Genomic DNA, 115,343 nt, shown 5'->3' on the forward strand with positions numbered 1-115,343 from the left:
CTTTGCATACCTCCTACACTGTTGGACAGAACAGTGCCGAAATAAAAATACTTTTCAGATAACTCTGAAATTTCCTCTAGCATATCAATTTTTTTGTTTATTATCGTTTTTTTAATATCCTTATAGTGATTTAGGGATGACACTTTGTATGTGGCCACACCACTGATTAACGCACCTAATCCAATTTTCACAGCGGTATCTACAACATCCATCCATTCAGTCGACATTTATTTTCTCCTTGTAAACTTAACATATAACTTTGAAATCGCACTGCGAGCTACTCGCTCAACGCAAAACCTATATAAAACGACAAGAACTAAGAAGCCGATAACTACCCTATATGAAAACCGTGGAGGGGTCTTGAGCAATGGCGTATAGCCAGTACGACCACGTCCTCACGCAAAAGCAGGTACTGATGTTCTAAATCAGCTATCTTACTTAGGAATAAACACAATGCGGAGCCGTTATACTAAACGGCCTAAGTTTCAAACAACCACCAATTTCAACATAGCACTCAAAAATAGAGCTCCCAATGCAACAAAATCAAATGTCGGTTTTCTTGACGGTCTAGTTTTTTCAGGCATAAAAAAAGCCCAAGCTATATCAATAACTTGGGCTTTGTATATGGCGGAGAGGGAGGGATTCGAACCCTCGATACGTTGCCGTATACACACTTTCCAGGCGTGCTCCTTCGACCACTCGGACACCTCTCCAGATGAAACGGATGGGCTCCGTTTCAAGAGGGCGCAACTTTACACAAAAGCGTTTAGGGATGCAATCTTATAGGGGCCATTTTTTAAAAAAATCAGAGGCTTGCAGTTCAGGAGCCGAGCGATTGGGGAGTTGTGGGGTCCCCATATAGACGAAGCCTACGATTTCTTCATTGTCACTCAAACCCAGGCCCTTTTTCACCAGCTCATCAAAGGCCAACTCGCCACTGCGCCAATAGGCACCGACGCCCAGCGCAAAAGCCGCCGTGATCATATTTTGCACGGAAGCGGCAGCGGCCATTAATTGCTCTTCCCTAGGCACCTTCGGGTGTGCCTGAACATTGGCAATCGCCACGTACATGCAAGGTGCTCGCAAGGGCATTCTCAGGAATCGGTCCTTCTGCCCCTCATCCAGATCTGGATTTTTCGCTTGGGCTGCCTCCAGATATAAACGTCCCAAGGCCTCCCGCCCTTCCCCTTCTATATAGAGATATCGCCAGGGTCTGAGGCAGCCGTGATCCGCCGCACGTAAGGCGGCCGCCTCTATTTCTGAGCGCTGCTCAGTGGTGGGACCAGGGGCTTGAAGTTTGCCGTGAGAGATTCGATTTTTGAGGGCGTCAAGAGCTAACATATTGTATGTATTTCAATCAGATAGAGAAGATTCTTAAAAAACACCACAATAACAGGATTTATCGCTTAATTGGGCTGTTATTGTTTAAAGAGGTGTACTACGATTCGATCAGATATACGCCATAAAGACTAAACAAGCGTAATAATGTGAAATATACTCCTATTTTACTGAGTAGATGGACCTATATCTAAGCTTTATTCGCTAAAGCCTTCCATTCCACTGACAAAAAGACGATGATAGTTGGGTTTTGTGATCTACTACACATTATCCGAGACCCAACTACAATTAACACAAGATGCCAAAGTAGTTTTCGCGCTTGATGAATAAAACAACGGACTTCACCACCGGCTCAATGGCGCCGGCCCAGGAGCTGCCTGAGTATCCCCTCTATTTCCGGATACTATTGTGCTTTTCCATGATCGGAACCCTGGCTACTGGCATTCAGTGGCCAGAGCTCGACTATGTTCGTTCAGGCGCGATTATCATTCTGCTCGCCTACCTCTATATAAGCTACATATTACAAAAACGATCTCGTGACGAAGGCAATCCTCCCCTTTCTGTCATTCTAGGTACGCTGGACAGCTTTATGATGGGTGTCTGCATTGGCATCATCAAACTCAGCCTCTTGCCGGCCATTTTGTTTTGGATACTCATTCAATTTAACGCCATCACGAGCGGCGGCCAGCAAAAGTGGTTGCGCGACAATATTGGCTATTTTCTGGGGATTGGTGCCGCCTTGCTGGTCAAAGACCCGGGTTGGTCTGTCAGCGGTCGTTTGGAAATGGGCATTGCTGGTCTGATCGGCATAGCCGCTTATTTTTGCGCGTACGGGGTTTATACCAAGAAACGGCTCGAATCTTTGGATTCCGAACACCAGAAATTGCTGAAAGAACAGACGACTCACAAACTGCGCTCCTACCAGCTTTCCCGCTATTTGCCACCGCCGGTATGGAAAGCCATTAATCGTGAAAACAGTAAGCCGCCACCGACACAACGTAAAAAGCTGACTTGCTTTTTCTCAGACATTAAAGATTTCTCTGTTTTAGCGGAAGAGCTGGAAGCGGAAACCCTAACCGATTTACTTAACAACTATCTGACTGAAATGTCCAAGATTGTTGAAGAACACGGCGGCACCATCGATAAGTTTATGGGCGATGCCATTATGGTGTTGTTCGGCGACAACGACAGCAAAGGCGCAAAGGCCGACTGCCGTCGCTGCCTCGCTATGGCCATTGCCATGCGCAAGCGCATGAAAGTCTTACAGCAACAATGGCGCAACCAAGGCATTACTCGCCCACTCAGCATCCGCATGGGCATTAATACCGGCTATTGTACCGTGGGCACCTTTGGTACGCGTCACCATCTGGATTACACCGCACTCGGTGCCCATGTGAATTTGGCCAGCCGCTTGGAATCGGCCGCTTCCCCCGGAGAAATTCTAATCACCCACGAATCCTGGGCGCTGATTAAAGACGTGGTTTTATGTCAGGACAAAGGTGAAATCACCGTAAAAGGTTTCAGCCACCCGATTAAGGTATACCAAGTTATCGATTTGCGGAAAAACCTGGGCAAGCAGCAAAACTATATCGAAGAAAACACGGAAGGTTTTGCTATGCATATGGATATGGACAAGCTGCGCAACTACGATCGCGAACGCATTATTCGAACCCTGGAAAGCGCAGTTACGACGCTCAAGGGGCAGGACATTATCAGCATCAAGAAAGACCTCTAAACAAGCCTCTCACCTCCCCTGTCCGCCCTGTTTTCAATACAGAGGCAAACCCAACAAACTACTGTCTGACCAGCCGAGCCGCAATATCAAGCGCGTCCACGTTATCATCCAGACTATGACGCAGTGGGTTAATGTCCAAACCACCACGTCGGGTATATCGCGCATACACCATTAATGATTCGGGCTTGCAGCGTGCCATGATGTCGCAGTAAATACGTTCGACGCAGTTCTCATGGAAATCCTGGTGCTCCCGATAGGAAACGATGTATCGCAATAAGCCTTCCTGGCTAATGGCTGCGCCACGGTAGCGAATAATCAACGTCGCCCAATCCGGCTGAGCTGTCACTGGACAATTCGATTTTAATAAATCGCTGTACAGTGTTTCGCTCACCAACTCACCATCAGCCTGAAGCAGGCTATCGTCTGGTGAATAGCAATCAATGGCGACATCAAGATGGTCGATGCATATTCCTCGCGGGCGCTGCACACCCACAGCGGCAAACTGATCCAGCCCTTCCAAGTCCACCAATACTCGCGCGCCAGCGGCAGCACTGAGATCAGTCTCTAAGGCCGCAATAACCTCAGAGCGATGCCCAAAGCGAGTTTGGTTAAAGGAATTCAAATACAGCTTAAAAGACTTCGATTCAATAATATTTGGAGAATCCGCAGGAATCGAAAAAACCGCAATGGCCTGCTGAGGCAGGCCTTTGGAATTGAGCCAGGAAATTTCATAGCCCGTCCAAACATCAACACCCGCGAACGGCAAACGGTCATTGTTCAATGCAAGTTCGGCACGTGCTGCTGCCCGAGGAATTGGGTCGAGCAGAGACGGCGTGTATACGGAAACGTATTCGGTATGCTTACCCAGTTGCAAATGATCCACGATAACTTCCTATTCAGTTAATGGCTGCTTATAAACAATATTTGGCGTTCAGGTCACTTAGGCACGCAGTCGCTTGCCGGCTTCCAACAGGTGCATGGAAATAGCACCCAGCACAACAATAAACGCCATGACGCCCATAAATGCGTAGTGAATTTCAATATCAGAAATGCCCAGAATACCGTAGCGAAACACGTTTACCATATACAGAATGGGGTTCAGCAATGACACCCCCTGCCAAAAGTCCGGCAGCAAGCTGATCGAATAAAACACACCACCCAGGTAGGTCAATGGCGTCAACACAAAAGTCGGCACGATAGAGATATCATCAAATGAGTTGGCGAAGACCGCGTTGATAAAGCCCATCAATGAAAACAAAACCGAAGTCAGGAAAACAATCGCAATGGTGATCGCCAGGTTTTGAACCTGCAACTTGGTAAACAATAAAGACATCAAGGTGACCAAAAAGCCAACCGCCAAACCACGCGCGACGCCGCCCATGACATAGCCAAGCAAAATGATGTAGTTCGGCGTTGGTGATACCAATATTTCTTCAATGCTGTGTTGAAATTTTGCACTGTAAAAAGAAGACACCACATTGGAATAGGAATTGGTAATCACGGACATCATAATCAAACCCGGCACCACAAACTCCATATAAGAAAAGCCGCCCATTTCACCAATACGGCTGCCAATCAAGGTGCCAAAAATGACAAAGTACAGCGACATCGTAATGACCGGCGGCAAAAGAGTCTGCACCCAGATGCGACTGAAGCGATGAATCTCTTTAAAGAGAATGGTTTGCAGGGCTACCCACTGTTGTTGCAACGTCATTATTGAGCTCCTCCTTGTTGACTCACCATGGAAACAAACAGCTCTTCCAGACGGTTTGCTTTATTTCGCATACTGAGCACTTCAATGCCCTGCTCTTGCAAAGCCATAAACACCGGGTTCAGAGACTGCCCTTTTTCCACTTCAATCTCAATGCTGTGATCTTCAAGCAGCTGACAGTTGTAGCCGTTGAGTTTGGGCACCTCGTTGAGCGCTTCTTTGGTATCCAACACAAAGTGTTCCTTGTTCAAGGTTTTTAGCAGCGCCTTAACACTGGTATTTTCGACAATTTCACCATGATTAATAATGGCGATATTGCGGCACAGGCTTTCGGCTTCTTCCAAATAATGAGTGGTCAAAATAATGGTCGTACCGGCTTCGTTGATCTCTCGCAGGAAATCCCACATGGAACGCCTCAGCTCGATATCCACACCCGCCGTTGGTTCATCCAGAATCAGCAGACGAGGCTTGTGAATCAATGCGCGTACAATCATCAAGCGTCGCTTCATTCCGCCCGACAACATTCGAGCCTGATCATTGCGTTTTTCCCAAAGACCTAACTTGCGCAGAAACTCTTCCGCGCGCTCTGCCGCCAGTTTACGCGGCATCCCATAATAACCCGCCTGATTAATGACAATACTCCATGGCGTTTCAAACTGGCTGAAGTTAAATTCTTGAGGAACCACTCCGAGCTCTTGTTTGGCCAGCGAAAATTCCCGATCGATGTCATGACCAAAAACCGATACCGATCCTTCTGATTTCAATACCAGAGAACAAATCACACCGATGGTGGTTGATTTGCCCGCGCCATTGGGGCCCAGCAGAGCGAAAAAGTCCCCTTCTTCAACCGTGAGGTCAATGCCTTTCAGTGCTTGAAAGTCATTGCCGTAGATTTTTTTCAAACCTTTAATATCTAGGGCCTTGCCCATATAAAGCTCCTTTAACTAAACCCAAGCTAAACGTTGCCAGCCCGGTTAAAAATCAAACCTAAACATTGGCCGCGAGAGGCGAACGGGTATAATGTGACACCCGGTAGGAGTCAGCCATGAATCAAAAACAATATTGTACACAACAACTGCAAAGCCTCGCCCAAGAAGTCAGTAAGCAAGCGCCTTTTGCAGACGCAAGCGAAACGCTGCCACTCAGCGAAAGCGATCAACGTTTTATCGACACCTTGCAGTTTCTCGCCGATGAGCAGACCACTCACGATGAGGAATTCTTTCAAAAAGGTCAGTGGCTGATTGGCCAATGCGTTGCGAACCAGGCCCATGTTACGGCGCTAATCCCCAGAGACCTGTTTTGGTATTTTGGCGGTGATTGTTTGCATTTCATGCCGGACGAAGAAATCAGCCAGTTCCAGCAACTTGATGAAGCCTGCCACGCCTCTGATAACAGCGATTATCAGGAAGAGCGCGCCAGAATTCTTGGCCTTCACTGAATCCAGCCAAATTCGATAAGTTATCTATATGGGGACACCGATCCCCTATTTCCACCCTGAGCTTATATTTTCTTATCCTGCGTCCATGACTTGCGGGCATAAGCTGGGTCTTTGGGCACGCACCTCAAACCTGATCAGCACAGCACTCATCTTGCAGAAAGTCGATAACCGCTTGCAGATGATCGTAGTCCGGCTGACAGTATAAGGTTCTCCCCTCACGCCTTTGTGACAGTAAGTCCGCCGATACCAAGCTGGCGACGTGATGCGACAGGGTCGAATTGGGAATATCCAACTCATCCTGCAAGGCGCCTACAGCCAACCCTTCCGGCCCAGCCTTAACCAGCCGCTTAAAGATGGCCAGCCGGGTTGGATGCCCTAACTCTTTCAACGCTTTCGCGGCAATCTCCAACTTCATGGTTCTATTTCCAGCTTCACAATATTTCGATATTACCAGAAATATCTTGACATGAGGAGGTGTGATTTTTATATTTCGACATTATTAGAAATATAGTTTTGGAGACACTCAATGACAATCACCCCCGAAATGATCAACGAAGCCGCTGGCATGTTTGTATTCCTTACCGTGGAGCTGACGATCTTGTATCTGCTGATCAGCTATGCGGTCGGCTATGTGCAAACCCGTTTACCACCAGAAAGAATTCAGAATATCTTGAGCGACCAACATGGACGCGGATATATCGCCGCGGGCTTTCTTGGCGCCATTACCCCTTTCTGCTCTTGCTCCACAATCCCGTTCCTGAAAGGTTTGCTCAGAGCACAGGCTGGCTTTGGAACCATGATGGTGTTTCTGTTCGCCAGTCCTCTGCTAAACCCGATCATTATTGGTTTATTCGCCGTGACTTTTGGGCTGCAAGTGACAGTTTTTTATTTCTTGATGGCGATGGGGGTTTCGGTGATCGGCGGCATCACATTGGAAAAGCTGGGCTTTGAGCAATACGTGAAACCTCAATCTTATGAAGAACCTGCTCCCCAGAGTTGTGGTACGGGCTGTGGCGTGAAAACAAAACCCGTTAGCGTTTGGAAAACCATCTGGCTGTCGACCTGGTCCGATTTTAAAACCGTTATCCCCTATTTAATGGGCGGCATTGCCATTGGCTCGATTATTTATGGCTTTATGCCAACAGAATTACTTGCCGATATCGCCAGCGAAGACAATCCTCTGGCCATTCCCGTCGCGGCCGTGATCGGCATTCCTCTGTACATACGCGCTGAAGCGGTAATCCCGCTGAGCGCAGCACTGGCCGCAAAAGGCATGGGACTTGGCGCGGTGATGGCTTTGATTATCGGCAGCGCCGGCGCAAGTTTGACGGAAGTGATTTTGTTAAAGTCGATTTTTAAGAACCAAATGATCATGGCATTCTTAGCGGTGATTCTAAGCATGGCCATCGGCGCCGGATTCTTATACAGCCTTATTTTTTAGTTCTTTCCTGTTTAAACGGCTTATCGATCAACATCGATTTGGCAAAGGGGCGGGCCTGCATTGCGACGCAAGTAAGGGCTCCCCCTGCTTCCTTCTCACCTAAAAACAATAAAAAGCACTCGCCTTTTATTGCCGTAATGCTTGCTCAACATGGTTTTGCAAAACACCACGCTCTTGTCAAATTGGAAGCACTCGGAGCAATTAAGCCTGCACAGCCATGTCGCTGACGGCCAGATACGCAAGACAATAGGAAAAAGCAAACCGCTTTCCAAGCAATGCTAAAATCAACATATTTTATTTGCTAAATAATCTGCAGAAGTGCAGATAAGAAGAAAAACTGGAGCGGGAAACGAGATTCGAACTCGCGACCCCAACCTTGGCAAGGTTGTGCTCTACCAACTGAGCTATTCCCGCAAATGGCGTCCCCTAGGGGAGTCGAACCCCTGTTACCGCCGTGAAAGGGCGGTGTCCTAGGCCTCTAGACGAAGGGGACGTAGGACTTTCCAAACACTGTCTGTGCCGGAAGAGCTGCGCATTCTAGAGATCTACCCTACCCCTGTCAATACTAAGTTACGGTTTTTTTAATATTTTTGAAAAACAAAGACTTAGAGGCCGATTTTTGGACTGCCCCTGTTGTGAAAGCGCCCCTGAAAAGGCACTCAACTCAGCGGCTTCAGCGGCGCCCCAGTCATTAAAGCGCTGAACAAAAGCGATGCTACTCCCGAGGCCGGCAAACGAATAACAGCAAGCCACAAGACATGATCTCGTTTCGACGCAAGCAACGTTCAACGATATTAGGTTTTGAGTAATCTGCAGAAGTGCAAATAAGAAGAAAAACTGGAGCGGGAAACGAGATTCGAACTCGCGACCCCAACCTTGGCAAGGTTGTGCTCTACCAACTGAGCTATTCCCGCAAATGGCGTCCCCTAGGGGAGTCGAACCCCTGTTACCGCCGTGAAAGGGCGGTGTCCTAGGCCTCTAGACGAAGGGGACTTAGGACCTTCAAAACGCTGTCTGCGTCAGAAGTGGGGCGCATTCTATGGAGAGAGCCCCCTGCTGTCAACCATTGATTTTAATTTTTATTGTTTTTGAAACAACGACTTAGCTCACTGGGCAATTTGCAGACAGAACGCCTATTTCAGCAACAGGCCTCACTTGAACGGCCTTAAAAACCAACCGATTTGATTACAAATGCATCACTCATGCGCTGATCTTCTACAAATACCCTATATTCGTGTGCCAAATTGGTCGGACACTCTAATTTTTTTAAAAGCTGCCGATACACTGTCTATACTTTAACAATCGGCGTGGCACCTTGTTCAACATGATTAGGGACGAACAAATGACAACAGTGCCAACGCGAAAGGAAAACCTCGGGGCCACCCCGATTAACATGTAAGACCCACCGAGAAGCGCGTATTTATGGGAGCCAATGTACCAATTATGGTCACTGCAGGAATTGTCATTGTCTTGGCAGTTCTGGCTTGCTATGCCCTATTCACCCATAGTGTTAATTCCAAACGCGAAAAGCGTCGTCTGTTTATCAATTCATTGAAAAGCCGAGCGCGAAAAATTGACGAGACCATGGCCTGCTTCCCACCCAATTATCTTGGTTCAGCCCTAACCTTGATCATTCAACAGGCCCTGGTGGTTACCTATGAAGAGTTGTGCCAGTTGCAACCCGAGGAAGAACGCCATAAGTCGATGCTTCAACAAGCCAATGAACGTTATCTCGCCCTGAGCAAGCAAAAAGGCGGAAACCAACTCAAGTCATTGAGCAATGCGCGCCAGATTACGGGCACCCGCAAAAACCTGAAGCTGCTATTGAAGTTCTTTCAACAGCTCGGGCAGAAAGGCGCGCTGAATCATGCCAAAGCCAGTGAAGCCCGAACCATTATCAAAAACAAAATGGCATTGCTGGCCGCCGATGAACACGACATTTTAGCTCGCGGCGCCCTAACCAACGGCAAACATCAATTGGCCGCACACTACTTCACCCAGGCCAATACCGTGTTGAGCAAATACAATAGCGACCAGGTATTCAACGAAAACATTCGTAACCATCAGGAATGGATTAAAAGCGCCAGTGATATGGCGAAAGCCGAACAGGCACGAATCAAAGCTGAAAAAGAAGCGATGGAAGCCGAATCCAAGAAGTGGGATGACGGCGATTGGAAGAAAAAGAATTTTTACGATTAGCCGGCGCGAACGCCGGCCTTCTATTTACCGGGTTTTGGCAACCCGGCGGCAAATCACTCTAACGCTGCATTGCGTCCATAAACGCCTGAATACGCTTGGCGTTTGCGCCCAAATCACTCACACCTACACGAGACGCTGAACGCATATCCAATACACTGCCGCTGGCACTGGGTTCAATGCGAATAATCACATCGTCTTTAAAACCAAAGACCGCGCTCTCAACCAATGCTTCAATGTGACCGGTTTTTGCGTCTTCCCACTGCACCGCCCAACCCATATTCTCAACGACCTGCTTGGCTTTGTTAAAAGTGTCCGCAGGGCTTGAACTTAAACGTAGAGGTTTAATGTGCGGATAGCTTTTTGCCTGAATATCAGGAAGCTCTTCGGAGTTGTAATCAATGGAGTTATCACTTTCACTGCGCTCCACCAAAGCAGAAACAAACAGTGGCGGTCGAGACGTATCGGTACTGATGTCATGAATCGGCGGCACCGAAAAGGCCGCCAGGCCGACGGTCCCCATAATCGCTAACAGAGGCAGTGCACCAATAACAACGGCAATCAAACTGCTGTTTCGCAGGCTGCTGTTTTTGGCAAACAAGGTGTACAGGACAACCAGCAAGGCCAAGACACCCAAAGCAGAAACGATCAACATCAACAGGGCCGAACCTAGAAAACCTTTACCGAGATCCAAGGCGCCACTGCGGTAGGCAAGTATCAACAGAGGCACGATGCCCAGCAAGACTACCTGCAATCTGATCAGCCATATCGTCCAGGGTTTTTTAGGGCTTGAAGTGTTCATAAATTACCTTTTCACTGTGTACTATGTATTGTTTTAAATTTTGAATGCTTGGCAATTCTAATGCGTAGGTTCGTTAACACATCAGTCTCGCGAGTATCTTCTTAGTCGAATCACTAATTCACGTTAGCGGTGAAAGAAATGATTCGGCTGATATGTGCCATGGGCAAACCACTTTCTTCCTGCCACTGATTAAAGGCTTGCTGGGCCTGGCGAATGTCTCTTTGGGCTGTGGGCTTTTTATCCAGCACTTCCTGGGATATAAGACTCGCTACAACATCGTCCGTCAAGACAAATGTATCTCGCCCGACCATACGTAAGAAACGCGGCGCGGATAAACCGCCTAACTGTGCGCCTTTTTTCTTTAACATAAACCAAAGCTCACACAGAGCCTCCGATGGCCACTCCGCGAGAAATGTGCCAAAGCCGCCAAACTCCTGGCTGATTTCACGAACCATTTGCGCGTTGCTGCGAATGGAGCGTATCTTGCCAAAATGGCGAATGATGTCTTTATTGTGCATTTGTGCTTCCAGATCCTCATCGCTCATCATTAAGACATCGTAAGGATCAAAGTCGTGGAAAGCTTTTTCAAAGGCAGGCCATTTTCGATCGACCAGTTCATGTTTTAAACCGGCGCGAAAAACCCGCAAGCTCATCATCGATAAATAGTAGGCATCGTCCTTCGCCTTGAGTTGTTTGGCAGAAGCCACTTTCGGTAGTAACTTTTTAACCTCAGCCGAACCCCCTTTGTGCAGTTCGGCTGTCGCCAGAATATCGGCAAATGCAAGCATCAATCTTCCTCTTTAAATCGAATCGATAGGGAATTTATACAATAGCGGAGCCCATTGGGCGCCGGGCCATCAGTGAACACATGACCGAGGTGGCTGGCGCATTTTCGACAATGCACTTCGGTACGAACCATACCGTGGCTGCGATCCATCTGTTCTTCTACCGCCTTGCGGTCACTGGGCGCCGTAAAGCTGGGCCAACCACAGCCGGAATCGTATTTGGCCTCAGATTCAAACAGCGCTTCACCACAGCAGCGACACAAATATTGGCCTTCTTCTTTATGATTCCAGTATTCGCCAGTAAATGCTCGCTCGGTACCCTGCTCTCGGCAGACATGAAATTCGTCATCACTCAGCTTATTACGCCAATATTCGTGGTTTTTTAAATCATCCGTCATAATCAGCCTCTTATTTAGCCCGAGCGCCCATAGAATCGTTTTAATTCCAGGCAACAAGCCCTAGAATACCAGACCTTAACAAAACAAGGGCCTGCTTGCAGGTCTAATAAAAGTACAACACCAGCAAAAGCACTACATCATGTACACCATAGAAAAGTCCGACAAGTTACACGGGGTCTGCTACGACATCAGAGGCCCAGTGCTCGAACATGCTCAACGCATGGAAGAAGATGGCAGCCGAATCCTGAAGTTAAACATTGGCAATCCAGCGCCCTTCGATTTTGCCGCGCCAGACGAAATTATTAAAGACGTCATCCTGAACCTAAGTGAAGCCGAGGGTTATACCCACTCCAAAGGCCTGTTTGCAGCACGTAAGGCCATTATGCAGGAATGTCAGAAGCTCGAAATCCCAGGTGTGGAGATTGAGGACATTTACATCGGTAATGGTGTCAGTGAACTGATCGCGATGGCGACCCAGGCCCTATTGAATGATGGTGACGAAATCCTGGTGCCCGCTCCCGATTACCCATTGTGGACGGCTGCGGTCGGACTCGGTGGCGGTAAGCCCGTTCACTATCTCTGTGATGAACAATCCGACTGGCAACCTGCTCTCGATGATATCCGCAACAAGATCACCGATCGCACGCGAGCCCTGGTCATCATCAATCCAAATAACCCTACCGGCGCGGTTTACAGTGAGGCCATGCTGGAAGCGCTTGTACAGATAGCCCGAGACCACAATCTCGTGCTCTTTGCTGATGAGATATACAGCAAGATCCTGTACGAGGAGGCGAGTTTCACTCCTCTGGGCCGTTTAGCTCAGGATGTTGTCTGCATCAGCTTTAATGGCTTGTCCAAATCTTATCGTCTCGCCGGCTTCCGCTGTGGCTGGATGATTATTTCCGGGGCTAAACACCTGGCAAAAGGCTATCGTGAAGGCTTGGATATGCTGGCATCCATGCGCCTGTGCGCCAATGTGCCTGCCATGTTCGCGGTTCAGACTGCTCTTGGCGGCTACCAGAGCATCAATGAATTAATTCTGCCCGGCGGGCGCTTACTCGAACAGCGCAATGTCGGCTATGACGCCATTACGCAGATTCCGGGGATTTCCTGTGTGAAACCCAAAGGGGCACTTTACCTGTTCCCCAAAATTGATCTGGATATCCACAAGATCCGCGATGACGAGCAGATGGTGCTGGATTTTCTGCGCCAGCAAAAAGTGCTTTTGGTTCAAGGTACCGCCTTTAACTGGCCAACGCCGGACCATTTCCGCATTGTGTTTCTGCCACGTACGGAAGAACTTCACGACGCCATTGATCGCTTTGCGCAGTTTATTGAACACTACCGCCAATAACGAGTGAACCAAAAGAAGGAAGAAGCAGCGTATGGGTGATCTACATATCGATGATTTCTATCGAGACAGTGCGCGCATCCTGCTTCAACTTTATCGTCACTTTCCCAGACGCGAGCTCATTTACACTGAGGACATTGCCGGACCAGATACGCCAGATGATTTCGGCTTACCCAGTGATCGCCACCAAGCCTGCTTCGCCACGATGCTCTGGCTCGCCGAAAACGATTACCTGAGTTATGACAGCACCATCGCACAGGAAGCGCTGGATCAAGCGGTATTGAACCAGCGTGGTTTCAATCTGTTGGCCTCATTGGAGAATCAGAGCGAATACCTGGCCGAAGAAGCAAGCCAGGAAGAAACAAATCAGGAAGCAAACAGTCCGACCGAGCCTATCACCCGAAGCCAGCTGCTACGATACAAACTGAAGCGTGAAAGCTCCACCCGCTTGAACCACTACATGCGGCACCTGTTAACGCTTTAAAGCCGTGACCTGCAGACCAGCCCCTAAGAGCGCGAGTCTTGCCATTCACCGGTATAACGATAATGAAACAGCTTTAACTGCTGATCTTTATTGCGATCTGGAAAATCTTCACAGGGCTCAAGGCGCCCAAGCAAAATACAGTCCGGACATTCCTGCACAATCAGTTCAGAGATAAATTCCTCGCCGAGCTCAGGGGCATTGAGGCATAACAAAATATCGGCTCCCTTCTCCGCCAATTGTGGAATTCGGCGGATTAATTTGGCGTAATCCTGCTTTGCCACAAAGCTGCCGCGCTGAAAAGACGGTGGATCAAACACCAACACCCCATAAGGACCAGGGCGACGAATACGCCCCCAGGATTTCAAAATATTTTCGGCCAGAAATCGGCTTTTGCAATTTGCCACTTCCGCGACGCCCATATTCAACTGGTGATTTTTTTGCCCCTGCTTCAAGGCGCCTCTGGCCATATCCACATTCACCACTTCATGTGCCCCCGCCGCGGCCGCAACAACACTGAATGCGCAGGTGTAAGAAAACAGGTTCAATACCTTCCGCCCTTTTGCACACTGTTCAATCCAGTTGCGTCCGGGCTCCATGTCCAGAAAAAAGCCACTGTTTTGACGCCCGCCCAATTGAACCTGAAATCTTAACTCTCCTCGCTGGGCAAACAGTGGGGCATCCACATCAAATTCGGGATGCGTATACAGCCATTCACTCGGCGCACCCTGTTGAAAACGATACGAGACTCCAATCGCTTGAATACCCTCCGCGTCTGCCACAGGGCGCAATCGTTCGCACAGCTTCGCCAGGAAGCCATCTTCCGGCTCGGCAAAACACGTTAGCCAGAGCACCGGGGCATAATAATCAATCACCAGCCATTCCAGGCCCGGATAACATTGGCCACGACCATGAAAGAGACGTCGCGAGTCACTTGAGTGCAACACGCCCGCTTCTCGTTTGCTCTGAAGATGTTGTTCCAACTGTTCAATCAATTGTTCTGCTTGTGCACTCGAACCCACGGTCTGCCTCAATGTTGGTGAAAAATAGTCGGGATGTTGACTGGATAGAGATTGTATGTCGGACTACAAACCACAGCTTATTGGATAATAAATGGTGTCTCGATAACCGGTGGTTACGGGCACATGTCCGCTCAGCGCGCGATCCAGTTCGGCATCGTTACTGTCAACCAACAGGGGGCGCTGCTCCAGTTCCTTAATCTTTGTTTTCGTTGCCACAACCCATAAGTTGTCCTGACCGAGCATTCGGAGCACATTGGGGCTCAGCTGTTGATTGCCCCGCCCCAGTAAGTGCCCTTGCCCACCTATTGCGGTAATAATGGCGGTGCACTGGTCGGTATGTTGCTCCAGAAACGCTTCCAGGTAAGACGCGTTTACGTCGGTTGCGAGTAACTCACCCTGGTGCAGCACATCAAAGCCCAGTAAAGTGCCCTCCAGCTGAAGTTCATCCAATATGGCCTTGGGCGTACTCCCCGGCCCGATCAGGTAATAACGCTCGTCGTCCAATCGTTCGACAATATCTGCGGCAATATCCGCCAGTACCAATTCCTCAACTTCACGCCCGGAATTTTTGGTTTGCTGAACAAAATGGCCAACTTCAGGCACCCACAATTCACCATAGTATTTGGAACGCACCTGACCTTGGCGGAACAGTGATTCATCAATATCACGAACCTCTTGTTCGCGAAGATCCACCAAACCATTTTTTAACAGCAGCTGAAGAACTTCGGCCGCCGACTCAGGATTAATCGCAAATACCGCCGAGTGCATTTTCACCCCCGCCGGAATGCCCAAACACACTTGTTCACGATGCTCACTCGACAGACCATTGACCATATTGCGCGCAGTACCATCACCACCAACGAACAGCAGTAAATCGATACCTGATTCCGCCAACTCATGCGCCAGGCGTTCACTGTCTTCGGCAGAGGTATACGACTCACCAGATAAGGTTCCGACCACTGTAACATCGGCAAACCCCATATCCTGCAACAGATCAGCGCCCATCACACCCGGCGCAGCTAAAAGACTCAGGCGGTCCTGCTGAGTCAGCAGAGGGGCCAACGCGCGCTTGGCCCGCGCCATTGAGCGACTGTTACGGGCCCGCAAATCGTCACTGATATCGTCACTGCCTTTCAGACCCTCTGGTCCACCAAGACCAGCATAGGGATTTAACAAAAAGGCCAAACGAAACCGAGGAGTTGATGAAGAGCTTGAATGAGTCATTAACAATACAACCGAGATAAAACGTATTTACAGATTGGAATCCAGATAGGAGTCATCATCGTAAGTCCGCACCAGATGCGGGTAAAAAACAATCAGCACCGAGGTCATTGCGCCGTTGATAAAACCTTCAGGAAACAACATCAGTGCGTATAGATGTGCGTACTGAGCCAGCATTGCCCACTGGGCATCGGCCTGCAGTATATAAAACAACAAGGCCGAGCAACACAGCACGGCCAGCAGCGACAGCATTGCGCCAACAAAACCCCCACCCAGCATGAAGATAAACACATTGCGTACCCGCATGCGCTCGAGCCCCCAGATAAAACCGGCACTCACCGTCGCAGGCACAATAACATTCAGCAACAACTCAACAGGGAACTGCACACCCAGTCGCCCCAGCAGCACAGCATTAATAAGCAAGGCGAAGGCACCTGCCACCACAGCCAGATGCCATCCAAACACCAGAGTTAAGGTCGTTACCGCCAGAGGATGAAACGCCAGAACATCCAGGACATTCACCTGCAGCAACCAAAAAAACGCCAGACCAAGAGTGGCTCCATACCAGGCGTGCTGGCGCTGATTCAACGCAGCCAACTGTCCCCACGGGGCTTTAAGAGCGGCAACAAACACAATAAGAGCGGCAACAAGACAGAGGCTCCAGTAGATTGAGTTTTGTTCAGGGGGGATCAGCAAAAACATGGCGCTATTGTCACTCTTTTGCCGCTATGGGCGCAATCCGAAAGCGTATTTTTAAACGGGCCTGCCCCACTTTTAACGGCTAGGGAAATTTAGGCGGCAAAAACTCGCCACCCCTGTAAAAACATTGCCTGAAACACCGCCAATAAATCGCCACACGCCGGGCGACAGGCGGTTACCCTCATCTAGATCATTGTTTTTAATGATATTTTTCTTTTTGAAATTACTGGCACGGTTTTCGCAATATCACTGGCAAGCCACCCTGATGGCAAGGTCAGCCGCTCTCTTTGGGGCAAGCATTGGCCACCCCTGCAATCAGGACAGATATAGAGATAACACTAGGATTGCTATATGGTCACATCAGTACAAATCAGTTCTCGCGCCAGCAAGGCTAAAGAAGTGATTGCGCCTAGCCGTATTGCCGTACCCAAGCAAGATTTGAGCGATGAACTCTTTCGCCTGACCCAACGCTTGCAGACCAGCCTGGAACTGGAACAGATTCTTGAAATCTTCTTTCAGCAAATCCAGCAACACGTCAGCATCGGCGGCATGGTATACACCACCCCCTGCAATCAACACATTAAACTTGGCCGCCCCAATATTCACCACGTGGATTACCAGCTCAGCCGGCAGTCCAATGACGGGGATGATGGCCTGGGTGGCGTGGTATTCAGCCGCGCCAAACGTTTTGCCGAGCAGGAGTTGATCTTAATTGAATCCTTTTTGGGGCCATTGATCTACCCTTTGCGTAATGCCCTGCTGTACCGCGATGCGCTCGCAGCTGCGATGTGCGATCCACTGACCAAAACCGGCAACCGAGCAGCCATGAGCAACGCACTGCAACGCGAGATTCAATTGGCTAATCGCTATCATCAAGCTCTTTCTATGATGGTCATCGACATCGATCACTTCAAAGCCGTCAACGACAACTACGGCCATGCCGCTGGTGATGATGTGATTTGCAGTGTCGCAAAAGCAATCACGACGGTGTGTCGCGAGACCGATTTGACCTTCCGCTTCGGCGGTGAGGAGTTTGTGGTCCTGCTGAACAAAACTGACGCAGCCGGAGCCCGAGTGATTGCTGAACGTGTTCGCCGTTACATTGCCGGCCTGAACACGAAAACCGAACAGCATGATATCGCCGTAACCGCCAGCATTGGTACCGCCGAGCTCAATCAGGATGATGACAGCATCAGTTTATTCGAGCGCGCCGACAGCGCCCTGTACAAAGCCAAGCAACAGGGACGCAATCAAGTCGTCAGCTACGATCTTGTAGACGAAGTTCAACGTTCATTGCTCGGAATGTAAAACGGAAGCCCTTGGCTTCCGTTTCTAATCAACTCAAACAACTACTTAATACGTCAATTGATTATTTTCGTTTGCTTGGATTACTAAAGTGGTGCGGACGCTGTCCTTTACCGGCGCGCAAACGCTTCTGATGTCGACGTTGGTACTCACGCTCAGATTTACTCTGCAATAAACGATCAGTGGCATCCAGACCGGCTGTTTGAGCCAATTCAGAAACCTCTTTATCGTTCAGTTCAATCCACTGTCCAACTCGCACATGGGAAGGAATAAAAATATTACCGTAGCGCACACGCTTCAAACGTGAAACGTTAACGCCTTGGGATTCCCATAAACGGCGCACTTCTCGATTACGCCCTTCCATGACCACACAGTAAAACCAGCGGTTCTTGCCTTCACCCGGCCCTTCGACAATATCAGTAAAGCGAGCCATGCCATCATCCAGCATAACGCCTTCACGCAAACGCTGACACATACCCTCATCCACTTCACCTTGAATACGCACCAGATATTCACGGTCGATGTTCGATGAGGGGTGCATGAGCTTATTGGCCAGATCACCGTCGTTGGTGAACAACAGCAAACCGCTGGTGTTAAAGTCGAGTCGACCAATCGAAATCCAACGGCCGGACTTCAACTTCGGCAAGCGTTCATAAACGGTGCGACGACCTTCCGGATCTTTGCGGGAACAGATTTCACCTTCGGGCTTGTTGTACAACAATACGCGCGGGCGCTCGCGAACCGCTTGGTCAGCGCTGACACGGCGGCCATCGAAACTGATACGATCGTCTTCGCTGACGCGATCACCCAGCTTAGCGAGTTCACCATTCACTCGGACACGACCGTCCGAGATCGCTCGCTCCATTTCACGTCGAGAACCCAGCCCCGCTCGCGCTAATACTTTCTGTAACTTCTCATCAGGCTGAGCCTGATCATTTTCATTGCGCATGCTGACCTACTGGTTCTCTTTTTCGGCCTCATCGGCCATCATTTCACGTTCTAATTCGGCTGCCGCCGCCAACTCCGCTTCTTCCTGAGCAATGGCCGCGGCGAGTTCGGCTTCGGCTTCGGCTTCGGCTTCGGCTTCGGCTTCGGCTTCGGCTTCGGCTTCGGCTTCGGCTTCGGCTTCGGCTTCGGCTTCGGCTTCGGCTTCGGCTTCGGCTTCGGCTATCAGTGTTTCACTATCGTCAGCATCGTCAAGCGCTTGCGTATCGGCGAGCTCATCGACATCGTCGCTGTCGTGCTCGCCACGTGCTTCCGCTTCAGCGGCAAGCCGTTCTGCTTCGGCTTTTTCCGCTTCAGCTTCCGGATCGATAGGCAAATCTTTCGTCGGAGGAATTTCCATCTCTTCGTCCAACTGCAGTTCTGGATTCATTTTTTCCAAATCTGCAATTTCGCTCAGGCTGGGCAACTGCTCCAAACTGGTCAAATTGAAGTAATCCAAAAATTGCTTGGTGGTGGCATAAAGTGATGGGCGGCCCGGCACATCTCGATGGCCAACCACTTTAACCCACTCACGCTCGCTCAAGGTTTTAATAATATGCGAGCTTACTGCCACGCCTCGAATTTCTTCAATATCACCACGGGTGATCGGTTGGCGATAAGCAATCAATGCTAATGTTTCCAACAAGGCACGGGAATATTTTTGTGGTTTTTCTTCCCACAGGCGATTTACCCATTTCGCCGTTTCGGCAACCACTTGAAAGCGCCAACCGGTACCCACTTCAACCAATTCGTAACCACGCCCTTTGCAGTCAGCCTGAATATCTTCCAGGACTGCTTGAATTTCTTCTTTGGCAGGTGGCTCTTGCTCTTCTTCATCGTCTTTAACGATAAACAACTCATGCAAGCGTTTAACGGTTAAGGGTTGCGCTGCCGCCAGTAAGGCACCTTCGATAATTTTGCGCAATAGAATGTTGTCGTTCATTAATGGCTTTATCCTTAAACATTTGCGCGCTTATTGCGCACGAGCCTTAACGTGAATTGCCCCAAAGGCGTCGCTTTGAATAATTTCTACCAGTGATTCCTTGATCAGTTCCATCACCGCCAGGAAAGTAACCACAACCCCCAAACGCCCTTCTTCCACTTTAAACAAGCTCACGAAGGGAACAAATTGCTTGTGACTCAAATCGTCCAGCACCTGCCCCATACGCTCACGAGTAGAAAGACGTTCTTTTTCAACATGGTGACTTTCGAACATATCGGCACGGCGTAGCACTTCAGACAGCGCCAGGAGCACTTCTTTGAGATCCACTTCCGGTTCTGGGCGGGTTAGATTGCGATCGGGTGGCTGAGCGGAACCTTGATGAATATCGCGTCCCATACGCGGCAGCTCGTCGATGTCTTCCGCCGCTTTTTTGAAACGCTCATATTCCTGCAATCGACGAATCAGATTGGCACGAGGGTCTTCTTCCTCATCCTCAACTTCATTACTGCGAGGCAGCAGCATTCGCGATTTGATTTCCGCCAGCATAGCCGCCATGAGCAAATATTCAGCTGCCAGCTCAAACTGCATGGCGTTCATCATTTCGACGTATTGCATGTACTGCTTGGTGATTTCTGCAACGTTAATATCGAGAATATCGATGTTCTGGCGTCGAATCAGATACAGGAGAAGATCCAAAGGCCCTTCAAAGGCTTCCAGAATCACTTCCAGTGCATCGGGTGGGATGTAGAGATCTTTCGGTAAGGTGGTCATCTCCTTGCCATCAACAATGGCAAAGGGCATTTCCCCCTGGCTGGGAGGCTGCTTGCTCTCCTCTTCCTGACTCAAATCGGTGGAATCCGTGCTGTCCGAGCCTTCAGTGCTCTCAAGGCCTGCCTCGGCGACGTCTTCCTCGCCAACGGCCACTTCTGCATCCCCTTCTTCAGGAAGGATATCGCTGTCTACCTCAGGCCCAGACACTGATTCAGCAGTGTCAGTCGCCATCTCGGCGCCTGCTAATTCTTCAAGTTCGTCCGTCACCCGGATACCTGTCATTTTGTATGTGAAAACGGCGTATTATAACGCCTATTCTGCCTTGGCAACAGCGCCCAGAAAGCCTCGAACTGAGTCTTCCGTGTAAGTAATGACCGCCCCAAGGCACAAAGGCAGCTAGGCCATGAAGTCCTCAAAACTGCCACAGCCCTGGCGTATGAGTTCCGGCGTTTCGCCCGTCAAATCAATCACCGTAGTGGCTTCCATACCGCAATAACCACCATCAACCACCAGATCCAATTGATGCTCCAAAGTCTCGCGAATGTCGTAGGGATCGGTTAATGGATACTCATCACCTGGCATGATCAAGGTGGAGGTCATCAATGGCTCTCCCAAGGCCGCAATCAGCTCCAGAGCAATGTTGTTCTCGGGCACACGCAAACCGATGGTTTTGCGCTTGGGGTGCATTACCCGGCGGGGTACTTCATTGGTGGCTTCCAAAACAAAGGTGTATGGCCCCGGCGTATGAGCTTTCAGCATACGAAACACGCTGTTGCTCACCTTGGCATACGTTGCCAGTTCCGACAGATCCCGGCACATCAGGGTAAAGTTATGGTGTTTGTCGAGTTGGCGAATCTGGCGAATGCGATCAATCGCGTTTTTATCCCCCAAATGACAGCCAATGGCGTAGGCCGAATCGGTGGGAAACGCCGCCAATCCGCCTCGCTGCAAAATATCCGCCGCTTGATTGACCAAGCGCCCCTGGGGGTTCTCGGGGTGAATCTGGAAAAACTGGGCCACAAGGCACTCCTACATTATGTTTTATCGTGGGCTAAGCGCCTCTTTTGGGGGCCGCCCTTTGCCATTGGCTTTCGATAGCCTAAGCAAGCGCACATTAAGCCAGACTTAATGGCGCCAGTGTTGCCACACCGGCTCTATGCCTTCAGGCAGGTAGCCACAACAGGCTAACTCCTGCCAGGGTTGATTCGGTTGGTGAAAATCGCTGCCCAGAGAGCCTGAAAATTCAAACTCTTCTGCCAGCAACATGATATTGCGGGTGACATTGACATCCTGCTTCCCACTGAGCACCTCAATGGCCTCACCTCCGGCTTCCTTGAAATCAGCACAGAGCTCTCGAAGTTTGGTTCGTGTCAGCTTGTACTTATCAGGGTGCGCAAGCACCGCAGTGCCACCCGCCGCCTTGATCCAGTCAACCGTTTCAGCGATCTCTGGCCATACATTTTTGACGTCGCCAGGTTTGCCAGCGCCAAGGTATTTCTTGAAGGCCTGGTTGATACTTTTGACATGCCCTCGCTCCAGAAGAAACTGAGCAAAATGCGGTCGTCCAATCGTACCTTTGCCAGCGTTGGCCTGTACCCAGGCCAAACTGCCTTCCACACCGACCTTGTGCAGTTTTTGAGCAATGGTTTCGCTGCGCTCCGTTCGGCGCTGATGCTGATTCTCTACAGCCGTTAATAATTCATCATTTTCGTCGTCTACGTTCAAACCAACGATGTGCACACCGCGACCATTCCACTGACAAGAGAACTCTATGCCAGGAATCAGGTCTAAGCCGCAATCTTGAGCAGCCACCCGAGCTTCCTGGATACCAGAGAGGGTATCGTGGTCGGTAAGTGCGAGCACATTAACAGATTGAGCATGTGCCCTCGACACCAGCTCAGAAGGGCTTAAAATACCGTCCGAGTAGTCACTGTGGCAGTGCAGATCATAAATTTTGGTCATGGAAGCCCCAGACAACTGAAAACACGCGGTGGACAACGTATCCTGCAACCGCAAAAAACGTAAATATTGTAACGTGTTAGCCTTGATAACACACGAGCACGCAGAAAGCGCTCAGTTTTTGCACACAAAAACAAGCTTATCGGCTAGGACCAGGACATAAGACTTCACTGTGAACAACGACGAACAGACAAATAAGCACCAAACGGACGAAAGCATCAACGCCGATCCTATCCAAGCGGCAAACGATGGTCGCGACAAGCCCAAAAAAGAAAGCCTGCTGGCTAACTTACTGTTAAATATTGTGATCCCCACTCTGGTGCTGACCAAACTCAGCGGTGAGGATTACTTAGGCACCAAACTTGCGATTATTGTCGCCCTGGCCTTCCCCATTTTGTACGGTGCCAATGACTTGATTCGCAACGGCAAAATTAACTTCTTTTCCGCACTGGGCATTGTCAGCGTTGCGTTAACCGGTGGAATGAGTTTGATGGAATTACCACCGGAGTACATCGCGATTAAAGAAGCGGCCATTCCGGGATTGATTGGCCTAGCCGTGTTGGTTTCAATCAAAACCAAATACCCATTAGTGCGCACGTTCTTATACAACGATAAGTTTTTACAGACCGACAAAGTTTCTCAAGCTCTGGAAGCGCGCGGAAAAGTTGACGACTTCAATAAAGCGATGCGAAACGCCTCGATCATGCTATCCGGTTCTTTCTTTCTGTCTTCAGCATTGAATTATATTCTGGCGAAAATGCTGCTGGTCAGTGAACCGGGCACCGAAGCATTTAACGCTGAACTCGGAAAAATGACCGCATTAAGCTTCCCGGTTATTGCCGTGCCAGCCACCATCATTATGATGGGCACCCTGTTTTATGTTTTTCGTTCTATTACTCGATTGTCGGGCCTCAGCCTTGATGACATCATGATAGAGCAATAGCCACTGGAAATCCTATGTATTACGCGATAATGAGTGAAGATATTCCCAACAGCTTGGAAAAAAGGCTCGCGGCACGTCCCGACCACCTGGCTCGCCTTGAACAATTAAATGAAGCGGGTCGCTTATTAATAGCTGGCCCCCACCCCGCCGTCGACAGTGAGCATCCCGGCGACGCCGGCTTCACTGGCAGTTTGGTTGTGGCTGAATTTGAAAACCTTTCCTCCGCCCAAGCATGGGCCGACGAAGACCCTTATGTCAGCGCAGGCGTATACGCCAAGGTTGTTGTAAAACCCTATAAGAAAGTACTGCCCTAATTTTCAGGCAGTCCATACTACAGTGACAGAGTTATGAGCAAGACCCTAAAAATCAATGTTTTTAAAACCGGTATTATTAGCGGCGCCTTGATGGCCAGCTTACTGAGCGCGCCGAGCTTCGCACAGCAAACCCGCTGGATTTCTGACGTTTTGTATGTCCCGATGCGTAAAGGCCCCAGCAACCAACACACCATTTTGCACCGCGGCCTCAAATCCGGCACGCGTTTGAGCGTGATCGAAACCCAGGAAAACTGGAGCCAAGTCAGACTGCCCGATGGCAGTACCGGCTGGCTGCCCAATCAATATTTACTGGAAGAACCCATTGCCGCACTTAAGCTCGAAGATGCGGCTAAAAAGGCCCAGCGAAGCAGTGAACGCTATCAGGAAGCGGCCGACAAACTCAAACAACTGAGCGCCGAAAATGAAAGCCTGAAAAAACAACTCAGCAATTCTGAGCAAGGTTCCAACGCACTGAGCAGCGAGCTCAACCAAATCAAACAAATTTCAGCCAATGCCATTGATTTGAACAACAACTACCAGCAACTGGCCAAAGATCACCAACTGTTACAAACTGAGCTGGATGTCGCTCGTGCAGAAAATGAACGCCTGAAGAATGAAGACAGCCAAACCTGGTTTGTCTACGGTGCTGGTGCCGTTTTTCTCGGCGTGGTGATCACTTTGCTTGTCCCTGCCATCCGCCCACGTCGCCGCCGTTCAGAATGGGGTTAATTCAATGAGTAAAAACAAAAACCATTCCCTGAAAATTGTGTTGATCACGATGTTTATCACCCTACTGTTCAGCACAAACAGCTGGAGTGAAAAGCGCCCTCAAGTCAAAATTCAGACATCCATGGGAGATATTTACCTGGAACTTTATCCAGAGAAGTCTCCTATCGCGGTAGAAAATTTTCTAAAGTATGTGGATCGTCATTTTTACGATGGTTTGATTTTTCATCGTGTATTGCCGCGCTTTATGATTCAAACTGGCGGCTTTGGTTTTGATTTTTCCAAAAAGGAAACTGACGAGCCCATTAAAAATGAATCGGCAAATGGTTTAAGCAATCGCTGCGGAACCGTTGCTATGGCTCGACTGGGAGATGACCCGGATTCGGCTTCCTCTCAGTTTTACATCAACGTCAATAACAACAAGCATTTGGACATCGGGAACAATGAAGGCTACACAGTATTTGGCCGGGTGATCAAAGGCATTCGTATTGCCGAAGCAATCTCTGAACTGCGTCGAGGCCAACACTCCGGCCAATTTGTGGACGCGCCCAATCAAATGGTGCAAATCATTAAAGTTAAACGCGTGAAAGATCAGAAAATCTACAACACCAAGTGCGCAGCCACGCGCTAATCAATGCCCGATCAGGCGAGTCATTGCGACTCGCCTTTTATCGCCACCCAACCATTCTCACACCAGGCATATCTCAATACCCCAGATTATGCGGGAATAAACTGCGCTAACTGACGAGACACTGCGACCAGATTATCATCTTCGTCCCATAGCTCCCCATCTTCCTGCAACAGCGTTTTACCAAGATATTTGCTGTGGAAGCGCGCTTTTAACCATTCGCTCTTAGGCATATGTTTAATATGCACACTCATTTCAATCGTCGGCACCCAACCCAAGGCCCCGTGACTGACAAAAATTGATGGCGGGCAAGTATCACAGGCCATCATCAAGGATGTTGGACTCCATTCGCTCAGCGACGGAATGCGCATCCAGCCATAAATCTCTGACACGTCGGCGGTATTGCCTTTGGTCCAGCCCGCCGTGGCGGGATCAATTCGCATCTCAACTTGATCAAAAACAGTTAAACCCGGCATTCCCGCGCGGGTTTTACACACCTCTTTGGGCGCCAGGTTCAGCAGCCTCTCTTGGCAATTCACCTCTTGCTCGTAGTCAGCCATGAAAGTCCCAAAAGCCTGCAAAACAATTCGATCCCCCTGGCGCGCAGTAGCCTGCAAGCGATCAAACTGGCGGCTCTGTGCAAAACGCTGCACCTCAATATCCAGTGGCGCATTTTCCTGGGTTTTCGCACTGTAGTTCACCGTCACCTGAACGGGCACGGCAAGGTTCGCGTAACGACTCATAGCCTCACCCAGTAACGCCATTAAATATCCGCCGTTTGGGGCCGACATGATCGACCAATTGCTGGACACTTGGGCTCGGTACAGACCTTCAGAACGTTCTTCCAGCTGAGTATCTTGGGAAAATAGGCTCATAATGACTCCACTCATATCTATTTGCAAAATAGCATGTCCCAGGAGGTAACCCACTGACAAATTCGCTAAAAGCACTGAGCATTTTAGCGCTCACGGACTGAAAAAGGATAAATGTCCGGTGAAAAGAGACAAATCGAAGGAAAGAATAACAGACACAAAAAAGCCGGCATTAGCCGGCTTTTTCACTAAACGCTGACGCGACTTAGTTAAGCTTCTCTTTAATACGAGCCGCTTTACCCGTCAGGTTGCGCAAGTAGTACAACTTGGCTTGACGCACATCACCACGACGCTTAACAGCAATGCTGTCTACCAGTGGGGAATGCAACTGGAAGGTACGCTCAACACCAACACCGTGAGAAATCTTGCGAACAGTAAACGCAGAGTTCACACCACGGTTACGCTTACCGATTACAACGCCTTCAAAGGCCTGCAAACGCTCACGGTTACCTTCTTTTACCTTTACCTGAACAACGATAGTGTCACCTGGAGAAAACTCAGGTACATCTTTTTTCAACTGCTCGTTATCCAATTCCTGAATAATTTTGTTGCTCATGATTGACTCCTCAAAAGTCAGTCTGTATTTGTCGCTTCACAGCGAGATTAACTTGTTTCGAGATCCGCCTTAAATTCGGCTAGCAGCGCCTGCTGCTCCTCGTTCAACGATAATTTTTCCAACAAATCTGGCCGTCGCTGCCAGGTTCTGCCTAATGATTGCTTGAGCCGCCATTGGCGTATTTTTTCATGGTTACCCGATAATAAAACCGCAGGAACCACTTCACCTTGAAACACTTCCGGTCGTGTATAGTGTGGACAATCCAGCAAACCATCACTGAAAGAATCCTGCTCCGCTGATTGCTGATGCCCCAAAGCACCTGGCAATAAACGCGTTATCGCGTCCAGCATCACCATGGCAGCCAGCTCGCCGCCGCTTAAGACGTAATCGCCAATCGACCATTCAGCATCCACCTGGGCCTGAATCAATCGCTCGTCGACACCCTCGTAGCGTCCAGCTAACAACACCAAATTACCCGTCTCAGGTGCAGCAAAACTCTGAGCGGCCGATTGATCGAACACCTTGCCTTGAGGTGATAAATACACCACCTTGGCTGGCATGCCATCAGCCTCAGCCCACTGTCGAGCCTCGTTAATAGCATCGCTGAGAGGTTGAATCATCATCAACATCCCAGGCCCGCCACCATAAGGCCTATCATCGACAGTTTGATGCCGGTCACTGGTGTGGTTTCTTGGATTAAAACAACGTAAATCCAAGACACCCTGCTCACAAGCTCGACCCGATACACCATAACGGCTTACTGCGTCGAACATTTCCGGAAACAAAGTGACTACGGCAATGCGCATACCTGCCTCCTGAGCTTACACACGGCGACTGCTGTTAAAACTCCGGATCCCAATCAACCCGAATCTCTCCAGCCGGCAAATCCACCGAGGTGACAAACTGACCTGGAACATAAGGCACCAGACGTTCTTTATTGTCCAGGCTGCCAAGTTCAGCTTTATCACCTTTGACCACCAACACATCATTTGCGCCAGTCGCCATCAGTTTTTGCACCTTTCCGAGCAATTGTGGCGTACCACCATGCTCACTAATAACCTTGAGTCCTACCAGCTGATGCCAGTAATACTCTCCGTCTTCCAAATCCGGTAACTGGTCACGCTCAACAGCGATGTCCACTTTGGTATAGCCTTCCGCCAGGGTACGGTCATCAACGCCCTTAATATGGACGATGAGACCATTGCCGTGGGGCTTGGCTTCATCAATTTCTACCGGTTTTACCCCATGGCGCGTCTTCAGCCACCAAGGGGAGTACTCAAAAATATTTTCACGAGGTTCGGTATCAGAGTGGACTTTCACCCAACCCTTGATGCCAAAAACACCCGTAATGCGCCCAACGGTAACCAAATTTGACGACGAGTTACTCATGGGACTTAAACAGGCCTTAGGCCGCCGCTGATTCTTTCAGCAACTTGCGAACGCGATCGGAAACCTGGGCGCCTTGGCCTACCCAGTACTCGATACGCTCAGCGTCTACACGCAGACGCTCTTCCTGACCGCGAGCAACAGGGTTGAAAAAACCAACGCGCTCAAGGAAACGACCGTCACGTGGGTTACGTGAATCGGTTACGGTCAAGTGATAAAAAGGACGTTTTTTAGAGCCACCACGGGCTAATCGAATGCTTACCATGTAAGTCTTCCTACTATATTTACAATGTGCTGCCTCACGGCATGAACAAATAGTCTCACTTCCCCAAGCCTTTATAGCCCGAAGAAGGCGCGGCATTATACTGGAAGAGAGACTTTAAGGAAAGCCTGTATTCAGGCACTCTGGAAAGAGACTGTCGCATGAGGCCTTGCCCAGGCAAGCGGACTTAAGCGCCGAAGCGAAACACCCAGGGCCACAGGCAAATAAAAAGGGGCGCCTGTGGCACCCCTTCTCAGAAACAGCTTAGCGGCCAAAGCCAGGTGGCAATCCACCACCTGGGGGCATCCCCCCCGGAGGCATTCCACCAGGCGGCATACCGCCACCGCCGCCCATCATTCCGCCGAGGCCACGCATCATCTTGGCCATGCCTCCGCCCTTCATCTTTTTCATCATCTTGGCCATCTGCTTGTGCTGTTTCAGCAGACGATTGAGATCCTGCATCTGGGTACCAGAACCCGCAATGATCCGGCGCTTGCGAGATCCGTTCAACAGCTCAGGGTTACGACGCTCTGCAGGTGTCATGGAGTTGATGATGGCTTCCATTTGGCCAAACTGCTTGCCCATGGCGTTTTCATCCACCATTTGAGAGACATTGCCCATGCCTGGAAGCTTGTCCAACATGGACCCCATGCCTCCCATATTCTTCATTTGCTGGAACTGTTCTTTCAGATCTTCAAGGTCGAACTTCTGCCCCTTCTGAACCTTCTTAACCAGCTTTTCGGCTTTGGCCTTATCAATCTTCTGCTCAGCCTGCTCGATCAGCGACATCACGTCACCCATACCGAGAATACGGCTGGCGATACGGTCAGGGTGGAACGGCTCTAGCGCATCGACTTTTTCGCCCACACCAATAAACTTGATCGGTTTGCCGGTTACCTGGCGCACAGACAAGGCCGCACCACCACGGGCATCACCGTCAGCCTTGGTCAGAATCACACCAGTTAAGGGCAATGCATCATTAAAGGCCTTTGCAGTATTCACCGCATCCTGACCAATCATGGCATCAATGACGAACAGGGTTTCAATCGGATTAATCGCGGCATGCAGACCCTGAATTTCGCCCATCAACGTATCATCGATATGCAGGCGGCCTGCGGTATCAACAATGACAACATCGATAAACTGCTTCTTGGCATGCTCAATCGCCGCATTAGCAATGTCCACTGGCTTCTGTTCAGTCGTCGACGGGAAGAACTCAACATCAACCTCCGCGGCCAAAGTCTCCAGCTGCTGAATCGCGGCCGGGCGATAGATATCCGCACTGACCACCAAAACTTTTTTCTTCTCACGCTCACGCAGGAAGCGCGCCAGTTTGGCGACCGACGTCGTTTTACCCGCCCCCTGCAGACCTGCCATCAACACAACCGCAGGTGGCTGAGCCGCCAAATTGAGGGACTCGTTTGCCGCCCCCATCACGTCAATCAGCTCGGTTTCAACAATCTTCAGGAACTGCTGCCCTGGATTAAGGGATTTAGCAACCTGGGAGCCAATCGCCTTGGAGCGCACGCGATCCACAAACGACTTTACTACGGGTAAGGCTACATCGGCCTCAAGCAAGGCCTTACGCACCTCTCGCAAGGTACTTTTGATATTGTCATCGGTGAGACGTGCCTTGCCCGTAATACTCTTGAGCGAATGGGAAAGACGATCACTTAAATTGTCGAACATGGTGCTGTTGCAACTCCAACATAAAGGCGTGCATACCGCCTATGGGTTAAACATTGACCGGGCGCCGCGAACGGCGAACACAAAAGGCCAGCAGTATAGCAGAGCCCAAAGCCTTGAGTAAGCTCTGAAAATCAGTGATAAAACTTCTCATTAAGCCCACCTTATGACACACTTAGCGGCTTAACTTACGCGTCCCCATATGCCAAACCCAAGGAATCTGTGTTGATGCTCACCACCGCCAGTTTGATCCTCGCGATAGCCTGCTATCTAGCCATCTTTGGCTTTATCCTCGGGGAAATCAGGCATCAACACGCTGCAAAACCCAGCCATCTTCGCGCCCTGCTTATTCCGGCACTGCTCTTTCATGGTGCCGGACTGGTTTTTCAATTTATCAACGGCGGCGACGTTTCACTCAGCTTCTTTAAAGTACCTTCGCTGCTGGTGTGGCTCATTAATGTCATTATTTTGTTGAGCAGCCTGCGTAAGCCAACCCTCAATGTGTTGCTGCTGGTCAGCCCAATGAGCGTAATCGCCATCGCCTGCACATTAATTTTTAACAGCAGCGAACAAAGCCTGCAATTGAACACCGGCACCAGCATTCACATTTTGCTGTCTTTACTGGCTTACAGCCTGTTGACGATTGCCACCATGCAAGCTCTGTTGCTGGCCTATCAAAATCACCAACTGCGCAACAAGCATATCGGTGGCATGGTCCGCCTGCTGCCGCCCCTGCAAACGATGGAAGCGCTTCTTTTTGAACTGTTGTGGGTCGGCTTTGCCCTTCTCAGCATTTCGATTTTGACCGGCACATTGTTTGTGGCCATTGACCCCGAGCAACCTATGGCCCACAAAATATTCTTCTCGACCGCCTCTTGGCTGATCTACGCCACTTTGTTGTTTGGACGACACCTCAAAGGTTGGCGTGGAAACACCGCAATTCGCTTTACCCTGGGGGGCTTTATCGCGCTGATGCTGGCGTATTTTGGCAGCAAATTGGTCCTTGAGCTGATTCTGTAAAGCACTCACCCTAAACCGCAACAGAATCCGGCATTTCTCGCTTGATTCCGAGCAAGGTCTGCTTCACTATTGCAAGCAATAATAGTGACTCAGGTTAATCCCTTCTTGAACGAGATCCCCATAGACCTGCTTTTGATAGCTTTGGCTGTTTTGGTTCTGCTTTCCGCTTTTTTTTCCAGCTCAGAAACCGGCATGATGGCGCTTAATCGCTACCGCCTTCGCCATCTCAGCAACAATGGTCACAAAGGCGCCAAACGCGTCTCCAAACTCCTGCGGCGCCCCGACCGACTCATAGGTGTGATCCTGATTGGCAACAATCTGGTGAACATCGCGGCCGCCTCTATTACCAGTATCATTGGCACCGCCCTGTACGGAGCCACCGGTGCCTTTGTCGGCGGCCTGTTGCTAACACTGGTGATTCTGATTTTCTCAGAGGTAACCCCGAAAACCATTGCAGCACTCTACCCTGAGAAAATCGCCTTCCCTGCCAGTATTATTTTGAGGCCACTTTTATTTCTGCTGATACCGGCGGTGTGGTTGGTCAACGGTGTTTCCAACGGACTGGCTCGCCTGATTGGGATCAACCCCAAGGACAGCGAAAACAATGAACTGCTGCGTCCCGAAGAACTGCGCACAGCGGTAGATGAAGCCGGAGACCTGATTCCCGACCAACACCAGGGTATGCTCCTGAACATTCTCGACCTGGAAAAGGCAACGGTCGAGGATATCATGGTACCTCGCAACGAAGTGATCGGCCTGGACATCGAAGAAGATGTTCCCACATTGATGGAGCAGATTCGCAGCAGTGCCTATACCCGATTGCCCGTTTACCAAGGGGACATCAATAACATCATCGGCGTCATGCATTTGCGTAATGCCGCTAAGTTCATTTACGGCGGCGATGAAACCATCACCCACGAAGCAATTAAACGCTTTGCACGGGAACCCTATTTTGTACCCGAATCAACCCCCCTTCACACTCAGCTGTTAAATTTTCAAAAAGAAAAACGTCGCATCGCCATTGCCGTCGATGAATACGGTGATGTTCAAGGCATTGTGACGCTGGAAGACCTGCTCGAAGAAATTGTGGGCGATTTCACCACCAATCTCGCCGAAGAAGATCAGCAGGAAATCAGCCCTTTGAACGACGGCTGGTTCGCCATTGAAGGGGGCACATCCATTCGAGACATCAACAAGCAACTGGGCTGGGAACTTCCCATGGATGGCCCAAAAACCCTGAACGGTTTAATTCTGGAACACATCGAATCCATTCCTGCCGGTCACATGGGGTTCAGCCTGGACAGATTTCAATTCGAAACTTCAAAAATCAGTAACAATATGATTGAAGTCGCCAAGGTGCGCCGAAAATAAAGGAATTTACGTCTAAATCCGCCAACGACTACTGCATCTGCTGCTACAATTGCTAGCAAAGCCACCCGCCTCGATGGGCCCATGATGAGGTCCACAGCGGATTTAGCAAAACGAAAGCTCACAGGGATGAGAAGCTTGCAGTCACAACGCGGTTAACGGTCTCGGTCAGGGTTTTGTCTTTACAGTATCTCGCTAATATTCTTGTGCCCCGAATCAGCAGAGTGATGATCTGCCTGCTGCTGTGTACATACAGCATCAGTAGCCAGAGTCGCACAGCCGATATATTTGATTTGGGCGCCCCCTACTTCGAAACCGTATTGCAGGGGAATTACGATCTCCCAACAATTACCGATCTGGCCCAGGGCCAAGATGGATTGATATGGATCGCCACCTACGAAGGCCTTTATCAATTTGATGGCTATCAGGTTATTCCGGCGCCCTACTTCAACGACAAGGCCGAGCAATTTCCCAATCATTGGGTCAGAAAAATTTCCGTAGGCCCACTGGGCAAAATCTGGGTGGGTACAGCGGCTTCGGGCCTGTACGTACTGGAACCTAGAAATCGTAGTTTCACACAATACGACATCAAAGCCGAACAACAGAACAGCTCTCCCTCTATCAACCGCATTATTCCACTGAACGGACAAGAAGCCTGGCTCGCCACCAGCCAAGGACTGTTTCGCTATCATTTAATCGTCGGCAAGCAACAGGCTTTCACCTCAGAAGACGATGGCCTGAGCGCAACCGTCATCAGCGCTCTATTACTGGATAACAATGGTCGACTGTGGTTTGGCAGCACCGCGGGTGTCGACCGCCTTAAAGCCGATGGGACAGGCATCGAAGCCATGTTCCGAGATAACAACGACACGGACCTCAGCCAACAAACCCTCACAAAAATTTTTCAAAGCCGGGACGGCGCTTTCTGGTTTGGCACCTTTGGTAAAGGTGCCTACCGTCGAACGTTGTCCGGCCAGATCGAAAAGCTTGCGACCGACGACTGGGTAAAAGACATCATCCAACTGCCCAGTGGAGAAATATGGATCAGTACTGCTCGCAGCGGCATTCAAATTTTTGATGCGGCCAGTGGCCAACTAATCGGTTCGCATCGTCACAGTGAAAGCAGCGAAGCCAGTTTCGACAGCGACAATGCCGGTGCGTTTTTACTGGATCGCTCCGGCCTATTGTGGATTTCCACATTGGGCAAAGGCTTAAGCCGAATCAATATCGCCAACTATTTTTCCCGCAGTCTGGCACACTCGCCTGGCGACCCCAAAAGCCTCAGCCACAACGACATCTATGCCATCTTTGAAGACCGAAGTGGCCTACTGTGGTTTTCAACTTACGGGAAAGGTATCGACATTTTCGACCCCAATGAGGGCAAAGTGGATCGCATCCTGCCGGCCATTGGTGAAGCAGCCGCTTTGCAGGAAGGGACGGTAAAAGCGATTACCCAAAGCGTTGACGGCAGCATTTGGCTTGGCGGGCTCAATAGCGGATTGTACCGCATCAAAGACAGCAGTTTGGCCGACAAAACATTGGAACGCTTCACGACCAAAGATGGCCTGTTCTCCAATAAAATCTTCCGGCTCTTTCCTGAAGCCAGCGGTGATGTGCTCGTCGTCACCCGCCGAGGCATCAATCGTTTTGTTGAAAAAGACAATCGCTTGGTCACCATTCGAGACAGTGAGTTTTCAAAAACTGCGGCGCTTTATTACAAAGCCTATATGAGTAATGGCGATCTTTGGCTCGGAGGTCCTGGCGCCCTGTTCTATTTACCCCAAGGCGGAGACCGTTTACACAGAGTGACACTCGACAATGCTCTGGCTGAACATTTGCAAAGCAATCGCATCCTCGCTTTGCATCGCGTAAATGACGATGAGGTTATCCTAGTCAGCCAGTCATCCTGGTTCCGCCTAAGCCTGAACCCTGAACTTATCTCGATTCAGAGCCAGAAGATCCCCGGCGATACCTTCAATAATGTCGAGGCCTATCCTGGACCGGATGGCCGTTATTGGGGAGCAAATTTTGTCTTCGATTTCAAATCCGGAAAAACCCAATTTCTAAGCCACGCCGATGGGGTTTATCACCGCATTCGTCGCCCTATGGCTTCGACCAAAACTCGTAAAGGCAGCTATATTTTTGGTGGTGCCAATGGCATTAGCATTATTAAACCGGCCCAGTTCAAGACCTGGGATTACCAACCTCCATTGATCATTGATCGAATCGATATTGACGGTAAAGCATTAATGCATCCCGGAAATGCGCTATCGCTTGCCCCGAACAATCATGGTTTTTCAGTGAGCTTTTCCGCATTGGATTATTCTGACCCACATCGCATCATGTATGCCTATCGCCTATTAGGCTATGACGAAAACTGGACGCATACGGATTCCGCCCGACGAATTGCCACCTACACCAACCTGAACCCGGGAGACTACGAACTTCAGGTACGCGCCAGCAACCGCTTAGGTGAATGGAGTCCAGAACAACTCAGCATCCCCGTCAGTATCGCGCCGGCCTGGTACGAAACGCTGATCTTTCGAATCACCGCCGCTGCTCTGAGTCTTGGCTTTCTGTATGTGCTGTTTTACCTCAGATTACGCCACCTTGAACATCGCCGCCGAGTGTTGGAACAAGTAGTGGATCAGCGTACCCAGGAATTGAGCGAGTCTCTTGATACCTTACAGCGTACCCAGGCTCAACTGGTGGCCAGCGAAAAACACGCCTCTCTGGGTCGACTGGTTCGCGGCATGGCCCACGAACTGAATACCCCGCTTGGTGTAGTGAGCATGGCTTCATCAGTTATCAGTGATTGCAGTCAGCAAAGCCTGAATGCAATGAGCGACAGCGAGATAAGCAGCCGCGAGCAACTGGCGCGCAAACTCAGCGGCGCTGAAAAACTGATGCAGAAAAACCTGCAGCGACTCAATCAGCTAATCAGCAATTTCAAACTGTTGGCCGGCGACGAGCACGAAGAAGAGCCACGTCAGATAGTGTTGCATGAGGTTCTGGAAAAGGTTTTGTCACAGTTACAAGGCCAGTTTATCGAACGAAAAATCAAACTGTTTATTGATGGCCCGGAAGACTTTCAATTGCACTGCCGTGAAATCAGTCTCTTTCACGTGTTAAAGGAGCTGATTCAAAACGCCCTGGAACACGCCTTTGACACTGAGCAGGAAAATGCCGCCATTCACATCACTTATGAGGCAAGCGACGAACAACTACGAATTCGTATCAGTGACAACGGTCGAGGCATCGAGCCTGAATTAATCGAAAAGGTATTTGACCCTTTTGTCGCAGCAAACGCCAATCATGTTGGACTGGGCCTGCACGCTGCATTCAACAACAGCAGCCAGCAGCTGAAAGGAGAAATCAGCTGCCAGAATCAAGAACAAGGTTGCCGCTTCGAGCTGTTAATACCTTTACAGGCATAGCGCCACGCGTTTAAGAGATTGGGTCAACCCACCGCGCAACGAATGCAATAGGCGGTATAGGGAACGATATTCAAACGTTCGATGGCAATGTCTTCACCACAGCGCTCACAGTGGCCATAGCTCCCAGCTTCGATTCGGCGCAACGATTGTTTGATTTGCGCCAGCTCATTGCTGACTTCACAACCAATCGCCTCTAATACCTCATCGTTTTCTCGCTCTACGGCTTGCTCTGCGAAGTCCGCAGACAGAGGGTCATTCCGGTGGCTGACATGCTCTTCCACTCTGGCTAAACGGCCTTCCAATTCTGCCTGCCGGGCCAGTAGCTGATCTCGAATTTGCTCTAGAGACATAATCTCAATCCTCGGCTGCCTTGTTTCAATATTCATGAAAACAAGACTAAAGCATAGCAAAGATCGAGATTTTGATATAAATCAGAAAGACAGGCGCCAATGGCAGGCGCCCGGAAAACTTACTTGGTGAGGAATTTGATGCCTTCGTCCAGGCCTTCCAAAGTCAGTGGGTACATATGGCCATCAACCAGATCCTTGATCATATCGATGGTCTGAGTGTACCGCCAATATTTCTTCGCCGTGGGATTCAACCAAATCACCTTGTCGAAAGTTTCCGTAAGACGGTTCATCCACACATAGCCCGCCTCTTCGTTCATGTACTCAACACTGCCGTACTGGCTGGTCACTTCATAAGGCGCCATAGATGCATCACCAATAAAAATGACCTTATAGTCGCTGCTGTAGGTGTGCAGAACATCAAACAAAGACGTTGTTTCCGAATTGCGGCGCATATTATCTTTCCATACCGCATCGTAGATGAAGTTGTGGAAGTAGAAATACTCCATGTGCTTGAATTCAGTCTTACAGGCCGAGAACAGTTCTTCGCACAAACGAACATAGGGATCCATTGAACCGCCCACATCGAAGAACAGCAAAACCTTCACAGCGTTGTGGCGTTCCGGCACCATTTTGATGTCGAGAAGGCCCGCATTGCGAGCAGTTGAGCGAATGGTATCGTCTAGATCAAGCTCATCTTCGGCGCCCTGACGAGCAAACTTACGCAGTTTGCGCAGAGCCATCTTGATGTTACGCGTGCCGAGTTCTACTTCATCGTCCAGGTTTTTAAACTCGCGTTTTTCCCAAACCTTGGTTGCGCGCTTATTGCGGCTTTCGCCTCCCACCCGAATACCTTCGGGGTTATACCCACTGTGGCCAAAAGGTGAGGTACCGCCGGTTCCAATCCATTTATTTCCGCCTTCATGGCGTTTTTTCTGTTCTTCAAGGCGCTTTTTAAATTCTTCAATAAGCTTTTCAAGACCACCGAGAGATTCGATTTGGGCTTTCTCTTCCTCGGAAAGGTTTTTAATGAATTCCGAACGTAACCAATCTTCCGGGATCAGAGCTTCAATAATATCGTCAAGGCCATCCAGGTCTTTAAAGTACGCCCCGAAAGCTCGATCAAACTTATCAAAGTGTTTTTCGTCTTTAATCAGACAAGTGCGCGACAGGAGATAGAAATCGTCGATGCTACCAAAGGCCAGATGTTTTTCCATCGCCTCCAGCAGAACCAATAATTCCTTAATCGAGACTGGCACATTGGCATTGCGCAAGCCATAAAAAAAGTTAACCAGCATGCATGCAACCTTTTGGCATTAATGTTTGGCGTTGTTCGTGAAAAAGCCGCTATTAGCGGCTCTCACGGCGCACCATAAAGGCCAGGCGTTCCAACATGTGGACATCCTGCTCGTTCTTAAGCAAGGCACCATACAATGGCGGAATGGCTTTGCTGGCATCGCGGTTTTTCAACACTTCATCAGGGATATCATCGGCCAACAACAGTTTCAACCAATCAATCAGCTCTGACGTCGAAGGTTTTTTCTTCAAACCTGGCACTTTGCGCACATCGAAGAAAATATCCAGCGCTTCGTTCACAAGATCGCTTTTGATACTTGGATAGTGAACATCAATGATTTGCATCATCGTATCGCGATCCGGGAAATTGATGTAGTGGAAGAAACAGCGACGCAGGAATGCATCGGGAAGCTCTTTTTCATTGTTACTGGTAATAATTACGATCGGGCGCTTTTTCGCCTTAATGGTTTCACCAGTTTCATAGACGAAGAATTCCATTTTATCGATCTCAACCAGCAAATCGTTCGGGAATTCAATATCCGCCTTATCGATTTCATCGATCAGCAATACAACTTGCTCATCTGCTTCGAAGGCTTCCCAGAGTTTCCCCTTTTTGATGTAGTTCTTAATGTCGTGGACTTTGTCATCACCCAACTGTGAATCACGCAAACGGGAAACCGCATCGTATTCATACAAGCCCTGCTGGGCTTTCGTGGTCGACTTGATATGCCACTGAATCAGGCGCATGCCCAAAGACCCGGCAACCTCTTCCGCCAACATGGTTTTGCCGGTACCCGGCTCACCCTTGATCAGGAGCGGGCGCTCCAGGGTCACTGCCGCATTGACTGCCATGCGTAAATCATCGGTGGCAACGTATTTATCGGTACCTGTAAAACTCATACTTTCACTCCCAAGGGGCATAACTGTGTCGATTCATTGCTGGCAGATACTAACACAGGCTATAAAAGCCCCGCAGTGGCAAAAAACATCATGGCTTTGGTGAAAAGCGCCAAGGCAGAATCGCCCATAAATCAGGGAGTAGAAGGAAAAATGCCATAAAACACGCCGATATCGCAGAAAGGTGCGAAACTCGGAAGACGCCTAAATCAACAAAAATAGAGATTAACGTGAAGAGTAAGCTGTAAATCGATGTCGTTTATTGGGAATGTAGAGGGGCATGGCCCGGAGCGACCATGTTAACGCAGCCTGAAAAGGATCTATTGCCTAGGGGCAGAAGATCTCTTTCAACACCCCAATCACTTTCAGTGCCTTTTCGCCTTCAAGGCGATAATAAATGGTCTGAGCCTCACGGCGAGTAGCCACAAGCTTGGCCTCTCTCAGCCACGCAAGGTGCTGAGAGAGCGCTGACTGGCTAATGTCGATGTGCGCGTTCAGTTCGCTCACCGACAATTCTTTATCCGCTAGAGTACACAAGATCAGCAAACGCTTTTCGTTCGCCAAGCTTTTTAAGAAAGACGATGCCTCACGGGCATTGTCCTGCATTGCTGAGAGATCCATCATATGTTCTATTCTTTTGTAATTGATGCTCTTACCGCTTTTTCAAAACCGGACTTCATCCCCATGGCTCGTCCCTGCTCTATGGCAAGCTCTGCGTCGACGCCATTACTGATCTGGTACAAAGACCACACCATACCAACACGATTTCCGGAGCGGCAGTGCAATAATACCTTTTCACCCTTGGCTGCTGCAAAAACTTGGGCAAACTTTTCCTGGGCCTCTGGAGATGCCAGCTCTCTGCCCAAGGGGATATTGACGTAATTCACTCCAAGTGCCGACAGGGCTTCCTGCTCCTGAATCAGACCTTCACTGGGCTTACGAAAATCAATAACGGTTGCAACGCCCTTGGCCGCAAAGCGTTTCAGTTGTTCACGGCTGGGTAAACCTCCCGCATAAATCGGCCCCAGTTGTTGAAAACCCGCGATGTCTGAAGGCTGCACAGCCGCTTGAAACACCGCTTCTTGCTCTGATGCCAACTTCTGACCTTGGCTCCCCCCGCAAGCGGCAAGCAGGACGGAAACCATACTGAGCACCACAACGGTCAACCGCCTAACGCTGACGACACCTGAAAATAACTGCGACATACCTAACAACATAACACTGCCCTCTCATCTGTTTACATAAGCCGACTCGGCCAAACAGCTTTATATTAGCAGAATCTAATTATATAAGTAGTATTTTTCCTAGAGTCAAATCCCAAAATGGCATGTGATACGTAGAAGGAGGGTTTATTCGGTGCCCTTACGGCTCATCAGCAAAACCTTACGCCCTTGCTGGAGAAGGCGCTGCTGGCCCTCCCGAATGGCTTTCGGAATAGTGTCATTCGGCGCGGGACATTCAAAGCCGGCATGACCATAAAACGCCTTCAGATGATCAAAGGGGTAACAGTAGACCGGCCGGTCGAAACTCGCGCCTAAAGCCTCGAGAAATCGTTTGCCCAATCCCTGGCCCTGTAATTCAGGCAACACACACATGGCTCGCAGGAATAACCAGTCCTCCTGATCAAAGGATTTCGGCATCAACTTTACGGCCGCAACAATATGTCCCTCTTGACGCAAACAATAGACCCGCTCACCACGGCCCGCTTTCGCCGGATACCGGCAACGCTTATAAAAGCGATTAACCAGAGGCAAGCTCAGCGTATCCATCAGAACACATTCAATGCTGTCACATTCCTTAAAGGTCATAAGATAACCCCCTGCGTTCAGTTCGCTTGACCAACATCAAAGGCATCAATATCGAGAGAATCAATATGGCGTGGGCGATGGTTACTGCGGCTGGCCAATACGTGCTCGCTGAATGCATCATAGGCCTGCAATAAGTCACGGGCGACTTGTTTTTCCTTAAGCTGCCATAGCAATAAGGCAATCGCCTGAGCAGAGCAAAAACCCTCAGCTTGTTGATTGCGGCGCAATTTAAATGTGTTTAACGGGAACGCATCATCGGCTTGCAACTCATAGCAGGGCAAATGCTGCAGCGTGTTCGATTGCCGATACATTTTCCGAGCTTGCTGCCAGCTGCCATCCAACAGGACAAACGAGCGCCCGGACAATTGAGTCTTCGTAAGCATGGGGTGCGCGCAGCCAGGCTCACCGCGATAAGTATCAGCCAGACGAGCGGGCCACAGGAGCACAGGCAAACAATCCTGAGTAGGCTCAATCAATCTATCGGAATGAAAGATCGCTTCCGTTCTTTGCCAAATCTGCATCGCACTGTTCGGTAGGGCCTTCCACAGCAAGAGCGCAGTATTACTGTCTTTTTTTAATTCTTCGCGGTGCGCAATGATGTTCAGCTTCAAATCACTGTTTAGTTTTGGCCAGCGCTCACAAAAGCAGGCCATTTTGCGCAAACGACAAAAGCGACAGCGCGATTCGTCTTCAGACAAGACCAGGGGTGCCTTTAAGGGACGGTCAAGCATTCCAACTAATCCTGCTCCCAGTATTTTTGCATTTCGTAAAACAGAAACGATGCGCTCCAGGTAACCAGCACCAGTCCGGTTAAGGATTCGATCCCCGTGAGATAACGCACCATTCCCCTGGGTTCAATATCACCAAAACCCAGGGTCGTATAACTCGTAAACGAAAAATACACGCAATCCATAAAGCTGTTATTGAAAGCGCCTTGGAAACTGCCCCAAGCTGGATCCTGGATCATCCAGTAGTAAACCGCGGCGAAGATCCAGATTTCTATGGCGTGCGCAACCAAGGCACCAAGAACCCCCATCGCAATTCGGTAACGATGGATAATGCGCAACATAGGCAGCAGTCGAGAGAGCGCCCTGAGAATTTCGTAGTGAATCATCACCACCAAGGCAACAGTCAAACAATTAACGGTAATAAACGATAGCAAGGCTCTGACTCACGTTAAGCAATCCTGCAAGTTTAGCAGATATTCCCCACCACTCAGAAATCAGAAGTGGTCCATTTCGAACCAAGAACGGAATGGCTTTTGCAAAACCACGTGGCGATAACGGGCACTGTGTATAAAATTGGGGTCCTGACTCATGGCTATTTCCATCTCAAAGACAGCCTCAGGAGACGATAAACCGCCTCTTTTCTCAAGTGTATAGTCAGAAAACACGCGAATTGCAGATTGCTGTCGACACTCAAACCCCGAGGCCTGCCACCAGCGATCAATATCCTGAATACTGCTTGGATTGCTGGGGGTTAACCCCCCGCGAGTCGCGCTGTGATCAGGACGCTCACCACGGTGCTCTTTTTCAACGGCCTTGAAATTTCCAAAAATCAAATTACGCAGCCGCTTTCCCGCCGGATTGTAATGACAAAAAGAAAGGTAGGCGCCCGGCTTTAGCCAGTCGTATAGCATTGAAAATAAGGGCTCGGGATGCTGCAGCCATTCAATTACTGCATGACATAGAATCAAGTCCTGACTCTCGGGAGCAATATGTTCAGACAATGACTGATAAGGCTGGGAGAACCATTGGGTATGTTTCTCGACGTAATCGGGCGATAACTGCTCACAGGCAGTCGTTCTCGCCTGTTCGCTCATCTTCTCAGAAACATCATTGTAGTTGAGGTGATGCCCTTGCCCTGCGAGTTCAACAACCCACTGACCCAGACCGGCACCGACATCGAGAATCTCTAAGGCCCTGACTGCCTCCGGCTTATCACCCGATGGATATAAACCGGGAATACATGTTTTTAAATCGCGGCGAATAATGGCGTGTCGAAGACGGCCCTTTTGAACCGCCCCCTGTTGGCCATGGCGACCGTATATTTTGCCGGAAAAATGTTCGACCAGATCGTCAAAATTACGGTCCCCTTCCACCTTCGACATAGGCCTCTCAACACCAAGCCACTACACACCACTGCGACGATATCAAGATAAAGCGATATCCACTTCTTCCGCCAACAATTGATCAACGAAAAATTCGGGCACTTCAAGCAATTCGGAGATTTCTTTCAGTTTGATAATTTCCGCCGCTTTGGCGTGACCTTCCGCTCGAGCCATCGTGCAAAGATCGCGCACCAATTGCATGCGTTTAGGAATGGAGTTTTGTTCAACCACCGCCGCAGCTCGCTTCGGCAAATCTTCCGCCAGGCGCTCCATGTTGAAACTCTCTTTGTATTTGTATTTCCCAAAGAACTCTTCAAACACGTTAATTTCCTGCTCAGAAATATCGCCATTGGCATTCGCTATTAACAATGTGCCAGCAAACAGGAAGTGGCGCATTGCAATCGCGGCATCCGCTTTAGACTCCAGATAACTGGGCTCCATCAATGCCATCAAACCTTCGACACCCAACTCCAGATCATTTTCACTGATACCACCCTCGTTCATCAGGCTGGAGTTATGGAACATTTGCAGCGCTTTCACACGCAGAGGGCTGAACGGATGGGTCATAAACCAATCCTGCACCGGCGCACCCGCACCGGGCGCTTGGTCTTCCAACTGCATTTCATCTACCTGGCTGAGAAAATCGGCCAAGTGAAACTGTACGACGGAACTGGTGACACCCGAAGCCAACTTAAACAGAGAGCGAGCAACCGCATCGAGACTTTGAGTACAGTAAGCCCCGGCACGGTCAGCGGAAATTTCAGCGTAGCGCGACCAGCTTGTCAGACTCAAGGCCAGATCAGGTGATGCCGGTTGTTGCCCTTTGAGAACATAACCAATGGGGATGTCGTGATGGCCATACACATGGTGCCCTAACTCATGTCCCATCACGAAACGCAATTCATCTTCGGCAAAGCCATCAAGCAAAGCCGAGGAGAACATGATAAACAGGCGGCCTTCTTCCGGCTTCACACAGGCGGCATTAAATTGCGGACTCGAATAGGCATAAAGCTCAACGGGAATGCTCACACCCAATCGCTCAATACACTCTTCAGCCATTTTATGCAGCCCCGGTGCCATCGCTTTACTCAGTCGAACGGAGGTTGCCAACAAGCGCCGGCGAGTACCTTGCGGCCCCTGGCCTTCTTTGCGGGCAATGTAGTCATTGACGGCACTGACGGTGGGATCTTTCAGCAACATTTCGCTGAGGCGGACATCCTGTTTGGAACGAAGCAGATCGGCATTCATGGAGGCACTCTCGTAGTAACGGGCGCCCTGCTACCGCAGGGCTGGACAAGTTCTTAGAGAGCTACTGTACGCTTGAATTTAAACGCATACAAGCCCTTGAAAACAAGGGCTTTTTTAACATCAGAGCGGGTAGTTTATTCAGTTTTCATTCAGCCCTGATCGGCATTTTTCTTACCACCCAGTTCACCCAGATCAGCATCCGCAACGGCTTCATCGGCCAAGTCCAGGCTTTCACTTAAATCGGCGGCGGCTTCTTCAGCGGGGTCGTCTTGGGCAACCCCATCCGCATCGTCCAATTCATCTTGCAATGCCGCGGCCCAATCTTCGTCGTCTTGAGAGCTCTGATTGCTTTGCTCCAATAAAGCATCGATTTCCTCATCAATGTTGGGAGCGGCTTTGGTCTCCGGCTCCGCCGGTGGTTCCTCAACAGCCTGATCCAGAACCGGAGGTTCTTCCACGGCCTGATCCAAAATCGGGGGCTCCAGACCTGCGTCCTCATCATCCATGTCATCCATCGCCAGAACATCATCGCCGATGTTTGCCTCATCGGGATCGCCCATGTCATTGTCCACACTGTCCGGCGCGACCGTTTTATCTTCGGCTGGTGCTTCTTGAACCTCAGGAACGTCTTCCGGGGCTGGCGGCGCCTCTTCGGCTTCTTCAACCGGAGACTCTTCGGCAGATGCCTCTTCTGTGACCACCGCTTCCTCGGGCTTCGGTGTGATGGCTTCTTTTACTTCCGCAATGGCTTCTTCCACGGGCAATTCAGAGTCATCCACAACAGCGTTTACATCGATGAACTCATCTTCATCCTCTTCGTCATCGTCCTCTTCGGTTTTTTCCATGATGAACACCCGATACCCGATGTAGATGAGCGCGATGACCAGCACATTTCCCAAAACCAATAAGCCGTAAAGCAACCAGTTATGGGACGACGCCTTCTCCGTCGGCGCCTCATCCAACGCTTCGCTGTCATCATTTGCCACTGCCGGCGCGGCCTTAGCAACCACCGGCTCATCGCTGATGACCAGAGAATCGCCATTCAACACCAAACTGAGTGGCGGCAAGTTATAACGCAAATGTTCTCCAGTGGCGTATTCTCCGCTTACCACCATTTCAAACTGGTATAAGCCGTCAGCCATTGTGGGTAAAAATAATTCCCAATTATTACGTTCACCGAGCTCCATCGTGAACGGGCGTTGATTCCCGTCTTGTTCAATCAAGTTCACTTCAACGGTGGTGGATTCCAAATTCAAGGCCTGGGTGGCCCCACTGACCGTTAACCAGTACCCCTGTTGACCGTCGTCACTTTCTCCTTCCATCAACTTAGCCTGGAAAGCCGCCTGGCTGTTAAAACGGTGACTGAAAGAACGCTGGAAACTCTTGCCGTCCACTTCCAGGCGCAATACGTACTGGCCCTGCGCATCCAAGTCTTCGAGCTGATGCTGAAACACACCTTGTTCAGGTGTTGGGTCTCCGGCACCGTAGAGTTTGTAATTCCATTGTTTGCGTCCTTCTCCCTGCTGAATCAGTTGGGCGTTAATGTCCAGCAAAGAAAGAAATTCCGGATCGCTGATCGTGTTGCCTTCCTGGCGAAGACTGAACAATAAATCGATCACTTCACCCGGGCTGATATTATTCGGTAAAGGCTTAACTTTAAGGCTTAAATCGCTCACGACGGTAATACGGCTGTTGTCGGCCACGTTGGCATTGACCTGCCATTCACCTTCGAATGGATGCTGCACCGTTACCAGATCATAACCGTCGCCGGCAAACCAATTTACTGAACTGTCCAGGCGTTTTTCGTTGTAGCGGCTGCCATCAGGTGCAATCAATGTTGTCGCCTGCTTGGGTTCGGCTGAAAAAATCAACGCGGTAAATTCTTCTACCGAAGAATCCACCAAAAAACTCTCACCATCGAACGGCAACTGTTCCGCCGGTGCAGCCTTGTCAAACGCCTGTAAAAACGCCTGCATAAGTTGATCAGCACTGTGCGCTACCGCGCTGTGACCGTCCGTTTCGCGGGACAATTGTTGCAGAAGCTCGAGATCGGCTTTGTCAGACAAAGCAATGGTGTGAATACTGTAGCCAGCCAGGCGCAGACGGGGCAATAGATCATTGGCGATGCGTTGCCATTCCAGCTGATTCGTGTCCGGGTTTTTGGCGATGTCGACCATGCCATCGGTGAGTAAAATCAAGTGTCGGTCGAAACTACCCGGGTCCTGTTCCCGGTCATAGCTTGCCTTTTCTAAGGCCAAGCCGATATTAGTGAACAATCCTGTCGAATTGATTTCCTGCGCTTTATCACTGGCGGTTTCTTTCCAGCTATCACCGACAAGCTGATGGGGAACCAGCATATTGACGTACCGACCAAAGCTCCAAACCCCCGCTTTGCTCCCCTCCGGCAAGAGCTTGACCAACAGATCAATGGCGGGCTGTCGCAGATTCGCGGGATCATTGCTTTTCATGCTGCCAGATACATCAATCAAGAGGCGCACATCAGCCGCTTTTTCGCTAGCCAGGGCGCTGGAAGGTGATGAATCTCCAGCCGCCACGGCTGGCGTCACCTTCTCCGGTGGGGCTTCTCCGCTTGTGAGTGAGCCAGGCTGGCTGCCTTCATCCGACTGCGCGTAAGCAGACGAAGCAAACCCCAGAAGCAAGGCCAACCACAACCGTAGTGGCAAACTGGATTTCTGTAATCGACGATACTGCGGCATTCTGCCCTCCCATCACTGTATCAGCAGCGAATCCTGTCGCCGCCCACCAAACTGAACCTCCATCAAGCCCTGAAGAGACACAGAGCTCGGTCCATACGGCTTAGTTATCGGCCAAAGGGAAGAGATATTTACTGAAGCGTAGCCAGAGATAGAACGCTTTGCAGCCAAGGAGTGCGGAAACCCGCCAAAAGGAAGTTAACGACCGGTGCAGGAGATCAGAATTCGACTTGCGGAAAATCAATGATCCGACAAAGATGCGGCGGCCAGCCCAGAGCTCACTCGGGCTGGCGATGGCTCTCAGCCAGGAGTTCTGCTCGATCGGCTTCCAGAGCCGCTTGGGCCTGCTTTTCCCGTCGACGACGCAAAAATAAGAGATCGATCAGGACATACAGCAACAAACACACGCCCAAGGTGCTGAGCAATGGAATGCCAGCCCGAAAGAAATCCCCCTCTTCCGTAAACAAAGGGTCCAGCACCGCCACAAACAGGGCCGGTGACATCAGCATTTCACCACTTTGAGTAGCGTGAGGGGTGAGCAGCAACACCGCCGCAATAATCCGCAGACCATTTCGCACATAGCGATTACCGATGCCACGGGTCACAAACCACCAGCCGAACAGAATAATGGCACTGCCGGCGAGATAGGCCATCCAGGCGTACTGATAATCTTCCTGGCTCATTTTTAACTCCTTGCACCGCCCGGCATCAACGACATGTATGGCAGTGATTTAGTGTACTCGCGTTTTGGGTAACAGGTTTTATTCAACCCAATAAATAATGTGTTCTTCCAGATCGTCATCCGACACTTCGGTTTCACTGATAACCCGACCAATCACAGATTGACCGGCATCGATGACTGACTGCCGATTGCCACTGACCAAAGGGTGCCAATGGGGCAGCGGCTCACCATCCGCCAACAAGCGATAAGCACAGTTACTGGGCAACCAGTGAAAATGTTCAACATCGGCGACACTGAGCTTAAGACATTCCGGAACGCGCTTTTTGCGATGTTTATAATCACTGCAACGGGCGCAATCGATGTCCAATAACTCACAGGCAACTTCGGTGTAATAACATGCTCCGGTATCTTCATCTTCAAGCTTGTGTAAACAGCATTGACCACAACCGTCACACAGAGACTCCCACTCCTGGGGCGTCATTTGCTCAAGTGTTTTTTCCTGCCAAAAGGCCATCAGAACAACTTGGAATTATGGTGATTCACTTCCTGCATATACGCCTCCTTTGGCGGAGGAAGTTGCAGGTAATAACCATGCTCTTCTATTGCATTTAATACTTTTTGGCTGTCTGCTTTCGCCAGCTTGCGCCCTTCGTCGAGCAACATCGTCATCGCCGATTGGGGCGTGCCAAACTTTTCCAGCAGGGCTTCGGGTACATCCACCAACCCTTTGGATTTATCGACATACAAATACAGCCCCTCTTCTTTGGGGCTGCGGAAAATTTCACAAATCAGCTTTTTCATTACTCAAAGCGCTCTTTAAATCGTACTTTTCTGGTCAACAAACTAACCAGAGATATTTCATAAACCGTCAGGGTTGTTATTGGACACGATCCCTAAACGATCGCAACAGCAACGGCAGGAATTCTTTCCCACGCCAACCTTGAAAACGACTGGACTGCAAAGGACTGTTGAACAACAGATAGCGAATTAATTCTTCCCATTCTTTTTTGTTGAAGAGTAACTCAGGCGCCAGCCCTATAGAGTCTGCCAATTGATGGCCGTGCTCTCGCAACATTTTCAATTGCTGCCCCTGCTCAACACTCAATGGCCTGGTCAGGGATTCCGGCCACTGATTGTTATCCTCCAATACCTGCTCAACAATCTGCACAATGGTTTCACCATCTTCGCGCAGCGTTCGACCCGGCAACCCTTCAATACGAGCGAGATCTTTCACACGTTTAGGTGGGCGTTTGGCGATGGTAAACAATTGAGGATCCTTGCACAGACGGTTACGGGGAATATCCCGCTCACGGGCCTGTTCTTCACGCCATACACACAGCGCCTGCAACACCCCCAAACTCCGCGATGATAATCGCCAGGCCGACTTCACTTTCAAATAAGCCATCATTGGGTCGAACTCGGCTTGGGCATTGTCCAGCAAACGCTGGCAATCTTCCTGTAGGTACCCCAAGCGCTGCTTTTCTTCTAACTGGGCGCTTAAGCGCTGATAAATGTCCAGCAGATACTCCACATCCAGCGCGGCGTAATGACACTGGGATTCACTGAGTGGTCGCTTTAACCAATCACTGCGGGTCTCGCCTTTTTCCAGTTCAAGATCCAGAAACTGCTGAACCAATTTGGCGTAGCTCAATGAAAAGCCGCAGGCCGCATAATTTGCCGCCATTTGAGTATCAAATAGCGGCTGAGGCACCACCCCCAGCCAATGCTGAAACACTTCCAAGTCTTCCGAGCAAGCGTGCAACACTTTAACTACGGCAGTGTTTCGCCACAGTTCGCGCAAAGGCTCAAGCTCCTGAGTATCAAATACCAAGGGGTCGATCAAAAAATTCTGTTCACCATCATTGATCTGCAGCAGCCCAATCTTGGGATAAAAAGTACTGCTGCGCATAAACTCAGTATCGACCGCAATCGCGGGCAAGTTTGAACAGCGCTCACAAAGTTCACTCAGCGCCTGGCTGTTGTCCAGCCATACGGTCTTAATCATTTCAGAAGTCACGCTTATAGCCCCTGTCGAGAATTAAAGGCATGGGCCAGGGTTCCGCCATCGATGTATTCCAGCTCGCCCCCCAACGGCACACCATGTGCGATACGGGAGACTTTAACCTCAAGGCGCTTAGCTTGTTCAGCCAGATAATGCGCCGTAGCCTCACCTTCAATGGTCGGGTTTGTCGCCAGAATAAGTTCGTCAATATCTTCGGTTTGCAAACGCTCAAGCAACACATCAATACCAATGTCTTCCGGGCCTATGCCATCGATAGGGGACAAATGCCCCAGCAAGACAAAATAACGGCCGGAGTAATTCCCGGCTTGTTCGATGGCCAAAACATCCGCCGGCGTTTCAACCACACACAGCAAACGACTGTCACGCTGACTGCTTGTGCAAGTCGCACAGATCTCCTGTTCTGTGAGCGTGCGGCACAACTGGCAGCGCCCAATGTGTTCGATCGCTTGCTGTAGACTGCCGGCAAGTTTTGCCGCGCCAGGTTTATCGCGTTCGAGTAAATGCAAGGCCATGCGCTGGGCAGATTTAGGCCCCACACCAGGCAAAATGCGCAGAGCGTTAATCAATTCATCAATTAAAGGGCTAAACATTCAGTGAGTGGCCTGATTAGAATGGCATTTTAAAATCGGGGGGAATGCCCATACCGGCGGTCATGCTGCCCATTTTTTCTCGATTGGCGTCTTCAACGCGACGCACCGCATCGTTCACTGCCGCAGCCAATAAATCTTCCAGAATTTCCTTATCTTCTTCCATCAAACTGGCGTCGATAGATACGCTTTTAACATCGTGTCGCCCAGTCATGATCACCTTAACCAAACCTGCCCCAGCCTCACCCTGCACTTCAGCATTGGCGAGTTCTTCCTGCATGTTTTGCATCTTGGCCTGCATTTCCTGGGCCTGCTTCATTAAATCCCCAAGACCTTTCATGGCTTTATCCTCAATACGTTCTCTTAAGCTTCACTTATTTGTTCACATCACAGATCGTGATTCAATTCCCTACGCCTTCAATGGGTCGGGCCCAAGTGGCATTACACTGTCGGGAATCAGTTTTGCATCGAATTCTTCAATCAATTGAATAATCGTCGGATCGGTTTCAATCGCGGCCAGGGCTTCAGCCTGACGTTGCGCTTTCAAGCGAGCAATAATGGCCGCTGGCGTCACGTCACCCGCATTGCCCTGCACAATTTGGACCTGGACACTGCGCCCGAAATAGTCACTGAAAATGTCCGCCATACGCTGTTGGTGAGCGGTATCATAAAGGTGGTTATTACGCTCATCGAGCACAAAGGCCAAGCCGTTTTCATCACGCTGAGCCAAGGCACAATTTGATGCCGTTGCCTGCAATACACCACTGAAATCCAGTTGGCGATACAAATCAAACCAGTTATCCGGATCAAGTGCTTCATAGGCAATGGGTTGCGCCGGTGCGATATGGATGGCCGCAGGTGCGTCTGCAGCAGCCGCTTCAGTCGTCGGATCGGTTTCCGGCTTCAAGGTATCAACCACTTCCTGAGCGAGCCCCCGGATATCCACCAATTCACTGTTGCTCAGCTCAGAGTCTGTCGGTTCTGGGTTATTGAGTTCTGGGTTATTGAGTTCTGGGTTATTGAGTTCAGGGCTATTGGGCTCAGAACTCATCACTGGAACAGCGGCAGGTTCTGACATCTGAGGAGCAGCTGGCTGACTCTCGGCAACGGGCTCAGGAATGGGTTCTGGACTTTGCTCTGGAGTCGACTCTGGAATCTGTTCAGCAACAGGTTCATTCGCTGGCGCGCTCTGGACAGGCATGGCCTGAGCAGGCATCGCAGCCTCAGGGGTCGACGGAACAGGAACCGGTTCAGGGCTTGAAACCGGCGCGACTGGATGGCTATCGACAGCGACAGCGCCTACCGTCTGTGCACTCTCTACCTGAGGAGACGGACTTATTGGCGGCGTTTCCACAACAGCAGCATTGGGAACATCAGAAGTCATGGCAGCAGGTGCTGGGGCCGCTGAAGCCCCCCCTGCGGGGCTTGAGGTAGCAGGCGCACTCGCCGCGACGGTCGGGCCGCTGTTCGCCAAAGGTTTATTCGGAACCTTGGGCACCCCTTGGGGCTTAAAGGCCAGCATACGCAACACGGCCATCTCAAAACCACCTCGAGGGTCGGGAGACAACGGCAGGTCACGACGAGCCAACAAGGCCGTCTGATAAAACAATTGAACGTCTTCAGCCGCCATCTGCTGGGCCAAGGCCAATACCTGGTCTCGATCACCCGCGCTATTGTCGACGGCATCAGGGACCGCCTGAGCAATCGCTACTCTATGCAAAAGGGCCAACAATTCGGCAAGCGCGGAATCATAGTCCGGTGCCTGTTCAGACATTTGAGCGACCACTTGCAGAACCTGGCTACCGTCGGCGGCAGCCAGGGCTTGGCAAATAGACACAATATGGGACTGATCTAAAGTGCCCAACATCGAGCGCACTTCGGCCTCGTGGACTTTACCACTGCCAAAGGCAATGGCCTGATCTGTCAGACTCAGGGCATCACGCATACTGCCATCCGCTGCACGGCCGAGCTGCCACAAAGCGGGTTCTTCAAACGGCACCATCTCCTTGTCGAGAATATACTGCAAATGCCCGACGATACGTTCCGGGTTCATATTCTTGAGATTGAACTGCAGGCAGCGAGACAAGACAGTCACCGGAAGTTTCTGGGGATCCGTCGTAGCCAACAGGAATTTCACATGGGGAGGAGGCTCTTCCAGGGTTTTCAGCAGCGCGTTAAAACTGCTGTTCGAGAGCATGTGCACCTCATCGATGAGATACACCTTGTAACGCCCACGCGTCGGGGCATATTGGACGTTGTCGAGTAATTCGCGGGTATCTTCAACCTTGGTTTTTGAAGCCGCATCCACTTCGATCAAATCAACAAAGCGACCTTCTGCAATTTCAACACAAGCGCCACATTGGCCACAGGGCTCAGAAGAGACCCCCTGCTCGCAGTTCAGACACTTGGCCAGGATACGAGCAATGGTGGTTTTACCGACGCCGCGGGTACCGGTAAACAGGTAGGCATGGTGAAGGCGGTTGTGGTCCAGAGCGTTGATCAGGGCCCGTAAAACATGCTCCTGCCCGACCATCTCGCGGAAAATACGTGGCCGCCATTTGCGGGCCAAAACCTGATAGCTCATCGCTGTTGTGTATTCCTATTTTACAATCCGGCCATTATATCCCAGACAGCCCGATAGCCACTACGGTTAGCAACAGCTTTATTACGCAGCATGTACATTTTTGCGGTTTCAGTAGGAGAAAAAGGAATAACGAAGGGAAGATTGCAGGTTCTGCTGGATCTTGGGTGGCGGCTCAAGCCAGCCACACCCCGGCACATGAACTCACTGCTACCGTTGCTCCCTTCCGGGCCTGGCGGGGTTCGCAGTTAATCATTGCGAGGGGACCGACAAGAGCCACCATTGCAAGAGCGCGGCATTATCCGTGCTTTTTTACCAAGTTGCAAGCCAGGTTTTTCAGCTGCTTAAAGCCTGGCCAGCATGGCGAATTTTGCAGCGAAAACTCGGAATGCCGCACGCTTTTTCCGGGTTATTTGCACCTTATCAGCCACACACTTCCTGATGGGCCCAGGCCAACCAGGGCAACATAGCGGCAATATCCGCGGCCTCAACCGTGGCACCGCACCAAATACGCAAACCCGCAGGTGCATCGCGATAGGATTCAATATCAAAGGCGACATTCTCCTCAGCAAGCAAGGCGCAGATCGCCCTGAGCTGTTCATCATTGGCGCTCAGGGTCAAGCACACACTGGTACTCGACAACGTCGCCGGGTCCTTTGCCAGGAAATCGATCCAGTCATGCTCAGCCACAAAACGCTGAATTTCAGCAAGGTTGCCTTCTGCCTTGGCAATTGACCAAGCCTGGCCACCGTTTTCAGCCACCCAGCCCAAAGCATCAAGGTAGTCAGCGACGGCCAACATGGACGGCGTGTTGATCGTCGCCCCTTTAAAGATACCCTCAATCAACTTGCCGTTTTTAGTCATACGAAACAGTTTGGGTAATGGCCATGGGGGTTGATAGCTCTCCAGACGCTCAACGGCCCTGGGGCTCAGTACCAACATGCCGTGAGCCCCCTCCCCGCCCAGTACCTTCTGCCAGGAGAACGTTACGACATCCAGTTTCTCCCAAGGCATATCCATCGCGAAAACCGCCGAGGTGGCGTCACAAATGGTCAGGCCACCGCGCTCATCGCTGATCCAATCAGCATTGGGCACGCGCACACCGGAAGTCGTGCCATTCCAGGTAAACACCACATCATGCTCGGGGTCCACCTGATTAAGATCAGGCAACAGGCCATAATCGGCATCAATCAGGCGTACGTTCTCCAGACGCAACTGCTGGGAAATATCCGTCATCCAGCCGCGACCAAAGGACTCCCAGGCCAGGACATCCACCGGGCGCGGGCCCAGCATCGACCAGAGCGCCATTTCTACCGCGCCAGTGTCGGAAGCAGGCACAATGCCCACACGGTAACCTTCGGGCAGCTCCAGTAACTCAGCGGTTTGTTCACAGGCTTTTTGCAAGGCAGCCTTACCGATATCGGATCGGTGGGAACGCCCCAAGGTATGTATATCCAGTGATGAAACAGAATAAGCTGGACGCTTACTGCAAGGTCCTGAAGAAAAATGAGGATTACTTGGTTTTTGGGTTGGTTTTTGCAAAGCGGTCATGCACAGCCTCTTAACATCAGCGCTAACGGTAGCGATTTGATCAGGTCGCGCATTATGCCAGAAATCAGCCAATCATGAACTGCTCCACAGCTCTGCAAAGCACATACCTTCGACTGATAGATTCATTAAGCTATTCAGGGTATTTTCCGCCAAATTAGACTCTCCGAACTCTAACTATGGTTTGTATATAAACAGAAAAAGGCTAGTCTAATAGGAGCGGAAACCCTTTTTTGCCGGCATAGTGATCCATCGAAGCCTGTTTCGAGCTTCGCCTGTACCGGCTCCTTGCACTGGAGCGTCCAGCAAGTATGACCACTGCTGGGCACAGACTGATTGGGCATATGGCGTTATTCAATAAAGATAAACCTTCGGGACAGACCTTAACCCTCTCCATTGCCTTGGCTCGTTGGGGCGACAGGCAAACCACTGTTAGACCTGAGACTGCAGTAACAGGTAGTTCGCTGAAATGATTGATGACGACGACACCAAGAAGCCGACATCGCCAACCCGTTACGAGCAGATTGAAGCCCTGGCCGAAACCAATCGCCTGCTCAACGAAGACCTGAGTCGCTGGAAGCGTATCGAGCAACAGCTGCAACGCAGCGAAGAAAAGTACCGCATTCTGTTTGAAGCCTCCGGCGATGCCCACTTTGTTCTGCAATCTCGCTCCGTCACCGATTGCAATCAGGCCGCTCTCAAATTGTTTGGTTATAGCTGCAAAGAAGATGTGCTCGGAATGGGCTTGATGCAGCTGGTGCGCATCAGCAAATCCGAAAGCGCCCTGAGCCTGGAAACGTTCCAGGAAATGATTTTCAAAACCCACAGCCAGGGCAGTCACACCTTCGAATGGCAGGCTCGCGCCAAAGACAACTACATCATTCCCGTTGAAATATTACTAACCGCCTTGCCCATTGAAGGCGGCGAAGTGTTGCAAGTTGTGTTTCGAGACATTAGTGAGCGAAAGCGCGCCCAGGAAGAAGCCATCTATCTGGCCTATTACGATGCCCTTACCGGCTTGCCCAATCGTCGTTTATTTCTGGATCGCCTGGAACAGAGTTTTGAAAACTCCCGTCGCCGCACTCATAAACTCGCCTTGCTCTTCATCGACCTGGACCGTTTTAAAAATATTAACGATTCTAGGGGTCATGCCGCAGGTGATGAACTTCTGCAATTGTTTTCTTCACGTCTGCAGGGTTTGATTCGCAGTCAGGACACTCTCGCCCGCCTCGGCGGCGATGAATTCGTCGTCTTGATGGAAGATCTGGATGGCAATATCGACAAAGCCACCGAACACGCCAGGCAACTGGCTGATAAGCTTTTGCAATCGTTGGAGTTCCCGATTCCCCTGGAGTCTGGCGATTGCCATATCACCGCCAGCATCGGGGTCATGGTGTTCCCACTCGGCACGGAGTCCAGTGAGTCGGCGTTGCAAAAAGCCGACATGGCGATGTACCTTGCCAAACAGGAAGGTCGCAATCGAGTTCAAGTTTTCCAAGCGTCCATCTATGAAGCCGTGGATCGCCGAATAGCCATGGAAAATGAGCTGCACAAAGCCCTGGCAAATAACCAAATGGACCTGCACTACCAGTTGCAGTTCGATCGTCATTATCGCCCGGTTGCCGTTGAAGCCCTGTGCCGATGGCATCATCCCGAGTGGGGAGAAATCAGCCCAGGAACATTTATTCCGATTGCTGAAGAATCCGGCATTATCATTGAGCTGGGCAAACAAGTGCTGCAAAAGGCCGTGGCAGAAATTCATCAATTGAACCAACGTCTCCACCCGGATCATCGCATTCGCCTGTCGGTCAATGTCAGCCCGCAACAACTTGAACACCCTGGCTTTCTGAAAATCATTGAATCCCTGTGCGAGAAACACGATTTACCGCCCGGTTTTTTAATGCTGGAAATTACCGAAAACACCTTCATGTCAGATCTCAACAGCATGGTGGATTTAATCAACAAACTGCTTGAGATGGGCATCTACACGTCGCTGGATGATTTCGGCACCGGTTTTTCTTCCTTGAGTTACCTTAAAAGATTGCCCATCCATGAACTGAAGATCGACACTTCGTTTATCAGCGAACTGGAACACAATCACGACGATGTGGTGTTGGTGAAATCCATTTTAGCGATTGGGCAACACTATCGCTTACAGGTGGTCGCAGAGGGCGTAGAGCTACGACATCACTTGCTACTGCTAAAGACTTACGGTTGTGATTTATTTCAAGGCAGTCTGTTTGCGCTTCCGATGATCGCCGATAACCTGGAAGACTTTATCCTGGAACAACACCGTCGTCTGCAAGACCCAAGCTTCGACATCACTCGCTCCATCGGCAAAGAGAAAAGCGAAGACAGTCAAGGTGAGTTGAATCTCAGCACCAACTAAACTCGCATTCTTCAAGCGCTTTCGAACACAAAGCCAATCTCGCCATATTTCAGTGGATTATTGCACCTGACGCACCACTCTTCCCTCCACAGACCGCGCAACTCGAAATAAAAGCTGAAAGCCTTTTAAATTCAACACCAGGCCATTGTCTGAACCTCCATCACCCCCTAATATGATGCTCATTGAGCCCAACAAAACAGGATCCAAGCATGAAAATTTTCGAAACCAATTCCACGCCAAATGGCCGCCGCGTTCGCATGTTCCTGGCGGAAAAAGGCATCGACATGGAATACGTGCAGGTTGATATTGTCGGCGGTGAAAATATTTCACCGGAATTCCTGGCCAAGAACCCAGGCGGACGAATTCCGGTGCTGGAGCTGGACAATGGCCACTACATCAGTGAGACCGTTTCCATTTGCCGCTATTTCGAGGAACTTGAGCCAGGCAACACTCCATTGATGGGTAGCGACCCCGAAGAGAAAGCGCGCATTGATATGTGGCAGCGCCTGGTTGAATTCAACCTGATGATGAACGTCGGCTTCTGCTTCCGAAACGTTACCGGTTATTTCAAAGATCGTGAAACACCCGTGAAGGAATGGGGTGAAGTGTGTGGCGAACAAGCCATGAAATTTTACGATGTATTGGAACATCAACTTGGCCAGAACGAATTTGTTGCTGGCGATCATTTCAGTATTGCTGACATCACCGCCATTTGCGCCATCGATTTCGCTCGAGTGATGAAACTGAATCCAGGCGAACAGCATAGCAACATCAACCGCTGGCGCGATGCGGTTTCCTCCAGACCGAGCGCATCAGCTTAGCTACGTTGAGCGCCCCCGTTGAAACCAAACAAGCGTAAAAAAGGCCAGTTCAACTGGCCTTTTTTACAGTGGCATGATGTCGCCCTGACTATCGTTTTAGTACAACGCGATCGCTTTAGTACAACACGATCGTTTTAGTACAACAGGCTAAACACCTGGCGCTGATATTTAATCGCCAACGGATCCGCCTTCCCGAGAGCGGCAATGATATCCAAGGTCGTCTTCTTGACCTCGCCCTCTTTGCAATTAATGTCCTTGCGCAACATGGACAATAAAAGCTCCAAGGCTTCCTCCGAGTGTTGATGCTGTGAATACTGCACCGCCAGCTGCAATTGCAGATCCACATTATCCGGCTCAGCCGCCAACGCGTCTTCCAGAGCCGTCACCTCGGGCGATTTGGCCGCATTTTGTTTGAGGTCCAGCAACGCCAACAACTGTTCATACTGAGCATCCTGCTCGGCCATTGGAATGGCTTGAAGAATTGCCTCGGCTTCCGAACTGCGATTCAATTCCAGATACACCCGCGCCAGCGTTTTCCCAATGCTGACATCGGATGAGGATAACTCATAGGCCTGGCGCAACAGCTCCAAAGCATCCGCCCACTGCTCTTCCTGCAACAGAGGCGCGGCTTGTTGCAGTAACGCATCCCAAGGTTTCGGCAAGTATTTGCTCAGTACTTCTCTTACCTGGGGCTCAGCTTGAGCGCCTTGGAAACCATCTACGGGTTGACCGTTTTGCATTACGATCACTGTCGGCAAACTGCGCACACCAAACTGTGCCGCAATTTGCTGTTGTTCATCGGCATTCACTTTAGCCAGTAAGAAAGCCCCGGCATACTCATTCGCCAGAGATTCCAAAACCGGCATTAGATTTTTGCAGGGCGCGCACCAGTCGGCCCAAAAGTCGACCACAACCGGGCGCTGCATGGATTCGTCGATCAGCACCTGCTGAGCGTTCTCCATGGTGACATCAACAATAAATTCGTTCATTCCAGGCTTCCACTACTTCCAAAGAGTGTTACCGTGATCAGTCTTCAAAGACTGATCACGGGGAGGGTATTCTTATTAAGATGGGGCCAAGTATACTGAAATTCAATGGCACAAAAAAACCGCTGACGCTTACACGCCAACGGTCTTCTCAATTTCTGTAATCGTTTGTTGGAACTCAGGGGGTTCCGTTCAAAATCGCTCTACGCGACTTTCGCCGCCCCACGCAGCATCAATTCCACATTGGGTGCCTTATCCAGCGGGTAGAATTGCTGAGTGCAAGAAATGCTCAGTCCTTTACCTAATGCATCCACAGCTTCCTGCAGACGCTGGCAGAGTAGCTCTATTTCATCCGGGTTGTTGGCCAATGCCACCACCACAAAGCTGTCGTCGCTCATGCGAGCCACAACATCCGACCCTCGCAATCGGGTCTGAATCGTTTCGCCGATCTGAGACACCCCATGCTCATATTCGGATCGCGCGGTAGGCAAACCATCCACACTCACCCCAACGACGCCAATATCAAAACCGTAGCGACGGGCAAACTGCATACAGGATTGCCCCAGAGTACTGAGCCCTTGAGCGTTATAAATGTCGTCCGGATGATCCTTTAGCGCCATTTCCCTCATCAGTTCAAACTGGTCCCATAGCTGCAGGTCCTGTTCAATCAAGTCCCGTAACTGAACCATCAGGCGCATAAAGGCATCGCCATAAGCGGTAATGGAATGATCCATTACGCAGATACAGCCAAAGGCGGAACCATCTGGCCAAAATATAGGCATTCCCAGAAAAGAGCAGAACCCTTCGTCCACCACTTCGGGGTTATCCGCCCATACGGGTTCGGCTTGAGCGTCTGAGACATACAACGTCTCTCCGCTGTCAACGACCGTCCGTGCAAACACATTGGCATCGGGACCATAAGTCACCCCGGCGGGATAAGGCCCCTTATTGCCGAAATTAGACGCCGTATATTGGAAACCCTGGCGATTCGCCTGGATGATCAAACCCACTGGCGCGTCGTACAACTCAGCCATGAGGCCGACGGTTTTTTGCCATTTATTCAAACAGAAATTCGATGAGTCTGATTCTAAAAGCCATTGATTCTTATCAATCACTTGAGCAACCCCTTTGGTTGGGCACTTTGTGGAACAAACTGCCTGGAATGAGCAGCTAATACCTCTAGCGGTAATATGAGCGCCTTGCTCGCCAAGTTATGGCCGTCATTCCATCCAGAAATGTACAGCCCACTCTAAAACATAGCACTGCCTGTAGAGCTCGCAAGCTTATCAGGCAAAATCACTATAGATTAAATATCGGCGATAAACCCCATAAAGACAACCAATTCCGCTAGTACTTTTGATTGGTTTTTTAGTGATACCGATATTTTTATTATTTTCTCTCAAGTGTCTTGCGAAAAAGCACGACAAGAAGCAGCGAATGCTTGACGCCGAAAACCAATAGGTGCAGAAAAACCCCTGTATTTTACGGCTTTTTGACGCTTCGAAATCGACGCAAAACCCAAACTTCAGCGTTGTCACACGACACCTACTCTCGAACTGTCGTTTAAAAATGGACTCGCGAGGTTTGATCATTCCCAAACAAAGAACAGATGTGAAGAAGCGAAAACCATGACGGTTTGAAACCGGAAAATGAGACACGCCAAATAGCGATGACTGTCCCAAAAAGAAAAAGCCCCGAGTCTTTCGGGGCTTTTCGAAGCGTTGTGCGTACGGTTTTATTTACAGACTTTGGTACACAAACTGCAACCACAATTCAGGTTTAATAAAGCCATCGCCAAATTGGCCATTCAGCTTGGCCAATGGGTCAGCCTTTTTCACCTCATCCAAACTTTTACCGGCCTCTTTTAGTTTGCCAACGGCATCGAGTGAGGTTTTTAACATATTGCGATAATCCGTGAGCTCAGCTTTGTTACTCAAGGTGCCATGACCAGGAATCACCTTAGTGCTGTCATCCATACGTGCCAGCGCACCATCCACGGCAGCCAGAACACCGTTCACGGAACCGCCGCTGCTCAGGTCAACGAAGGGATATACATCTTTAAAGTATAAATCCCCCATGTGCACCACATTGCTGTTCTTGAAGAACACAATCGCGTCACCATCGGTATGCGCGTTTGGCATAGCCAAGGCTTCAATGTCTTCACCGGCAAAATGCAGATGCATACGCTCTTTAAAGGTCAGCTCAGGCAGAGCCTCAGGTTTGGCGGGTGGAATCTTGGCATTGAAGGTTTTAATCTCACCACCGCTCAGCATGCGCTTGCGCACGTTATCCTGGGCAATCATCAACGCCTCATTACTATTGAACTCGCTATTGCCACCGGTATGGTCGAAATGCCAGTGGGTGTTCAACACATAGCGGATCGGTGCCTGAGTGAGCTTGCCGATGGCGGCTTTAATTTTGGGTGCCAGTGGCTCGTATTGATCGTCCACCATGAGGTTCCCTTCTTCACCCACCAGCAAGGCGATATTGCCCCCAGACCCCTGAAGCATGAAGATGGACCCTGCTACGGGCTGATGAGTGATTTCCACCTTGGAAAAGTCTTGCTGGGCAGCAAGGCCAGCACTTACACTGAGCAAAGCACCTAATAACGCCGATTTGGCAAATTTTACGGACATAATTTCCTCTCGCTGAGTCACAATGAACTATGATTAGGCCATAAAGTAACAAAAAGGCGCGCCTCGTGTAAGCGTTGAGAACGACAGAGTATGTGAGCTGTCCCAAATTCGCGATAAAGCCTTTATATCCGTGATGAAACCTTGTCAGAATCGCCGCTTGGACCTATTATCGCCGCCTTAATTTTGAGCGACACAACCGCAAAGCAGGAACCCTCTTGTCTGAACTATCCGTAAACAGTTTTTGTCCCGGCCAGCGCTGGGTAAGTAACACCGAAGCCGAATTGGGCCTGGGCATCATTGTTGATGCCGACGAGCGCATGGTCGAGATCAGCTTTCCCGCCGTTGGAGAACGTCGCCACTACGCCATCAATAACGCGCCACTTAACCGCGTGATTTATCATAAGGGCGATAGCGTCAGTACAATTGATAATCAACGCTTCACCATCGAGCACATAGAAGAAGACGAAGGTATTCTGCTTTACGCCGGACTTACCAGTAATGGTGATGACGTTAATATCAGCGAACTGGAACTGACCAGCTTCATTCAATTCAGCGCCCCCAAAGATCGCCTCTTTGCCGGCCAACTGGATTCCCCCAAAAGTTTTGCCTTGCGTTATCGCACTTTGCAGGAACTGGAAACTATCGGCCAACAACCGGTACAAGGTTTGTCCGGCGCACGTGTGCAACTGCTGCCACACCAGCTTTATATTGCTGAACAGGTCGCCAGCCGCTACGCCCCTCGGGTTTTACTCGCCGATGAAGTCGGCCTGGGTAAAACCATCGAAGCCGGCATGATCATTCATAAGCAACTGTTTACCGGCATGGCTGAACGTGTATTGATCGTATTGCCGGACAGCTTGGTTCACCAATGGCTGGTGGAAATGCTGCGTCGCTTCAATTTGAGCTTCAGTATTATTGATCAAGCGCGCTGCGAAGCCGTTGAAGATGATGAAAACCCCTTTGACAGTAGCCAACTGATCATTACCCAACTGAGTTTTCTGACGGAAAACCCGGAACGCTTACAAGAAGCCCTTGCCTGCGACTGGGATCTACTGGTGGTCGATGAAGCTCATCACCTTGAGTGGAGTGAAACCGGCCCCAGCCAGGAATACCAATGCGTTCAACAACTAGCCGAACACAGCCGTGGCTTGCTTCTGTTAACAGCGACGCCAGAACAATTAGGCGTAGAAGGTCATTTCGCGCGTCTGCAACTACTGGACCCGGATCGCTACCCCAGCCTGGAACAGTACCTGGCTGAAGAAGACAGTTATACCGATGTGAATCGGCTGGTCATGGCCTTGCAGAACGGCGATGCCCTGAGCGACAACGCCTTAAACCAGCTGCACGAATGGCTGGGCGAACACCAGTGGAGCCATTATCAGCAATTAAACGGTGAACCTGAAAAAGCAGCACAATACGCCATCGCACGAATCCTGGACCAACATGGCACCGGACGGGTACTGATGCGCAACACCCGCGACAATATTGCAGGCTTTCCCAGCCGACAGTTATTGCCCTACCCTCTGCCCAAACCAGAAGACTGGAGAGACGATTACTCTCAGCTCGAACAAGGACTCGACGGTGTCTTGCAGGCCGAGCATCAGTGGGGATTGAGCTGGTTGAATCACGATGAGCGTGTGCAATGGTTAAAAGACTGGTTGAAACAACACCGCCATGAGAAGACCTTACTGATCTGCCACCACGCCGATACGGCACTAGATCTGGAATCTCATATCCGTTTGCGCATGGGCCTGGCCAGTGCCGTCTTCCACGAAGGCATGAGCCTGCTGGAGCGTGATCGCGCCGCCGCATACTTTGCAGACCAGGAAGACGGTGCCGATATTTTGATCTGTTCGGAAATTGGCAGTGAAGGTCGTAACTTCCAGTTCGCCAAGCATTTAGTGTTGTTCGACCTGCCAAGCAACCCTGATTTGCTGGAACAGCGTATCGGCCGCCTGGATCGAATTGGTCAGGAAAATACCGTACACATTCACGTGCCTTATTATCAAAGCACTGCGCAAGAAGTGTTACTCAACTGGTACCACCAGGGTTTAAATGCCTTTGAACACGCCTGCCCGGGTGCTCACCATTTGCGTCAGCAGTTTTCCGATACGTTGAATCAAGCCTTAGGCAATGCCAGCGCCGATCATTCGGCCTTGCATCAACAAACGGCCGAAGCCCGAGAAGCGTTGAACGCTAAACTCGCCGAAGGTCGCAATCACTTGTTGGAGCTGAGTTCTTTCAACAAAGCGCACGCCGATGAGCTGGTTCAAAACATCAGCGAACATGAAAACGACGGTGAGCTGCTGGATTATCTGGAAAGTGTTTTTGACAGCTACGGCGTCGACAGCGAAGGCCACAGTGAAGCCACCTTGATTATGCGCCCCGGCGATCATATGCGCGAAGGTCACTTCCCCGGCTTACCCGAAGATGGCTTTACTGGTACTGTCAGCCGCCAGAAAGCCCTGCACCGCGATGACATGCAGTTCTTAAGCTGGGAGCACCCCATGGTTGTGGGGGCGATGGATATGATTCGCAGTGGTGACAAAGGCAACACCTGTATTTGCAGCATTAAACTGCCCCCACTGAAAGCCGGCAATTTATTGCTGGAAGCCATTTTCACCATGAGCTACCAGGCACCGAAGCATTTGCAACTCAGCCGTTACATGCCCGTACAGGCGGTTCGCATTGTGGTCGATGCCAATGACAAAGATTTCTCCAACATCATCAAGGTGGAGCATTTCAATCAACTGGGGCAAAAGATTCCCAAACGCACGGCTCAGGAAATTGCACGTCAGGGCCGCGATGCCATTACCAGCTTGATCGACAAAGCAGAACACATGGCGGCTCCCGAACAGGAGAAGCAACGCCAAGCGGCTTTGGATCGAGCCAATGACCAACTCGGCGAAGAAATTGAACGCCTGCAAGCCTTGGCCCAAGTGAACCCCAATATCCGCCAGGAGGAAGTGGAGCACTTGATTGAAAAACGCGAGTTGATTCGTGAGTCCATCGCCAGCGCCCAACTCAACCTCGATGCCATTCGCATCGCATTAACGACCTGATGACGCTATGCTGCGTCTGCAAGGCGCAGCTTTTCTTATCTTTCTGGAAACACACTATGTTTATTTTCTCTGTCACGGCCAAATCCAAAAAAGATCAGCCAGGCTTTAAGGCCGGAGACAGCATTCCGTTTATTGTTTACATCGATTTTAAAGACATGTTCGGCGCAGAAAAACTGTGCCAGATTTTTCTGTTCAAGGAAGGCTTTCACGATATTCATATCGAAAAGCGCAAACTGATTCCCAATGACAAATTGGACAGCCAGCTGATTGCCCAGGACAAAGCACTGGCTGAGGCACTGGACAGTGGCTATATGATTCAGATGTTTGACGCCCACTAGGTCGAGACCACGCCCCGCTAGCCATGAGTGACGTACAGGAATATCACCTCAGTATCGATGGCGAGAATACCGCCCTCAGTCCCTTGGACCTGCTTACAGAATGCAGCGGCTTATCGCGCAGCACCATCAAACAAGCCATGAGCAGAGGCGCAGTTTGGCGTCAGCGAGGCAAAAAAGTTCTTCCCCTACGTCGCAACAGTAACAACAGCGAAGGCATCGAACAGCTGCACTTTTACTATCAGGCCGATATTCTCGCTCAAGTACCCCTCCCCATCGAACGCCTCAAGGACCTTAACGACTACAGCGTGTGGTTGAAGCCCAGAGGCATGCGTTCACAAGGCAGCCGCTTTGGAGATCATTGCGCACTGGTTCGAGTGGCCGAACAGGCAATCGATCGGCCTTGCCGAATCGTTCACCGGCTGGATCAGGATGCCTGCGGTTTAATTTTACTGGCCCACAATAAAATCGCTGCCCGCCATCTGAGCGAGCTTTTTGCCGAACACCGCATTGAAAAGCGTTACCACATTGTGGTCGAAGGTGATTTTCCGGAACAGACGCAAGTGGCCGAACAGGCACTGGATGAGAAACCGGCCTACAGTGAATTCACCAAACTGAAAACCCTGGATGGCAATAGGAGCTTGGTCGAAGCGCATATTAAAACCGGCCGGAAACATCAAGTCAGAAGGCACGCCGCCCTACTCGGCCACCCAGTAGTTGGGGATAAGCGATATGGCGAATCGGCCACGTTTCAATCCCCGTACCCACTTCAACTTTGTGCCCAACAACTACGCTTTTGTGATCATCGAGAACAGGAACAAGATTTTCGTATCAACAGCCAAGCTTGGCTCGACGCCAGCCGTTAACGTTAAAATAGCAACGCACTGCCTTGTATCAGCAACAATATTGGCAAGAGAAATATCACCGGCAGCTTCATAACACGCAACACATAAAAACCCGCGACAACCACAAGCAAATCCACTATCGAGTGAATCGCACTCAGCAATACAGGCTGGTAAAAACTCGCGGCCAGCAAACCCACTACGGCCGCATTAACCCCTGCAACCGCCGCAGCGAGTTTCCGCTGTTGCAACAGCGTTTGCCATACCGGCAATACCGCCAACACCAATAAAAAGCCCGGCAGAAAAATAGCCAATAAAGCCACAGCGGCTCCGGCAATCGAAAAAGACTCGGGCCCGGCTATGGCGCCCAGATAAGCCGCAATACTGAACATCGGGCCCGGTACAATTTGTGCGGAACCATACGCCGCCAGAAATTCACCTTCGCTCACCAGTCCTGGCTCGAGTAAACTGCTTTGCAACAACGGCAGAACGACATGTCCACCACCAAATACCAAAGCTCCGGCCTGATAACATTCAGCCGCCAGCGTCAACAATACCGGCACACCCTCCTCACCCCCCAACACAGGAGGCGTAACTGACAACAACAGCAATAACAAAAAGAAAACGCCCGCAAACAGCATCGAGCGAGGCTTGCTCTGTTCAGGGCTTTGTCCAACACGGCTGGGTACCTCTGTTGTCGGGTTAGGACTGTTTACGGCAAACAGCCCCAACAAGCCCGCCACAATCAGGCAAGGCCAAGGCCCTACAGCACTGAACAGCAACAGCAGGGTCACGCCGACCGCGATTAAACGCTTAGCCCAAGTATCGCAAAGGTTCTGCCCCATACTCCACAGGGCATCGGCCACAATAATCACCGCCAGCAGTTTAAAACCTTGCAGCAAAGCTTGGTTTAGGGAATCAGGAAGATACGGAGACACCGCCAGCAATACGAGTAACAAAAACACAGAAGGCAAAGTAAATGCGACAAAGGCCGCAATGGCACCGGCCAGGCCTGCCCGACGTAAACCAATCGCAAAGCCCAACTGACTGCTGGCCGGGCCAGGTAAAAACTGACAAAGTGCCAGTAGAGAAGCAAACTCAGAGGCCGTCAGCCAGGCCTTGCGTTCAACAAATTCGTGCTGAAAATAACCGATATGCGCCACCGGCCCACCAAACGATGTTAAACCCAGCTTTAGAAACTGAATAAAAACATCTCCCACACGGGCATTACTGCTCGGGGTTTCACTCGTCTGACTCATATCGCCTTCATACCTGTCCCACTGCATTTCTGTCGGAGGTTATTTTAGATCGCTCGCGTGACAGAACCAAGGCAATGGCTGATATTTATTCCCGGTGCAATGTCCGACTCAGGACTGCTGATATTTTTCAGGGTTCGTGGCGTAATCCGCGGGTTTGTCTAATTTCCCTTTGTGAAACGGTGCCGAGCATTGACGTAAAAAAGTTTTTGGATATTCCGGGTTTAACAAACCAATATCTCCCACCTCTCGGTCTTTCGGCCAATAAAAGGTTCCGAACACCAGATCCCAAACAATCAGGTTGTTGCCGTAATTACTGTTGGATTCGCGAATCACTTTTGAATGATGAAAGCGATGCAATTCCGCCATGGCAAACACATAATTTAAAGGCCCTAGCTTGAGCTGAATATTGGAGTGCTGAAATAAACCGTGAATACCAGTAGTCACAAAATACAAGGCCAAAACCTCGGCATTCGCTCCCAGTAAAATAAATGGCAAGGTTTCAGGAATATGCAGCAGAATTTTTTCGAGCGGATGAAAACGAGCGGCATTCAACCAGTACAGACGCTCAACACTGTGGTGGACCGCATGAAAACGCCATAAGAACGATAGTTCATGGGCCCAACGATGCACCCAGTAACGTCCGAACTCCGCCAACAGCAAGGCCAACACGAGCTGCAGTGCCAACGGCCATTGATGCGGCCAACTCTGCCCACTGAAGAACTGCAGGTTTTCACTGCACCATATCGTTGCGGACGCCAGAGCTGTCATCCAAAAAGCCGTCAACAGTCGAGGCCACAGCGACTGAATCAAGAACAAATAGATCACATCCGTCATCACGTCCTGATGACTCTCGCTCCAGACGTTCCGGTATGGCGTCCACCACTCCAGCCAAATCATCCAGGGAATGGTCCAGGCTATCATAACAACAAACGGCGCCAAGGCCGGGTTTTCCAGGGGGGTAAACAAGAGATAACAAGCGACCAGTCCCCCCGATAGCACAAGGGGAAACGCGATATAGGGCATAATTCGTTGCATAGAAGCAAGCCTCGATGAGTATCTTTATTCTTATGGGAATCAATGTTACCCATTATTCACAATCAAGGTCAAGCAAGTACAAGATTCTCAATCGAACCATCGTATTAACAGGTGACAGAGACTACGCGAAGCCCTAAGATGCGATCCTTTCGCCAAAGCCATGCTTTGCCTACCTCACCATAAGGAGCCCCAGAATGAAGATTGATCTGGCCACATGGTCCCGCCGCGAGCATTTCGAATTTTATCGGGAATTCCAAGAGCCCTACTGGGGCTGCTGCGTAGATTTGGAAATCAGCAAACTGCTCCAGCGGAGTAAAGAACAGGGATTCTCTTTCACCGCAGCCTTGTTGTTTGCCGCCACAAAAGCCGCCAATCAAATCGATAATCTGCGCTACCGCCTTGTTGGTGATGACGTGATCGCATTCGACACCGTGCATATCTCCAACGTGTTTATGCGAGCGAATACGCTGTTCAGCTTTGGCTATGTTGAATACCGCAATGATTTCCAACAACACTGCAACGACTTCGCAAAAAAGCAGGAACATGCACGCAAGGCGACACAGATATTTATGGACGAGGAATCCGGGCAAGCAAACGCCCTTCATTTCTCAGCCCTCCCCTGGTTAAACTTCAGCAGTATGAGTCACGCCAGAGCGTTCTCCGCGTCCGAAGGTTGCCCCAAGATATCCATAGGAAAAATCAGCGAGCAGACAAAAACCAAAACACTGCCCTTTTCCGTACACGTTCATCACGGCTTTGTAGATGGCTATCATATGTCCCAATACCTTGACGCCTTACAGGATCTATTAAACCAGCCAGATTGGGCTATACCCGCCTAACCATCGAAACGAACTCTTCGCCCTCTCCGACAGAGGGCAACCATTTCTCTCAATCGCAAACTTCCACAATTAACACTTTAGAACCAATTTTAAAAATCATTATCCCGCTCAGTATTCATACAGAAAACTGTGATACATTTCACACCTGCCTATCAAAGGGAAACCAAAAGCACCCTACAGTTTGGGGAGGAGTCATCACAATGAGCGATGAAACAGTGCCGGTAGCGAACGACACTCAAGCAAGTGAAGCACAATCAACACCGGTCCATGACATTGAAGCGCTCCTCGAAGGTGGCAAAAGCCTGGACGATATTTTAGATCTCGATCCGGCTGCTGCCGGCTCGGACACTGGCGGCAGCTCCAGCGTGGCCAATGCGGTACGTTTTGATTTAAACGGCACTCAAGTGATTCCATTAGCGGGTTTTGACACCCATGCCGCAGGCGATGCCTTATTCCCCGTACTGCCACAAGAACAAAACACCGACAATGAGGTCTTTGCTGAACTCAGTGTTCGCATCATTGATGGTGGTGACGGCCGACTCAATCAAGAAGAAGCGCAATCTGTTCTTATTCAGGGCCAAGCCAGCGGTATTGAAGCTGCCGCGGGTAGCGTGATCAATCTGACCATCCGCAATCAAGATGGCTTAAGTTTGCTCGCTCGCGCCATTACGGATGCCAACGGCCAATACCAAGTCTCCATGGATTTAAGTTCCTTCCAGGATGGCGACCTTATCACTGCAATAGCCACACTGAGTGATCTCGCCGGTAATCAATTAAGCAGTCAAGATCAATCTCTTATTGATCTGAGTGTGCAAGGTGATATCCGTATTACCATCGATGATGGCGGCGATGGCGTAATCAATCAGGAAGAGCAAAGCGCGGTGACGATTCGCGGGCGCTATCGAGGAGACGAGGCACTACCTAACCAACAACTTATCATTACAGTTAGCGACGACAATGGCCAGCTCATTACGGTCCCCACCACACTCGACGATCAGAATAATATTGAAATCGTGGTTGACCTCAGTGGCTTCGAGGGTGAGGTTCGAGCAATTGCCCGCTTACAAGACCTCGCCGGTAATTCACTCAGTGCAGAAGATCGCAGCCGCATTGACGCCCTGCTCGACGGTGACCTCAGTATTGTCATTATGGACGGTGGTGATGAACTGCTGAATTTTTCCGAACTGACACATGTCGAGATTCGCGGACAAATCAGCAGCGAAGAAATTCAAAGCGGCTCAGCCGTCACGCTACTCATTCAGGATGAAAGTGGTCACCTCATAGCGCAAACCGTTTTTGTCGACGATCAAGGCCAGTATCAAACCGTCGTGAATCTCAGCGATTTTCAACATGGCGACATCGTCTCTGCCACCGCAAGTGTTCAAGATGCTGCAGGCAATACCCTAATTGCCGAAGACCGCAGCAGAATCGATGCCCTTTATGACGGCGACATTCGTGTCAATATCATTGATGGAGGCGATGAACTCATCAACATCGCCGATGCCCAAAGCACCACGATCAGCGGGCAAGTGAATCGAGAAAACAGCGCCAGCCCAACCGTGCAGCTTCTGATCGAAGATCAAAGCGGAAACCGCCTCAACACTCAGGCCGATATATCAGCCGACGGCCAATATAGCGTACGGGTGGATTTCAACAGTTTCAATCAAGGGGATACCATTACCGTCACGGCCAGCACTCAAGACATCGCCGGAAACACGATCAGCGCCAACGACACCTCCGTTCTCGAAGCGCCTGCCCCTCTGCCGTTGTTGCAGGCCAATGACGATGAACATGAATTTCACGGTCACGACATAACCGGCAATGTCATTAATGGCTCCGGTGCAGACCTCTATACCGGCCCGGTTCACATCAGTCGCATCACCTATCGGGGGATCGACATTGATCTCAACACAGCAGTAACTATGCAAGCGGCTGTCACCAACAACGGACAGAATATCAACTACACAGTCTCTGCAAGTGGGCAACTCACCCTCAACAATATGGATGAGCAAAGTTACCTAACTTTTGATCAAAATGGCGACTACCAGTTTCAAGTCGGCACTCAGAACGTCGAGAACAACGAGCAAATTCAATACACCCTAATGGATGGATTCGGCCAAAGTGACACCGCACGTTTAACCTTAATCGTTCCTACCAACAACGCAGATACCCTGACAGGCACCAATAACACCACCATGGGCGATACACTCTTCGGGCTCGCGGGAAATGATGACATTCGCGGGCTGGATGGCAACGATAATATTTCAGGTGGCAACGGCGCAGACAGCCTATACGGCGATGAAGGCGACGACCAAATCCAGGGCGATTCCGGTTTTGATGAACTTCACGGTGGTCAAGGTAATGACACGCTTGAAGGCGGCAATGGCAAAGATCGACTCTATGGCGACGAAGGCAACGACCACATCGACGGTGGAGCCTGGGACGACTTGATCTACGGCGGTATAGGCAACGACACCCTGATCGGCAATACCGGCATGGACATTATTCTCGGTGAAGACGGCATGGACAACATTCACGGCGGCGACTGGGACGACAGCATTTCAGGGGGTGACGGTAATGACATCATTCGCGGTGGCCGTGGCCTGGATGTAATGGACGGCGGCGCAGGAAGCGACACCTTCATTTTTAACCAACAGGACAATGGCAGCAGCTCGCAAACGAATCAGGACACCATTTACCATTTCGACACCAGCGAAGACATCATTAACCTAACGGACCTACTGACAAACTACGACCCTGGCGCCGGCGATAGCATCATCGACTTTTTGGATATACAGTTCCTCAGCATCGAACAAATGCTCCCCAATACCGATCACCAAAACGCCATACCCGGTAATGTGAGGCCAACCTTCAACAACGGCACAGTAGATACCATCATTCGCATCGATATCGATGGCGACGGCTCCTTCAGCGGCAACACACAAGAAATTGTGTTAGCCGATTTGGATCTCAGCAACCTGGGCAATAATGAAACCGACATCCTGCAAACCCTGATTAACCTTGGTGTGATTATTTATGATTGAAGGCGACAACATGGGGGAATTGAAAACACCAAAATGATCTTAGGAGTACCTAATCAGTTCTCGTAGAATTTCAAACAACCTATGGCCTTCCTCAATCACCTAGTTAGCTCGACATGGTAATTACAATATAAATATTCGATCACAGAGTGCGGCTATCAACTGTATGCACCGGCCCAATTTGCTCGCCCTGCTGGCAGGAACTGATCACCCAATCCAGCTAACACTGCCCGCCTTGCTGTTAGAAGTGATCACATCGACTACAACTGGATATCCTGCATAGTCTGCAAACTACTTATCTTTCAGTTTATTAAAGCCGAAATATCTATATACGGCATATACAAGAGTTACACTAATAAAGATGGCACTTCCTCCTCCCAGATATGAATCATTAATCTTAAAAAGGTCGAAAATGTCTTCAAGACCAACACCAGAAGCTTGATATGAGCCTATATATATAATCGACAGAGCTAAGGCCACCATAGACGTAGCCAGTATTATTAAATAGCTTCCATTTAATTTCACAATCCCAGCTGCTAACATGAAAACAAATTGCAAAGGCAATTGATAAGACAATAATCTAAACCAAATCCCCCCAGCCCCTACTGCTATGGCGTCAAATACTGAAAATTTAGTAGTAAAAATCGTATGCAATGTATATATAGCGGTGAACATTAGTAATTCCAACACTACAAATAACATCGTAAATAAAAACATGTCCTGAATTTTTTTCATATTAGTAACCATGACGAGCAATTGACATCATTGATTGTCCAAGAACAATCCGGTGAGAGGTATCCCAGAAATTAAAGTTCTCGTTGAATTGTGACTCAACGTATTCCACTCCTGCTTGCATATCTCTTGGCATAAAAAGTCTTGGAAAGCCATCAACAAATGAAGCACTAATCGGTACTAAAATTGAGCTTGGGATGGCAATTGTCGTAGGATCGCCGTTAACTGCATATTTTTCAATATTATACGACTGTATTTGTATCTGCTCACTTTGAACTAGTAAATTATCAAGGTTTTGCCCTCGCTGCGTAATTTCTCCTGACATTAGTTTGTCGAATAGCCCCCTATTATGCTCAAGTAATGCAACACCTAATCCATTCAAATACTTTCCAGCATCTGGGGTGAGCATCCATTCTCGGCTTGCAAAATAGTCATTCAACTTAGCAGCAACTCCAAACCAAACCACGTCGATTCCAGCCTTATCCAGTAATTTCTGCATTTCCCCATATATTTCTGCGCGTTCTGAAAATGTTGCCCCCTCTAAATTCAAAGGACTATCAGTATTAGCCTCATTACATTCTCCCGAATTCCAACAGTCTAATGCATCCTCCTCATCTGGAGTCAAGGCACCCACACCCCAAATAGGGTCACCTGCTTCCTCTCCAGGTTCACATATTCCTACTCTCAATATGCAGAACCAGAAAGACTTATCATCGCCAGTTAAAGTTAGATCTTCTCCTAAAAGATTTGGGTCTTCATCGGCAGTATACCCAGTAGGATCTGTATATCTCAGTGGATTATTAAAGGCATACGTGTAACGATTGTAGTTACGCCCATTATCTGGCTCTGCAGTGACAGGGTCAGGACTCATCATTTTACCCAGCTCGGCCGAATAAACCCGCCCATTCATATGAATAATGTCCACACCTGACAGGTGTTCATGGCCGGTGTAGCCGCGATCGAAGTTGTCGAAGCTTGTTGGAGCTTGATAAGTACTGGCCCAATCGGTGGCACTGCGTCGTTTACCCCAAGCGTCGTAGCTTACTTCACCTAGAGCACTGCCATCGCTTTCTTTACTGATAGTCGTGATCGATCCTAAATGATCACGGTGCAGGTATTCATGATCTGTACTGGGTGTGCCCCCTGTTTTCTCACGACGCATCATCACTACTCGACCGTTCGCCCGAACTAGGTGGCGATACTCTGTCGAGCTACCCTGAGCAATAACTTCAAAGTTACCGCCGACATAATGAACGACTCGATCCGCTTGACCGGTTTCTTGATAAAGCTGGCGATAACGCGCGCGGTTAGGTCCGTAACTGAACTCATAACGATGGCTACCTTCGGTTAAGGTCAGTGGCTTGTTGTAGCTGCTCCAAGTTGCGCCGGGCATATTGTCGCCGGCAAAGAAGTTGCCATTGTCATCGTAGCTGTAATTGGCGGCCACGCCATTCAAAACGGTATCAATCACCGCATTGGCACGGGTGGCGCTGTAACCGTAGCTGCCGATGTCAGATTTCAAGGTGATGTTATCGGCTTCGTCAAAGCCGTAATCCACTTTGGTTTGACCAGCAACTTGAGCACTGGTTAAACGATCCAAATTATCGTAGGTAAAGGCTTCGCTCAAATTGCGCGTAACATCCTGGCGTTGGGTCATATTGCCCAGATTGTCATAGGCGTAGTTAAAATGTTGTAAGGCGTTATTGTCCGCTTTTACGGTTTGCTGCGAAGTGACTCGCAAACTGTTGGCCGCATAGGTTTGGGTTAAGGTACTGCCATCCCCCATCCATTGCTCGGTTAAGCGCCCTGCCGCATCCGTATTGACCAGCTGGTAATACACCTCGGTATCGGCATCGTTCGTGACACGCTCCAGGAAGCCCAAATCATTGTATTGATAACGCGCTTTCCACCCCGTCGGACTCCCCGGAGTCGCCGGATACGTTATGGTTTCCAGATTACCTTCATTGTCGTAACTCATTCCCTCGGTGTAACTCACACTTTGGATCTGAGTCGTGGTTGAGGTTAAGCGACCAAACTGACCGGCCGCGTACGCGTATTGACGACTGAAACCCGTCATGCTTTCGCGATGCAGTTTACCCAGGCCCATATTGCCATTGGCGGTATTGTCATATTCCCATGTGGTTGTGCCTTCGGGTTCATAGCGATGGGTCATACGCCCCAAAAGGTCATAAGCAAATTGCACGCTTTGACTGGCGGCCCACATTTTGGGACTCACTTCTTTAACACGTTGACCCAAGGCATTGTATTCGTAGCTGTAGACGCCATGACTTGGATCGTCTTGCTGAGTCATACGCCCCAAACGATCGTATTGATACAGCACAGAGAATTGCTTGCTCAGCCCCACCGCGCTGCGCACACGAGTACGCTGTCCCGCGGCGTTATAGCTGAAGTCAGTTTTAGTACCCGCTTTATCAACAGACTCAATCAACCAACCATTGGCATTCGTTTTGGCCACTTGGCGGCGATTGGCATTGTCTTTCACGCCCGCTTCAAAACCATCGTAATCAAACGTGGTATCCGAAACATTATCCGCCGCATCGACCGAACTGATTCGATGATACGCATCGTAGTGCGTGGTATTCCACACCGGAGTATCACCATCGAAGTATGCTTCTGACACTCGATATTGGCGACCATAGGCATCGTATTGTGTATCTTGATTCACGTAGCGGCCGTCGAAGCTTTGGGTGCGGACACGCACTGGGCGACCGAGCATGTCGTAGAAGGTTCGTACGGCGGGTTTGCCTGTGGGGATGACTTCGGTGTAGTATTTTGCATTGTTGTTTTGGCCGGTGGTGTCGCGACGCATAGCGTACTGAACAGTATTCCCATCGGGCAATACTGTTCCCGTAGCGGAACCGTAATTGTCAAAAGAGAAAGTTTGAGCGAGGCCATTAACGTCTTGTTGAGAAGTTAAGAACCCTTCTCGAGACCAAGTGTATGAGGTCTTATGCCCCACAGCATTATGTACAGATTTAGGTTGCAATCCCCAGCTATGATACTCAGTAAGGTTGGATCTCGTTGTAATGCCAGGCCCGGAAATCTCGACTTTAATCGGACGCCCCTTGCTGTTGTATTCAAAACGCTGAGTCAACTCCAGAGGCGCGCCTGAATTAGGCTCCTGATAGCGGTGATGCACTAATCCATTCGCATAGTAATCAAAGCTGGTTGTACGAGTGAGCGCAATATCAAATACACCACCTTGACCAAACTGTACCTGCTCTTGGTCCAGCTGAGCCAAGCGCCAAGTGCTGGCATTAACGGTAAAGTTACGCTGCTTTTGTGTATTAAACGTCACTCCAGTTTCATGATCATTGAGCTCAGCGTTCGAAAGAGTTACGTTGCCGTAGGTATCAACAGTATTGTTAACAATACGTGTACTGAGCAAACGGCCATCTTCCGGATCGTATTTTTGGCTCGTTGAACTGCTCACATACGGAAATACTGGACCGCTACCAATCGTGCCCTGAGTAGCGTACGTGTACTGAGTACGAGATAAAAGACGAGCACTGGCAATATGTTCTTTCTCAATTTCAACTGGACGACCAATTGTAGGAAAAACCTGAGAATAATGTGTTTTTGTTGTAATACCCGTTTGAGAGTTACTGACCGTAATTTTCTCAAAACCCAAGTCCCCTCTAGCATCAACACTCAGTTTTCGGCCTTGATAATGATAAGTCTTAGTCCACTCGCCACCCATACCATTCGGTTGTTTCAAAGTATGTACTACTGTTCGGCCACCCGTTACATCTTTCATCGGCAAGGCTGATCCAGAACTTGCAGTATGTACAACACTATTCGCAATAGAGTCATAGCTAAACTCCGAATACGCACCTACACTATTCGTGATCTTGCTAACCTTATTAGCATCTACAGTTTTATTGATTTGGAGTAACATCCTGCCGATTTCCCCATAGGTGTATATCGGGACATTTCTGAAATAACCGGTTTTACAATGATTCGCTAATGAAATCACATGATCCGACTTACCGTCGTTATTAAAATCTAAAATCTGGCGATGGAAATTGTGCCCTTTTGTCGCATCGCCACTCGCAATACCATTCAGTATGCTGAATGACCCACCAGCCGATTGTCCATACGGAGGAGATAATACAGACACTCCGCCACTTACTTTATATTTATCACTATTGTGCGCGGCCTGTGCATTAATGTGTTGGAGTAATTCATAGTGGAAACTTGAGCTATCTAAATAGCCATCTCCATTCACATCGGGAATAAGTCCGGCATTGGTATAAAAATGATCATAAGATTCAAACCCGGAGCCATCATTAATACGGTAATGCCAACCTGTTTGGCCATTGAGTTCTTTATATTCCAACCGATCAGGCAACCCATCCTTGTTAACATCCATATACGATGCATTCGGAGATTGCTCGTAAGGATAGTTGTTTGAGTTATTACTCCAATTTTGAGCACTCGAAAAAATAGAGCCATTGTTGATGTGAAACGCCAAACTCCCCGAGACAATATCTATTAATCCATCACTGTTAACATCAACCCAAGACCTGCCCTTGTCATAGTATCCGTTCACACCCGCGGCCCATTTGGTTGCCACTGAAAAATCACTGCCTGTATTGAGGCGAACATAGACATCGAACCATGCAAAATCCAGATTTTGTCCACCCTGATTGCGTCTAGTGCTGTACCGATAGATAGACACAAAATCGAGACGCCCATCACTATTGACGTCTCTCAAACTATGCTCTGAATCCAATGGAGCCGTTGTGTATGTCTGATTTCCCCACACCGTTTCAGCAGGATCAGTGGGAGATAAACCCCAATTTTGAGTAGAAAAACCCGTACCAGTTGATAGTGAGACTTCTATATTGCCAGAAACATCCTCATCAACATTGACAATGTCGGTTTTACCGTCGTTGTCGATGTCACCAAACAGCAGCTCCTCGACATCATTTGCAGCGTCACTGGACCAAGTTTCTACAGTATCACGGCTACTGAGCCAGAGCTTCGGACTAAGTATGGATGATGCATCAAAAGTAAATGAGCTTTGCGGCTCAAAGAACAGGTAATCCACTCGGCCATCGCCATCAAAATCATGCCAACGCGGGTAGTCCTGCATTTCTTTCGGGCAAGAGCGCGAGCCATCGGCAGGAATAGGTTCAAAGGGAACGTTTAAGAACTGGGGATCAGCAGTCAATGCGCCATTTCCAGCCCATTCGATATTAAGTGTCTCTGGGCACCCCCCCTTCCCACATTTTTTGATAGAAGTTAGCTGATCCACAGGAGATGGGTTTTTATAACGAAAGTAAAGTGTAGAAACTTTATCGTTGCGAACATAAACCTCAGCACTTTGAATTCTCTTAAAAGAAAAGGTTTTCCTGAACCCGCCTTGCCTCCCAGTGCGCCAAGATCCCTCACTTTTAAACTCAACTCTGTAACTATCATTGAAAGAGTTGTTATGCCCAAAAATAATTTTCCTAATTTGGTAAGAACTGTAATTCGCAGATCGGTCATACTGGTATTTATACATATTACCTGATCGATCTTCGACTTTACCTAAAGCCCAGGTGACTACGAGATTCCGTTGCCAAACTTCGATCTTTGATGTCTCAACTCCATAATGCTTAATAAGGCCTGATTTCGTTTCAACTTTAAATGACAAAGGCCCACTTTCGCTTTGTCCCTGTGAGGTAATTCGAGCAAATCGGTCGTTTTCAGTTCGGTACTCCGTTCCATTTGCTCCGTAAGTACCTTGGATAGCAATTAGGCGTTGGCCATTCAAACAAAATCTATCATCACTGTCGTATCCAATAGTTCCAACTTCGCCGTCATGCAGCATTGTTTTGGAACAACGCTCAATTTTGTCGTCAATGCCTCGAATCGACCAGCCTTGTCCCAAGAGCCCTTCTTTTGCATTACTGTTGTAATAGATACTCAGATTTGGGCGTAATGCTCCGATATGCTCAGGGATTTCAAAGGGGATTTCGTAGACAGCGGCACCAAGGTGATCAACGCGGGCCTGTCCACCCAGTTCGCCTCGATAGTAACCACCCAAATTCGATTCCAAGGTGATATTAGGCAAACTCAACCCAGGCGGGGTGGCCGTTTGAGCGGCTAGGCTTTGTTGAGCGGTAAATAAGACGATTTGCGAAAACAGAAATAACGCGATAGGAGAGCGCAGCAATGAATGCATCTTCGTTCCTTGAAATGACCACAGGGAGTTAGGGTTTATGTTCCGAGAGAAACGATAAACTGTAAGTTTAGACAAATCAATCCAAACCCATCACAAAAAACCGCCCAACCCAACAAGAACAGCTCAAAAATCAAACAACATTAGGATATAGAAACATTAAAACACCCATTTGTAGTAGCTTTGTCCTAGGCGAGAATATGTCCTAGGCGAGAATCTGGAGTAATCACCTCAATTAGGCCCATTTACCCTCTCACCTCATTTCTCTCAAAATCAGGCACCTCACATATACAAAAAAGAAATAAGCTTATTCCAAAATTGACATAAGGTCATGCCCCCCCTATCCTAGCCCAACTTCTAATCACACTCTGGGATGTATCAGCATGTCTTCTAGCCTTCCGGTGGCGGATGTTCGCGGTTTCTTCGATCCTGAGACATATACCATTAGCTATCTCATCAAAGACCCGACAAGCTCGGCCTGTGCAATTGTGGATTCAGTCTTGGATTACGATCCCGCGTCCGGGCGAACATCTACGCATAATGCTGATCGCTTGGTGGACTTGATTAACAACGAAGGTCTGCAGTTGCAGTGGCTGCTGGAAACCCATGTGCACGCCGATCACCTTTCCGCCGCGCCTTATATCCAACAGAAGCTGGGCGGGAAGATCGCCATTGGGGAACACATTACACAGGTGCAAAGTGTCTTTGGGGATTTGTTCCATGCGGAAACCGAGTTCGCTCGGGATGGCCGTCAGTTCGACCAATTATTTCGAGATGGCGATGAATTTACGATTGGCGGACTGAAAACAAAGGTCATTCATACCCCAGGCCACACTCCCGCCTGTATCAGCTACTTGGTCGAAGATGCGTTGTTTGTGGGCGACACCCTCTTCATGCCGGATTACGGCACTGCTCGCTGTGACTTTCCCGGCGGGAACGCACGCATTTTGTATCAGTCCATTCAAAAGTTATTGAGCCTGCCAGATCACATTCGGGTTTTCTTATGCCACGACTATTTACCCGAAGGCCGAGAGGAATATCAATGGCAAAGCACAATTGCTGAACAACGTAAGAATATTCACGTGGCTGATGTCGGTGAATCTGAATTTGTCGCGATGCGCCAACACCGTGATGCGCAACTCACGATGCCTCGCCTAATCTTACCTTCGGTGCAAATCAATATGCGGGCGGGTCACAAACCTCCAGCAGAATCCAATGGAACTCGATATTTAAAAATTCCCTTGGACGTACTTTAAAACCGTAGCCCGTTCCGGTACGAAATAATCGAGAAAGGCCATGCACTCTACACTCTTGCCCAGTGTTTTCCCCTGGAAAAAGGATTATCACAAACGTGATATACCTGCTGATGCCCTGGCCTCGGTTATTGTTACTATTCTCCTGATACCACAAAGCCTTGCCTATGCCATGCTGGCGGGGCTGCCAGCTCAAATGGGCTTGTATGCCAGCATATTGCCGTTATTGGCTTATGCAGTATTTGGCAGCAGCCGAGTTCTGGCGGTAGGCCCCGTCGCGATCATTTCACTGCTTACCGCCAGCACGATTAGCCAGTACACCGGGGAACAGGCCATTCAAGCTGCCATGTTATTGGCAGCGATCTCAGGCGCTCTATTAGTACTGATGGGTTTGCTGCGATTAGGATGGTTCGCCAGTCTGCTATCCCATGCCGTGATGTCGGGTTTTATTTTTGGCTCGGCTCTATTGATCGCCTTGGGTCAGCTGAAACATTTTTTGGGGTTTCCACTCGCCGGTCATACACTACCCGATATGCTGAACAGCTTTGTGCACAATCACTCAGCCTTTAGTAGCCTTGCTCTCGTACTTGGTTTGGCTAGCCTGGGACTGCTGATTCTGAGCCGCCAATATGCTAGCGCTCTGCTTAAACGCTGTGGCGTCAGTGAACACAATGCCGAACTGTTCGGCAAAGCCGGGCCGATCGTCGTGATTGTTATCGCGATTTTGTTGGTGAAATTCCTGGGCCTTGATCAACAGGGCTTATCCATTGTGGCGAGTATTCCAGCCGGTCTCCCTGATCTTCAGCTTCCCGAGTTCAACGGGCCGTTGGCTCGGGATCTTTTTCCCGCAGCGTTAATGATCAGTTTGATTGGTTTTGTTGAATCCGTGTCCGTTGCACAATCGCTCGCCGCCAAACGCCGCCAACGTATTGAGCCCGATCAGGAACTGCTCGGGCTCGGCGCCGCCAATATGGCTGCGGCTTGCTCAGGAGCTTACCCCGTGACCGGCGGCTTTGCTCGTTCTGTGGTGAGTTTTGACGCGGGCGCCCTCAGCCCGATGGCCGGTGTGTTCACCGCTATTGGCATTGCCATGACCTGTCTTTTCTTAACGCCGTTATTTTATTATCTGCCCCATGCCACCCTGGCAGCGACGATTATCGTTGCCGTCAGCTCTTTACTGGACTGGCATTCGATTCGGGATACCTGGCGCGTCAGCAAAGTTGATTTTATCGCCTTGATTACGACCCTCTCTCTGGTATTACTGCAAGGCGTGGAAACGGGTATTTTTGCGGGCGTCGCCATTTCCCTTGCGCTCCATCTTTGGAAAACCTCACGCCCACATATTGCCGAGGTAGGTCTGATGCCCGGCACCCAGCATTTTCGAAATAAAGACCGTCATTCAGTTATTTGTAGCGGTGCGGTACTGTCGGCGCGGGTGGACGAGAGTTTGTATTTTGCGAATATTCGCTACCTGGAAGATAAGCTCTACGCGGAAGCCATCAGCCGAGAAGGCGTCGAACATGTCGTGCTCATGTGCTCTGCTATTAACAGCATTGATTACTCTGCCCTGGAAGGTCTGGAATCCCTCAACCAACGCTTGCACCACGCTGGCATCCGCTTTCATTTATCGGAAGTTAAAGGTCCGGTGATGGATCAGTTACAAAAATCCCGTTTTTTGCAGAGCCTCAGCGGCCAAGTGTTCCTAAGCCAGTACCAGGCCTTTAACCAACTCTGCAACGAACTTGATGCAACACTGACACCAAGAATCTAGAACCCCCTGTGAGCGCAGGCAAGGTAACACGGAACTAATCCAAATCAGCACTGCCCAAACACTATCCTTAAACGCTTCGCTAACTTTTGAATCCAGTGCAATTGGAACAGAGTACTTACCTATCAACGGACGAATGCCCACTGGCGCCGGAAACTAAACCGTTCTTGCCGGCACTTTTTTTGGCACACAATCCCGACATTGGCTTTCCTGCCCCACAAGACAAACTGATCTCAGGCTGGGATGGCCCGGCACTGTTTACTACCCTCGCCGCGTTTGGGATTTTTATCAGCCTGGCGTTTCTGAGCCAACCGGAATTCGATACACCAAACTCTCACACAACATTAAGTGTCAGTCTAAACACACCCCAAGCCGTCAGTGAACCGCCTGTTCGCAAACCCGAAGCGGAAACGGCAAAGGTCGAAGCGGCAATCACACCGCAGAGCACAAACGCCCCAGCGCCTCAGGCTGACCACCCACAACCCTCACAGAAAACAGAGGCTACAGACCAGCCTCCTCCCTCGCCCGCAATTGATTACTCTCTGATTCAATCCATCATTAATGACGATTCTGGCAGCGAAAGTCCGCTAGGAACGGAAACTGAACAAAACACCGGGCCACATAACACCGTTTTCGACAACAAGTTCCGTCAGTACCTACACAGCGAGGAACTGAAAGAATTCAATCGCCGTCGTGAGTCGGTTGATATTGGCAACTACAACGATGGTACTGCTGAGCATTTCAGTGATGGTAATGGCCACTGTTTTAAGGTTATTGATAATGCCGGAGAAACCATGTGGGTCAGGAAAAACTGTTTAAAGAAGCAAAAGCGTGAACTTGAATTTGGACGGCTCAAGCTCAATTAAATGATGTGAGGTCAGGTATTCTGAATAGCAGGTTTCCCCTCAAGAGAGCCATGGATAACCCTATTGTTTTTTGAACGTCCAGGGTATGGGCGGCCGATGAAGAGTTTCATCGGCCCGCTTATGTGTCTCTAGAAAGTAATGGCCACCTTCACCTTGACACGAATGTCGGCGACCCGCATTACCACTTCCATACTAAAACTTATAACCAACCTCTTCATGCAAGACGATATCCAGGCCTTCCACTTCCTCATCATCGCTCACACGAATACCATCAGTCATTAAGCCAACGAGCTTTAACAACACAAAGGTCACAATCCCGGTATACACAAACGTTGCAGCTACACCCACGAATTGAACCCAAACCTGCCCGGCCATGGTCTCAATGCCATCGGCAAAACCCCAGCCGGAAAAGACCCCTAGATCTTGGGACGCGAACACACCGGCCATTAAGGTTCCTATAATGCCACCCACACCGTGCACCGGGAAAACATCCAAGGAGTCATCGATCAGCAACTTACGTTTAATCCATTGCGTTGCATAGAAACACACAACGCCGGCAACCAAACCAATAACTAACGCACCGCCCGGGCCAACAAAACCCGAAGCCGGTGTAATCGTACCTAAACCGGCAACCATACCCGTTACAATACCCAACACACTCGGTTTGCCATGGCGAAGCCACTCAATGGTCATCCAGGCCAAGGAACCGGCGGCAGCAGAGATATGCGTCACCAACATGGCCATCGCTGCATCACCATTGGCGGCCAACGCGGAGCCGCCGTTAAAACCAAACCAACCTACCCATAACATACCGGCACCGGTTACCGTCATTGTCAGATTATGCGGAGGCATCGGCGTGCGCGGATAGCCACGACGATTGCCAATCACCATCGCGGCAACCAATGCACCTACGCCAGCAGTAACGTGCACAACCGTCCCCCCGGCGAAATCAAGTAAGCCCATTTCCTGCAGCCATCCACCGCCCCAAACCCAGTGGCAAACCGGAGCGTACACAAAGATTAACCAAGCCGCACTGAACAGTAACATCGAAGAGAATTTCATACGTTCGGCGAACGCACCCACAATCAACGCAGGAGTAATAATCGCAAAGGTCATTTGGAAAATGAAAAATAACGGTTCGGGAATATCGCCGCTCAGGGTTCCTGCATCAATGCCATACAAAAACGCTTTGCTGAAATCACCGATCCAGCTGTTGCCTTCAGCGAAGGCCAGACTGTAGCCGAAGACCAACCATAAAATAGACGCTACACAAGCGATGGCAAAACATTGCATCAATACCGACAGTACATTTTTACTGCGTACCAGACCGGCATAAAAAAGAGAAAGCCCTGGCAGGGTCATGAATAAGACAAGGGCGGTGGCGGTTAGAATCCAAGCAGTATTGGCGCCGTTCAGGGCATCGGCATATACCGTGTTGGGTAGCGCTCCCCCGAGCAAGACCAATGATAATAATCGTTTCATAGAGCACATCTCTTTTTTGCTATGGTTTTTATATGGCCTCGCACAGCCAAATCAGAGGTGGTATAGCAGTAATCGTGCCTAAAACGAAAAAAGCCGGGCGTGCCTTGGAAACAGGCATACATTCAAAGGCTTGCACCAGGGCGGTGATTTTAGGGAGGGCAAAACTGCACTAGAACAAGGCAGATATAGTGAGGGAATACTGGCAATGCACCATTATGACGCATTGCCAAAGAGAAGCTCAGAAAGAGGCCTTGAGCCTATCGCCCCAGCTGCTCAGACAGGCGGAAACGGTAGTCAAAGGTGACATCCTCATCATTGATCATCAAGGCAAAGGCACGCCAGTGCCCCTTAGGGTCACGATAAAAGCCGGCCAAACTGCTGATTCTCAACATCGTGCCCGTTTTTGCACGAATATGATCACGAGCGCTCGGTAGCAACCAACGCCAAGGACGCATTTGTTCAGCCACTGACAACAACTGCTTAGTGTTCAAACGGTTTTTGCGAGAGAGACCGGCGCCATCGAAAATTGCGAACTCTTTCCAAGCCAGCTTGTCACGAAATCGTCGGCTGGCATAATCAATAGCCGCTTGCTCGCTCACCACTCCGCCATTGGCTTCAGCACCCAATAAAAGAAACAATTGATTCGCTGTGTAATTGTTCGAATACTCCAGCATTTGCTCGACGACGCGAGCCATGGTTTTGGAATTTTTATGAGTGTAGACTTTTTCAGCGCCTGCTGGCAAAACGGAGATTTCAATGGGCAACTGCTTGCCAAAAACAATTTGGCTAAACACTTCAGCGAAATACTGAGCGGCTTTATCACGACCACCCGGTAAGCTCATGCGATAGCTGCCCTTCACCCACCGACCAAGTTTTTTGGCCATTGGCGTCATAGGGGTTTGGGCCTCACCAGAATACAAACCCCGACGGTCGCGTTTTAAATAAACGGTATTGTAATTAACACCGATTGCTGAATTGGCCGCATCATAAGGGTTGTTTGATTTGCCTCGACCATCCAGATTGATATCGGGAAAATAACTGTGATCGACGGCGAGCTTTTTAATACCGCTTAAATCCAGTTTCTTATCTAAAGCCAAGGCCACCAGTTCCAATTCTTCTGACGTTAGATTTGGATCGCCTAAACCTCGCACCCACAGTGTATCGCCTGAACGATAAAACTCTGTGCTTAAACGATGGTCTTCCCCCCAGCGATCCAGTGCCAAATAAGCGGTCAGGAGTTTCATTGTGGATGCTGGAATCAGTAATTTTTCGCTGCGAATATCAACAGCGTCTGGCCCGGCAGCGGTCAGCAAACTCGCTTCGGGCATAGCCTTAACTTCGTTCAGGTAGTCTGCCAGAGGCTTGGCCTGACTGCTGGCAGCAAAGCCCACCGTCAAAGCGGTTGTTAGTACAACGTTGACAGCAACTCTGGAGCGAGGGCTCTTAAATTTGGAAATAAAACGTTTGATCATTATTTAGTCTTTCTTATTACGGCGTTTGAAGCGACAAAGCATGGGATTCTGCCACTGATCAGGGATCATTGAAAGCGAGAGAATCCGGGCGATAGATGCCCCGGTCCATTCCCGCGCTGAAAAACCGGGGCTTAGGCTTAGAGGACTAAAGGCGAAGAGAGTTTCGCAGGCGTCGAAGCTGTTGAATAATGGCTTCTTGCTGCTCGGTATTCGGGGGCAAATACAACAGCTTGTAGGCCAACTGTGTATAGCGCCCCAATATGCCGGCGAGTTCCGGTTTCTCAGAACCTATTCGCTCAGCAAACTGCTGCGCCGTTTCCGCAGGATTCCGCTGCCAACCCGATCGCTGAAGCTTCTGTTCCAACAATAACCAGGGAAGCAGCTCAGGGGGCGGCGGTAACGGCCGCGCTCGCCACCACAACCACAAGCCCAATATTGCCAGCATCAACGTCGCCGAAGCCATCAATGCCGCCACAATGCGCCAATGCTCATCGCCACCCAGAACTTTTTGAAAAAAGATCAGCTGCTGCTCCTGATCGTAACTTAACACCCAGCTCTGCCAGCTGTAGTTCAAAGCATCCAAGCGCATTTGCACCTGCGCCAGCCAGGGGGCTTGGCGTAACTCGGCAAAACCATTCGTTTCACTGGCAGCACTGGCCTGCTCAATGTACTCCCGAAAACCCAACTCGATCCGCTCGGGTGCCACGGCGTTGGTCGGGTCTACGCGCTGCCACCCGACGCTCGGCAACCAGACTTCCGCCCAAGCATGGGCATCGGCCTGAGTGACGAGCAGATATTGCTCATCGTCATTCCACTGCCCTCCCTGATACCCTAACACCACACGCGCGGGAATATCCGCCGCGCGCATCATCACTACAAACGCGCTGGAGAAATGCTCGCAATAACCACGCTGACGATTAAACAGAAAATCATCGACCGGGTTTTCGGCCGCGAGAGCGGTGTCTTGAAGGCTGTAGGTAAACTCCCCCTGGAACCAACGTAGCGCCTGAGCAATGATCTGTCGATCACTTTTACCTTCTTGGCGCCACGATGCCACCAACTGCGCAGTGCGTGGATTCACATCCTGTGGAAGCTGTGTGTTAATAAAACGCTGGCCGCGAGTCAGGGAATCGATTTCTCGAGAAAACTGGGGGTAGGAACGCACCCGATACAACAAACGCTGAGCCACAGGGCTCTCACGCAAATGCAAGAAATCATCCGTTGCAATAACATTATTGAGCCCCACTTCCGCCGTAGCCATACTGAATAACCAAGGTTGAAAACTGGGTTCCATCATGACTTCATAGTCAAAAAACAGCACATCCGCCTGCCGACGGTATCCTGTGAAGTCGACCTTCCACTGCGGCGGCTGTTTCCGTTCCTGCTGACGCAAATGATGGTAACGTAAACGCGCGTTGCGATTCTGAAAAGGCATTTCCCAGCGACGACCATCGAAGGCGCTTAAACTGAGCCCCCGCCAATATAACTCCCGTTGAGCGGGTGGCTTTTTATCCGCAAAATCAACCCGGAACGCCGGCGAATAATCCTTGTTTAACTGGCTGATGTTGCCTGGTGCCATGGAATCACTGAAGCCAGTTTTGCCACTGCCACTCGACATGGGTACCGTCCAGAGGGAGCCAATGCGCGGCATAATAAAAAACAACAGTACGGCCAGGGGCACAGCCTGCACAATAATCAGTGAGGACTTTTTCAGGCTTTGCCAAAGTGATTTGGATTCAGTTGCGGTATGCAGCGCCATAAAGGCGGTGAGCAATAAAGTAAATGAACATACCGCGTATAGAAACGCCAGGATACTGGTCGAAAATAACAGCTGAGTAGAGCCGACAAAAAAGCCCAACAACAAAAGCAACAGCACGTCCCGTTGCGATTGCAGCTCCAAGAGTTTCAACAAAAACGCCAGTAGCAACAAAGCCACCAAAGGCTCCAGTGCAAACAATTTGCCAAAGCTTAAGATCAGTGCGGCCACCATGGCCAGCGCCAAAGGAATTTTTACAATCGATTTGGGTGCGTCATAAACTCCACGAACAATCTGTACACGCCAGGCAACACAGACAGTCCACACGAGTATTAACCAACTCGGCAAGTGTTGCAGTAAAGGAAGTATCACCGCCGCCTGCGCGATCAGCAACCACCAGAGTGCTTTGCGGGGAATTTGATAAACTAAGCTCACACCCCGCCCTCCAGATAATACCCCACGTCGATTGGAGCCAATTGCGCCGCTTCAAAACTGGCCAGGCAACGCAAACAATGTAAACGATGTTCAGGCCCGATATTCGGTGCTATTTCCATCCCCGGCAAACGCATGCCAAAAGGCTGCACACCCTCGGCCAAGTGCAACAACCAATCGCAGAGACGTTGCAGGCGAGCTTCACGATCCATTCCTGGCAACGCATCCCAATCGATCCATAATTGCTCATCTGCATAGGCCTGAAAGTCTTTTACGAACAGGCCTTTACCCTGAGCATAATGTTTCCAGGAAATGTGTCGCAGGGATTCACCATCACGATAACTGTGAAAACCGCTGAAATCCTCTGCGCCTTCAAGCAACACGGGCTCGCTGTCACCGCTGCCTTCACTGCTTGCACTGGCCGGAAGCGGCCCGGCATCCACCGGTTTTGGATAAACCAGTGCTTCAGCATCAAAACGCAACCACGTCCAACAACGCAGTAAACCCAAGGGATAGCGGCTTTCAACACATAACAACGGTGGTGAAACTGGTCCTCGCCGAGGGGCAGTAAAGCTCAGTGACAGCCGCAGGGGCTCCTGCTCTTCAATGTGCACAGCTTTTGGGAATTGCCCCGCCCAAAACAGGCGAACATCAGGGTAGTCACGCTTACCCTGACTGCTCAAACGCAGATTCACTTGCAATTCATCGCCAACAAAGCCTTCCTGAATCTGCATCAGCTCCACTTTCAAGCCTGCGAGACTCGCATGGGTGTGCAGAATACAAGTGATTAAAATGCTACCCAGTAAAAAGGCCAAGGCGAGAATCAGGTTATTGTCGTAGTTCGTGCCCAACAGCCACATCAACAACATAACCAGTAACAGCGAAAAGCCAGAGCCGGTAGGAAAAATAAACAGATTATTGCGATCCAGAACAAACGCTGATTGGGCTCGGCGCCGCTTTAAGGCCCAGCGACGAATACGCCGGCGTACATTGGCGACCCACCCTTGCCCAATCTCGTTTTCACGAGCGCTTGATAACGGGCGTTTGTGTTTTTGCGCGGCCACAGCCATTAGCCCTGCAGAACATCCACAGCATTAATAACGATGTCCACCAGCTGACCTTGACCCGCAGCATGACTGCTCGCCCGCAGTCGGTGCTCCATCACAGAGGGCATCACTGCTTGCACATCTTCTGGGAGCAAATGCTCTCGCCCTTCGACCAGCGCCCAGGCTTTTGCAGCAGATACCAACGCCAAAGCACCACGTGGGGAAATGCCATAGCTGAAGCCATCGTAATCGCGGCTGAATTGCACCAGGCGCTGAATATAATCTAACACATGATCGCTGATATGAACCTCACTGGTTTTCGCCTGCAGTTCTGCCAGTTGCTCAAGGCTCATAGTGGCCTGCAGCGATTTTAAGAACTCTCGGGGGTTCACGCCTTTTAACAGCAATCGCTCAGCCGCCGCAGAAGGGTAGCCCAATGAAATACGCATTAAAAATCGATCGAGTTGAGATTCCGGTAAAGGAAAAGTACCGGACTGGTGCACCGGGTTTTGAGTTGCCAACACGAAAAAAGGTTTAGGCAATGGACGAGTTTCACCTTCAATGCTCACCTGCCCTTCTTCCATGGCTTCCAGTAACGCACTTTGGGTTTTTGGCGTGCTACGGTTAATTTCATCAGCCAGCAGCAGTTGTGTAAAAATGGGACCGGGGTGAAAATCAAAACGACTGTTTTGAGCATCGAAAACGGAAACACCCAATAAATCGGCTGGTAACATGTCACTGGTGAACTGGACACGCTGGTATTGCAACCCCATTACCGCAGCGAGCGCATGAGCCAAGGTGGTTTTACCCATACCAGGCAAATCCTCAATGAGCAAATGCCCTTTCGCCAATAAACAGGCCATAGCTAACTTTAATTGTTCTTCTTTCCCCAGTACGACTTTGCCAAGTTGCTCAAGTGATTGCTGCAATACCGAATGGCTCAAGGGTATCTCCTATTTGGCCAACTGAATAAAAATAAGGGCTGCCATTCCCAGGCAACCCTTCTATTTATGCTTTCCTATAGTGCTTTCAGCCCGCGTTCCATATCGACAATTAAATCGTCGATATCCTCAAGACCAACAGCGATACGAATCAGGTTTTCGCTGATACCGGCTTCAACTTTTTCTTCCGGGCTCAGACGAGAATGCGTAGTGGTTGCCGGGTGCACAATTGTCGTTTTAACATCCCCTAAATTCGCTGTCAGAGAAACCAGACAGGTGGCATCAATAAAACGCCAGGCCGCAGCGCGCTGCTCAGAGGCTTCACTGACTTTCAAGCGGAATGACAAGACACCACCAAAACCACGTTGTTGCTGTTTCGCCAATTCATGGCCGGGATGCTCTGGCAAACCGGCGTAGAAAACCTGCTCAATGGCCTCCTGTTGCTGCAGCCATTCCGCCAGCTTCTGGGCATTCTGGCAATGGGCATCCATACGCAATCGTAAAGTTTCCAAACCCTTTAAAAATACCCAGGCATTAAACGGTGCCATCGTCGGCCCGGCGGTACGAACAAAGCCTAAGACTTCTTCCATATCCGCTTGGTTCCCCAGCACAACTCCGCCCATGCAGCGCCCCTGACCATCAATGTATTTGGTGGCAGAATGCACAACAATATCGGCACCCAATTCCAAAGGTCGTTGCAACGCCGGCGTGCAAAAACAATTATCGACCACCAAACGGCAGTTGTTGGCTTTTGCCAATGCCGACACAGCGCCCAAGTCCGCGACATCACACAGCGGGTTTGATGGGGTTTCCAAAAACAGCATTCTTGTTGTTGGGCTCATCGCTGCGGTCCAACTGTCGAGATTAGACAGCTCCACAAAAACCACGTCGATACCAAATTTCGCGAGAATTTTGCTGAATAAATTACTGGTGCTGCCAAAAACACTGCGCGATACCAACACTTGATCACCCTGCTCTAACAAGGCCATGCAGGTTGACAATATGGCCGCCATACCCGACGACGTTGCCACAGCGGCTTCCGCCCCCTCAAGCACGGCCATTCGGTCTTGGAAAACTTTCACCGTTGGGTTGGTATAGCGCGAGTACACATTCCCGGCCTCATCACCGGCGAATTTGGCAGCGGCATCCGCCGCAGACTCAAAAACATAGCTGGAGGTGTTGAATAAGGGTTCGCTGTGCTCACCTTCCGGCGTGCGACGATGCCCAGTGCGAATCGCAAGGGTGTCGATATTGCAAAGTTCTAAAAATTCATCATTCATGGTGGTCGCCATTAAACACTATCGCTAACAGGCTTTTCTGGGAGTACCCACAACAAAAAAGCCCAGGGGATTTCCCTGGGCTTTCTTAACTGGCACCTAAGCCAAGCCCTACAGGGCTTTAGTGTAGCCCGAGCAGCTCAGACATACAAAATAACAGCTGTTTATAAGACTATTCCACAGCGCCGTTGTGGAGACCAATAACCGCAGTATCATCCGAGCTCACCGCCTTTTTGGCTTTGGCACTGTCGTTGCGCGCAGCTTCCAGCTTGGCAAAATACTGCTCGTCGACATCACCTGTGATGTATTCGCCGGTAAACACGGAGCAATCAAATTGTTCAATATTGGGGTTACCATCTTTGGATGCGGCCACCAGATCCTCAAGATCCTGATACAACAGCCAATCGGCACCAATCTCTTTACAGACTTCCTCATCAGTTTGACCACTGGCGATCAGTTCTGTCGCCGAAGGCATGTCGATGCCATAAACATTCGGGAATTTAACCGCCGGTGCGGCTGAGGCAAAATACACCTTGTTGGCGCCTGCATCACGAGCCATTTGGATGATTTGCTGACAGGTTGTCCCGCGAACAATCGAATCATCCACCAACATAACGTTCTTGCCTTTGAATTCCAGTTCAATGGCATTGAGCTTCTGACGTACGGATTTCTTACGCTGCTGCTGTCCGGGCATGATAAAGGTGCGGCCAATGTAACGGTTTTTCACCAAACCTTCGCGGAATTTCACATTCAGATTGTGAGCCAGGGCCTGGCCGGCCACACGACTGCTGTCAGGAATAGGAATGACCACATCGATATCGTGTTCTGGGCGCTCACGGAGGATCTTCTCAGCCAGGCGTTCGCCCTGGCGTAGACGCGATTTATACACCGAAACGCCGTCAATGATGGAATCGGGGCGAGCAAAATACACATGCTCAAAAATACAGGGCGACAGGCTCACCTCTTCGGCACAGATCGCACTGTGCAACTCGCCTTCGGTACTGATAAAAATCGCTTCACCCGGCGCCACATCGCGCTCAATGGTATAGCCGCTAACATCTAGAGCGACGCTTTCCGAGGCGATCATATACTCGGTTCCGCTTTCCGTTTCACGACTGCCGTACACCAAGGGGCGAATGCCGTGGGCGTCGCGAAACGCAATAATGCCGTAGTTGGCAATCATGGCAACACAGGCATAGCCACCTCGAACACGCTTGTGCATGGCGCGAATGGCGTTAAAGAAATCTTCTGGCTGGGGCTTGGCCTTGTTTTGCTTCAAGAGCTCATGAGCAAACACATTCAGCAGCAACTCGGAATCAGAATCGGTATTCATGTGGCGCAAGTCGTTTTGCAACAGCTCGCGTTCCACTTCTTCAGTGTTCGTCAGATTACCGTTATGAGCCAAGGCAATGCCGTAGGGCGAGTTTACATAGAATGGCTGGGCCTGAGCCGGGCCGGAACTGCCCGCCGTGGGATAACGTACATGCCCAATGCCGTAGTTCCCCACCAAGCGCTGCATATGACGCGTGCGAAACACATCACTCACAAGGCCATTGGCTTTGTGCTGAGCCAAACGTCCATCTTGGCAGGTCATAATACCGGCGGCGTCCTGACCCCGATGCTGTAACATGGTCAATGCATCATAAATCTGCAAATTGACATCACTTTTGCCGACAATACCAACGACACCACACATAAAGCCTACGCTCCAGACAATCACAGCGCTGCAATCAGCAGCTAAACATTAAAATAACGATTTAAACCACTCAAAAGCCTGATCAGCTGTGCCAATGGCCCAACCTTCCATGCCTTTAAAATACGCAATCATGGTGGACGCCTGCCACCAGGGATCCTGCTCTACGGGCAAAATTTTAGGAATAATAATGACCATCGCCAAAACGATGGCTACGCCGCGTAATGCGCCAAACAGGACGCCCAATAAACGGTCAGTACCGGATAAGCCGGTGGCTCGAACCAGTTGAGATAAAAGATAGTTCAATAATGAGCCGGCAATTAAGGTCATCAGAAATAAAATGGCAAAGGCCGCCAGTTCTCTCAGGGAAGGAGTACTAAGCCAACCACCTAACATCGGTGCCAACTGGCCTTTGAAGCTCATGGCCACCAAAAACGCGGCCGCCAGGTTGACCAGAGACAGGGCCTCTTTGATCAGGCCTCGGATCATGCCCACCAGAGAAGAGACTCCGATGATGCCCAAGATCAACCAATCTGCCCAAACAAGTGCCATATTCGTACTCAATAACGCCCCGGCCGGGGCCAATCTGCGCGCATTCTACCAGAGCTTGGCTCAAGGCTGGAAGCGGAGAATTAACGCATCGACATTTAATAGTTTGTCCAGCTCGCGTTTGAGACGCTCGGCCTTGCTGCGATTGATTTTTGGGCCGACATAAACCCGGTAAATCAGGCCCTTAGGGGTTTTTGCCGAACGGTAGTACGCCGCGTAGTTCTTATCCTGCAACTGCTTCACCAGATTTTTAGCCTTCTCTTCAGAAGACGAACTGATCACCTGTAACACCCAGGCATTCGGGGTACCGTCCGCTTTCAGGATATCGTTTGAGGAGGGCTCAACACGCTTTTCAGGTGCGGGTTTTGCTGTGGGCTTGGGCTTTGGTTTCTCAGCAGGCCTGTTCACTTTAGCGGACGGTTTAGCGCTGCCACCACTTGCCGTGGGTGTTGATTGAGAATGTGTTTGCCCGGGTTGGGGCGTCGCAATAAACGGTTCTGCCTGGGAGTTAGCAACGGTCTTGACGGCCGGTGTATCGGCTTGCTGCACCTTTTGACCATCGAGAGCTTGTTCATTGCCGCCTTCGGGAATAAACATCTGATCCGGTTCAGACGCCGGATCAATGCCATCGGGGCGACTGGGCGATTGGTAATCAACGGGATCGATATTGGGCATAGACGGAATCTGACTGACCGTGTCGACCTTGTGCTTGTCATGCTGATCAAACAGCACGGGCACAAACAATACGGCCACCGCCGACAAAACTACCGCGCCAACCAAGCGCTGCTTTAAACCGTCATCCACTGATTACTTAACCTCATATTTTAAAAGCACGAATATCGTGCTGTTGGACAGCGCCGCCGAGTAAAAGCTCCCCGGACACTCCCCTTTCAACGAGCACTGCCAGCTAAGCGTCGGCGTCTATTCAGTCCCATCCAGGTAACTCAAGGCCGCTGCGACGGTGAAAAAAGATCCCATAATAATGATGCGATCACCGACCGCTGACACATCGCTCAGAACGCTCATGGCCTGCTCGACGGTTTCAGCTTCCTGAGCCTGAATCCCAGCGGCGGCCAATTCTGAGTATAAAAGTTTCGCCGTGGCGGCTCTAGGAGTATTTGGCAAATCACAGGCAAAGGCACGTTCAATCTGACCGACCCAGGGTTGAATGATGCCAGGCAAATCCTTATCCGCCATTGCCCCCAGAACCAGAAATGAGCGAACATTGCGGTCTTCTGACAACTGGGCCTGCAAATGCTCACTGGCGGCCGGATTGTGGGCAACGTCCAGTATCAGCTCACGTCCCTGCCAGGAAACACGCTGGCATCGTCCGGTTAACTGGATGTGTCGAAACGCCTGGGCAACGGATTCATCGCCAGGCCACATACCCAACACATCTACACTTAATAACGCAGCGACCACACTCGGAATTGGCAAACCGGGTTTGCTCATGGCGAATTCGCGCTCACCAAGTTTCACACTCAAATGCCCAGCCTCACAGCGATAATCAAAGTGCTGACTTGCCTGCCAGTGTTTCGCCCCCAGCTCGCGGGCGCACTCTTCCACCGAAGATGGCATATCAAGGCTGGCGCTGATCGCAACCCGGCCTCCTCGAAAAATACCGGCTTTTTCACGACCAATCTGCTGCAGGTCGCTGCCCAGCCAATCCTGATGATCCAGGGCGATCGACGTCACGATGGCAACATCAGCGTCGATGATATTGACAGCGTCCAGGCGCCCTCCCAAACCTACTTCCAGAATCACGTACTCACTGCCTGCTTCGGCAAAGACATGCAAGGCCGCCAGGGTGGCAAACTCAAAATAACTCAGGCTGATGTCAGCGCGAGCGGAATCAATGGCTGCAAAAGCGTCGCAAACAGCACGGTCTGGTGCTGGCTTTCCGTTCAGGCGGATACGTTCATTGAAATGCAAAAAGTGCGGCGAAGTATAAGCGGCAAAGGTTGGCTTTTGTGGGTGTGCGGCGAACAACGCTTCCAAGCTGGCCACACAGGAACCCTTTCCATTGGTGCCCGCAATGGTAATTACCTGGCGCTCGGCCATGGCCTCCAGCAAGCCCATACGCTCAGCGACGGTGCGAACTCGTCGGAGTCCCATTTCAATCTCACTTGGGTGAACCGACTCAATGTACTCAAGCCATTCCGACAATGAGGCGTTTGTTTGCAGCAAAGACATAGCGCGCAGCCAGATATAAATTACGTACTGTTTTTAAACTTACTGTCTGGATTGATAAAAACCCGAACAATAAAAAACCCGCCGAACAGCAGCGGGTTTTGTGGGCTCTCTCACCTCGAAACTGGTGTAGAACTCAGGATTCCTCACCATCATTCGGAGTGGGAGATTCGTCTTCAAGCACCTCACCTTCCAACTCACCGTCAAGCTCAGGCTCTTCCTCAAGTTGCTCGGATGCCTCCCACTGGTAGTTGGTGAATTTGGCCAACAAGGAGCCGACACGATCGCGCATCTGATTGCGATGGATGATCATGTCGATAGCACCGTGTTCCAGCAAAAATTCACTGCGCTGGAAACCGGCAGGCAATTTCTGTCGAATGGTCTGCTCAATAATATTAGGACCAGCGAAACCAGCGCGAGCGCCCGGCTCAGCCGCATTGATATCGCCCAACAGGGCCAAACTGGCAGAAACACCACCGTACACCGGATCAGTCATGATCGACACGTACGGTGTACCTTGCTGCTTCAAACGCTCGATGATGGCGGAGGTTTTCGCCATCTGCATCAACGAGATCAAAGCCTCTTGCATACGAGCACCACCCGTTGCTGAGAAACACACCAATGGGATGTTTTCGTCCAGAGCAACCTTGGCCGCACGGGTAAACTTCTCACCTACAGCATAGCCCATGGAGCCGCCATGAAAAGCAAACTCAAACGCAACAGCAACAATCGGCATGCCTTTCAGGCTGCCGCGCATGGCAACCAGAGCGTCTTTTTCACCGGTTGATTTCTGGGCAGAACTCAGGCGCTCTTTGTATTTTTTGATGTCCTTGAACTTCAGACGATCAATGGGCTCGACCTCGGTCGCCAATTCTTCACGCCCATCTTTGTCCAGGAAAATATCCAAACGTTTGCGGGCGCCAATGCGCATATGGTGGTCACACTTGGGGCAGACGTCGTCGTTGCGCTCCAGCTCGGGACGATACAATACAGAACTACATTTGACGCACTTTTTCCATAAACCCTCAGGCACCTTACTGACGCCATCACGACGACCTTCTGAACGCACCGAATTGGGAATGATTTTGTCCAACCAACTCATATTTTTCTCGCTGATTTGCTGGCACCTGTACGAATACTGATGCACATGTCTCGATTGATTCTGTGGCAGCTAAATAAGCCATTTCAGGATTGGCTGAGCAAGGCCATAACTCGCCTGCTAGCAAACACCACTTCCGGGCGCACTGTCTATAATTTAGACACCCTGGAAATAACCCCGAACAGCAAAGTGCTATTCCGCCAATTTTCTATTGCGCTATGATAAATAATGGGGCGATGAAGTGACACTAAAATATTCATCTAGTGGCAAAATCCCCCGCTTTTTTTCCAATTTGTCGGCCATTCCTTCTCAACACTGTTGAGAGTGCGACCAGAGCACTTAATCTTAGCTGAACTTTCCACTTTAATCGGTCCCTACAGGGGCCTTCATCCATTCGCCCGACTGAACTCGGACCGCCTGTTGATAGCCCCATCTCGAGTGGAGCAAACTGGGGGTTCAAATGGCGTCTACTTCCGCGAGAAAGTGCTGAATTTTATCCGCGCACTTATCCCCGTGCGCGCGCTCAACACCACCACTGACATCCACGGCGTACACTCCGGTTTGTTTGACCGCCTCGGCAACATTTTCTGGGGTCAGACCACCCGCCAGGATAATCGGTGTCGCGGAGTCTTTAGGCACTCGTTGCCAATCGAATCGCTCACCGGTACCGCCTGGAACACCCGGCTGATAGGCATCCAGCAAAAATCCGGAAGCCGAAGCAAAACGGGCCATTTCAGCGTCGAGGTTCAGATCCTCACGCATCCGAATGGCTTTCATATACCGCCGACCAAAGCTCTCACAAAATTCTGGAGACTCGTCCCCATGAAACTGCAAAACATCCAGCGGCAACTCCGATAACACCGCTTGCACGTCGTCAGCGGAGGCATTCACAAAGAGGCCCACCAGGCTGGTGAATGGGCCGACCGCTTTCGCAATATCAATCGCGAGTCCTAAACTGACGTATCTCGGGCTGGGCTCATAGAACACCAAGCCAATCGCATCAACACCTGCCAGTGAAGCAGCTCTGGCCTGCTCTGGCTGGGTAAACCCACAGACCTTCACAAAGGTTTTGCGTTTTGTGTTCATCCTACAGCCCCTCAGTCTTATTCACTTTCACCGGAATACCGAATTGCTTCGCCCACCAGGCGTAAGTCATCGGGTAATAACATCGGGCCTCGCCCTATCGACGGAAGCACAAATTCCTCCGGATAATGCGCCGCGACAAAGTATAAACCGTTCGCAGGTGCCGTCACGCTGGCGGCGCTGCGATCACGGGCAGCCAGCACCTCTCCAGCCCAAGGCACGTCTTTCTGCCCGGATCCTATCGCCATCAAAACGCCCACGATATTGCGAACCATATGATGCAAAAACGCATTGGCTCGAATCTCCATCACGATCAAACCACCGTGCAGACGAAAGAACTGAATCTGCTGCACCTTCCTGAGCGGATTTTTGGCCTGGCACTGCGCGGCGCGAAAAGAGGAAAAATCGTGTTCACCAACAAGACACTGAGCCGCTTGCTGCATCCTGTCCAGATCCAGCGGAAATTTCGACCAGGTCAATTGATCTCGAAGTAAGCCGGGTGATACTGCTTGATCAGAAATCAAATAACGGTAGCTGCGCGCATTGGCGCTGAAACGGGCGTGAAACTGTGCTGGCATTTCGGCAGCCCAACGCACGCGAATATCTCTGGCCATCGCCGTATTGACGCCCTGAACCCAGGCTTTGCTCGGACGCACAGCCCGACTGTCGAAATGAATCACTTGACTGGTCGCATGTACGCCAGCATCAGTTCGCCCCGCGCACACCAGACTGACGGGCTCCGCTGCCACAACGCTCAAGGCATGTTGCAGTTCAGCCTGAACCGTTTTGGGGTCGTGATTTTGCTGCTGAAAACCACGATACGCGGCACCGTTGTATTCCACGATCGCGCCGTAGCGGATAACACCTTCGGGAAGTGACTCGCCAGCGAGAATCTCGCCATTGGTTTTATAAGGTCGCGCCATGGATTCAAGTTCAGTTAATGGATATCAAAACGCGCGCATTGTACCTGAGCCCCCTGCCCGAAACAAAAGCGCGAGGTAAATGGACCGTGAAAAACTAACGTCCTAAAACGCAAAAAGGCCCTTTCGGGCCTTAGGGGTAATCATACCCGGAATGACGGGACTGACCCTTACATGCGATCGATCAGCTCTTGCGCTTCCGACTGCTGTGTTTCGTCACCTTCGTTCACCACTTCTTCCAGAATTTCTTTGGCGCCTTCTTTGTCACCCATATCCATGTAGGCACGGGCCAAATCCAGTTTCGTGGCGACTTCATCACTGTCTGCCAAGAAGTCCAACTCATTGCTGAGTTCACTGGCAGCCTCGGGTGATTCTTCCATAGATGGTGATACATCAACGCTCTCGCCTTCATCACCCAAGGAAATATCCAGCGCGGCCAAATCATCACCAAGTTCTTCGCTGTTACCCGCCAAATCACCTACCGACAGATCCGACGAAGGCAAATCCATATCCGCCGCGGCCAAGTCCTGCAGATCGCTGTTCAGCTCTTCACCGAAGTCGGAACTGAAATCATCTTCCAGTGCGTCCGCTTCCGGGGTGCTGTCAGTCAACGCTTCATCAGCAGCGTCAAGATTCAAATCACCGTCGAGACCCAATTCAGAATCCAGCTCCTTATCAAGCTCAGCCAAATCCAACTCGCCACCGGCTTCCAGGTTCAACTCATCTTCAAGACTGTCATCTAACTCGGCATTGAGATCAAAGGATCCCAAATCCCCTTCAGCCTCGAGGGCAAATTCGTCAGCGCCGTCGTCCAGCAGGCTATCGACATGGTTGTCGGCCACACCGTCACCTTCGACGTTGTCATCTGCAACACTGTCATCTGCAACACTGTCATCCGCATTGTCTTCAAGGGCGGATTCCGGAGCTTCGCTCTCCTCGTCGTGCATGGTAAGCGTACCAACAACGGTTGCGCCCAATGCTGCCGCACCAGCGGCGGCTACAGCGGCCGTTTTCTCATCCAACTCCAGATCACTGTCGCCTTCAGAGCTTTCGTCCGCAATCTCATCACTCGCAGGTTCATCCAAAGAGAAATCCAGATCCAATTCACCGGAAGCATCATCCACTTCCTCGGTCAATTCGGCTTCGCTATCGCCCAATGAATCGTCCGCCGCTTCCAGGCCAAAATCATCCAAGGCCGCTAACGCATCATCTTCACTCGAGGTTTCACTGAGCTCATCCGCTGTTAACTCGACTTCACCCTCCAGGCTTGCATCCAACTCGCCCAGAGCGGACTCAAACTCAATATCCGACAGACCATCGCCTTCCTGCTCAGCTTCGTCAAACAGGGACAAGTCGTTATCCAGTTCTTCACTGACTGATTCCGTGACTGCTTGTTCATCGCCACCCAAAGCTAAATCAAATTCGATATCAGACAACTCATTGCTGTCTTCTTCCAAGGCGATTTCCTGATCAGTGCTTTCCGCTTCCAGCCCCTCAGGCGCTACGCTCTCGTCGGACAATTCACCCAACGACAACTCATCGCCACCTTCCTCACTCTCCTGGTCGAGACTGAAGTCCATATCGCCCAAATCAAATTCATCGGCGTCGGCATCCAGCTGCAAATCATCCAGACTTTGCTCACTGTCTTCATTGATGCCGAGATCCATTGCATCCAAAGCATCGCTGGCATTTTCAGGGCCACCCATCGCTTCGCGCAGGCTGGCAATTCGAGCCAAAACATCATCATCCGCATGGGCATCAAGCACATCGGCCTGTTCATCAAAGCCGGTGTAGTTTTTGGATTCGCTATACACTTCCAACAATTTCAGTCGAGCTTCGCTGTCATCGGAATGCTCAGCCAAATGCTCTTGAAGCAGGCCTTCAGCCTGATCAAATTTACCGTAAGCGATATAGATATCGGCTTCGGACAAAACGTCGCCGTCAGCAGATTCAGAACCAAGATCATCTTGTCCACCATCAGTATCTGCAGGCATAAGTGGTGAAGAATCAAACTGTGGTTCCAGAGAATCGTCTTCCTCTTCGGCACCGGAACGTCTGCGCAGGAAGGCCCACGCACCTACCAGCAGAGCCAGCAAGCCGCCACCAATCCACAGAAGATTGTCCATTATGGTATCGAGAATACTCGGTTCAGGTTTCGGCGTGCTCACAACCGCAGCGACTTTCTTCTTCGGTTTGGCTTCAGGTTCGGCCTTGGCTACCGGCTCAGCCGATTCAGTCCCCGCACCATCAACCGTCGCCTCACTGCTTTCGGCTTCGGAAATCTCGGTTCCGGATTCGCCAACCAAATCAGCCAGCGTTTCAGACTCATCCAGATTGTCTTTGTAGGCGTCATTCAGCGGGTCGATCACATCGGAGCTGCTAGCATTGGATGCCTCGGCATCCTGAGCCTTTTCCGTCGCCGCTAACTGCAATGCACGCATTTGTTCGCTGCTGACTTCAACCAGGCGCTCCATGGTCTCAATCTGGGCTTCCAGATCCGCCATGCGGGATTTCAGCTCATCATTTTCACGCTGGCTTTTATCCAGTTGTTCCAGTGCCTGACTCAGTTCAGCCTGACCATTGCTACCACCACGGCTGGATGTTCCCCCTTGGCTGTCACTGCCACTGGCCAATGTTACCCGGCCGCTGGGTTGGTCACTGCTTGCACTGCGGCGAGAACGGCTGGAACCGGCATCAATAGGAGCACCAATGTCGCCATTGGCATTGCCGGACCAATCGGTATTCTGCTGGGCAACTTCCGCTATCGCATCACGAGCACTCAAGCTGGACACTTCCAATTCGGTTGGAATGCGCAGCACCTGCCCACGGCGCAAGCGATTAATATTGCCATCGATAAAGGCATTCGGGTTCAAACGCTGAATGGCCAGCATAGTCTGCTGGATGCTGACACCCCGCCCAGGGCGTACCTGATTGGCAATGCCCCACAGGGTTTCATTCGCACCCACAGGACCATAACTGGTGGTTGACTGGGGTTCGGGCTGAGCCGCTTGTCGTGGTTCAGGCTCGGGGCGAGGTTCAGGACGCGCAGCCGGCTGAGGCTCAGCGACCGGGCGACGTTGAACGGTGTTCTGGGGCTTTGGGCGCGCAGGTCTCGCGGCTTGAACCGCAGGCGCGGCATCTTCAGTGAAAACCGGCAAATCCATCAACAGGGTGTATTCGCGCAGAATGCGACCACTCGGCCAGCGCGTTTCAACCAGGAAATTCAGATAAGGCTCTTGAACTTGACGATCACTTCGTACTCTAAGAACCGGACCGCCGGCTGCGTTCAAGTCAACGGTGAACTTCAGGCCGGTCAGAAAATAGTTACGCTCAATACCCGCCTTCTTAAACGCTTCACTGGAAGCCAGGCTGGCAAGAATCTCGCTCTTATCAAGATCGCGAGTTTGCAGTAACTTAATCTCCGCATCCAAGGGCTGATTAAGGGTGGAGTTTAATGTTATCTCCCCGAGGCCTAAGGCACTTAAGCCTGGTGACGACATAGCGGTAACCAAACCGATAGTTACTGCTAAATTACCAAGACGCATAGGATGATCCTTTAGTTTTATGCTTGGTTCGAGGAGTAAAACCCCTTTCTCACACTGCGCGTTCACGGATGAGCATATTCAATCGCGAACGTGGCATCACGCCAGATACAGACATACACCACTTGACGCTTTCCCAGCCATTTTTACCGGGAAAGTTCCGAAGCAATGCCCTGCACCCAATTCATAAGGCCAGAGCTCTATACAGCGCTCCAGCAAAGTTCAGCAGACGTCCAGGATTCAGATTCTCGCTCCCTAATGCTTATTTCGGCCATACGCCAAATGCATTCCCTCTACAGGACACAGCATTAAGAAATGTGAATAAAGCCTAGAATATCTCTTCACAATTGCACGTAAGTATTCAATATAAATAGGCTTTTCGCAACTATTCACCCATTTTTTCGGATCACAATCCGGGCTTTCATTGAGCTAAATAGCCTAGATTCCAAGGCTCTGGACTAAAATGAGAGAAGCATCACAGAGTATCTGGGACTTAGCCCTAATTTACTAGATTAGCAGCGCACGGAAACCGCAGACTTAAATTGACTTTAGGGGACCGAAACTTGGAGGAAAGGAGCGTCAAAAAGGCGGTTCTGGCAAAGGCATCAGAATATGAAAAGGCCCTCGATTGAGGGCCTCAGGCAATATTACGATTCACGTAAAATAGACAACATGCGTCGCAGTGGTTCCGCGGCACCCCACAACAGTTGATCACCGACTGTGAAAGCCGACAGATAGCGCGGCCCCATGTTCATCTTGCGCAAGCGCCCAACGGGCACCGTCAATGTACCGGTTACGGCAGTTGGCGTCAGATCCGTCAGTGTTTGCTCGCGTTCATTCGGCACCACTTTCGACCAAGGGCTCGCCTCCGCCAACAGAGACTCAATATCGGATAAAGGCACATCTTGCTTCAGTTTTATCGTCAGCGCCTGGGAATGACAACGCATAGCACCCACTCGCACGCACAAACCATCGACAGGAATCGGGCTCGCATCACGACCGAGAATCTTGTTGGTTTCCGCCTGCCCCTTCCACTCTTCACGGCTCTGGAAGTTTTCCAACTGACGATCAATATAGGGCAGCAAACTGCCCGCCAGTGGAACACCAAACTCATCAACCGGCAGGCCGTTGCGCATATGCGCCGCCACCTTACGATCAATGTCCAAAATGGCGCTGGCAGGGTCGGCCAACTCGGGCGCAACAGCATCGCGAATACTGCCCATCTGGGCAATCAGTTCACGCATATTCCGCGCACCGGCTCCTGACGCTGCTTGATAAGTCATGGCACTAACCCACTCGACCAGACCTGCATTAAACAGGCCACCCAAGCCCATCAACATCAAACTGACGGTACAGTTACCGCCGATAAAGTTTTTCGTCCCATTGGACAGGCCATCACGAATCACCTGATCATTGACGGGATCCAAAACGATAATGGCATCGTCGGCCATACGCAGACTGGACGCGGCATCAATCCAGTAGCCCTGCCAACCGGCTTCACGCAATTTTGGATACACCGCCGAGGTGTAGTCGCCGCCCTGGCAAGTTAACACCACATCCAGTGTTTTCAGGCTGTCAATATCGTAGGCGTCCTGCAATGTGTCGATATCACGGCCAATATCCGGGCCCTGACCGCCCACGTTCGAGGTGGTGTAAAACACCGGCTCGATATCATTGCCATCAAAATCATTTTCGGCTCGCATGCGCTCCATCAAAACGGAACCCACCATGCCTCGCCAACCTACAAAACCTACACGCATTGTTTTCTCTCTTGCACGTTTAAACGTGGTGCTATTGTGGTGCTTAAGCGGTGTCACCTAAGCTCTATCATTATTTGCCGCCCTTAACAGGCGATCTTAAATCGCTTGGCATATTGCTACGGTGCCAGCGGGTTTAATTCTTTAAGTCGTTCAAAGCGCCCACACTACAGCGCAGCAACAACGGCATCACCCATTTCGTGGGTGCTGACTTTTTTCATGCCATCAGTATAAATATCTGGGGTACGCAAACCCTGATCCAGAACATTTGAAACAGCGGCTTCAATCTTCTCAGCCGCCGCAGACATATCCAGGGAATAACGCAACATCATTGCCACCGACAAAATAGTGGCCAAGGGATTGGCAATGCCCTGCCCGGCAATGTCCGGCGCCGAGCCATGACAAGGCTCGTACATACCACAACCCTCTTTGTCCAACGACGCAGAAGGCAACATACCGATCGAACCGGTTAGCATGGCAGCGGCGTCCGATAAAATATCGCCAAACATATTGCCAGTTACCAATACATCAAATTGCTTGGGCGCGCGAACCAATTGCATGGCCGCGTTATCGACGTACATGTGGCTCAATTCCACATCCGGGTACTCAGCGGACAAACGATCCATGACTTCGCGCCACAACACGGTGGCCTCCAGAACATTGGCTTTATCCACTGAACACACTTTTTTATTGCGCTTGCGCGCCATCTCGAAGGCATTTCGACCAATACGTTCGATTTCATGCTCGGCATAAACGTAGGTGTTATAGCCTTGACGCTCACCGTTATCCAAAGTGCGAATACCGCGTGGCTGCCCAAAGTAAATGCCACCCGTCAATTCCCGCACAATCAAAATATCCAAACCCGAAACCACTTCCGGTTTCAGCGTCGATGCATCGGCCAGTTGTGGGTAAAGAATTGCTGGCCGCAGATTGGCAAACAATTCCAATTCAGAACGAATTTTCAGCAAGCCTTTTTCCGGGCGAATTGCCGAATCGAGCTCATCCCATTTCGGTCCACCGACCGCACCGAGTAGAATAGCGTCAGACTGACGAGCCAGATCCAGCGTCTCATCGCTCAGTGGTACACCATACTCATCAATGGAAGCACCACCCAACTTGCCATGGGTATATTCAATTCCAAGATTTTCCTGGTCATTTACGGCATCCAGTACTTTTTTGGCTTCGGCCACAATTTCAGGGCCAATACCGTCGCCGGGTAAAATCAATACTGTTTTTGACATGTTCAATTCCAATCTAATGTCTGCTGAGCAGGTTTTTAAACATCTTATTTAAAACACGACTCAATAAAGCTGCTTATAAGTCCTGAAACAACCAGGGTGACGACGCACGACGTTTCTCTTCGAAGGCCGCAATATCGCCTTTATGTTGCAAGGTTAAGCCAATATCATCCAAACCATTCAGCAAACAATGGCGACGAAAAGTATCGACATCGAAACCATGAGCACGGCCATCGGGACACTCAATCTGTTGTTTTTCCAGGTCAACCGTCAGGGAGAAACCTTCCTGCTCGTACATTTGCTGAAACAAACCCTCTACCACCTCTTCAGGCAGCACTACCGGCAGCAAACCGTTTTTAAAACAGTTATTAAAAAAGATATCCGCAAAGCTAGGTGCAATAACGCAACGAATGCCGAAATCGTCGAGCGCCCATGGCGCGTGTTCGCGACTCGATCCACAGCCAAAGTTTTTACGCGCCAACAACACCTGCGCACCCTGATAACGCTCTTGATTCAAGGCAAAGTCCGGGTTCAGGGGACGCTTGCTGTTGTCCTGTCCCGGATAACCTTCATCCAGATAACGCAACTCATCAAACAAATTAGGACCAAATCCGCTGCGTTTAATGGATTTTAAAAACTGCTTTGGAATAATTAAATCGGTGTCTACATTGGCGCGATCCATCGGCGCGACTAAACCTTGCAAACGAGTAAATGCTTTCATGGGATTCTCCTTTGCTCAGCTCATTGATTCACGAATTCGCGAACGTCAACAAAGTGACCCGCGATCGCCGCTGCAGCGGCCATTTCCGGTCCCACCAAGTGGGTGCGACCACCGTAGCCCTGACGGCCTTCAAAGTTTCGGTTTGACGTCGATGCACAATGCTCACCCGCGCCAAGCTTGTCAGCGTTCATTGCCAGACACATAGAGCAACCAGGCTCACGCCATTCCAATCCAGCTTCGGTAAAAATCTTATCCAGGCCTTCTTTCTCAGCCTGGGCCTTTACCAATCCCGACCCTGGCACCACAATCGCCTCTTTTACATTGGCAGCTTTCTTGCGACCTTTCACTACGGCCGCCGCGGCGCGCATATCTTCGATACGCGAATTGGTGCAGGAACCAATAAACACACGATCCAAATGAATATCGCCAATAGCCTGGCCGGCTTGTAACCCCATGTATTCCAGAGCACGCTCAATGCCCTCTTTTTTCACCGGATCATTTTCAGCAACCGGATCCGGTACACGTGCAGAAACCGGCAACACCATTTCTGGAGATGTTCCCCAGCTCACTTGCGGTTCTATACTTGCACCATCCAATTCAACAATTGCATCAAACTCTGCATCCGCATCGGAATGCAGCTCGCGCCACTGAGCTTCGGCTAATGCCCACTGCTCTTCTTTTGGCGCGTAGGGGCGCCCTTTAACGTAATCCAAAGTGGTTTGATCGACCGCGACCATGCCCACACGAGCACCAGCCTCAATCGCCATATTACAAACGGTCATACGGCCTTCCATCGACATGTCGCGGAACACCTGACCACCAAACTCGATGGCATAACCCGTTCCACCTGCGGTACCGATCTTGCCAATAATCGCCAGCACTACATCTTTTGGACTCACACCTGGGCCCAACTCACCATCGACGCGAACCAACATATTTTTCATCTTTTTTGCGACCAGGCATTGGGTCGCGAAAACGTGCTCTACCTCAGAGGTTCCAATACCGTGTGCCAAGGCACCCAAAGCACCGTTGGTTGAGGTATGAGAATCGCCACACACAATGGTCATGCCTGGAAGACAGGCGCCACTTTCTGGACCAATCACATGCACAATGCCCTGGCGCTCATCATTGATCTGGAACTCACGAACACCGAAATCTGCACAGTTGTCATCCAGTGTTTGCACCTGGATTCGAGCGACATCATCTTTGATGCCTGCGACACCCGCTTCACGCTCCGCAGAAGTGGTTGGCACATTGTGATCCGGTGTTGCAATGACTGAATTTACCCGCCACAGATCACGACCAGCCAGACGAAGCCCTTCAAAGGCCTGCGGTGAAGTCACCTCATGAATCACATGACGATCAATATAAATCAGGGCCGAACCATCATCGCGCTCTTTCACGAAATGGCTATCCCAGAGCTTGTCATACAAGGTCTTGGCGGACATGGTTGTGTTCTCTCTTTTGGCAACGGCTGTAGGTTCTATAGCCGCAGCAATTATCAGGCTTATTCAACACCCCAAACATCTTCTCAGGGCAAGTCATTGCATTCTAGGGGCGCGCAATGTATAAATCCAATTTATATTTTTCATAGAACCCATTCCAATTCGGAATCGATAGAATTTCAGGCAATAGTCGAGAGAGATCAATGGACACACAGTCCCTAAACGCCTTCTGCGCCGTCGCCGAGCTGCGCTCGTTTTCCGCAGCGGCCCAGAAGTTGCACCTCACTCAACCGGCCATCAGCAAACGCATTTCCGGCCTAGAAGAACAGCTCGATTGCAAATTGTTCGATCGCATTGGACGGACGGTAGACTTAACCGAAGCCGGACGTACGCTCCTACCCAGAGCCAATAAAATTCTGATGGAAGTGGAAGAGACACGCCGCTTAATCAGCGACAAAAGCGGGGAAATCAGTGGTACTTTGAACATGGCCACCAGTCACCATATTGGACTGCATCGCCTACCGCCGGTATTACGACATTTTTCGCAGCAATATCCAAAGGTAACACTGGCCATCGACTTTATTGATTCGGAAAGAGCCACGGATAAGATTCTGCATGGCCAACTGGAACTGGCCGTCGTCACGCTCGCCCCACAGAAACACGAAAAGATGATTGCCAACCATATCTGGCATGACCCTCTGATCTGCGTCGTTGCCAAAGAACACCCTCTGAACAACGGGGCTCCTATTGAGTTAAAAACCCTGAGTGAACACCCCGCTATTCTGCCGGATTTGAGCACCTTCACCGGGCAAATTCTGAAACGCCAGTTTGACCAGTTTCACCTGCCTCTGGATGTCAGCATGGCCACCAATTATCTGGAAACCATCAAAATGATGGTTTCCATTGGCCTGGGTTGGAGTGTTTTGCCGGAAAGCCTGATCGATGGGCCACTGACGGCCATTGAGGTGCCGCAGCTGAAGGTCAGCCGCGAATTAGGATGCATTTACCATCAGGGCCGCAGTCTGTCCAAAGCGGCCCAGGCTTTTATTCAGGTGTTGCAGGCGTCGGCAGACTGAGCGCCCAGAGATCATCGGCCTGCTGAGCCAATCCCTGCCCAGCGCCATTGCGACTGCGCTCAGAACTCGCCGCTTTGGCATAACGGCTTGCCGCTTGAGCACGATAAAATTTCCAGATGCGAGGCTTTTTACTGGCCTCCATCAGCTGCTCAGAGCGATTCGCTGCTCGCTGCCAAGCACGGGAAGCGGAATCATAATCACCAAGAGCATCGAACAATAAGGCCTGAAACTCTGCCTGGTTGCCGCTGTATCGAGAAAAACGACGCGACAGTTTCATCTTGCCCTGCTCGCCCAATGCGGCGGACCAGGCGAGGAAACGGTTTTCCTGATCCGATAATGCGCCACGCAACTGTACCAATACGGCACTGCGGGCTTCTTCGTCTTCCAACTGCCGATGAACCGCTAATAGGACCAAGCCCTGGGAAATGGCTGAATCAGCTTGCTGATCAACTCGTTTCGCCAATGCGGCGGCCGATTTAAGATCATTTTTTCCGTAAAGGTCCTGACTGCTGGTGAAATCCTGCTGCATGGACCACAGCTTGGATTGATACGCCGTGCTCGCCTGTTCAAGCTGCTCTGCGCTGAAATTGGTGGCGGGCTTCAAGGTACCCAACACCGAAGGATACGCGCCCGCGCCCTGCCAGCGACAGTAGTTGCTGATTTTGCCTTCGTTCTGCGTACACTGTTCGCGCAGCTGGCTTTCCTGCTCACTGCAAGACTGCCCCCATGCGCTCCACAAACCATCGCAGCGGCAATTAATTTTTTCACATTGTTGAACGTCTTGCGCGTGAGCGGCCGTCTGATTCAGAAGCATCAGTAATATGAGCGACTGAAATAAGAACAAGGCTTTGCGCAGCTTGGCAACCATGGTGAACCCCCGTACGAAATTTGCCCGACTTGTTATGATTGTATGCATCTTGAGTCGAATCACAATCTACGCTACTCGTGCGCTCTTGTCGCGTCAAGTCCTTGTGGAGAAAACCGTCTGGAATGTGACGACGCTTCTCTCGAAATACTAATCCAATTCGGCTGCACGCATACCCCAATAGGACAATAAAAAGCCAATAAAGGCCGCAGCCGCACAAAACGCAAAACACCAAAACGGGCTTAGGGCCCAGAGGTAACCACAGAGAATTGCCCCGAGTGCTCCGCCCGCACCAAAACATAAAGCGGTATAGAGCGCCTGCCCCTGGCCATGTGTTGCACTGGGGAAAAAGCGCCTTACCCATTCGATGGACACCGCATGAGCTGCACCAAAGGTCAAAGCATGTAAACATTGCAATACAAACAGAGCCAAAAAGAAATCAACCAAAAGAGGCGTCAACAACCAGCGCGCCGCTGCGGTAAATAAGGCGGCCCAAAACAATAAACGCGCGCCAAAACGCCGCAGTAACGCGGGCATATACATAAACAATATGATTTCAGCCAACACACCCAATGCCCAAAGGCCGCCGATCACCATTGAAGAATAACCGCGCTCTTCCAATAAAACAGAGAAAAACGTGTAGTAAGCACCATGACTGATTTGTAAAAAGAATGAGGCGATAAAAAACACCCAAACTTCACGCCGCCATAAGATATCGATAAAACGGCTTTCGGAATCACTGTGAGCATCATGATGTGTTTGATAGCTCGACGTCGATTCAGACACGGTCAAACTCGACACCCAAATGGCGACCAACAGCACCAATAGCGCTAAGGGCAACAAACTGATTGAGAACGCATCAAAGAGCGCACCCAGCAACACGACCGCCACAATAAAGCCAACCGAGCCCCATAAGCGAATGCGACTGTATTGCTCAGGTGTTTCCTCTAAATGATCGAGCGTGACAACTTCGAATTGGGCAAGCACCGCATTCCAGAAAAAGCTGTAGGCGATCACAACGGCAAACATAGCGGCAAAACTTTCCTGCCAGAACACCCCCAGAAAACAAATCGCTGCGATACAACTGCCCCAACGAATAATGCGTAAACGCTGCCCGGTTTTGTCTGCCAACCAACCCCAAATATTGGGGGCCACGATTCGGGATATGGCCAGCGCGGCCATGACATAACCAATTTCCTGGGCCGAATAATCAATGCTTTGAAGATACAAACTCCAAAACGGCACCAGGGCACCCAACACGGCGAAGTAGAAAAAATAAAATATGGATAAACGCCAATAAGGAATGCGGCTGCCGGCGGATTCGCCGACATGATTCTGCCCATCAAGCATAGTGAATTATTCTGGACCTCAAGCTTGGGGAGGAATAACAGGGATATTATGCTGCACGGTTCCGTTCTGACCTCGGTGACGCAATAAATGATCCATCAGAACCAGCGCCATCATGGCCTCGGCAATTGGCGTTGCCCGTATGCCCACGCAAGGGTCATGGCGCCCTTTGGTCACAACCTCAACCGGCTCACCATGCACGTTCACACTGCGACCAGGAATGTGCATACTGGATGTCGGCTTAAGGGCGATATGGGCAATGAGATCCTGGCCGGTGGAAATTCCGCCAAGCACTCCGCCAGCGCGATTCGACAAAAAGCCCTCGGGTGTGATTTCGTCACGGTGCTCCGTGCCCAGCTGTTCAACACTGTCGAAACCCGCTCCAATCTCAACACCTTTCACAGCGTTAATCCCCATCAGGGCATGAGCCAAATCGGCATCCAAACGATCGAAGATGGGCTCACCCAATCCCGGAATCATGCCGGTGGCCACCACCGAAATCTTCGCGCCGATAGAATTACCTTTCAGGCCTGCCATATATGACTCCATCTCAGGAACTTTATTGGCATCCGGGCAGAAAAAGGCATTGTTCTCGACTTCATCCCAATCGAACTGCTCGATTTTAATCGGCCCCAACTGGGATAAGTAAGCACGCACCTGAATGCCACATTCCTGAGCAAGGTATTTTTTGGCCACTGCACCAGCCGCCACACGCATGGCGGTTTCACGAGCAGAGGACCGCCCGCCACCTCGGTAATCGCGTACACCGTATTTTTGCATATAGGTGTAGTCAGCGTGCGCCGGACGATATTGGTCTTTGATATTGGAGTAGTCCTTGGAACGCTGATCCGTATTCATAATCTGCAAACCGATAGGCGTACCCGTCGTCTTGCCTTCGAACACGCCCGACAAGATCTGCACTTCATCCGGCTCTTTTCTTTGTGTCTCATATCGGTTTTTACCCGGACGACGACGATCCAAATCGTGCTGCAAATCCGCTTCTGAGAGTTCCAGGCCCGGAGGACAGCCATCGATGATGGCACCCAGCGCCAGGCCGTGGCTTTCACCGAAAGTGGTCACCGTGAAAAGTTTTCCGAAGCTATTACCGGACATAATGCTCTACTACCTTGATTGATCAATTGCTATGTAAATAAGCCAGCGACGCCAGCGTTTGTATCAAGCCTGCATTGGGCTTGTCATTGTAATATCTTGTTAAAAACGTATACCCAGCGGCCCCAAAGCCGATTACGAAAGTTCGACAAGCTGTTCTTTAAACAACAGAAAAACGCCGTGGCCACCTCGTTCAAACTCAATCCAGGTGAAAGGCAGCTGCGGGAAAGCCTTTTCAAGGGCGGGCCAACTATTACCCACTTCCACGAGCAAGGCCCCACCATCGTTCAAATGTTCAGCGGCTTCATTCAGCAAGCGACGGGTAAAATCCAGACCGTCCTCACCCGAGCCCAGAGCAATTTCAGGCTCTTGTTGATACTCGTCGGGCATACTGGCCAAATCTTCCGCATTCACATACGGCGGATTACTGACGATCAAATCGTAACGCTCCCCTTTCAAGCCTGCAAATAAATCACTTTCTACCGCCCGAACACGGTCCTGCAGCTGATGACGGGCTATGTTCTTTTCTGCCATCTGAACAGCCGCCGGGGAAATATCACTCAGATCGACTTCAGCCCACTCGAAGGCATAGGCACAGGCGATACCAATACAGCCACTTCCAGTACACAGATCCAAAACTCGGTTAGGCGCCTCATGCAGCCAGGGATGAAACCCCTGCTCAATCAACTCGGCAATGGGGGAACGTGGCACCAAAACCTGTTCATTAACAGCAAACGACAAACCACAGAAATAGGCCTGGCCAGTTAAATACGCCACTGGAATACGCTCATTCACGCGGCGCTCGATGCGCTCGACCAGCACGCTTCGCTCCGCCATACTAAGGCGCGCCGACAGGCTGTCCTTATCGATGTCCCAGGGTAGGTGCAAACTCTGCAGTACCAACGCTGTGGCTTCATCCCAGGCATTATCCGTACCGTGTCCGAAATACAGCTCAGCATCACTGAAACGGGAAGCTCCCCAGCGAATATAGTCTCGGATGGTGTGTAGATCTTGTTCAACAGCCATGGGGCAGCGCTTTCCTTCAAATTCAAAGAGGCGCTATTGTACGGGAAATAGAATCCGGGCAATAGAGCGCATAGGGCCCGCCTGACACTCGAACACGCCCTGCCACTGCACCCTACATACTCAACGCCCAGGCACAAAAAAGGGCTGCCAGGCAGCCCTTGGGTATCTCTCTGCGAGATTGGATTATTTCAGCTGTGACAACAAGTAAGCGTAGGCCAGTGCGCTGAGCTCTGCTCGCTGCTTGATGTCCGCCGCACCGGCGTGACCACCTTCGATGTTTTCGTAGTACAGCACATCGTGCCCCTGGCTTTCCATCAGTGCAACCATCTTACGGGCATGCGCCGGGTGCACACGATCGTCGCGGGTTGATGTGGTAAAGAACACTTTCGGATACTTCGTATCCTTGCTGACATTGTGATAGGGCGAGAAAGTCTTGATAAAGTCCCATTCTTCCGCAATGTCAGGATTACCGTACTCGGCCATCCAGCTCGCACCAGCCAGCAGCTTGTTGTAACGCTTCATGTCTAACAAAGGAACCTGACAAACCACGGCGTTATACAGATCGGGACGACGGGTAAAGGCGTTCCCCATCAACAGACCACCATTGCTTCCCCCTTGAATCCCCAGATGCTTGGGAGAGGTGATCTTGCGAGCAATCAAATCTTCAGCAATCGCCTCAAAGTCTTCATAGGCTTTATGGCGATTTTCTTTCAAAGCCGCCTGATGCCAAGCTGGGCCAAACTCACCACCACCGCGAATGTTCGACAACACATACACACCGCCCTGCTCTAGCCAGTTCTTACCGATGGTTGCAGAGTAACGTGGCAGCAGAGAAATTTCGAAACCACCGTAGCCATACAGCAATGTGGGATTTTTGCCGTTGAACTTCAGTTGTTTATCCATCACGACAAAGTAAGGAACCTGAGTACCGTCTTTTGAGGTTGCTTTAAACTGCTCAACTTTGAAACGCTCACCATCAAACATGGACGGCGATGATTTGACTTTCTCTTTACCTGTTTTGCCTTCATTGAACAAGTACAGGGTAGACGGCTCAATAAAGCTGGAATAGCTAACCAGGAAATCTTCATAACGGTCATCGACATCCACCAGCCCCACAACCGCTTTGTCGTCTAACTCCAGGCGGTGCTCGCTCCACTTGCCATCTTTAGCTGGGGTATAACGAACCACTGAGCTGCGCACATTGTCCAACCAGCTGATCAGCAAACTGTTCTTGGTAAAGGCAACACCTTTGATGGTTTTCCCTTCGGACGGCGCTTGGAATAATTTGAAACTGGCCTTACCCGCTTTAATGTCGGCAAGACTGGAGTACAACAACGAACCCTGCTTGAAGCGCTTTCCATTGTGCTTCCAATCAGACTTCAGCAACAAATACACATTGCCTTTGAACAGACCTTCCACATCGGAATCGCTGGGAATATCAACGGCTGTCAGTTTTTCATCGGCGTACACGTAGGTAGTGGCGTTATAAAAATCCGTCGCATCGTTAATAAATACCGTAGTTTCTTTGCCCTTGCCTAAGGTATAAGCACGTGCAGACACCGAAGCCTGCTCAGCTTCATAAACGGTCTTACCGTTTTTAAACCCTTTGCCGCGATGCCACATTTTCAAAACACGGGGATAACCGGAATCGGTCAGGCTTTTACCATCGCCAAAATCAGTGCCAACAATCAGAGTGTCTTTATCCAACCACTCAATATCAGACTTAGCCTCGGGAAGGTATAACCCCCCTTGAATAAACTCAGCCTTTTCCAAATCAAATTCACGGTACTCAACCGCATCGGCGCCACCACGAGACAAAGCCACCATACAACGGGTGTATTCGGGTTGCAGGCAGTTCATGCCTTTGTAAACCCAGTTCACGTCTTCTTTTTTACCCAGTGCATCAATATCCAAAACGGTTTCCCACTTTGGCTTGTCTTTTTTGTATTCACTCAGGGTCGCGCGGCGATACAAACCACGGGGGTTATCGGAATCACGCCAGAAATTGTAGTAGTAGTTACCGTTGCGACTCGCATAGGGGATGCGGTCTTTGTTGTTCAGAACTTCCAGAGCATTGTCTACCAGCCCCTGAAAGCCTGGATATTGTTTGATGTCCGCCAAAGAACGCTTGTTCTTTTCTGCGACCCAGGCCAGTTGCTTTTCGCCCTCAACCTCTTCCAACCACATAAACGGGTCTTTTTCAGCCGCCAGGGATACACTGGCAGAGAGTGTGCTTACGCCAAAGGCGAGTACAGCCCCAAGGTGTTTATTCATAACGTTCTCGCTTCCGAAGTTATCGTTTTTTTGCCTACAATAAATAAAAACGAGGGACAGGCCCCAACCCTCAGTTGAAGACCGGATTCAGAAGCGGCTCGGGAGACCGAGCACGCCAGGGCGAGTGAAATTTGAGATTAACGCAACAATAAGTCCAAACGTGCGCTCTCGGGGCGGGATTTCAAGGGTGCCAGATCGGCAAGATTGTGTGTTTGCACCCGTTGTCCAGCAATACCTGCCTGCACGAGCGCCGTTTTGACGTGGTTCAACATGCTTCCGGCCATGGCCTCGGCTTGAGTCGAATCATAGTGATGAGCCACCGCATCCAATTGTTGTGTCGGATGGGCATGCAACACCTCCGTGATCAGCCTCGTCCACTCTGCGGTCAACTGACCGTTCTCATCCAACTGCCCTGCGCTCTGGCTTAAGCGCAAGACACCACTCGCCCGCCATTGCTTCCACAATTCCTCAGCGCTGGCCAACACCGGCGCGCTCTGATCTGACGCCGCGCGGCTCAACCATTCCTGCTGTAAGTAAATACGCTGATTCCCCCGGCGCACCAGATACAACAAGGCAAAGTGCTCTTTCCCGCCAGAACGCCAACGGAAGCTGCTCAAGCGCTGGGAATCTTCACGGCCGTACAATTGATATATGCCGAAAAAGCGATTGGCCCAGTTATTACTGCGCCCACAGTCACGCCCCTGACAACTGAAGAGAGTTTGCGCCCCTTGCGCCACTAATGACTCACGATACGCCGCATATACCGCCGATTCACTCTGTTCAGGATCGAATTCCAAGGTTCGGCGCTGCAAATCCCCCGCAAATTCACGAGACTGCTCTGGCTGCCAGAGGCCATCGACTCGCTCAATCGGCCCCAAGGGTAACACCCAATCTTCGCGCGTTTGCTGCTGCTCATAAATCACGCGCTTGGCTTTTACATCACTTTCCGGCCAAGCTTTCGCATGGAGCCTAGTGGCCGACAAAGCACTGACCATGGCCATACAGACAAGCACTAAGAACACCTTACTCGATACACTCATAATATTCCTTGTTGCACTGTCGGGCTCCCGTGAGCCTGTAAGTGATTAGCCTAGGATAGCATCCATCAGTTGAGCGATGTCCTTCTGTTGGGATTCCATGTGCAAAAAGTGGCCGCCCTCAAAGGAATGCCGTTCAATATGCTGGATGCGACGCAGCAGCCCTTCTTGCTTGGCAATGTACTTCTGTAAGCCTTCGCTGGCCGCAATCAAACAGCATTGCGCCGAAATTCGATCAAAGAAGGCTTCAATCTGTTGTTGTCCCAATTTCAATGCCGAAGCCGACATCAGT

Annotated in this window: 98 protein-coding genes, 5 tRNA genes, 1 other RNA gene and 1 pseudogene (1 of these 105 running past the window's edge); 25 read left to right on the forward strand and 80 right to left on the reverse strand. The window is 50.4% G+C overall.

Annotated features, from left to right (window positions below; translation table 11 throughout):
- From ABWW03_RS12640 to ABWW03_RS12650, 3 genes and pseudogenes are all read right to left on the reverse strand, one after another.
- Nucleotides 1–227 (reverse strand): annotated as a pseudogene (locus tag ABWW03_RS12640) (hypothetical protein); the annotation flags it as partial.
- 398 nt (nt 228–625) lie between these two features.
- Nucleotides 626–713 (reverse strand) — tRNA-Ser (locus ABWW03_RS12645).
- 67 nt (nt 714–780) lie between these two features.
- Complete coding sequence (locus tag ABWW03_RS12650) at nt 781–1,341, reverse strand: nitroreductase family protein (protein ID WP_353408701.1); 561 nt, start codon at nt 1,339–1,341, stop codon at nt 781–783.
- Nucleotides 1,342–1,660: 319 nt separating this feature from the next.
- Between ABWW03_RS12650 and ABWW03_RS12655 the strand changes: the two genes are divergently transcribed.
- Nucleotides 1,661–3,073: an adenylate/guanylate cyclase domain-containing protein gene (locus tag ABWW03_RS12655; RefSeq protein ID WP_353408702.1), complete on the forward strand. Its 1,413-nt coding sequence runs from the start codon at nt 1,661–1,663 to the stop codon at nt 3,071–3,073.
- 58 nt (nt 3,074–3,131) lie between these two features.
- Here the strand turns inward: ABWW03_RS12655 and queF are convergent, their stop codons facing one another.
- From queF to ABWW03_RS12670, 3 genes are read right to left on the reverse strand one after another with little or no spacing between them, the layout of a single operon-like run.
- Nucleotides 3,132–3,959 carry an NADPH-dependent 7-cyano-7-deazaguanine reductase QueF gene (gene queF, locus ABWW03_RS12660; RefSeq protein ID WP_435372762.1) on the reverse strand — a complete coding sequence of 276 codons (828 nt, stop codon included), beginning with the start codon at nt 3,957–3,959 and terminating at the stop codon, nt 3,132–3,134.
- Between the two features lie 54 nt (nt 3,960–4,013).
- Nucleotides 4,014–4,787 (reverse strand): ABC transporter permease, encoded by a 774-nt coding sequence (locus tag ABWW03_RS12665; RefSeq protein ID WP_353408704.1) that lies wholly within the window; start codon nt 4,785–4,787, stop codon nt 4,014–4,016.
- Entirely contained in the window at nt 4,787–5,713 is a 927-nt protein-coding gene (locus ABWW03_RS12670) for an ABC transporter ATP-binding protein (protein WP_353408705.1), read from the reverse strand. Before ABWW03_RS12670 ends, ABWW03_RS12665 begins: the two co-directional genes overlap by 1 nt.
- Before the next feature lie 116 nt (nt 5,714–5,829).
- Here ABWW03_RS12670 and ABWW03_RS12675 point away from each other — a divergent pair, with 116 nt between their 5' ends.
- Entirely contained in the window at nt 5,830–6,222 is a 393-nt protein-coding gene (locus ABWW03_RS12675; protein ID WP_353408706.1) for a PA2817 family protein, read from the forward strand.
- 124 nt (nt 6,223–6,346) lie between these two features.
- Here ABWW03_RS12675 and ABWW03_RS12680 read toward each other — a convergent pair whose 3' ends face one another.
- Nucleotides 6,347–6,637, reverse strand: coding sequence for an ArsR/SmtB family transcription factor (locus tag ABWW03_RS12680; RefSeq protein WP_353408707.1), 291 nt, complete (start codon nt 6,635–6,637; stop codon nt 6,347–6,349).
- 111 nt (nt 6,638–6,748) lie between these two features.
- Here ABWW03_RS12680 and ABWW03_RS12685 point away from each other — a divergent pair, with 111 nt between their 5' ends.
- Complete coding sequence (locus ABWW03_RS12685) at nt 6,749–7,663, forward strand: permease (RefSeq protein WP_353408708.1); 915 nt, start codon at nt 6,749–6,751, stop codon at nt 7,661–7,663.
- A 338-nt stretch (nt 7,664–8,001) separates the two neighbouring features.
- Here the strand turns inward: ABWW03_RS12685 and ABWW03_RS12690 are convergent.
- The 4 genes from ABWW03_RS12690 to ABWW03_RS12705 all read right to left on the reverse strand — a co-directional run bounded on the left by ABWW03_RS12690 (nt 8,002) and on the right by ABWW03_RS12705 (nt 8,656).
- Nucleotides 8,002–8,077, reverse strand: a tRNA-Gly gene (locus tag ABWW03_RS12690).
- A 3-nt stretch (nt 8,078–8,080) separates the two neighbouring features.
- Nucleotides 8,081–8,156 (reverse strand) — tRNA-Glu (locus ABWW03_RS12695).
- Between the two features lie 345 nt (nt 8,157–8,501).
- A tRNA-Gly gene (locus tag ABWW03_RS12700) sits at nt 8,502–8,577 on the reverse strand.
- A 3-nt stretch (nt 8,578–8,580) separates the two neighbouring features.
- Nucleotides 8,581–8,656 (reverse strand) — tRNA-Glu (locus ABWW03_RS12705).
- A 429-nt stretch (nt 8,657–9,085) separates the two neighbouring features.
- Between ABWW03_RS12705 and ABWW03_RS12710 the strand changes: the two genes are divergently transcribed.
- Nucleotides 9,086–9,862 (forward strand): hypothetical protein, encoded by a 777-nt coding sequence (locus ABWW03_RS12710; RefSeq protein ID WP_353408709.1) that lies wholly within the window; start codon nt 9,086–9,088, stop codon nt 9,860–9,862.
- 58 nt (nt 9,863–9,920) lie between these two features.
- On the opposite strand, the gene ABWW03_RS12715 is transcribed toward ABWW03_RS12710, so the two are convergent.
- The 3 genes from ABWW03_RS12715 to msrB all read right to left on the reverse strand — a co-directional run bounded on the left by ABWW03_RS12715 (nt 9,921) and on the right by msrB (nt 11,844).
- Nucleotides 9,921–10,661, reverse strand: coding sequence for a DUF1499 domain-containing protein (locus tag ABWW03_RS12715; protein ID WP_353408710.1), 741 nt, complete (start codon nt 10,659–10,661; stop codon nt 9,921–9,923).
- Between the two features lie 113 nt (nt 10,662–10,774).
- Nucleotides 10,775–11,449, reverse strand: a complete 675-nt coding sequence (locus ABWW03_RS12720) for a DNA-3-methyladenine glycosylase I (RefSeq protein ID WP_353408711.1) — start codon at nt 11,447–11,449, stop codon at nt 10,775–10,777.
- Nucleotides 11,449–11,844, reverse strand: coding sequence for a peptide-methionine (R)-S-oxide reductase MsrB (gene msrB, locus ABWW03_RS12725; protein ID WP_353408712.1), 396 nt, complete (start codon nt 11,842–11,844; stop codon nt 11,449–11,451). Before msrB ends, ABWW03_RS12720 begins: the two co-directional genes overlap by 1 nt.
- Before the next feature lie 139 nt (nt 11,845–11,983).
- Between msrB and ABWW03_RS12730 the strand changes: the two genes are divergently transcribed.
- Together ABWW03_RS12730 and ABWW03_RS12735 are read left to right on the forward strand one after the other, a co-directional pair.
- The gene (locus ABWW03_RS12730; protein WP_353408713.1) at nt 11,984–13,198 is read left to right on the forward strand and encodes a pyridoxal phosphate-dependent aminotransferase; all 1,215 of its coding nucleotides are present in this window, start codon (nt 11,984–11,986) and stop codon (nt 13,196–13,198) included.
- A 31-nt stretch (nt 13,199–13,229) separates the two neighbouring features.
- A complete protein-coding gene (locus ABWW03_RS12735) occupies nt 13,230–13,679 on the forward strand; it encodes a hypothetical protein (RefSeq protein WP_353408714.1) in 450 nt (149 codons plus the stop codon).
- A 23-nt stretch (nt 13,680–13,702) separates the two neighbouring features.
- Here the strand turns inward: ABWW03_RS12735 and ABWW03_RS12740 are convergent, their stop codons facing one another.
- The 3 genes from ABWW03_RS12740 to ABWW03_RS12750 all read right to left on the reverse strand — a co-directional run bounded on the left by ABWW03_RS12740 (nt 13,703) and on the right by ABWW03_RS12750 (nt 16,621).
- A complete protein-coding gene (locus tag ABWW03_RS12740; protein ID WP_353408715.1) occupies nt 13,703–14,698 on the reverse strand; it encodes a class I SAM-dependent methyltransferase in 996 nt (331 codons plus the stop codon).
- A gap of 63 nt (nt 14,699–14,761) precedes the next feature.
- Nucleotides 14,762–15,922, reverse strand: coding sequence for an ATP-NAD kinase family protein (locus ABWW03_RS12745; RefSeq protein WP_353408716.1), 1,161 nt, complete (start codon nt 15,920–15,922; stop codon nt 14,762–14,764).
- Between the two features lie 27 nt (nt 15,923–15,949).
- Nucleotides 15,950–16,621, reverse strand: coding sequence for an energy-coupling factor ABC transporter permease (locus ABWW03_RS12750; protein WP_353408717.1), 672 nt, complete (start codon nt 16,619–16,621; stop codon nt 15,950–15,952).
- Between the two features lie 348 nt (nt 16,622–16,969).
- On the opposite strand from ABWW03_RS12750, the gene ABWW03_RS12755 reads away from it, so the two are divergent.
- The gene (locus ABWW03_RS12755) at nt 16,970–17,926 is read left to right on the forward strand and encodes a GGDEF domain-containing protein (RefSeq protein WP_353408718.1); all 957 of its coding nucleotides are present in this window, start codon (nt 16,970–16,972) and stop codon (nt 17,924–17,926) included.
- 61 nt (nt 17,927–17,987) lie between these two features.
- Here the strand turns inward: ABWW03_RS12755 and rluB are convergent, their stop codons facing one another.
- The 5 genes from rluB to ABWW03_RS12780 all read right to left on the reverse strand — a co-directional run bounded on the left by rluB (nt 17,988) and on the right by ABWW03_RS12780 (nt 22,583).
- The gene (rluB, locus tag ABWW03_RS12760; RefSeq protein WP_353408719.1) at nt 17,988–18,872 is read right to left on the reverse strand and encodes a 23S rRNA pseudouridine(2605) synthase RluB; all 885 of its coding nucleotides are present in this window, start codon (nt 18,870–18,872) and stop codon (nt 17,988–17,990) included.
- 6 nt (nt 18,873–18,878) lie between these two features.
- A complete protein-coding gene (gene scpB, locus ABWW03_RS12765; RefSeq protein ID WP_353408720.1) occupies nt 18,879–19,850 on the reverse strand; it encodes an SMC-Scp complex subunit ScpB in 972 nt (323 codons plus the stop codon).
- Between the two features lie 30 nt (nt 19,851–19,880).
- Complete coding sequence (locus tag ABWW03_RS12770) at nt 19,881–20,888, reverse strand: segregation and condensation protein A (protein ID WP_353408721.1); 1,008 nt, start codon at nt 20,886–20,888, stop codon at nt 19,881–19,883.
- 129 nt (nt 20,889–21,017) lie between these two features.
- Nucleotides 21,018–21,641 carry an L-threonylcarbamoyladenylate synthase gene (locus ABWW03_RS12775; protein WP_353408722.1) on the reverse strand — a complete coding sequence of 208 codons (624 nt, stop codon included), beginning with the start codon at nt 21,639–21,641 and terminating at the stop codon, nt 21,018–21,020.
- Between the two features lie 105 nt (nt 21,642–21,746).
- Entirely contained in the window at nt 21,747–22,583 is an 837-nt protein-coding gene (locus ABWW03_RS12780; RefSeq protein ID WP_353408723.1) for a PHP domain-containing protein, read from the reverse strand.
- A 229-nt stretch (nt 22,584–22,812) separates the two neighbouring features.
- Between ABWW03_RS12780 and ABWW03_RS12785 the strand changes: the two genes are divergently transcribed.
- The 4 genes from ABWW03_RS12785 to ABWW03_RS12800 are packed head-to-tail and all read left to right on the forward strand — an operon-like array spanning nt 22,813 to nt 25,194.
- A complete protein-coding gene (locus ABWW03_RS12785) occupies nt 22,813–23,523 on the forward strand; it encodes a VC0807 family protein (protein WP_353409044.1) in 711 nt (236 codons plus the stop codon).
- A 14-nt stretch (nt 23,524–23,537) separates the two neighbouring features.
- Complete coding sequence (locus ABWW03_RS12790) at nt 23,538–23,837, forward strand: YciI family protein (protein WP_353408724.1); 300 nt, start codon at nt 23,538–23,540, stop codon at nt 23,835–23,837.
- Between the two features lie 33 nt (nt 23,838–23,870).
- Nucleotides 23,871–24,566: a TIGR04211 family SH3 domain-containing protein gene (locus ABWW03_RS12795; protein ID WP_353408725.1), complete on the forward strand. Its 696-nt coding sequence runs from the start codon at nt 23,871–23,873 to the stop codon at nt 24,564–24,566.
- Between the two features lie 4 nt (nt 24,567–24,570).
- Nucleotides 24,571–25,194: a peptidylprolyl isomerase gene (locus ABWW03_RS12800; RefSeq protein ID WP_353408726.1), complete on the forward strand. Its 624-nt coding sequence runs from the start codon at nt 24,571–24,573 to the stop codon at nt 25,192–25,194.
- A gap of 86 nt (nt 25,195–25,280) precedes the next feature.
- Here ABWW03_RS12800 and ABWW03_RS12805 read toward each other — a convergent pair whose 3' ends face one another.
- The 6 genes from ABWW03_RS12805 to ffh form a co-directional block, all read right to left on the reverse strand.
- Entirely contained in the window at nt 25,281–26,066 is a 786-nt protein-coding gene (locus ABWW03_RS12805) for a thioesterase family protein (RefSeq protein ID WP_353408727.1), read from the reverse strand.
- 202 nt (nt 26,067–26,268) lie between these two features.
- Nucleotides 26,269–26,619, reverse strand: coding sequence for a 50S ribosomal protein L19 (rplS, locus tag ABWW03_RS12810; protein WP_353408728.1), 351 nt, complete (start codon nt 26,617–26,619; stop codon nt 26,269–26,271).
- A 47-nt stretch (nt 26,620–26,666) separates the two neighbouring features.
- A complete protein-coding gene (gene trmD, locus ABWW03_RS12815; RefSeq protein ID WP_353408729.1) occupies nt 26,667–27,425 on the reverse strand; it encodes a tRNA (guanosine(37)-N1)-methyltransferase TrmD in 759 nt (252 codons plus the stop codon).
- A 34-nt stretch (nt 27,426–27,459) separates the two neighbouring features.
- Complete coding sequence (gene rimM / locus ABWW03_RS12820) at nt 27,460–28,008, reverse strand: ribosome maturation factor RimM (protein WP_353408730.1); 549 nt, start codon at nt 28,006–28,008, stop codon at nt 27,460–27,462.
- Nucleotides 28,009–28,024: 16 nt separating this feature from the next.
- The gene (gene rpsP, locus ABWW03_RS12825; protein ID WP_353408731.1) at nt 28,025–28,270 is read right to left on the reverse strand and encodes a 30S ribosomal protein S16; all 246 of its coding nucleotides are present in this window, start codon (nt 28,268–28,270) and stop codon (nt 28,025–28,027) included.
- Between the two features lie 261 nt (nt 28,271–28,531).
- A complete protein-coding gene (gene ffh, locus ABWW03_RS12830; protein WP_353408732.1) occupies nt 28,532–29,956 on the reverse strand; it encodes a signal recognition particle protein in 1,425 nt (474 codons plus the stop codon).
- Between the two features lie 225 nt (nt 29,957–30,181).
- Here ffh and ABWW03_RS12835 point away from each other — a divergent pair, with 225 nt between their 5' ends.
- From ABWW03_RS12835 to ABWW03_RS12845, 3 genes are all read left to right on the forward strand, one after another.
- Nucleotides 30,182–30,973, forward strand: a complete 792-nt coding sequence (locus ABWW03_RS12835) for a cytochrome C assembly family protein (RefSeq protein WP_353408733.1) — start codon at nt 30,182–30,184, stop codon at nt 30,971–30,973.
- Nucleotides 30,974–31,078: 105 nt separating this feature from the next.
- Nucleotides 31,079–32,344, forward strand: coding sequence for an HlyC/CorC family transporter (locus tag ABWW03_RS12840; RefSeq protein ID WP_353409046.1), 1,266 nt, complete (start codon nt 31,079–31,081; stop codon nt 32,342–32,344).
- Nucleotides 32,345–32,517: 173 nt separating this feature from the next.
- Complete coding sequence (locus ABWW03_RS12845) at nt 32,518–35,778, forward strand: two-component regulator propeller domain-containing protein (RefSeq protein ID WP_353408734.1); 3,261 nt, start codon at nt 32,518–32,520, stop codon at nt 35,776–35,778.
- 23 nt (nt 35,779–35,801) lie between these two features.
- On the opposite strand, the gene ABWW03_RS12850 is transcribed toward ABWW03_RS12845, so the two are convergent.
- The 20 genes from ABWW03_RS12850 to ABWW03_RS12945 form a co-directional block, all read right to left on the reverse strand.
- Complete coding sequence (locus tag ABWW03_RS12850) at nt 35,802–36,128, reverse strand: TraR/DksA family transcriptional regulator (protein ID WP_353408735.1); 327 nt, start codon at nt 36,126–36,128, stop codon at nt 35,802–35,804.
- A gap of 119 nt (nt 36,129–36,247) precedes the next feature.
- Nucleotides 36,248–37,423 (reverse strand): vWA domain-containing protein, encoded by a 1,176-nt coding sequence (locus ABWW03_RS12855; protein ID WP_353408736.1) that lies wholly within the window; start codon nt 37,421–37,423, stop codon nt 36,248–36,250.
- A 52-nt stretch (nt 37,424–37,475) separates the two neighbouring features.
- A complete protein-coding gene (locus ABWW03_RS12860; RefSeq protein WP_353408737.1) occupies nt 37,476–38,321 on the reverse strand; it encodes an AAA family ATPase in 846 nt (281 codons plus the stop codon).
- A 324-nt stretch (nt 38,322–38,645) separates the two neighbouring features.
- A complete protein-coding gene (locus tag ABWW03_RS12865; protein ID WP_208020257.1) occupies nt 38,646–38,942 on the reverse strand; it encodes an ArsR/SmtB family transcription factor in 297 nt (98 codons plus the stop codon).
- 5 nt (nt 38,943–38,947) lie between these two features.
- Nucleotides 38,948–39,535 carry a beta-lactamase hydrolase domain-containing protein gene (locus tag ABWW03_RS12870; RefSeq protein WP_353408738.1) on the reverse strand — a complete coding sequence of 196 codons (588 nt, stop codon included), beginning with the start codon at nt 39,533–39,535 and terminating at the stop codon, nt 38,948–38,950.
- Nucleotides 39,536–39,667: 132 nt separating this feature from the next.
- Nucleotides 39,668–40,126 (reverse strand): GNAT family N-acetyltransferase, encoded by a 459-nt coding sequence (locus tag ABWW03_RS12875; protein ID WP_353408739.1) that lies wholly within the window; start codon nt 40,124–40,126, stop codon nt 39,668–39,670.
- 17 nt (nt 40,127–40,143) lie between these two features.
- On the reverse strand, nt 40,144–40,857 hold the full coding sequence (locus ABWW03_RS12880; RefSeq protein WP_353408740.1) for a tRNA-uridine aminocarboxypropyltransferase: 714 nt from the start codon (nt 40,855–40,857) through the stop codon (nt 40,144–40,146).
- Nucleotides 40,858–40,862: 5 nt separating this feature from the next.
- Nucleotides 40,863–41,240: a potassium channel family protein gene (locus ABWW03_RS12885; RefSeq protein WP_353408741.1), complete on the reverse strand. Its 378-nt coding sequence runs from the start codon at nt 41,238–41,240 to the stop codon at nt 40,863–40,865.
- Nucleotides 41,241–41,348: 108 nt separating this feature from the next.
- Nucleotides 41,349–42,236, reverse strand: coding sequence for a methyltransferase domain-containing protein (locus ABWW03_RS12890; protein WP_353408742.1), 888 nt, complete (start codon nt 42,234–42,236; stop codon nt 41,349–41,351).
- Nucleotides 42,237–42,278: 42 nt separating this feature from the next.
- Nucleotides 42,279–43,484: a M48 family metallopeptidase gene (locus ABWW03_RS12895; RefSeq protein WP_353408743.1), complete on the reverse strand. Its 1,206-nt coding sequence runs from the start codon at nt 43,482–43,484 to the stop codon at nt 42,279–42,281.
- Between the two features lie 149 nt (nt 43,485–43,633).
- On the reverse strand, nt 43,634–46,201 hold the full coding sequence (locus tag ABWW03_RS12900; RefSeq protein ID WP_353408744.1) for a VWA domain-containing protein: 2,568 nt from the start codon (nt 46,199–46,201) through the stop codon (nt 43,634–43,636).
- Between the two features lie 275 nt (nt 46,202–46,476).
- Entirely contained in the window at nt 46,477–46,881 is a 405-nt protein-coding gene (locus tag ABWW03_RS12905; protein ID WP_353408745.1) for a hypothetical protein, read from the reverse strand.
- A 78-nt stretch (nt 46,882–46,959) separates the two neighbouring features.
- Nucleotides 46,960–47,394 carry a YcgN family cysteine cluster protein gene (locus ABWW03_RS12910; protein WP_353408746.1) on the reverse strand — a complete coding sequence of 145 codons (435 nt, stop codon included), beginning with the start codon at nt 47,392–47,394 and terminating at the stop codon, nt 46,960–46,962.
- Nucleotides 47,394–47,681: a YcgL domain-containing protein gene (locus tag ABWW03_RS12915; RefSeq protein ID WP_353408747.1), complete on the reverse strand. Its 288-nt coding sequence runs from the start codon at nt 47,679–47,681 to the stop codon at nt 47,394–47,396. Before ABWW03_RS12915 ends, ABWW03_RS12910 begins: the two co-directional genes overlap by 1 nt.
- Nucleotides 47,682–47,757: 76 nt before the next feature.
- Nucleotides 47,758–48,897 (reverse strand): ribonuclease D, encoded by a 1,140-nt coding sequence (gene rnd / locus ABWW03_RS12920; protein WP_353408748.1) that lies wholly within the window; start codon nt 48,895–48,897, stop codon nt 47,758–47,760.
- Nucleotides 48,898–48,899: 2 nt separating this feature from the next.
- Complete coding sequence (gene recR / locus ABWW03_RS12925; RefSeq protein WP_353408749.1) at nt 48,900–49,493, reverse strand: recombination mediator RecR; 594 nt, start codon at nt 49,491–49,493, stop codon at nt 48,900–48,902.
- 16 nt (nt 49,494–49,509) lie between these two features.
- Nucleotides 49,510–49,830 (reverse strand): YbaB/EbfC family nucleoid-associated protein, encoded by a 321-nt coding sequence (locus ABWW03_RS12930; protein ID WP_353408750.1) that lies wholly within the window; start codon nt 49,828–49,830, stop codon nt 49,510–49,512.
- Nucleotides 49,831–49,899: 69 nt separating this feature from the next.
- Entirely contained in the window at nt 49,900–52,074 is a 2,175-nt protein-coding gene (dnaX, locus tag ABWW03_RS12935) for a DNA polymerase III subunit gamma/tau (RefSeq protein ID WP_353408751.1), read from the reverse strand.
- A gap of 172 nt (nt 52,075–52,246) precedes the next feature.
- An RNA gene (gene ffs, locus ABWW03_RS12940) (signal recognition particle sRNA small type) lies at nt 52,247–52,343 on the reverse strand.
- 151 nt (nt 52,344–52,494) lie between these two features.
- Nucleotides 52,495–53,622 (reverse strand): phosphoserine transaminase, encoded by a 1,128-nt coding sequence (locus ABWW03_RS12945; RefSeq protein ID WP_353408752.1) that lies wholly within the window; start codon nt 53,620–53,622, stop codon nt 52,495–52,497.
- A gap of 466 nt (nt 53,623–54,088) precedes the next feature.
- Here ABWW03_RS12945 and ABWW03_RS12950 point away from each other — a divergent pair, with 466 nt between their 5' ends.
- Nucleotides 54,089–56,008, forward strand: a complete 1,920-nt coding sequence (locus tag ABWW03_RS12950) for a putative bifunctional diguanylate cyclase/phosphodiesterase (RefSeq protein WP_353408753.1) — start codon at nt 54,089–54,091, stop codon at nt 56,006–56,008.
- A gap of 209 nt (nt 56,009–56,217) precedes the next feature.
- Entirely contained in the window at nt 56,218–56,829 is a 612-nt protein-coding gene (locus ABWW03_RS12955) for a glutathione S-transferase family protein (RefSeq protein ID WP_353408754.1), read from the forward strand.
- 134 nt (nt 56,830–56,963) lie between these two features.
- Here the strand turns inward: ABWW03_RS12955 and trxA are convergent, their stop codons facing one another.
- From trxA to ABWW03_RS12970, 3 genes are all read right to left on the reverse strand, one after another.
- Complete coding sequence (gene trxA / locus ABWW03_RS12960; RefSeq protein WP_353408755.1) at nt 56,964–57,818, reverse strand: thioredoxin; 855 nt, start codon at nt 57,816–57,818, stop codon at nt 56,964–56,966.
- Nucleotides 57,819–58,018: 200 nt separating this feature from the next.
- Nucleotides 58,019–58,879: a sensor domain-containing diguanylate cyclase gene (locus tag ABWW03_RS12965; protein ID WP_353408756.1), complete on the reverse strand. Its 861-nt coding sequence runs from the start codon at nt 58,877–58,879 to the stop codon at nt 58,019–58,021.
- Nucleotides 58,880–59,554: 675 nt separating this feature from the next.
- The gene (locus ABWW03_RS12970) at nt 59,555–60,451 is read right to left on the reverse strand and encodes an MBL fold metallo-hydrolase (RefSeq protein ID WP_353408757.1); all 897 of its coding nucleotides are present in this window, start codon (nt 60,449–60,451) and stop codon (nt 59,555–59,557) included.
- Between the two features lie 215 nt (nt 60,452–60,666).
- Here ABWW03_RS12970 and rapA point away from each other — a divergent pair, with 215 nt between their 5' ends.
- Genes rapA through ABWW03_RS12985 form a run of 3 tightly spaced genes read left to right on the forward strand, consistent with a single transcriptional unit; the run spans nt 60,667 to nt 64,714 of the window.
- Nucleotides 60,667–63,513: an RNA polymerase-associated protein RapA gene (rapA, locus tag ABWW03_RS12975; protein ID WP_353408758.1), complete on the forward strand. Its 2,847-nt coding sequence runs from the start codon at nt 60,667–60,669 to the stop codon at nt 63,511–63,513.
- A gap of 56 nt (nt 63,514–63,569) precedes the next feature.
- Nucleotides 63,570–63,851: a hypothetical protein gene (locus tag ABWW03_RS12980; RefSeq protein WP_353408759.1), complete on the forward strand. Its 282-nt coding sequence runs from the start codon at nt 63,570–63,572 to the stop codon at nt 63,849–63,851.
- Nucleotides 63,852–63,874: 23 nt separating this feature from the next.
- On the forward strand, nt 63,875–64,714 hold the full coding sequence (locus tag ABWW03_RS12985) for an RluA family pseudouridine synthase (RefSeq protein WP_353408760.1): 840 nt from the start codon (nt 63,875–63,877) through the stop codon (nt 64,712–64,714).
- Between the two features lie 2 nt (nt 64,715–64,716).
- Here the strand turns inward: ABWW03_RS12985 and chrA are convergent, their stop codons facing one another.
- On the reverse strand, nt 64,717–65,949 hold the full coding sequence (gene chrA / locus ABWW03_RS12990; protein WP_353408761.1) for a chromate efflux transporter: 1,233 nt from the start codon (nt 65,947–65,949) through the stop codon (nt 64,717–64,719).
- Nucleotides 65,950–66,057: 108 nt separating this feature from the next.
- Nucleotides 66,058–66,984: a sterol desaturase family protein gene (locus tag ABWW03_RS12995; RefSeq protein ID WP_353408762.1), complete on the reverse strand. Its 927-nt coding sequence runs from the start codon at nt 66,982–66,984 to the stop codon at nt 66,058–66,060.
- Nucleotides 66,985–67,178: 194 nt separating this feature from the next.
- On the opposite strand from ABWW03_RS12995, the gene ABWW03_RS13000 reads away from it, so the two are divergent.
- Both ABWW03_RS13000 and ABWW03_RS13005 read left to right on the forward strand, forming a co-directional pair.
- A complete protein-coding gene (locus tag ABWW03_RS13000; protein ID WP_353408763.1) occupies nt 67,179–67,823 on the forward strand; it encodes a CatA-like O-acetyltransferase in 645 nt (214 codons plus the stop codon).
- A 200-nt stretch (nt 67,824–68,023) separates the two neighbouring features.
- Nucleotides 68,024–70,867, forward strand: a complete 2,844-nt coding sequence (locus tag ABWW03_RS13005) for a hypothetical protein (protein WP_353408764.1) — start codon at nt 68,024–68,026, stop codon at nt 70,865–70,867.
- Nucleotides 70,868–71,155: 288 nt separating this feature from the next.
- On the opposite strand, the gene ABWW03_RS13010 is transcribed toward ABWW03_RS13005, so the two are convergent.
- Nucleotides 71,156–71,599 (reverse strand): hypothetical protein, encoded by a 444-nt coding sequence (locus tag ABWW03_RS13010; RefSeq protein WP_353408765.1) that lies wholly within the window; start codon nt 71,597–71,599, stop codon nt 71,156–71,158.
- A 1-nt stretch (nt 71,600) separates the two neighbouring features.
- Nucleotides 71,601–77,789: an RHS repeat-associated core domain-containing protein gene (locus ABWW03_RS13015; RefSeq protein ID WP_353408766.1), complete on the reverse strand. Its 6,189-nt coding sequence runs from the start codon at nt 77,787–77,789 to the stop codon at nt 71,601–71,603.
- 380 nt (nt 77,790–78,169) lie between these two features.
- Here ABWW03_RS13015 and ABWW03_RS13020 point away from each other — a divergent pair, with 380 nt between their 5' ends.
- The 3 genes from ABWW03_RS13020 to ABWW03_RS13030 all read left to right on the forward strand — a co-directional run bounded on the left by ABWW03_RS13020 (nt 78,170) and on the right by ABWW03_RS13030 (nt 81,673).
- Entirely contained in the window at nt 78,170–79,042 is an 873-nt protein-coding gene (locus ABWW03_RS13020) for an MBL fold metallo-hydrolase (protein WP_353408767.1), read from the forward strand.
- 40 nt (nt 79,043–79,082) lie between these two features.
- Nucleotides 79,083–80,810: a SulP family inorganic anion transporter gene (locus ABWW03_RS13025; protein ID WP_353408768.1), complete on the forward strand. Its 1,728-nt coding sequence runs from the start codon at nt 79,083–79,085 to the stop codon at nt 80,808–80,810.
- 86 nt (nt 80,811–80,896) lie between these two features.
- On the forward strand, nt 80,897–81,673 hold the full coding sequence (locus tag ABWW03_RS13030) for a hypothetical protein (RefSeq protein ID WP_353408769.1): 777 nt from the start codon (nt 80,897–80,899) through the stop codon (nt 81,671–81,673).
- Nucleotides 81,674–81,865: 192 nt separating this feature from the next.
- Here ABWW03_RS13030 and ABWW03_RS13035 read toward each other — a convergent pair whose 3' ends face one another.
- From ABWW03_RS13035 to leuC, 18 genes are all read right to left on the reverse strand, one after another.
- Nucleotides 81,866–83,155, reverse strand: coding sequence for an ammonium transporter (locus ABWW03_RS13035; RefSeq protein WP_435372758.1), 1,290 nt, complete (start codon nt 83,153–83,155; stop codon nt 81,866–81,868).
- 257 nt (nt 83,156–83,412) lie between these two features.
- Entirely contained in the window at nt 83,413–84,627 is a 1,215-nt protein-coding gene (locus ABWW03_RS13040; RefSeq protein WP_353408771.1) for a D-alanyl-D-alanine carboxypeptidase, read from the reverse strand.
- A 145-nt stretch (nt 84,628–84,772) separates the two neighbouring features.
- Complete coding sequence (locus ABWW03_RS13045; RefSeq protein WP_353408772.1) at nt 84,773–86,818, reverse strand: DUF3488 and transglutaminase-like domain-containing protein; 2,046 nt, start codon at nt 86,816–86,818, stop codon at nt 84,773–84,775.
- Nucleotides 86,815–87,885, reverse strand: a complete 1,071-nt coding sequence (locus ABWW03_RS13050; protein WP_353408773.1) for a DUF58 domain-containing protein — start codon at nt 87,883–87,885, stop codon at nt 86,815–86,817. The genes ABWW03_RS13045 and ABWW03_RS13050 overlap by 4 nt, the downstream gene beginning before the upstream one ends.
- Nucleotides 87,885–88,805 (reverse strand): AAA family ATPase, encoded by a 921-nt coding sequence (locus tag ABWW03_RS13055; RefSeq protein WP_353408774.1) that lies wholly within the window; start codon nt 88,803–88,805, stop codon nt 87,885–87,887. The genes ABWW03_RS13050 and ABWW03_RS13055 overlap by 1 nt, the downstream gene beginning before the upstream one ends.
- 74 nt (nt 88,806–88,879) lie before the next feature.
- A complete protein-coding gene (locus ABWW03_RS13060; RefSeq protein WP_353408775.1) occupies nt 88,880–90,082 on the reverse strand; it encodes an O-succinylhomoserine sulfhydrylase in 1,203 nt (400 codons plus the stop codon).
- Nucleotides 90,083–90,251: 169 nt separating this feature from the next.
- A complete protein-coding gene (gene purF, locus ABWW03_RS13065) occupies nt 90,252–91,775 on the reverse strand; it encodes an amidophosphoribosyltransferase (RefSeq protein ID WP_353408776.1) in 1,524 nt (507 codons plus the stop codon).
- 48 nt (nt 91,776–91,823) lie between these two features.
- On the reverse strand, nt 91,824–92,324 hold the full coding sequence (locus ABWW03_RS13070) for a CvpA family protein (protein ID WP_353408777.1): 501 nt from the start codon (nt 92,322–92,324) through the stop codon (nt 91,824–91,826).
- 60 nt (nt 92,325–92,384) lie between these two features.
- Complete coding sequence (locus ABWW03_RS13075) at nt 92,385–93,125, reverse strand: SPOR domain-containing protein (protein WP_353408778.1); 741 nt, start codon at nt 93,123–93,125, stop codon at nt 92,385–92,387.
- Between the two features lie 117 nt (nt 93,126–93,242).
- Nucleotides 93,243–94,514, reverse strand: coding sequence for a bifunctional folylpolyglutamate synthase/dihydrofolate synthase (locus ABWW03_RS13080; protein WP_353408779.1), 1,272 nt, complete (start codon nt 94,512–94,514; stop codon nt 93,243–93,245).
- Nucleotides 94,515–94,647: 133 nt separating this feature from the next.
- On the reverse strand, nt 94,648–95,613 hold the full coding sequence (gene accD, locus ABWW03_RS13085) for an acetyl-CoA carboxylase, carboxyltransferase subunit beta (RefSeq protein WP_353408780.1): 966 nt from the start codon (nt 95,611–95,613) through the stop codon (nt 94,648–94,650).
- A gap of 453 nt (nt 95,614–96,066) precedes the next feature.
- On the reverse strand, nt 96,067–96,696 hold the full coding sequence (locus ABWW03_RS13090) for a phosphoribosylanthranilate isomerase (RefSeq protein ID WP_353408781.1): 630 nt from the start codon (nt 96,694–96,696) through the stop codon (nt 96,067–96,069).
- A gap of 17 nt (nt 96,697–96,713) precedes the next feature.
- Entirely contained in the window at nt 96,714–97,616 is a 903-nt protein-coding gene (gene truA, locus ABWW03_RS13095) for a tRNA pseudouridine(38-40) synthase TruA (protein ID WP_353408782.1), read from the reverse strand.
- Nucleotides 97,617–97,783: 167 nt separating this feature from the next.
- On the reverse strand, nt 97,784–101,158 hold the full coding sequence (locus ABWW03_RS13100; protein ID WP_353408783.1) for a FimV/HubP family polar landmark protein: 3,375 nt from the start codon (nt 101,156–101,158) through the stop codon (nt 97,784–97,786).
- Nucleotides 101,159–101,802: 644 nt separating this feature from the next.
- A complete protein-coding gene (gene asd / locus ABWW03_RS13105; RefSeq protein ID WP_353408784.1) occupies nt 101,803–102,915 on the reverse strand; it encodes an aspartate-semialdehyde dehydrogenase in 1,113 nt (370 codons plus the stop codon).
- A gap of 164 nt (nt 102,916–103,079) precedes the next feature.
- Nucleotides 103,080–104,153 carry a 3-isopropylmalate dehydrogenase gene (leuB, locus tag ABWW03_RS13110; RefSeq protein ID WP_353408785.1) on the reverse strand — a complete coding sequence of 358 codons (1,074 nt, stop codon included), beginning with the start codon at nt 104,151–104,153 and terminating at the stop codon, nt 103,080–103,082.
- Nucleotides 104,154–104,226: 73 nt separating this feature from the next.
- Complete coding sequence (gene leuD / locus ABWW03_RS13115) at nt 104,227–104,871, reverse strand: 3-isopropylmalate dehydratase small subunit (RefSeq protein ID WP_353408786.1); 645 nt, start codon at nt 104,869–104,871, stop codon at nt 104,227–104,229.
- A gap of 20 nt (nt 104,872–104,891) precedes the next feature.
- On the reverse strand, nt 104,892–106,319 hold the full coding sequence (gene leuC / locus ABWW03_RS13120) for a 3-isopropylmalate dehydratase large subunit (RefSeq protein WP_353408787.1): 1,428 nt from the start codon (nt 106,317–106,319) through the stop codon (nt 104,892–104,894).
- A 200-nt stretch (nt 106,320–106,519) separates the two neighbouring features.
- On the opposite strand from leuC, the gene ABWW03_RS13125 reads away from it, so the two are divergent.
- Nucleotides 106,520–107,392, forward strand: a complete 873-nt coding sequence (locus tag ABWW03_RS13125) for a LysR family transcriptional regulator (RefSeq protein WP_353408788.1) — start codon at nt 106,520–106,522, stop codon at nt 107,390–107,392.
- Here ABWW03_RS13125 and ABWW03_RS13130 read toward each other — a convergent pair.
- The 7 genes from ABWW03_RS13130 to ABWW03_RS13160 form a co-directional block, all read right to left on the reverse strand.
- Nucleotides 107,361–108,260 (reverse strand): hypothetical protein, encoded by a 900-nt coding sequence (locus ABWW03_RS13130; RefSeq protein ID WP_353408789.1) that lies wholly within the window; start codon nt 108,258–108,260, stop codon nt 107,361–107,363. The genes ABWW03_RS13125 and ABWW03_RS13130 overlap by 32 nt on opposite strands.
- A gap of 147 nt (nt 108,261–108,407) precedes the next feature.
- Nucleotides 108,408–109,607: an MFS transporter gene (locus ABWW03_RS13135; RefSeq protein WP_353408790.1), complete on the reverse strand. Its 1,200-nt coding sequence runs from the start codon at nt 109,605–109,607 to the stop codon at nt 108,408–108,410.
- 18 nt (nt 109,608–109,625) lie between these two features.
- A complete protein-coding gene (gene aroC / locus ABWW03_RS13140) occupies nt 109,626–110,717 on the reverse strand; it encodes a chorismate synthase (protein WP_353408791.1) in 1,092 nt (363 codons plus the stop codon).
- Between the two features lie 132 nt (nt 110,718–110,849).
- Nucleotides 110,850–111,740 (reverse strand): 50S ribosomal protein L3 N(5)-glutamine methyltransferase, encoded by an 891-nt coding sequence (gene prmB, locus ABWW03_RS13145; protein ID WP_353408792.1) that lies wholly within the window; start codon nt 111,738–111,740, stop codon nt 110,850–110,852.
- Nucleotides 111,741–111,923: 183 nt separating this feature from the next.
- Nucleotides 111,924–114,014, reverse strand: a complete 2,091-nt coding sequence (locus ABWW03_RS13150) for a prolyl oligopeptidase family serine peptidase (RefSeq protein ID WP_353408793.1) — start codon at nt 114,012–114,014, stop codon at nt 111,924–111,926.
- 137 nt (nt 114,015–114,151) lie between these two features.
- Nucleotides 114,152–115,054 (reverse strand): DUF4892 domain-containing protein, encoded by a 903-nt coding sequence (locus tag ABWW03_RS13155; protein WP_353408794.1) that lies wholly within the window; start codon nt 115,052–115,054, stop codon nt 114,152–114,154.
- A 45-nt stretch (nt 115,055–115,099) separates the two neighbouring features.
- A protein-coding gene (locus ABWW03_RS13160; RefSeq protein WP_353408795.1) for an alpha/beta fold hydrolase crosses the window boundary here: on the reverse strand, nt 115,100–115,343 show its final stretch. It continues 614 nt past the right edge of the window; only the last 244 of its 858 coding nucleotides appear in the window; its start codon lies off the right edge, out of view — the gene reads right to left on this strand; it ends in the stop codon at nt 115,100–115,102.

Source organism: Pseudoteredinibacter isoporae (assembly GCF_040372805.1).
GTDB lineage: Bacteria > Pseudomonadota > Gammaproteobacteria > Pseudomonadales > Cellvibrionaceae > Pseudoteredinibacter > Pseudoteredinibacter isoporae_A.

Excerpts from the sequence above, each read along its gene's own strand:
- purF (WP_353408776.1), bottom strand. The coding sequence starts at position 91,775 with ATGTGTGGTGTCGTTGGTATTGTCGGCAAAAGTGATGTCAATTTGCAG.
- msrB (WP_353408712.1), bottom strand. The coding sequence starts at position 11,844 with ATGACGGATGATTTAAAAAACCACGAATATTGGCGTAATAAGCTGAGT.
- rluB (WP_353408719.1), bottom strand. The coding sequence starts at position 18,872 with ATGCGCAATGAAAATGATCAGGCTCAGCCTGATGAGAAGTTACAGAAA.
- ABWW03_RS13130 (WP_353408789.1), bottom strand. The coding sequence starts at position 108,260 with ATGGTTGCCAAGCTGCGCAAAGCCTTGTTCTTATTTCAGTCGCTCATA.
- rplS (WP_353408728.1), bottom strand. The coding sequence starts at position 26,619 with ATGAGCAACAAAATTATTCAGGAATTGGATAACGAGCAGTTGAAAAAA.
- ABWW03_RS13070 (WP_353408777.1), bottom strand. The coding sequence starts at position 92,324 with ATGGCACTTGTTTGGGCAGATTGGTTGATCTTGGGCATCATCGGAGTC.
- ABWW03_RS12850 (WP_353408735.1), bottom strand. The coding sequence starts at position 36,128 with ATGTCTCTAGAGCAAATTCGAGATCAGCTACTGGCCCGGCAGGCAGAA.
- ABWW03_RS12800 (WP_353408726.1), top strand. The coding sequence starts at position 24,571 with ATGAGTAAAAACAAAAACCATTCCCTGAAAATTGTGTTGATCACGATG.
- dnaX (WP_353408751.1), bottom strand. The coding sequence starts at position 52,074 with ATGAGCTATCAGGTTTTGGCCCGCAAATGGCGGCCACGTATTTTCCGC.
- recR (WP_353408749.1), bottom strand. The coding sequence starts at position 49,493 with ATGTTTAGCCCTTTAATTGATGAATTGATTAACGCTCTGCGCATTTTG.
- asd (WP_353408784.1), bottom strand. The coding sequence starts at position 102,915 with ATGCGTGTAGGTTTTGTAGGTTGGCGAGGCATGGTGGGTTCCGTTTTG.
- ABWW03_RS13080 (WP_353408779.1), bottom strand. The coding sequence starts at position 94,514 with ATGTCTTTGCTGCAAACAAACGCCTCATTGTCGGAATGGCTTGAGTAC.
- leuD (WP_353408786.1), bottom strand. The coding sequence starts at position 104,871 with ATGAAAGCATTTACTCGTTTGCAAGGTTTAGTCGCGCCGATGGATCGC.
- ABWW03_RS12790 (WP_353408724.1), top strand. The coding sequence starts at position 23,538 with ATGTATTACGCGATAATGAGTGAAGATATTCCCAACAGCTTGGAAAAA.
- ABWW03_RS12915 (WP_353408747.1), bottom strand. The coding sequence starts at position 47,681 with ATGAAAAAGCTGATTTGTGAAATTTTCCGCAGCCCCAAAGAAGAGGGG.
- ABWW03_RS12780 (WP_353408723.1), bottom strand. The coding sequence starts at position 22,583 with ATGACCAAAATTTATGATCTGCACTGCCACAGTGACTACTCGGACGGT.
- ABWW03_RS12875 (WP_353408739.1), bottom strand. The coding sequence starts at position 40,126 with ATGACCTTTAAGGAATGTGACAGCATTGAATGTGTTCTGATGGATACG.
- accD (WP_353408780.1), bottom strand. The coding sequence starts at position 95,613 with ATGAGTTGGTTGGACAAAATCATTCCCAATTCGGTGCGTTCAGAAGGT.
- ABWW03_RS12750 (WP_353408717.1), bottom strand. The coding sequence starts at position 16,621 with ATGTTTTTGCTGATCCCCCCTGAACAAAACTCAATCTACTGGAGCCTC.
- ABWW03_RS12985 (WP_353408760.1), top strand. The coding sequence starts at position 63,875 with ATGAGTGACGTACAGGAATATCACCTCAGTATCGATGGCGAGAATACC.
- ABWW03_RS12895 (WP_353408743.1), bottom strand. The coding sequence starts at position 43,484 with ATGAATGCCGATCTGCTTCGTTCCAAACAGGATGTCCGCCTCAGCGAA.
- ABWW03_RS12835 (WP_353408733.1), top strand. The coding sequence starts at position 30,182 with ATGCTCACCACCGCCAGTTTGATCCTCGCGATAGCCTGCTATCTAGCC.
- ABWW03_RS12685 (WP_353408708.1), top strand. The coding sequence starts at position 6,749 with ATGACAATCACCCCCGAAATGATCAACGAAGCCGCTGGCATGTTTGTA.
- ABWW03_RS12795 (WP_353408725.1), top strand. The coding sequence starts at position 23,871 with ATGAGCAAGACCCTAAAAATCAATGTTTTTAAAACCGGTATTATTAGC.
- ABWW03_RS12870 (WP_353408738.1), bottom strand. The coding sequence starts at position 39,535 with ATGTTGTTAGGTATGTCGCAGTTATTTTCAGGTGTCGTCAGCGTTAGG.
- scpB (WP_353408720.1), bottom strand. The coding sequence starts at position 19,850 with ATGAACGACAACATTCTATTGCGCAAAATTATCGAAGGTGCCTTACTG.
- ffh (WP_353408732.1), bottom strand. The coding sequence starts at position 29,956 with ATGTTCGACAATTTAAGTGATCGTCTTTCCCATTCGCTCAAGAGTATT.
- ABWW03_RS13150 (WP_353408793.1), bottom strand. The coding sequence starts at position 114,014 with ATGAATAAACACCTTGGGGCTGTACTCGCCTTTGGCGTAAGCACACTC.
- ABWW03_RS13000 (WP_353408763.1), top strand. The coding sequence starts at position 67,179 with ATGAAGATTGATCTGGCCACATGGTCCCGCCGCGAGCATTTCGAATTT.
- ABWW03_RS12995 (WP_353408762.1), bottom strand. The coding sequence starts at position 66,984 with ATGCAACGAATTATGCCCTATATCGCGTTTCCCCTTGTGCTATCGGGG.
- ABWW03_RS12670 (WP_353408705.1), bottom strand. The coding sequence starts at position 5,713 with ATGGGCAAGGCCCTAGATATTAAAGGTTTGAAAAAAATCTACGGCAAT.
- ABWW03_RS13100 (WP_353408783.1), bottom strand. The coding sequence starts at position 101,158 with ATGCGTCTTGGTAATTTAGCAGTAACTATCGGTTTGGTTACCGCTATG.
- ABWW03_RS12715 (WP_353408710.1), bottom strand. The coding sequence starts at position 10,661 with ATGAACACTTCAAGCCCTAAAAAACCCTGGACGATATGGCTGATCAGA.
- ABWW03_RS12930 (WP_353408750.1), bottom strand. The coding sequence starts at position 49,830 with ATGAAAGGTCTTGGGGATTTAATGAAGCAGGCCCAGGAAATGCAGGCC.
- ABWW03_RS13020 (WP_353408767.1), top strand. The coding sequence starts at position 78,170 with ATGTCTTCTAGCCTTCCGGTGGCGGATGTTCGCGGTTTCTTCGATCCT.
- ABWW03_RS13060 (WP_353408775.1), bottom strand. The coding sequence starts at position 90,082 with ATGAATGATGAATTTTTAGAACTTTGCAATATCGACACCCTTGCGATT.
- ABWW03_RS12860 (WP_353408737.1), bottom strand. The coding sequence starts at position 38,321 with ATGAGTTTTACAGGTACCGATAAATACGTTGCCACCGATGATTTACGC.
- ABWW03_RS13005 (WP_353408764.1), top strand. The coding sequence starts at position 68,024 with ATGAGCGATGAAACAGTGCCGGTAGCGAACGACACTCAAGCAAGTGAA.
- ABWW03_RS13025 (WP_353408768.1), top strand. The coding sequence starts at position 79,083 with ATGCACTCTACACTCTTGCCCAGTGTTTTCCCCTGGAAAAAGGATTAT.
- rpsP (WP_353408731.1), bottom strand. The coding sequence starts at position 28,270 with ATGGTAAGCATTCGATTAGCCCGTGGTGGCTCTAAAAAACGTCCTTTT.
- ABWW03_RS12745 (WP_353408716.1), bottom strand. The coding sequence starts at position 15,922 with ATGACTCATTCAAGCTCTTCATCAACTCCTCGGTTTCGTTTGGCCTTT.
- rimM (WP_353408730.1), bottom strand. The coding sequence starts at position 28,008 with ATGAGTAACTCGTCGTCAAATTTGGTTACCGTTGGGCGCATTACGGGT.
- chrA (WP_353408761.1), bottom strand. The coding sequence starts at position 65,949 with ATGAGTCAGACGAGTGAAACCCCGAGCAGTAATGCCCGTGTGGGAGAT.
- ABWW03_RS12730 (WP_353408713.1), top strand. The coding sequence starts at position 11,984 with ATGTACACCATAGAAAAGTCCGACAAGTTACACGGGGTCTGCTACGAC.
- ABWW03_RS12710 (WP_353408709.1), top strand. The coding sequence starts at position 9,086 with ATGGGAGCCAATGTACCAATTATGGTCACTGCAGGAATTGTCATTGTC.
- ABWW03_RS12865 (WP_208020257.1), bottom strand. The coding sequence starts at position 38,942 with ATGATGGATCTCTCAGCAATGCAGGACAATGCCCGTGAGGCATCGTCT.
- ABWW03_RS13125 (WP_353408788.1), top strand. The coding sequence starts at position 106,520 with ATGGACACACAGTCCCTAAACGCCTTCTGCGCCGTCGCCGAGCTGCGC.
- ABWW03_RS12650 (WP_353408701.1), bottom strand. The coding sequence starts at position 1,341 with ATGTTAGCTCTTGACGCCCTCAAAAATCGAATCTCTCACGGCAAACTT.
- ABWW03_RS12980 (WP_353408759.1), top strand. The coding sequence starts at position 63,570 with ATGTTTATTTTCTCTGTCACGGCCAAATCCAAAAAAGATCAGCCAGGC.
- ABWW03_RS12945 (WP_353408752.1), bottom strand. The coding sequence starts at position 53,622 with ATGACCGCTTTGCAAAAACCAACCCAAAAACCAAGTAATCCTCATTTT.
- trxA (WP_353408755.1), bottom strand. The coding sequence starts at position 57,818 with ATGAACGAATTTATTGTTGATGTCACCATGGAGAACGCTCAGCAGGTG.
- trmD (WP_353408729.1), bottom strand. The coding sequence starts at position 27,425 with ATGCGCATTGCCGTAGTCACTTTGTTTCCGGAAATGTTCGACGCAGTA.
- ABWW03_RS12950 (WP_353408753.1), top strand. The coding sequence starts at position 54,089 with ATGATTGATGACGACGACACCAAGAAGCCGACATCGCCAACCCGTTAC.
- leuB (WP_353408785.1), bottom strand. The coding sequence starts at position 104,153 with ATGTCAAAAACAGTATTGATTTTACCCGGCGACGGTATTGGCCCTGAA.
- ABWW03_RS13050 (WP_353408773.1), bottom strand. The coding sequence starts at position 87,885 with ATGGCTGTGGCCGCGCAAAAACACAAACGCCCGTTATCAAGCGCTCGT.
- ABWW03_RS12890 (WP_353408742.1), bottom strand. The coding sequence starts at position 42,236 with ATGTCGAAGGTGGAAGGGGACCGTAATTTTGACGATCTGGTCGAACAT.
- truA (WP_353408782.1), bottom strand. The coding sequence starts at position 97,616 with ATGGCGCGACCTTATAAAACCAATGGCGAGATTCTCGCTGGCGAGTCA.
- ABWW03_RS12855 (WP_353408736.1), bottom strand. The coding sequence starts at position 37,423 with ATGCTGGTTAACTTTTTTTATGGCTTGCGCAATGCCAATGTGCCAGTC.
- ABWW03_RS13040 (WP_353408771.1), bottom strand. The coding sequence starts at position 84,627 with ATGATCAAACGTTTTATTTCCAAATTTAAGAGCCCTCGCTCCAGAGTT.
- ABWW03_RS12910 (WP_353408746.1), bottom strand. The coding sequence starts at position 47,394 with ATGGCCTTTTGGCAGGAAAAAACACTTGAGCAAATGACGCCCCAGGAG.
- ABWW03_RS13135 (WP_353408790.1), bottom strand. The coding sequence starts at position 109,607 with ATGCTTGATGGGCAGAATCATGTCGGCGAATCCGCCGGCAGCCGCATT.
- ABWW03_RS12805 (WP_353408727.1), bottom strand. The coding sequence starts at position 26,066 with ATGAGCCTATTTTCCCAAGATACTCAGCTGGAAGAACGTTCTGAAGGT.
- ABWW03_RS12970 (WP_353408757.1), bottom strand. The coding sequence starts at position 60,451 with ATGTCCGTAAAATTTGCCAAATCGGCGTTATTAGGTGCTTTGCTCAGT.
- prmB (WP_353408792.1), bottom strand. The coding sequence starts at position 111,740 with ATGGCTGTTGAACAAGATCTACACACCATCCGAGACTATATTCGCTGG.
- ABWW03_RS12720 (WP_353408711.1), bottom strand. The coding sequence starts at position 11,449 with ATGCTTGCATTTGCCGATATTCTGGCGACAGCCGAACTGCACAAAGGG.
- ABWW03_RS13010 (WP_353408765.1), bottom strand. The coding sequence starts at position 71,599 with ATGAAAAAAATTCAGGACATGTTTTTATTTACGATGTTATTTGTAGTG.
- ABWW03_RS12880 (WP_353408740.1), bottom strand. The coding sequence starts at position 40,857 with ATGCTTGACCGTCCCTTAAAGGCACCCCTGGTCTTGTCTGAAGACGAA.
- ABWW03_RS13155 (WP_353408794.1), bottom strand. The coding sequence starts at position 115,054 with ATGAGTGTATCGAGTAAGGTGTTCTTAGTGCTTGTCTGTATGGCCATG.
- ABWW03_RS13090 (WP_353408781.1), bottom strand. The coding sequence starts at position 96,696 with ATGAACACAAAACGCAAAACCTTTGTGAAGGTCTGTGGGTTTACCCAG.
- ABWW03_RS12755 (WP_353408718.1), top strand. The coding sequence starts at position 16,970 with ATGGTCACATCAGTACAAATCAGTTCTCGCGCCAGCAAGGCTAAAGAA.
- ABWW03_RS12955 (WP_353408754.1), top strand. The coding sequence starts at position 56,218 with ATGAAAATTTTCGAAACCAATTCCACGCCAAATGGCCGCCGCGTTCGC.
- ABWW03_RS12665 (WP_353408704.1), bottom strand. The coding sequence starts at position 4,787 with ATGACGTTGCAACAACAGTGGGTAGCCCTGCAAACCATTCTCTTTAAA.
- ABWW03_RS13035 (WP_435372758.1), bottom strand. The coding sequence starts at position 83,155 with ATGAAACGATTATTATCATTGGTCTTGCTCGGGGGAGCGCTACCCAAC.
- ABWW03_RS12900 (WP_353408744.1), bottom strand. The coding sequence starts at position 46,201 with ATGCCGCAGTATCGTCGATTACAGAAATCCAGTTTGCCACTACGGTTG.
- aroC (WP_353408791.1), bottom strand. The coding sequence starts at position 110,717 with ATGTCCGGTAATAGCTTCGGAAAACTTTTCACGGTGACCACTTTCGGT.
- ABWW03_RS12905 (WP_353408745.1), bottom strand. The coding sequence starts at position 46,881 with ATGAGCCAGGAAGATTATCAGTACGCCTGGATGGCCTATCTCGCCGGC.
- ABWW03_RS12735 (WP_353408714.1), top strand. The coding sequence starts at position 13,230 with ATGGGTGATCTACATATCGATGATTTCTATCGAGACAGTGCGCGCATC.
- ABWW03_RS12680 (WP_353408707.1), bottom strand. The coding sequence starts at position 6,637 with ATGAAGTTGGAGATTGCCGCGAAAGCGTTGAAAGAGTTAGGGCATCCA.
- ABWW03_RS12655 (WP_353408702.1), top strand. The coding sequence starts at position 1,661 with ATGAATAAAACAACGGACTTCACCACCGGCTCAATGGCGCCGGCCCAG.
- ABWW03_RS12885 (WP_353408741.1), bottom strand. The coding sequence starts at position 41,240 with ATGATTCACTACGAAATTCTCAGGGCGCTCTCTCGACTGCTGCCTATG.
- ABWW03_RS13015 (WP_353408766.1), bottom strand. The coding sequence starts at position 77,789 with ATGCATTCATTGCTGCGCTCTCCTATCGCGTTATTTCTGTTTTCGCAA.
- ABWW03_RS12675 (WP_353408706.1), top strand. The coding sequence starts at position 5,830 with ATGAATCAAAAACAATATTGTACACAACAACTGCAAAGCCTCGCCCAA.
- leuC (WP_353408787.1), bottom strand. The coding sequence starts at position 106,319 with ATGTCCGCCAAGACCTTGTATGACAAGCTCTGGGATAGCCATTTCGTG.